111 protein-coding genes, 1 tRNA gene, 3 rRNA genes and 1 other RNA gene (2 of these 116 cut by a window edge) are annotated in these 113,074 nt (G+C 70.8%); 55 read left to right on the forward strand and 61 right to left on the reverse strand.

Going from position 1 to position 113,074, the window contains the following annotated elements; all coding sequences use genetic code 11:
- From SHK17_RS07570 to SHK17_RS07590, 5 genes are all read left to right on the forward strand, one after another.
- A 16S ribosomal RNA gene (locus tag SHK17_RS07570) occupies positions 1-999 on the forward strand (it extends 523 nt beyond the left edge of the window).
- Between the two features lie 489 nt (positions 1,000-1,488).
- Positions 1,489-4,617, forward strand: a 23S ribosomal RNA gene (locus tag SHK17_RS07575).
- Between the two features lie 163 nt (positions 4,618-4,780).
- Positions 4,781-4,898, forward strand: a 5S ribosomal RNA gene (gene rrf, locus SHK17_RS07580).
- Together the 16S, 23S and 5S rRNA genes form the textbook arrangement of a ribosomal RNA operon.
- 127 nt (positions 4,899-5,025) lie before the next feature.
- Complete coding sequence (locus SHK17_RS07585) at positions 5,026-6,033, forward strand: tetratricopeptide repeat protein (protein WP_322921626.1); 1,008 nt, start codon at positions 5,026-5,028, stop codon at positions 6,031-6,033.
- Positions 6,034-6,200: 167 nt separating this feature from the next.
- Positions 6,201-6,731: a DUF3145 domain-containing protein gene (locus SHK17_RS07590; RefSeq protein WP_322921627.1), complete on the forward strand. Its 531-nt coding sequence runs from the start codon at positions 6,201-6,203 to the stop codon at positions 6,729-6,731.
- Between the two features lie 70 nt (positions 6,732-6,801).
- Here SHK17_RS07590 and SHK17_RS07595 read toward each other — a convergent pair whose 3' ends face one another.
- The 6 genes from SHK17_RS07595 to SHK17_RS07620 all read right to left on the reverse strand — a co-directional run bounded on the left by SHK17_RS07595 (position 6,802) and on the right by SHK17_RS07620 (position 13,384).
- Positions 6,802-8,232: an acyl-CoA carboxylase subunit beta gene (locus SHK17_RS07595; protein WP_322423878.1), complete on the reverse strand. Its 1,431-nt coding sequence runs from the start codon at positions 8,230-8,232 to the stop codon at positions 6,802-6,804.
- A gap of 21 nt (positions 8,233-8,253) precedes the next feature.
- On the reverse strand, positions 8,254-9,507 hold the full coding sequence (locus SHK17_RS07600; RefSeq protein ID WP_172273614.1) for a beta-ketoacyl-[acyl-carrier-protein] synthase family protein: 1,254 nt from the start codon (positions 9,505-9,507) through the stop codon (positions 8,254-8,256).
- Positions 9,508-9,600: 93 nt separating this feature from the next.
- Positions 9,601-9,846, reverse strand: a complete 246-nt coding sequence (locus SHK17_RS07605) for an acyl carrier protein (RefSeq protein WP_129456799.1) — start codon at positions 9,844-9,846, stop codon at positions 9,601-9,603.
- Between the two features lie 90 nt (positions 9,847-9,936).
- On the reverse strand, positions 9,937-10,947 hold the full coding sequence (locus tag SHK17_RS07610; RefSeq protein ID WP_172273611.1) for a beta-ketoacyl-ACP synthase III: 1,011 nt from the start codon (positions 10,945-10,947) through the stop codon (positions 9,937-9,939).
- Positions 10,947-12,131 carry an acyltransferase domain-containing protein gene (locus SHK17_RS07615; protein ID WP_172273608.1) on the reverse strand — a complete coding sequence of 395 codons (1,185 nt, stop codon included), beginning with the start codon at positions 12,129-12,131 and terminating at the stop codon, positions 10,947-10,949. The genes SHK17_RS07610 and SHK17_RS07615 overlap by 1 nt, the downstream gene beginning before the upstream one ends.
- 80 nt (positions 12,132-12,211) lie before the next feature.
- Complete coding sequence (locus tag SHK17_RS07620; protein ID WP_172273605.1) at positions 12,212-13,384, reverse strand: PucR family transcriptional regulator; 1,173 nt, start codon at positions 13,382-13,384, stop codon at positions 12,212-12,214.
- 177 nt (positions 13,385-13,561) lie between these two features.
- Here SHK17_RS07620 and SHK17_RS07625 point away from each other — a divergent pair, with 177 nt between their 5' ends.
- Complete coding sequence (locus tag SHK17_RS07625) at positions 13,562-14,533, forward strand: alpha/beta fold hydrolase (protein ID WP_322423879.1); 972 nt, start codon at positions 13,562-13,564, stop codon at positions 14,531-14,533.
- A 36-nt stretch (positions 14,534-14,569) separates the two neighbouring features.
- On the opposite strand, the gene aceE is transcribed toward SHK17_RS07625, so the two are convergent.
- A complete protein-coding gene (aceE, locus tag SHK17_RS07630; protein ID WP_322423880.1) occupies positions 14,570-17,353 on the reverse strand; it encodes a pyruvate dehydrogenase (acetyl-transferring), homodimeric type in 2,784 nt (927 codons plus the stop codon).
- Between the two features lie 182 nt (positions 17,354-17,535).
- On the opposite strand from aceE, the gene SHK17_RS07635 reads away from it, so the two are divergent.
- From SHK17_RS07635 to SHK17_RS07660, 6 genes are all read left to right on the forward strand, one after another.
- Complete coding sequence (locus tag SHK17_RS07635; RefSeq protein WP_172273602.1) at positions 17,536-17,964, forward strand: DUF3052 family protein; 429 nt, start codon at positions 17,536-17,538, stop codon at positions 17,962-17,964.
- Positions 17,961-19,664, forward strand: coding sequence for an AMP-binding protein (locus tag SHK17_RS07640; protein ID WP_322921628.1), 1,704 nt, complete (start codon positions 17,961-17,963; stop codon positions 19,662-19,664). The genes SHK17_RS07635 and SHK17_RS07640 overlap by 4 nt, the downstream gene beginning before the upstream one ends.
- The gene (locus tag SHK17_RS07645; RefSeq protein WP_322921629.1) at positions 19,661-20,146 is read left to right on the forward strand and encodes a peroxiredoxin; all 486 of its coding nucleotides are present in this window, start codon (positions 19,661-19,663) and stop codon (positions 20,144-20,146) included. Before SHK17_RS07640 ends, SHK17_RS07645 begins: the two co-directional genes overlap by 4 nt.
- A 178-nt stretch (positions 20,147-20,324) precedes the next feature.
- Positions 20,325-20,396, forward strand: a tRNA-Val gene (locus SHK17_RS07650).
- A 111-nt stretch (positions 20,397-20,507) separates the two neighbouring features.
- A complete protein-coding gene (locus tag SHK17_RS07655; RefSeq protein WP_322921631.1) occupies positions 20,508-20,891 on the forward strand; it encodes a hypothetical protein in 384 nt (127 codons plus the stop codon).
- 45 nt (positions 20,892-20,936) lie between these two features.
- Positions 20,937-21,827, forward strand: coding sequence for a serine/threonine-protein kinase (locus SHK17_RS07660; RefSeq protein WP_322921632.1), 891 nt, complete (start codon positions 20,937-20,939; stop codon positions 21,825-21,827).
- Here the strand turns inward: SHK17_RS07660 and SHK17_RS07665 are convergent.
- Genes SHK17_RS07665 through SHK17_RS07675 form a run of 3 tightly spaced genes read right to left on the reverse strand, consistent with a single transcriptional unit; the run spans position 21,817 to position 24,432 of the window.
- On the reverse strand, positions 21,817-22,488 hold the full coding sequence (locus SHK17_RS07665; RefSeq protein ID WP_172273587.1) for a response regulator: 672 nt from the start codon (positions 22,486-22,488) through the stop codon (positions 21,817-21,819). The two genes, SHK17_RS07660 and SHK17_RS07665, sit on opposite strands and share 11 nt — an antisense overlap.
- Positions 22,473-24,032 (reverse strand): sensor histidine kinase, encoded by a 1,560-nt coding sequence (locus tag SHK17_RS07670; protein ID WP_322921633.1) that lies wholly within the window; start codon positions 24,030-24,032, stop codon positions 22,473-22,475. The genes SHK17_RS07665 and SHK17_RS07670 overlap by 16 nt, the downstream gene beginning before the upstream one ends.
- The gene (locus tag SHK17_RS07675) at positions 23,986-24,432 is read right to left on the reverse strand and encodes a hypothetical protein (RefSeq protein WP_322921634.1); all 447 of its coding nucleotides are present in this window, start codon (positions 24,430-24,432) and stop codon (positions 23,986-23,988) included. The genes SHK17_RS07670 and SHK17_RS07675 overlap by 47 nt, the downstream gene beginning before the upstream one ends.
- A 148-nt stretch (positions 24,433-24,580) precedes the next feature.
- Here SHK17_RS07675 and SHK17_RS07680 point away from each other — a divergent pair, with 148 nt between their 5' ends.
- From SHK17_RS07680 to SHK17_RS07695, 4 genes are read left to right on the forward strand one after another with little or no spacing between them, the layout of a single operon-like run.
- On the forward strand, positions 24,581-26,113 hold the full coding sequence (locus SHK17_RS07680; RefSeq protein WP_322921635.1) for an AMP-binding protein: 1,533 nt from the start codon (positions 24,581-24,583) through the stop codon (positions 26,111-26,113).
- Between the two features lie 41 nt (positions 26,114-26,154).
- On the forward strand, positions 26,155-27,321 hold the full coding sequence (locus SHK17_RS07685; protein WP_322921636.1) for a Nif3-like dinuclear metal center hexameric protein: 1,167 nt from the start codon (positions 26,155-26,157) through the stop codon (positions 27,319-27,321).
- A complete protein-coding gene (locus SHK17_RS07690; RefSeq protein ID WP_322921637.1) occupies positions 27,318-28,058 on the forward strand; it encodes a zinc ribbon domain-containing protein in 741 nt (246 codons plus the stop codon). Before SHK17_RS07685 ends, SHK17_RS07690 begins: the two co-directional genes overlap by 4 nt.
- A 12-nt stretch (positions 28,059-28,070) precedes the next feature.
- The gene (locus SHK17_RS07695) at positions 28,071-29,165 is read left to right on the forward strand and encodes an FUSC family protein (protein WP_322921638.1); all 1,095 of its coding nucleotides are present in this window, start codon (positions 28,071-28,073) and stop codon (positions 29,163-29,165) included.
- Positions 29,166-29,171: 6 nt separating this feature from the next.
- Here the strand turns inward: SHK17_RS07695 and yaaA are convergent, their stop codons facing one another.
- Entirely contained in the window at positions 29,172-29,951 is a 780-nt protein-coding gene (yaaA, locus tag SHK17_RS07700; protein WP_322921639.1) for a peroxide stress protein YaaA, read from the reverse strand.
- A gap of 51 nt (positions 29,952-30,002) precedes the next feature.
- On the opposite strand from yaaA, the gene SHK17_RS07705 reads away from it, so the two are divergent.
- From SHK17_RS07705 to mobF, 10 genes are all read left to right on the forward strand, one after another.
- On the forward strand, positions 30,003-31,463 hold the full coding sequence (locus SHK17_RS07705; protein WP_322423888.1) for an RNB domain-containing ribonuclease: 1,461 nt from the start codon (positions 30,003-30,005) through the stop codon (positions 31,461-31,463).
- 167 nt (positions 31,464-31,630) lie between these two features.
- Positions 31,631-32,074, forward strand: a complete 444-nt coding sequence (locus SHK17_RS07710) for a type IV toxin-antitoxin system AbiEi family antitoxin domain-containing protein (protein ID WP_322921640.1) — start codon at positions 31,631-31,633, stop codon at positions 32,072-32,074.
- A gap of 33 nt (positions 32,075-32,107) precedes the next feature.
- The gene (locus tag SHK17_RS07715; protein WP_322921641.1) at positions 32,108-32,515 is read left to right on the forward strand and encodes an endonuclease domain-containing protein; all 408 of its coding nucleotides are present in this window, start codon (positions 32,108-32,110) and stop codon (positions 32,513-32,515) included.
- A gap of 333 nt (positions 32,516-32,848) precedes the next feature.
- Positions 32,849-33,196 (forward strand): type II toxin-antitoxin system HicB family antitoxin, encoded by a 348-nt coding sequence (locus tag SHK17_RS07720; RefSeq protein WP_322922014.1) that lies wholly within the window; start codon positions 32,849-32,851, stop codon positions 33,194-33,196.
- 99 nt (positions 33,197-33,295) lie between these two features.
- Positions 33,296-36,001, forward strand: a complete 2,706-nt coding sequence (locus tag SHK17_RS07725) for a type I restriction endonuclease subunit R (RefSeq protein WP_322921642.1) — start codon at positions 33,296-33,298, stop codon at positions 35,999-36,001.
- 386 nt (positions 36,002-36,387) lie between these two features.
- Positions 36,388-37,245 (forward strand): restriction endonuclease subunit S, encoded by an 858-nt coding sequence (locus SHK17_RS07730; RefSeq protein ID WP_322921643.1) that lies wholly within the window; start codon positions 36,388-36,390, stop codon positions 37,243-37,245.
- On the forward strand, positions 37,238-38,158 hold the full coding sequence (locus SHK17_RS07735) for a DUF5655 domain-containing protein (RefSeq protein ID WP_322921644.1): 921 nt from the start codon (positions 37,238-37,240) through the stop codon (positions 38,156-38,158). Before SHK17_RS07730 ends, SHK17_RS07735 begins: the two co-directional genes overlap by 8 nt.
- Positions 38,158-38,580, forward strand: a complete 423-nt coding sequence (locus SHK17_RS07740) for a ParB N-terminal domain-containing protein (RefSeq protein WP_322921645.1) — start codon at positions 38,158-38,160, stop codon at positions 38,578-38,580. Before SHK17_RS07735 ends, SHK17_RS07740 begins: the two co-directional genes overlap by 1 nt.
- Positions 38,577-40,073 (forward strand): type I restriction-modification system subunit M, encoded by a 1,497-nt coding sequence (locus tag SHK17_RS07745; RefSeq protein ID WP_322921646.1) that lies wholly within the window; start codon positions 38,577-38,579, stop codon positions 40,071-40,073. Before SHK17_RS07740 ends, SHK17_RS07745 begins: the two co-directional genes overlap by 4 nt.
- 227 nt (positions 40,074-40,300) lie before the next feature.
- Positions 40,301-42,844: a MobF family relaxase gene (mobF, locus tag SHK17_RS07750; RefSeq protein WP_322921647.1), complete on the forward strand. Its 2,544-nt coding sequence runs from the start codon at positions 40,301-40,303 to the stop codon at positions 42,842-42,844.
- 27 nt (positions 42,845-42,871) lie between these two features.
- Here the strand turns inward: mobF and SHK17_RS07755 are convergent, their stop codons facing one another.
- On the reverse strand, positions 42,872-43,423 hold the full coding sequence (locus tag SHK17_RS07755) for a helix-turn-helix domain-containing protein (protein WP_322921649.1): 552 nt from the start codon (positions 43,421-43,423) through the stop codon (positions 42,872-42,874).
- Positions 43,424-43,580: 157 nt separating this feature from the next.
- On the opposite strand from SHK17_RS07755, the gene SHK17_RS07760 reads away from it, so the two are divergent.
- The 3 genes from SHK17_RS07760 to SHK17_RS07770 all read left to right on the forward strand — a co-directional run bounded on the left by SHK17_RS07760 (position 43,581) and on the right by SHK17_RS07770 (position 45,287).
- Positions 43,581-43,814: a helix-turn-helix domain-containing protein gene (locus SHK17_RS07760; protein ID WP_322921650.1), complete on the forward strand. Its 234-nt coding sequence runs from the start codon at positions 43,581-43,583 to the stop codon at positions 43,812-43,814.
- 28 nt (positions 43,815-43,842) lie between these two features.
- A complete protein-coding gene (locus tag SHK17_RS07765; protein WP_322921651.1) occupies positions 43,843-44,976 on the forward strand; it encodes a tyrosine-type recombinase/integrase in 1,134 nt (377 codons plus the stop codon).
- 62 nt (positions 44,977-45,038) lie between these two features.
- A complete protein-coding gene (locus SHK17_RS07770) occupies positions 45,039-45,287 on the forward strand; it encodes a type II toxin-antitoxin system Phd/YefM family antitoxin (protein WP_322921652.1) in 249 nt (82 codons plus the stop codon).
- A gap of 111 nt (positions 45,288-45,398) precedes the next feature.
- Here SHK17_RS07770 and SHK17_RS07775 read toward each other — a convergent pair whose 3' ends face one another.
- From SHK17_RS07775 to SHK17_RS07785, 3 genes are all read right to left on the reverse strand, one after another.
- Positions 45,399-46,397 (reverse strand): hypothetical protein, encoded by a 999-nt coding sequence (locus SHK17_RS07775; protein WP_322921653.1) that lies wholly within the window; start codon positions 46,395-46,397, stop codon positions 45,399-45,401.
- A complete protein-coding gene (locus SHK17_RS07780) occupies positions 46,394-46,810 on the reverse strand; it encodes a type II toxin-antitoxin system death-on-curing family toxin (protein ID WP_322921654.1) in 417 nt (138 codons plus the stop codon). The genes SHK17_RS07775 and SHK17_RS07780 overlap by 4 nt, the downstream gene beginning before the upstream one ends.
- 67 nt (positions 46,811-46,877) lie before the next feature.
- Entirely contained in the window at positions 46,878-47,093 is a 216-nt protein-coding gene (locus SHK17_RS07785) for a ribbon-helix-helix domain-containing protein (protein WP_322921655.1), read from the reverse strand.
- Between the two features lie 134 nt (positions 47,094-47,227).
- Between SHK17_RS07785 and SHK17_RS07790 the strand changes: the two genes are divergently transcribed.
- The 4 genes from SHK17_RS07790 to SHK17_RS07805 are packed head-to-tail and all read left to right on the forward strand — an operon-like array spanning position 47,228 to position 49,803.
- Positions 47,228-47,539, forward strand: a complete 312-nt coding sequence (locus SHK17_RS07790) for a multiubiquitin domain-containing protein (protein WP_322921656.1) — start codon at positions 47,228-47,230, stop codon at positions 47,537-47,539.
- Positions 47,536-47,934 (forward strand): E2/UBC family protein, encoded by a 399-nt coding sequence (locus SHK17_RS07795; RefSeq protein ID WP_322921657.1) that lies wholly within the window; start codon positions 47,536-47,538, stop codon positions 47,932-47,934. The genes SHK17_RS07790 and SHK17_RS07795 overlap by 4 nt, the downstream gene beginning before the upstream one ends.
- A gap of 41 nt (positions 47,935-47,975) precedes the next feature.
- On the forward strand, positions 47,976-49,454 hold the full coding sequence (locus SHK17_RS07800) for a ThiF family adenylyltransferase (RefSeq protein WP_322921658.1): 1,479 nt from the start codon (positions 47,976-47,978) through the stop codon (positions 49,452-49,454).
- The gene (locus SHK17_RS07805; RefSeq protein WP_322921659.1) at positions 49,447-49,803 is read left to right on the forward strand and encodes a DUF6527 family protein; all 357 of its coding nucleotides are present in this window, start codon (positions 49,447-49,449) and stop codon (positions 49,801-49,803) included. The genes SHK17_RS07800 and SHK17_RS07805 overlap by 8 nt, the downstream gene beginning before the upstream one ends.
- 154 nt (positions 49,804-49,957) lie before the next feature.
- Here SHK17_RS07805 and SHK17_RS07810 read toward each other — a convergent pair whose 3' ends face one another.
- From SHK17_RS07810 to map, 5 genes are all read right to left on the reverse strand, one after another.
- Entirely contained in the window at positions 49,958-50,605 is a 648-nt protein-coding gene (locus SHK17_RS07810; RefSeq protein WP_322921660.1) for a hypothetical protein, read from the reverse strand.
- Between the two features lie 101 nt (positions 50,606-50,706).
- The gene (locus SHK17_RS07815; RefSeq protein ID WP_322921661.1) at positions 50,707-53,730 is read right to left on the reverse strand and encodes a DEAD/DEAH box helicase family protein; all 3,024 of its coding nucleotides are present in this window, start codon (positions 53,728-53,730) and stop codon (positions 50,707-50,709) included.
- 496 nt (positions 53,731-54,226) lie between these two features.
- Complete coding sequence (locus SHK17_RS07820; RefSeq protein WP_322921662.1) at positions 54,227-55,087, reverse strand: nuclease-related domain-containing protein; 861 nt, start codon at positions 55,085-55,087, stop codon at positions 54,227-54,229.
- Between the two features lie 149 nt (positions 55,088-55,236).
- Positions 55,237-55,617, reverse strand: an RNA gene (gene rnpB, locus SHK17_RS07825) — RNase P RNA component class A.
- A gap of 13 nt (positions 55,618-55,630) precedes the next feature.
- A complete protein-coding gene (map, locus tag SHK17_RS07830) occupies positions 55,631-56,479 on the reverse strand; it encodes a type I methionyl aminopeptidase (protein WP_322921663.1) in 849 nt (282 codons plus the stop codon).
- A gap of 23 nt (positions 56,480-56,502) precedes the next feature.
- Here map and SHK17_RS07835 point away from each other — a divergent pair, with 23 nt between their 5' ends.
- A complete protein-coding gene (locus SHK17_RS07835) occupies positions 56,503-56,715 on the forward strand; it encodes a hypothetical protein (RefSeq protein ID WP_322423891.1) in 213 nt (70 codons plus the stop codon).
- On the opposite strand, the gene SHK17_RS07840 is transcribed toward SHK17_RS07835, so the two are convergent.
- The 8 genes from SHK17_RS07840 to SHK17_RS07875 form a co-directional block, all read right to left on the reverse strand.
- Positions 56,716-57,282 carry a hypothetical protein gene (locus SHK17_RS07840; RefSeq protein WP_322921664.1) on the reverse strand — a complete coding sequence of 189 codons (567 nt, stop codon included), beginning with the start codon at positions 57,280-57,282 and terminating at the stop codon, positions 56,716-56,718.
- A 127-nt stretch (positions 57,283-57,409) separates the two neighbouring features.
- Positions 57,410-58,297: a 3-methyl-2-oxobutanoate hydroxymethyltransferase gene (gene panB / locus SHK17_RS07845; RefSeq protein ID WP_322423893.1), complete on the reverse strand. Its 888-nt coding sequence runs from the start codon at positions 58,295-58,297 to the stop codon at positions 57,410-57,412.
- A gap of 114 nt (positions 58,298-58,411) precedes the next feature.
- Positions 58,412-58,915, reverse strand: a complete 504-nt coding sequence (locus tag SHK17_RS07850; RefSeq protein WP_322921665.1) for a hypothetical protein — start codon at positions 58,913-58,915, stop codon at positions 58,412-58,414.
- A gap of 17 nt (positions 58,916-58,932) precedes the next feature.
- A complete protein-coding gene (locus SHK17_RS07855) occupies positions 58,933-60,924 on the reverse strand; it encodes an alpha/beta hydrolase (RefSeq protein WP_322921666.1) in 1,992 nt (663 codons plus the stop codon).
- Positions 60,921-61,250 (reverse strand): hypothetical protein, encoded by a 330-nt coding sequence (locus SHK17_RS07860; RefSeq protein WP_322423896.1) that lies wholly within the window; start codon positions 61,248-61,250, stop codon positions 60,921-60,923. Before SHK17_RS07860 ends, SHK17_RS07855 begins: the two co-directional genes overlap by 4 nt.
- Complete coding sequence (locus SHK17_RS07865) at positions 61,247-61,795, reverse strand: hypothetical protein (protein ID WP_322921667.1); 549 nt, start codon at positions 61,793-61,795, stop codon at positions 61,247-61,249. Before SHK17_RS07865 ends, SHK17_RS07860 begins: the two co-directional genes overlap by 4 nt.
- 85 nt (positions 61,796-61,880) lie before the next feature.
- Complete coding sequence (locus tag SHK17_RS07870) at positions 61,881-63,065, reverse strand: PQQ-dependent sugar dehydrogenase (protein ID WP_322921668.1); 1,185 nt, start codon at positions 63,063-63,065, stop codon at positions 61,881-61,883.
- Between the two features lie 57 nt (positions 63,066-63,122).
- A complete protein-coding gene (locus SHK17_RS07875) occupies positions 63,123-64,010 on the reverse strand; it encodes a GNAT family N-acetyltransferase (RefSeq protein WP_322921669.1) in 888 nt (295 codons plus the stop codon).
- Between the two features lie 98 nt (positions 64,011-64,108).
- Between SHK17_RS07875 and SHK17_RS07880 the strand changes: the two genes are divergently transcribed.
- The 3 genes from SHK17_RS07880 to SHK17_RS07890 all read left to right on the forward strand — a co-directional run bounded on the left by SHK17_RS07880 (position 64,109) and on the right by SHK17_RS07890 (position 67,419).
- Complete coding sequence (locus SHK17_RS07880) at positions 64,109-66,151, forward strand: NAD(+) synthase (protein ID WP_322921670.1); 2,043 nt, start codon at positions 64,109-64,111, stop codon at positions 66,149-66,151.
- Positions 66,152-66,602: 451 nt separating this feature from the next.
- Positions 66,603-66,986, forward strand: a complete 384-nt coding sequence (locus tag SHK17_RS07885; RefSeq protein WP_322921671.1) for a hypothetical protein — start codon at positions 66,603-66,605, stop codon at positions 66,984-66,986.
- A gap of 52 nt (positions 66,987-67,038) precedes the next feature.
- Positions 67,039-67,419 carry a hypothetical protein gene (locus SHK17_RS07890; protein WP_322423901.1) on the forward strand — a complete coding sequence of 127 codons (381 nt, stop codon included), beginning with the start codon at positions 67,039-67,041 and terminating at the stop codon, positions 67,417-67,419.
- 26 nt (positions 67,420-67,445) lie between these two features.
- Here SHK17_RS07890 and SHK17_RS07895 read toward each other — a convergent pair whose 3' ends face one another.
- The gene (locus SHK17_RS07895; RefSeq protein WP_322921672.1) at positions 67,446-68,744 is read right to left on the reverse strand and encodes a sensor histidine kinase; all 1,299 of its coding nucleotides are present in this window, start codon (positions 68,742-68,744) and stop codon (positions 67,446-67,448) included.
- 1 nt (position 68,745) lies between these two features.
- Entirely contained in the window at positions 68,746-69,438 is a 693-nt protein-coding gene (locus SHK17_RS07900; RefSeq protein ID WP_172273523.1) for a winged helix-turn-helix domain-containing protein, read from the reverse strand.
- Positions 69,439-69,550: 112 nt separating this feature from the next.
- Here SHK17_RS07900 and SHK17_RS07905 point away from each other — a divergent pair, with 112 nt between their 5' ends.
- Together SHK17_RS07905 and SHK17_RS07910 are read left to right on the forward strand one after the other, a co-directional pair.
- Positions 69,551-69,982, forward strand: a complete 432-nt coding sequence (locus SHK17_RS07905) for a hypothetical protein (protein ID WP_322921673.1) — start codon at positions 69,551-69,553, stop codon at positions 69,980-69,982.
- A gap of 80 nt (positions 69,983-70,062) precedes the next feature.
- The gene (locus SHK17_RS07910; RefSeq protein ID WP_322921674.1) at positions 70,063-70,683 is read left to right on the forward strand and encodes a hypothetical protein; all 621 of its coding nucleotides are present in this window, start codon (positions 70,063-70,065) and stop codon (positions 70,681-70,683) included.
- A 132-nt stretch (positions 70,684-70,815) separates the two neighbouring features.
- On the opposite strand, the gene SHK17_RS07915 is transcribed toward SHK17_RS07910, so the two are convergent.
- Complete coding sequence (locus tag SHK17_RS07915; RefSeq protein WP_172273516.1) at positions 70,816-72,423, reverse strand: AbgT family transporter; 1,608 nt, start codon at positions 72,421-72,423, stop codon at positions 70,816-70,818.
- On the reverse strand, positions 72,420-73,823 hold the full coding sequence (locus tag SHK17_RS07920) for a M20 family metallopeptidase (RefSeq protein ID WP_322921675.1): 1,404 nt from the start codon (positions 73,821-73,823) through the stop codon (positions 72,420-72,422). Before SHK17_RS07920 ends, SHK17_RS07915 begins: the two co-directional genes overlap by 4 nt.
- Positions 73,824-73,946: 123 nt before the next feature.
- Here SHK17_RS07920 and glnA point away from each other — a divergent pair, with 123 nt between their 5' ends.
- The 4 genes from glnA to SHK17_RS07940 are packed head-to-tail and all read left to right on the forward strand — an operon-like array spanning position 73,947 to position 79,779.
- A complete protein-coding gene (glnA, locus tag SHK17_RS07925; protein WP_172273510.1) occupies positions 73,947-75,293 on the forward strand; it encodes a type I glutamate--ammonia ligase in 1,347 nt (448 codons plus the stop codon).
- A 56-nt stretch (positions 75,294-75,349) separates the two neighbouring features.
- Complete coding sequence (locus SHK17_RS07930) at positions 75,350-78,343, forward strand: bifunctional [glutamine synthetase] adenylyltransferase/[glutamine synthetase]-adenylyl-L-tyrosine phosphorylase (protein ID WP_322921676.1); 2,994 nt, start codon at positions 75,350-75,352, stop codon at positions 78,341-78,343.
- A 43-nt stretch (positions 78,344-78,386) separates the two neighbouring features.
- Positions 78,387-79,034, forward strand: a complete 648-nt coding sequence (locus SHK17_RS07935) for a SatD family protein (RefSeq protein WP_322921677.1) — start codon at positions 78,387-78,389, stop codon at positions 79,032-79,034.
- A gap of 16 nt (positions 79,035-79,050) precedes the next feature.
- Positions 79,051-79,779 carry a hypothetical protein gene (locus tag SHK17_RS07940; protein ID WP_322423911.1) on the forward strand — a complete coding sequence of 243 codons (729 nt, stop codon included), beginning with the start codon at positions 79,051-79,053 and terminating at the stop codon, positions 79,777-79,779.
- Positions 79,780-79,903: 124 nt separating this feature from the next.
- Here the strand turns inward: SHK17_RS07940 and cobU are convergent, their stop codons facing one another.
- A complete protein-coding gene (gene cobU, locus SHK17_RS07945; protein WP_322921678.1) occupies positions 79,904-80,431 on the reverse strand; it encodes a bifunctional adenosylcobinamide kinase/adenosylcobinamide-phosphate guanylyltransferase in 528 nt (175 codons plus the stop codon).
- A gap of 59 nt (positions 80,432-80,490) precedes the next feature.
- Between cobU and SHK17_RS07950 the strand changes: the two genes are divergently transcribed.
- Positions 80,491-81,333, forward strand: coding sequence for an SDR family NAD(P)-dependent oxidoreductase (locus SHK17_RS07950; RefSeq protein WP_322921679.1), 843 nt, complete (start codon positions 80,491-80,493; stop codon positions 81,331-81,333).
- A gap of 11 nt (positions 81,334-81,344) precedes the next feature.
- On the opposite strand, the gene SHK17_RS07955 is transcribed toward SHK17_RS07950, so the two are convergent.
- Both SHK17_RS07955 and cobT read right to left on the reverse strand, forming a co-directional pair.
- The gene (locus tag SHK17_RS07955; RefSeq protein WP_322921680.1) at positions 81,345-82,109 is read right to left on the reverse strand and encodes an adenosylcobinamide-GDP ribazoletransferase; all 765 of its coding nucleotides are present in this window, start codon (positions 82,107-82,109) and stop codon (positions 81,345-81,347) included.
- Positions 82,106-83,170 carry a nicotinate-nucleotide--dimethylbenzimidazole phosphoribosyltransferase gene (gene cobT, locus SHK17_RS07960; protein ID WP_322921681.1) on the reverse strand — a complete coding sequence of 355 codons (1,065 nt, stop codon included), beginning with the start codon at positions 83,168-83,170 and terminating at the stop codon, positions 82,106-82,108. The genes SHK17_RS07955 and cobT overlap by 4 nt, the downstream gene beginning before the upstream one ends.
- Positions 83,171-83,224: 54 nt before the next feature.
- On the opposite strand from cobT, the gene SHK17_RS07965 reads away from it, so the two are divergent.
- The 4 genes from SHK17_RS07965 to ctlX are packed head-to-tail and all read left to right on the forward strand — an operon-like array spanning position 83,225 to position 86,154.
- Complete coding sequence (locus SHK17_RS07965; protein ID WP_322921682.1) at positions 83,225-83,752, forward strand: 2'-5' RNA ligase family protein; 528 nt, start codon at positions 83,225-83,227, stop codon at positions 83,750-83,752.
- A gap of 23 nt (positions 83,753-83,775) precedes the next feature.
- The gene (locus tag SHK17_RS07970; RefSeq protein ID WP_172273486.1) at positions 83,776-83,979 is read left to right on the forward strand and encodes a hypothetical protein; all 204 of its coding nucleotides are present in this window, start codon (positions 83,776-83,778) and stop codon (positions 83,977-83,979) included.
- A gap of 7 nt (positions 83,980-83,986) precedes the next feature.
- Positions 83,987-85,096, forward strand: coding sequence for a threonine aldolase family protein (locus tag SHK17_RS07975; RefSeq protein ID WP_322921683.1), 1,110 nt, complete (start codon positions 83,987-83,989; stop codon positions 85,094-85,096).
- A gap of 23 nt (positions 85,097-85,119) precedes the next feature.
- Positions 85,120-86,154 (forward strand): citrulline utilization hydrolase CtlX, encoded by a 1,035-nt coding sequence (gene ctlX, locus SHK17_RS07980; protein WP_172273480.1) that lies wholly within the window; start codon positions 85,120-85,122, stop codon positions 86,152-86,154.
- An 84-nt stretch (positions 86,155-86,238) separates the two neighbouring features.
- On the opposite strand, the gene SHK17_RS07985 is transcribed toward ctlX, so the two are convergent.
- The 10 genes from SHK17_RS07985 to SHK17_RS08030 all read right to left on the reverse strand — a co-directional run bounded on the left by SHK17_RS07985 (position 86,239) and on the right by SHK17_RS08030 (position 94,716).
- Positions 86,239-87,411: an Nramp family divalent metal transporter gene (locus SHK17_RS07985; RefSeq protein WP_449867038.1), complete on the reverse strand. Its 1,173-nt coding sequence runs from the start codon at positions 87,409-87,411 to the stop codon at positions 86,239-86,241.
- 112 nt (positions 87,412-87,523) lie between these two features.
- Positions 87,524-88,354: a twin-arginine translocase subunit TatC gene (gene tatC / locus SHK17_RS07990; protein ID WP_322921684.1), complete on the reverse strand. Its 831-nt coding sequence runs from the start codon at positions 88,352-88,354 to the stop codon at positions 87,524-87,526.
- A 12-nt stretch (positions 88,355-88,366) separates the two neighbouring features.
- Positions 88,367-88,690 carry a twin-arginine translocase TatA/TatE family subunit gene (gene tatA, locus SHK17_RS07995; protein ID WP_322921685.1) on the reverse strand — a complete coding sequence of 108 codons (324 nt, stop codon included), beginning with the start codon at positions 88,688-88,690 and terminating at the stop codon, positions 88,367-88,369.
- Positions 88,687-89,031, reverse strand: coding sequence for a twin-arginine translocase TatA/TatE family subunit (locus SHK17_RS08000; RefSeq protein ID WP_322921686.1), 345 nt, complete (start codon positions 89,029-89,031; stop codon positions 88,687-88,689). The genes tatA and SHK17_RS08000 overlap by 4 nt, the downstream gene beginning before the upstream one ends.
- A 66-nt stretch (positions 89,032-89,097) precedes the next feature.
- On the reverse strand, positions 89,098-89,274 hold the full coding sequence (locus SHK17_RS08005; RefSeq protein WP_172273465.1) for a hypothetical protein: 177 nt from the start codon (positions 89,272-89,274) through the stop codon (positions 89,098-89,100).
- On the reverse strand, positions 89,271-90,188 hold the full coding sequence (locus SHK17_RS08010; RefSeq protein WP_172273462.1) for a ferritin-like domain-containing protein: 918 nt from the start codon (positions 90,186-90,188) through the stop codon (positions 89,271-89,273). Before SHK17_RS08010 ends, SHK17_RS08005 begins: the two co-directional genes overlap by 4 nt.
- Positions 90,189-90,320: 132 nt before the next feature.
- Positions 90,321-90,611 (reverse strand): hypothetical protein, encoded by a 291-nt coding sequence (locus SHK17_RS08015; protein WP_322921687.1) that lies wholly within the window; start codon positions 90,609-90,611, stop codon positions 90,321-90,323.
- 93 nt (positions 90,612-90,704) lie between these two features.
- Complete coding sequence (locus SHK17_RS08020; protein WP_322921688.1) at positions 90,705-91,115, reverse strand: hypothetical protein; 411 nt, start codon at positions 91,113-91,115, stop codon at positions 90,705-90,707.
- A gap of 104 nt (positions 91,116-91,219) precedes the next feature.
- Positions 91,220-93,259: a PhoX family protein gene (locus SHK17_RS08025; protein ID WP_322921689.1), complete on the reverse strand. Its 2,040-nt coding sequence runs from the start codon at positions 93,257-93,259 to the stop codon at positions 91,220-91,222.
- Between the two features lie 125 nt (positions 93,260-93,384).
- A complete protein-coding gene (locus tag SHK17_RS08030; RefSeq protein ID WP_322921690.1) occupies positions 93,385-94,716 on the reverse strand; it encodes an endonuclease/exonuclease/phosphatase family protein in 1,332 nt (443 codons plus the stop codon).
- A gap of 264 nt (positions 94,717-94,980) precedes the next feature.
- Between SHK17_RS08030 and SHK17_RS08035 the strand changes: the two genes are divergently transcribed.
- Both SHK17_RS08035 and SHK17_RS08040 read left to right on the forward strand, forming a co-directional pair.
- Positions 94,981-95,595: a hypothetical protein gene (locus tag SHK17_RS08035; protein ID WP_172273450.1), complete on the forward strand. Its 615-nt coding sequence runs from the start codon at positions 94,981-94,983 to the stop codon at positions 95,593-95,595.
- A 10-nt stretch (positions 95,596-95,605) separates the two neighbouring features.
- Positions 95,606-96,271, forward strand: coding sequence for a GOLPH3/VPS74 family protein (locus SHK17_RS08040; protein WP_172273447.1), 666 nt, complete (start codon positions 95,606-95,608; stop codon positions 96,269-96,271).
- 89 nt (positions 96,272-96,360) lie between these two features.
- Here SHK17_RS08040 and SHK17_RS08045 read toward each other — a convergent pair whose 3' ends face one another.
- A complete protein-coding gene (locus SHK17_RS08045; protein ID WP_172273445.1) occupies positions 96,361-96,798 on the reverse strand; it encodes an Hsp20/alpha crystallin family protein in 438 nt (145 codons plus the stop codon).
- 136 nt (positions 96,799-96,934) lie between these two features.
- Here SHK17_RS08045 and SHK17_RS08050 point away from each other — a divergent pair, with 136 nt between their 5' ends.
- Positions 96,935-97,228: a MerR family transcriptional regulator gene (locus SHK17_RS08050; protein WP_172273443.1), complete on the forward strand. Its 294-nt coding sequence runs from the start codon at positions 96,935-96,937 to the stop codon at positions 97,226-97,228.
- On the opposite strand, the gene SHK17_RS08055 is transcribed toward SHK17_RS08050, so the two are convergent.
- Complete coding sequence (locus SHK17_RS08055) at positions 97,220-98,230, reverse strand: 5'-3' exonuclease (protein ID WP_172273441.1); 1,011 nt, start codon at positions 98,228-98,230, stop codon at positions 97,220-97,222. The two genes, SHK17_RS08050 and SHK17_RS08055, sit on opposite strands and share 9 nt — an antisense overlap.
- 77 nt (positions 98,231-98,307) lie before the next feature.
- Between SHK17_RS08055 and SHK17_RS08060 the strand changes: the two genes are divergently transcribed.
- Positions 98,308-98,631 carry a putative quinol monooxygenase gene (locus tag SHK17_RS08060; RefSeq protein ID WP_322921692.1) on the forward strand — a complete coding sequence of 108 codons (324 nt, stop codon included), beginning with the start codon at positions 98,308-98,310 and terminating at the stop codon, positions 98,629-98,631.
- A gap of 30 nt (positions 98,632-98,661) precedes the next feature.
- On the opposite strand, the gene SHK17_RS08065 is transcribed toward SHK17_RS08060, so the two are convergent.
- Together SHK17_RS08065 and SHK17_RS08070 are read right to left on the reverse strand one after the other, a co-directional pair.
- The gene (locus SHK17_RS08065) at positions 98,662-99,345 is read right to left on the reverse strand and encodes an AMIN-like domain-containing (lipo)protein (protein WP_322921693.1); all 684 of its coding nucleotides are present in this window, start codon (positions 99,343-99,345) and stop codon (positions 98,662-98,664) included.
- Positions 99,342-100,319 carry a zinc-binding dehydrogenase gene (locus tag SHK17_RS08070; protein WP_322921694.1) on the reverse strand — a complete coding sequence of 326 codons (978 nt, stop codon included), beginning with the start codon at positions 100,317-100,319 and terminating at the stop codon, positions 99,342-99,344. The genes SHK17_RS08065 and SHK17_RS08070 overlap by 4 nt, the downstream gene beginning before the upstream one ends.
- Positions 100,320-100,369: 50 nt before the next feature.
- Between SHK17_RS08070 and SHK17_RS08075 the strand changes: the two genes are divergently transcribed.
- Complete coding sequence (locus SHK17_RS08075; RefSeq protein WP_172273433.1) at positions 100,370-100,741, forward strand: DUF2256 and DUF3253 domain-containing protein; 372 nt, start codon at positions 100,370-100,372, stop codon at positions 100,739-100,741.
- A 15-nt stretch (positions 100,742-100,756) separates the two neighbouring features.
- Here SHK17_RS08075 and SHK17_RS08080 read toward each other — a convergent pair whose 3' ends face one another.
- Both SHK17_RS08080 and SHK17_RS08085 read right to left on the reverse strand, forming a co-directional pair.
- Complete coding sequence (locus SHK17_RS08080; RefSeq protein WP_322921695.1) at positions 100,757-101,587, reverse strand: ABC transporter permease; 831 nt, start codon at positions 101,585-101,587, stop codon at positions 100,757-100,759.
- Positions 101,584-102,459, reverse strand: coding sequence for an ABC transporter ATP-binding protein (locus tag SHK17_RS08085; RefSeq protein WP_322921696.1), 876 nt, complete (start codon positions 102,457-102,459; stop codon positions 101,584-101,586). The genes SHK17_RS08080 and SHK17_RS08085 overlap by 4 nt, the downstream gene beginning before the upstream one ends.
- Positions 102,460-102,551: 92 nt before the next feature.
- Here SHK17_RS08085 and SHK17_RS08090 point away from each other — a divergent pair, with 92 nt between their 5' ends.
- A complete protein-coding gene (locus tag SHK17_RS08090) occupies positions 102,552-103,301 on the forward strand; it encodes a TetR/AcrR family transcriptional regulator (protein ID WP_322921697.1) in 750 nt (249 codons plus the stop codon).
- Between the two features lie 49 nt (positions 103,302-103,350).
- Here the strand turns inward: SHK17_RS08090 and SHK17_RS08095 are convergent, their stop codons facing one another.
- From SHK17_RS08095 to wrbA, 3 genes are all read right to left on the reverse strand, one after another.
- Entirely contained in the window at positions 103,351-103,569 is a 219-nt protein-coding gene (locus tag SHK17_RS08095; protein ID WP_322921698.1) for a hypothetical protein, read from the reverse strand.
- A gap of 103 nt (positions 103,570-103,672) precedes the next feature.
- On the reverse strand, positions 103,673-103,963 hold the full coding sequence (locus tag SHK17_RS08100; RefSeq protein WP_172273423.1) for a hypothetical protein: 291 nt from the start codon (positions 103,961-103,963) through the stop codon (positions 103,673-103,675).
- A 27-nt stretch (positions 103,964-103,990) separates the two neighbouring features.
- Entirely contained in the window at positions 103,991-104,581 is a 591-nt protein-coding gene (gene wrbA, locus SHK17_RS08105) for an NAD(P)H:quinone oxidoreductase (protein WP_172273421.1), read from the reverse strand.
- 58 nt (positions 104,582-104,639) lie between these two features.
- Here wrbA and SHK17_RS08110 point away from each other — a divergent pair, with 58 nt between their 5' ends.
- Complete coding sequence (locus tag SHK17_RS08110) at positions 104,640-106,250, forward strand: amidohydrolase (protein ID WP_322921699.1); 1,611 nt, start codon at positions 104,640-104,642, stop codon at positions 106,248-106,250.
- Between the two features lie 176 nt (positions 106,251-106,426).
- Here SHK17_RS08110 and SHK17_RS08115 read toward each other — a convergent pair whose 3' ends face one another.
- From SHK17_RS08115 to SHK17_RS08145, 7 genes are all read right to left on the reverse strand, one after another.
- On the reverse strand, positions 106,427-107,899 hold the full coding sequence (locus SHK17_RS08115) for a protein adenylyltransferase SelO (RefSeq protein WP_322921700.1): 1,473 nt from the start codon (positions 107,897-107,899) through the stop codon (positions 106,427-106,429).
- Between the two features lie 65 nt (positions 107,900-107,964).
- Positions 107,965-109,530 (reverse strand): peptide chain release factor 3, encoded by a 1,566-nt coding sequence (locus SHK17_RS08120; protein WP_172273417.1) that lies wholly within the window; start codon positions 109,528-109,530, stop codon positions 107,965-107,967.
- 45 nt (positions 109,531-109,575) lie between these two features.
- Positions 109,576-110,280, reverse strand: a complete 705-nt coding sequence (locus SHK17_RS08125; protein ID WP_322423940.1) for a GAF and ANTAR domain-containing protein — start codon at positions 110,278-110,280, stop codon at positions 109,576-109,578.
- 101 nt (positions 110,281-110,381) lie between these two features.
- On the reverse strand, positions 110,382-111,107 hold the full coding sequence (locus tag SHK17_RS08130) for a transporter substrate-binding domain-containing protein (RefSeq protein WP_322921701.1): 726 nt from the start codon (positions 111,105-111,107) through the stop codon (positions 110,382-110,384).
- Between the two features lie 76 nt (positions 111,108-111,183).
- Positions 111,184-112,407: an acetyl-CoA C-acetyltransferase gene (locus tag SHK17_RS08135; RefSeq protein WP_322921702.1), complete on the reverse strand. Its 1,224-nt coding sequence runs from the start codon at positions 112,405-112,407 to the stop codon at positions 111,184-111,186.
- A gap of 10 nt (positions 112,408-112,417) precedes the next feature.
- Positions 112,418-112,594 (reverse strand): hypothetical protein, encoded by a 177-nt coding sequence (locus SHK17_RS08140; RefSeq protein WP_172273409.1) that lies wholly within the window; start codon positions 112,592-112,594, stop codon positions 112,418-112,420.
- 63 nt (positions 112,595-112,657) lie between these two features.
- Positions 112,658-113,074 carry the 3' portion of a hypothetical protein gene (locus tag SHK17_RS08145; RefSeq protein ID WP_322921703.1) on the reverse strand. Its footprint extends 99 nt past the window's final position, so the window shows 417 of its 516 coding nt (coding positions 100-516); the start codon falls outside the window, past its right edge — the gene reads right to left on this strand; the stop codon is at positions 112,658-112,660.

The raw sequence follows: 113,074 nt of genomic DNA on the forward strand, positions 1-113,074 counted from the left end.
TTGTCCGGAATTATTGGGCGTAAAGGGCTCGTAGGCGGTTTGTCGCGTCGGGAGTGAAAACGCCGTGCTTAACACGGCGCTTGCTTTCGATACGGGCAGACTAGAGGTATTCAGGGGAGAACGGAATTCCTGGTGTAGCGGTGAAATGCGCAGATATCAGGAGGAACACCGGTGGCGAAGGCGGTTCTCTGGGAATGACCTGACGCTGAGGAGCGAAAGTGTGGGGAGCGAACAGGATTAGATACCCTGGTAGTCCACACCGTAAACGTTGGGCGCTAGGTGTGGGGTCCATTCCACGGATTCCGTGCCGCAGCTAACGCATTAAGCGCCCCGCCTGGGGAGTACGGCCGCAAGGCTAAAACTCAAAGGAATTGACGGGGGCCCGCACAAGCGGCGGAGCATGCGGATTAATTCGATGCAACGCGAAGAACCTTACCTGGGTTTGACATACACCCTGCCGCTCCAGAGATGGGGCTTCTTTTGGGGGTGTACAGGTGGTGCATGGCTGTCGTCAGCTCGTGTCGTGAGATGTTGGGTTAAGTCCCGCAACGAGCGCAACCCTCGTTCTATGTTGCCAGCATGCCCTTCGGGGTGATGGGGACTCATAGGAGACTGCCGGGGTCAACTCGGAGGAAGGTGGGGATGACGTCAAGTCATCATGCCCCTTATGTCCAGGGCTTCACGCATGCTACAATGGCCGGTACAAAGGGCTGCGATCCCGTGAGGGGGAGCGAATCCCAAAAAGCCGGTCTCAGTTCGGATTGGGGTCTGCAACTCGACCCCATGAAGTCGGAGTCGCTAGTAATCGCAGATCAGCAACGCTGCGGTGAATACGTTCCCGGGCCTTGTACACACCGCCCGTCACGTCACGAAAGTCGGCAACACCCGAAGCCGGTGGCCCAACCCTTGTGGAGGGAGCCGTCGAAGGTGGGGCTGGCGATTGGGACGAAGTCGTAACAAGGTAGCCGTACCGGAAGGTGCGGCTGGATCACCTCCTTTCTAAGGAGCACACGCCCCGACCAGTGGCGAATGTTCACTGGCGCATGGTGGTGTTCACTAGTGGAATCGTCGACGCACCGGGTCTGTCTGCTCCTTCGGGGGTGGGTGGGCCGGCCCTCTTCGGGGGGTGTGGTGTTACTCAGGCCCTGCGTTGGTGGGGGTGGGGTCAAGCACACTGTTGGGTCCTGAAGGATCAGCCGTTTCGTCCCCAGCTTGTCTGGGGGTGTGGGTTGGTTGTTCTGGTCCTCCCTTCGTTCGAGGTCTCACTGTGTGGGGTCGAGAGGGTTGGTGGGGTTGTTGTTTGAGATCTGCATAGTGGACGCGAGCATCTTTGCAACTAGGAAGTTTCTGGTTGTGAATATTGTTGTGGCGTGGCCGGCTTTCCTTGCCGGTGCGCCACGTTGTGTGAGCCTGCTGCTTCTTTGATTGGGGAGTGGCGGGTGTTTCTCTGTGCGTGTCGACACGGCGTGTGTTGTTTTGACGTTGTTGAGACAAGCTATGAAGGGCACATGGTGGATGCCTTGGCATCAAGAGCCGATGAAGGACGTTGGAGCCTGCGATAAGCCCTGGGGAGTTGGCAACCAAGCTGTGATCCGGGGGTGTCCGAATGGGGAAACCCAGCACGAGTCATGTCGTGCTACCTGCACCTGAACACATAGGGTGTGTGGAGGGAACGTCGGGAAGTGAAACATCTCAGTACCGACAGGAAGAGAAAACAACAGTGATTCCGAGAGTAGTGGCGAGCGAAATCGGATGAGGCTAAACCTTGCGTGTGTGATACCCGGCAGGGGTTGCACGCAGGGGGTTGTGGGACCGCTCGACCTCATCTGCCGGTGGGGTACAGAGTAAGAAACCAGTGTGGAAGTCGAAGCCGGTTGGAAAGCCGTACCGTAGAGGGTGATAGGCCCGTAGACGTAAAGCGCTGGCTCTGGAGCGTGTTCCCAAGTAACACGGAACCCCTGAAATTCCGTGTGAATCTGGCGGGACCACCCGTTAAGCCTAAATACTCCTTGATGACCGATAGCGGACAAGTACCGTGAGGGAAAGGTGAAAAGTACCCCTGGCGGGGAGTGAAATAGTACCTGAAACCGTGTGCCTACAATCCGTCGGAGCTTGCCCCTTGTGGGTGGGTGACGGCGTGCCTTTTGAAGAATGAGCCTGCGAGTTTGCGGTGTGTTGCGAGGTTAACCCGTGTGGGGTAGCCGTAGCGAAAGCGAGTCCTAATAGGGCGATTCAGTAGCGCGCTCAAGACCCGAAGCGAAGTGATCTATCCATGGGCAGGTTGAAGCGTCGGTAAGACGACGTGGAGGACCGAACCCACTTAGGTTGAAAACTGAGGGGATGACCTGTGGATAGGGGTGAAAGGCCAATCAAACTTCGTGATAGCTGGTTCTCCCCGAAATGCATTTAGGTGCAGCGTTGCGTGTTTCTTGCCGGAGGTAGAGCACTGGATAGCCGATGGGCCCTACAAGGTTACTGACGTTAGCCAAACTCCGAATGCCGGTAAGTGAGAGCGCAGCAGTGAGACTGCGGGGGATAAGCTCCGTAGTCGAGAGGGAAACAGCCCAGACCATCAGCTAAGGCCCCTAAGCGGTGACTAAGTGGAAAAGGATGTGGAGTCGCATTGACAACCAGGAGGTTGGCTTGGAAGCAGCCACCCTTGAAAGAGTGCGTAATAGCTCACTGGTCAAGTGATTCCGCGCCGACAATGTAGCGGGGCTCAAGTCATCCGCCGAAGCTATGGCATTCACACTCAAGCTCAGCATCGACTTGATCGGTGTTCAAGTGTGTGGATGGGTAGGGGAGCGTCGTGTGGGCAGTGAAGCGTCGGAGTGATCCAGGCGTGGAGGCCACACGAGTGAGAATGCAGGCATGAGTAGCGAATCACGGGTGAGAAACCCGTGCGCCGAATGATCAAGGGTTCCAGGGTCAAGCTAATCTGCCCTGGGTAAGTCGGGACCTAAGGCGAGGCCGACAGGCGTAGTCGATGGACAACGGGTTGATATTCCCGTACCGGCGAAGTTGCGCCCATGACGAACCTGGTGATGCTAACCACCCGAAACTCATCGGACCGGACCCTTCGGGGCGAGGCTGGTGGGCGGAGCGTGGGACCCGAGCTGGTAGTAGTCAAGCGATGGGGTGACGCAGGAAGGTAGCCCAACCACAGCGATGGTTGTCTGTGGGCAAGCGCGTAGGACGTGGTGTAGGCAAATCCGTACCACTCACTTTGATGTGGAGTCTGAGACGTGACGCGGAGCCCGTATGGGCGAAGTGGGTGATCCTATGCTGTCGAGAAAAACCTCTAGCGAGCAACGAGCCGCCCGTACCCCAAACCGACTCAGGTGATCAAGTAGAGAATACTAAGGCGATCGAGACAACCATGGTTAAGGAACTCGGCAAAATGCCCCCGTAACTTCGGGAGAAGGGGGGCCCGGATCGTGTACCCACTTGCTGGGGAAGCGTGAAGGGCCGCAGAGACCAGGGGAAAGCGACTGTTTACTAAAAACACAGGTCCGTGCGAAGTTGTAAGACGATGTATACGGACTGACTCCTGCCCGGTGCTGGAAGGTTAAGAGGACCGGTTAGGCACTTGTGCCGAAGCTGAGAATTTAAGCCCCAGTAAACGGCGGTGGTAACTATAACCATCCTAAGGTAGCGAAATTCCTTGTCGGGTAAGTTCCGACCTGCACGAATGGAGTAACGACTTTCCCACTGTCTCAACCATGGACTCGGCGAAATTGCACTACGAGTAAAGATGCTCGTTACGCGCGGCAGGACGGAAAGACCCCGGGACCTTTACTATAGTTTGGTATTGGTGTTTGGTACGGCTTGTGTAGGATAGGTGGGAGACTGTGAAGCCCTCACGCCAGTGTGGGTGGAGTCAACGTTGAAATACCACTCTGGTCGTACTAGATGTCTAACCTAGGTCCGTTATCCGGATCAGGGACAGTGCCTGATGGGTAGTTTAACTGGGGCGGTTGCCTCCTAAAATGTAACGGAGGCGCTCAAAGGTTCCCTCAGCCTGGTTGGCAATCAGGTGGCGAGTGTAAGTGCACAAGGGAGCTTGACTGTGAGACAGACATGTCGAGCAGGGACGAAAGTCGGAACTAGTGATCTGGCCACGGCATGTGGAAGCGTGGTCACTCAACGGATAAAAGGTACCCCGGGGATAACAGGCTGATCTTCCCCAAGAGTCCATATCGACGGGATGGTTTGGCACCTCGATGTCGGCTCGTCGCATCCTGGGGCTGGAGTAGGTCCCAAGGGTTGGGCTGTTCGCCCATTAAAGCGGCACGCGAGCTGGGTTTAGAACGTCGTGAGACAGTTCGGTCCCTATCCGCCGCGCGCGCAGGAAACTTGAGAAAGGCTGTCCCTAGTACGAGAGGACCGGGATGGACGAACCTCTGGTGTGCCAGTTGTTCTGCCAAGAGCACGGCTGGTTGGCTACGTTCGGAAGTGATAACCGCTGAATGCATCTAAGCGGGAAGCACGTTTCAAGATGAGGTTTCCCACCACGTAAGTGGGTAAGGCCCCCCACAGAACATGGGGTTGATAGGCCGGAGGTGTACAGCAGCAATGCCCAGCCGACCGGTACTAATAGGCCGAGGGCTTGTCCCAACCACGTACAAGACCACACACGCACCACGGTCGACCCACGCGCAAAAAAACGAACACACAGTTCGCGTCCACTAGGCAGTTCCCAACCAACACACCCACCCCCACACCACCCAGCAACTGAGCTGGCGTGCACCGTGGGGCAGGGGGACATGGTTGAAAGAGTTACGGCGGCCATAGCGAAACGGGAAACACCCGGTCCCATACCGAACCCGGAAGTTAAGCCTTTCAGCGCCGATGGTACTGCAACCGAGAGGTTGTGGGAGAGTAGGACGCCGCCGGACATACAGTTGGCAGAGGCCACCAGATACCTGGTGGCCTCTGCGCCATTTCGGGCCCCCGCACGAGTAGCGTGCGTGGGTAGCGTGGCCCCGGTATCCGGGGAGTCAACAGCAGAAGGAGTGAGCGGCCGTGGCCGAGGACCGTCGAGGACAGCGTCCGTCGCGAGGTGGAGCGGGTGCCGACCGAGGCAGCTCGGCCGGTGGACGGAGCGGATCGTCGCCCCGGGGTGGCAGCGCCGCCTCCCGTGGCAAGGACTCCCGCGGAGGCAGTGGCGGTGGCAAGGACTCCCGCGCCGGCGACACCCGCGGTGACTCGCGCGGCGGTCAGCGCGGCGACGCCCGCGGCAAGGCCGGCTCGTCGCGCGGTGGCTACCAGGGTGGCGGCAAGAAGCCGTCCGGCTCAGGCGACCGCGCCTACCGTGGGCGCTCGGAGGAGAAGCCCCGGACGAGCGAGCAGGCGGTCTACGACGGCCCGGACCTGCCGGAGAACATCACCGGGGCGGAGCTTGACCGCGGCATCCGTGCGCAGCTCAAGGGCCTGCCCGAGAAGCTGGCGGCCCGGGTGGCGCGCCACCTCGCGGCGGCCGGCATGCTGATCGACGAGGACCCGGAGAAGGCCTACCAGCACACGCTGGCTGCCCGCGCCCGGGCCTCGAGGCTCGCGGTGGTCCGCGAGGCCACCGGTGAGGCGGCGTACGCTGCCGGCCACTACGCCGAGGCGCTCGCCGAGCTGCGTGCTGCCAAGCGGATGAACGGCGCGACCGATTACCTGCCCATCATGGCCGACTGCCACCGAGCGCTCGGCAACCCCGAGCAGGCCATCAAGCTGGCCAAGAGCCCGTCGGTCGCGAACTTCAGCACCGAGGCGAAGGCGGAGATGACCCTGGTCGAGGCCGGCGCCCGTCGGGACATGGGGCAGCTCGACGCTGCGCTTCGGACGCTCGAGCTGGCGCCGCTGACGTCCAAGAGCCGCTCCGCATGGGTCGTGCGGCTGCGCTACGCGTACGCCGACACGCTCGAGGCCGCCGGTCGCGAGTCCGACGCGCTCGCCTGGTTCCACCGCACGCACGCGATCGACTCCGAGGAGCTGACCGACGCCGCGGCACGCGCCGACCTGCTCGAGCGCCGCCAGTCCTGACCCCGTCGTGCTGGCCGGCCGGTCCGGACCTGGGCATGTGCTGGTATTCACGCGCCACATGGGCCACAATGGAGCCCTAATCACATAGGTGTCACTCGACCTCCATCGAGCAACGACGACAGAACGCTGGGGAAGGCGCATCTGGAGCGTCGGAACTCAAGGAGGTCATGGTGACCACACGCATTGCTTCCCGCCCGGACGGTCCGGGGACGCGGGGCATTCTCTACGTGCACTCTGCGCCCTCCGCGCTCTGCCCTCACATCGAGTGGGCGGTCGGCGGGGTGCTCGGAGCTGCCGTCTCGCTCGACTGGACGCCGCAGCCTGCCCAGCCGGGCGCATACCGCGCGGAGCTGTCCTGGTCCGGCGCGGCCGGCACCGCTGCCGCCGTCGCGTCGGCGCTGCGCGGCTGGAACCACCTGCGCTTCGAGATCACCGAGGAGCCGACCAGCTCCACCGAGGGCACGCGCTTCTCGTGCACGCCCGACCTGGGCATCTTCCACGCGATCACCGGACCGCACGGCGACATCCTCATCCCGGAGGACCGCCTGAAGGCGGCCGTCGTCAAGGCGGCGCTCGGTGACACGACGCTGCTGCTCGAGATCGACAGCCTGCTCGGCAAGCCGTGGGACGACGAGCTCGAGACCTTCCGCCACGCCGGCGAGGGCGCTCCCGTGCGGTGGCTCCACCAGGTCGTCTGACGCTTGTCCGTCCCGTAGGGACGGCCGCACCACGGCGACGGGCGCGTCCGGCGCCCGTCGCCGAGGCGGGTCAGAGCGGGATGTTGCCGTGCCGCCCGCGGCGTACGCCGGCGGTGTCGATCTCGTGGCGCATGGCCTCGGCGATGGCGCTGCGCGTGCGCGTCGGCTCCACGACCTCGTCGACGACGCCGATCTCGACGGCCTTGTCGACGCCCCCCGCGATGCGCTCGTGCTCGGCGGCGAGCTCGGCCTCGACCTGCGGACGGATCTCGGGGGAGACCTCGGCCAGCTTGCGCCGGTGCAGGATGCGGATCGCCGCGACGGCACCCATGACGGCCACCTCGGCCCCCGGCCAGGCGAAGACTCGCGTCGCGCCCAGCGAGCGGGCGTTCATGGCGATGTAGGCGCCGCCGTAGGTCTTGCGGGTCACCAGGGTCACCCGGGGGACCACGCACTCGCCGAAGGCGTGCAGCAGCTTGGCGCCGCGGCGGACGACCCCGTCCCACTCCTGGCCCACGCCGGGCAGGTAGCCCGGGACGTCGACCAGGACGACGAGCGGGACGCCAAAGGCGTCGCACATGCGGACGAAGCGGGACGCCTTCTCCGCGGAGAGGGAGTCGAGGCATCCGCCGAGCCGCAGCGGGTTGTTGGCGACCACGCCCACGGTGCGCCCACCGAAGCGGCCCAGGGCCGTGACGATGTTGGGCGCCCACCGGGCGTGCAGCTCCTGCATGGTGCCCTCGTCGAGCAGGCCGTCGACGAGCGGGTGCACGTCGTAGGCGCGCTTCTTGGACTCGGGCAGCAGGGCGCCGAGGTCGCGGTCGTCGACGGACTCCACGGCGAGGCTGCCCTGGGCGCCGAGGAGCGAGGCGACGGTGCGGGCGCGGTCGAGCGCCTCGCGCTCGGACTCGGTGAGGATGTGCACCACGCCGGAGCGGCGCCCGTGCGGCTCGGGACCGCCGAGGCGCAGCATGTCGACGTCCTCGCCGGTGACCGACCGTACGACGTCGGGGCCGGTGACGAAGATGCGGCCCTCCGGGCCGAGGATCACCACGTCGGTGAGGGCGGGACCGTAGGCGGCGCCCCCGGCAGCGGGGCCGAGGACGACGGAGATCTGCGGGATGACGCCGGAGGCCTGGGTCATCACCTGGAAGATGCGGCCGACGGCGTGCAGCGACAGCACGCCCTCGGCCAGGCGGGCCCCGCCGGAGTGCCAGAGGCCGATGATCGGCACGCCGTCGGTGATGGCGCGGTGGTAGGCGTCCACGACGACCCGGCAGCCGACGTCGCCCATCGCGCCGCCCATCACGGTGGCGTCGGAGCAGAAGGCCACCACGGACGTGCCGTCCACGCGGCCGACCGCGGCGAGCATGCCGGAGTCGTCGTCGGGCGTGATCAGCTCGAGGGTGCCGTCGTCGAGCAGGGCGGTGAGGCGGTGGACCGGGTTGCGCGGGTCGTCCTCGCGCGGGAGCTTGACCGGCTTGGTCGCGGTGGTCGTCATCAGTGGTCCTTCCGGGACGGTTCAGATGCTCCCGAAGGCCACGGCGACGTTGGCGCCGCCGAAGCCGAAGGAGTTGTTGAGGGCCACGATGTCCCCGTCGGGCAGGTCGCGCCGCGACGTCGGGATGTCGAGGTGGACCTCGGGGTCCTTGTCGTCGAGGTTGATCGTCGGGGGGCTGACCCGGTCGCGCAGGGCCATCACGGTCGCGACGGCCTCGAGCGCGCCGGCGCCACCGAGGAGGTGGCCGGTCATCGACTTGGTGCTGGTCACGACGCAGCGGTCGACGTGCTCGCCGAGGACGGCGTGCAGCATGAGGCCCTCCGCGATGTCGCCCTTGGGTGTGGAGGTGGCGTGGGCGTTGACGTGGACCACGGTGGCGGGGTCGACGTCGCCCTCGCGCAGCGCCATCTGGATGGCGCGGGTGCCGCCGCGGCCCTCGGGGTCGGGCTGCGCGATGTCGTGCGCGTCGTTGCTGATGCCGGCGCCGCGCACCTCGGCATAGATCGTGGCGCCGCGGGCGCGGGCGTGCTCCTCGGACTCGAGGACGAGCAGGGCGCCGCCCTCACCGAGCACGAAGCCGTCGCGGGCGGAGTCCCAGGGACGGGAGACGGACGACGGGTCGCGCCCGTCGTCGCCGCTGGCGGTCTTGGACAGGGCCATCATGTTGGCGAACGCCGCCATGGGCAGCGGGTGCATCGCGGCCTCGGTGCCGCCGGCGAGCACGACGTCGGCACGGCCGAGGCGGATCAGGTCGAGGGCCATCGCGATGGCCTCGTTGCCGGACGCGCAGGCCGACGTGGGTGCGTGGACGGCAGCGCGCGCGCCGTACTTGAGGCTCACGTTGGCGGCCGGGGCGTTGGGCATCAGCATCGGCACGGCGAGCGGCGAGACGCGGCGCGCGCCCTTCTCGAGCAGCGCGTCGTAGTTGGCCAGCAGCGTCGTGACGCCGCCGATCCCGGAGGCGACGGCGACAGCGAGGCGCTCGGGGTCGAGGCCGGAGCCCTCGAGCCCGGCATCGGCCCAGGCCTGCTCGGCAGCGACCATCGCGAACTGGCTCGACCGGTCGAGCCGGCGGGCCTTGACGCGGTCGAGCACCTCGGACGGCTCGACGGCGACGCGGCCGCCGATCTTGACCGGCAGCTGGTCGACCCACTCGTCGTCGAGGTACCGGACGCCGGACGTGCCGGCGAGCATCGCCTGCCACGTGGAGGCGACGTCTCCACCGACGGGGGAGGTGGCGCCGAGGCCGGTGACGACTACGCGGGTCGAGGGCATCAGATGAGGTTCCGTTCCGTGCGGGGGTGAGGGTTTCCGTGGTCGCGGGGGCCGGGCTGCTCGCCCGGCCACCCGCGACGTGGCCGGAGGGCGTCAGCCCTGGGCGCGCTCGATGTAGGCGACGGCGTCACCCACGGTCTTGAGGTTCTTGACCTCGTCGTCCGGGATGGTCACGCCGAACTTCTCCTCGGCGGCCACGACGACCTCGACCATGGAGAGCGAGTCGACGTCGAGGTCGTCCACGAAGGACTTGTCCAGCTGGACGTCGTCGGCGTCGACGCCGGCCACCTCGTTGACGATGTCAGCGAGGTCGGCGCGGATTTCTTCGGTGGTGGCCATGGGCCTCCCTTTCTTCTTGGGGTGGTTCTTCGGACGGATCAGGGGCTTGCGGGGCGGTCTCGAGGGTGGTCCGGGGGACCGCGGGACTGGTCAGGGGACGGTGACGACCTGGGCGGCGTAGGACAGGCCGGCGCCGAAGGCGATGAGGAGCGCGGTGTCGCCCGGCCTGGCCTCGCCCTCCTCCATCATCCGGTCGAGGGCGAGTGGGACCGACGCGGCGGAGGTGTTGCCCTGCTCGGCGACGTCGCGGGCGATCCGGACGGTGCCGGGCAGCTTCATCGAGCGGGCCATCGCGTCGATGATGCGCATGTTGGCCTGGTGGGGCACGAAGACGTCGAGGTCGTCGAGGCTCACGCCGGCCGCGTCCAGCGCCTGCTGGCCGATCTTGGCCATCGCGAACGACGCCCAGCGGAAGACCGGGTTGCCCTGCATGGTGAGGTGCGGCATCACGCCACTGCCGGGGACCTCGGGGGTGCCGACGACGTCGCGCCAGTCCTCGCGCTGCCGGATGAGGTCGAACTGCTCGCCGTCGGAGCCCCACACGACCGGGCCGATGCCGGGCGTCTCGCTGGGACCCACGACGGCCGCGCCGGCGCCGTCGGCGAAGATGAAGGCGGTGCCGCGGTCCGTGAGGTCGAGGATGTCGGTCAGGCGCTCGACACCGACGACCAGGACGTAGCGGGAGCTGCCGGCGCGGACGAGGTCCGAGGCGAGGGCGATCCCGTGGCAGAACCCGGAGCAGGCGGCGGAGATGTCGAAGGCGGCGGCGTCGGTGCCGAGCTCGTGGGCGATCGCCGTGGCGACGGCCGGGGTCTGGAGCAGGTGGCTGACCGTCGCGACGACCACGCAGTCGATCTGGCCGGCGTCGAGACCGGCCCGCTCGAGGGCGATGCGCGAGGCCTCGACGGACATCATCTGCACCGACTCGTCGGGACCGGCCCAGCGGCGCGTCCTGATGCCGGAGCGCTGCTGGATCCACTCGTCGCTGGAGTCGATCGCGTCGACGACGTCGGAGTTGGGGACGACCCGGACGGGTCGGTAGGCACCCACGCCCATGATGCGGGCGTGGGGGGCTCCGGTCCTGTCGGTGAGCGCCGCCATCAGAGGGTCGCCTCGGGGTGGAGCCGCAGCAGCGGCTGCCCGGGGGAGACCAGGTCGCCGTCCTCGACGAGCCACTCGACGACGGAGCCGCCGTGGGGCGCCGTGATCTCGGTGCGGTCGCGGAGGCTGGCGACCGCGCCGATCGACGCACCGGGGGCGAGCACGTCGCGCTCGACGGCCTCGGAGGAGAGGTGGAAGGTGCCCTTGGCGGGCGAGACCACCATGCGCCAGGTCGGCGTGGTCTCGATCATCGAGGCCTCCCCGTGCTTGTCGCAGAAGTCGCGGGCGGCGTCGAGCTGGTCGGGCGTCTTGAGGGCGAACGTCTCGACGCCCTTGAGCGCGCGCTTGGCGATGCCGGTCAGCGTGCCGGCGGGCGGCATCTCGAGGACGCCGGTGACGCCGAGGTCGGTCATCGTCTCCAGGCACAGGTCCCAGCGGACCGGACTGGCGATCTGACCGACCATCCGACGCAGCACGTCGCGCCCGTCGTGGACGATCTGGCCGTCGCGGTTGGAGATCACCGGCGTGCGCGGGTCGTGGGTGGAGACCGAGCGCGCGAGCGAGGCGAGCCGGTCGACAGCAGGCGCCATGTGGGTGGTGTGGAAGGCGCCTGCGACGCTCAGCGGCATCAGGCGGGCCTTGGCCGGCGGGTCCTCGGCGAACGCTGCGAGCTGCTCCATGGTGCCCGCGGCGACGACCTGGCCGGGGCCGTTGTCGTTGGCGGGGGTCAGGCCGTGGCGCTCGATCGCCGCGAGCACCTCCTCGCGGTCACCGCCGAGGACGGCCGTCATGCCGGTGGCCGTGGTGGCGGCGGCGTCGGCCATCGCGTTGCCGCGCTCGCGGACGAGGACCATCGCCTGCTCGGCGGTGATCACCCGGGCGCCCGCGGCCGCGCTGAGCTCACCGACGCTGTGGCCGGCGACCGCGCCGATGCGGGCGAAAGCGTCGGCGGGGTGCGGGAACAGGTCGAGGGCCGCGATGAGTCCGGTCGCGACCAGCAGCGGCTGGGCGATCTTGGTGTCGCGGATGGTCTCGGCGTCGGCCTTCGTGCCGTAGTGGGCGAGGTCGATGTCGGCGACGGTGGCCAGCCAGTCGAACCGCGCGGCGAAGACGGGGTCCTCGAGCCAGGGCGTGAGGAAGCCGGGGGTCTGGGCCCCCTGGCCGGGGGCGACGATGACGAGCACGGGGTCCACTCTGCCGGGTGCGCGGCTCCGCTCGCGGGTCCGACGCCGACGAAACTCACCCGGGGATCGTTGGAGGTTTCCTACAACTCGGTGCGGCCGGACTGGCGGCCGAGGATGAGCGCGAGCTGGAGGGCGAAGGCCTCCCGGGGACGGGTCGGCGACCACCCGGTGAGCTCCGAGACCTGGCGCAGCCGGTAGCGCACGGTGTTGGGGTGCACGAAGAGCGCACGGGCCGTCCCCTCGATGGAGGCGCCGTGCTCGAACCAGGCGCCGAGGGTCTCGAGGAGCGTGCCGCGCGTGGCCATGAGGGGGAGGTAGACCTCGTCGACGAGGTGTCGCCGGGCGTGCCCGTCGCCGGCGAGCGCGCGCTCGGGGAGCAGGTCGCGGCTGGCCACGGGACGGGGTGCGTCCGGCCAGCCGCTGGCCGCGCGGTGGGCCGACAGCGCGGCGCGGGCCGAGGCGTTGGCGTGGGCGAGGTCGGCGGTGACGGGTCCGACCACCACCGGTCCGTCGCCGAAGTGGTCGAGCAACCGGGTCGCGGCCTTGAGCGGGTCGGTGACGCCGCCGAGCACGACCACGAGCCGCTCGCCCTGCGTGGCGCAGAGCGCGTCCATGTCGCCGACGCGTGCGGAGCGGCGTACGGACTCGAAGACGTCGAGCTCGGCACGGTGCGGGGGAACCGCGCCCAGCACGACGGCCACGTCGCCGTGGGCGCCCCAGCCGAGCGCGCTGGCGCGTGACAGGACCGTCTCGTCGGCCTCGGCCCGGACGACCGCGTCGACGACCAGCGCCTCGAGGCGGGCGTCCCAGGCGCCGCGGGACTCGGCGGCCCGCGCGTAGACGGCGGCGGTGGCGAAGGCCACCTCCCGGGCGTAGAGGAGCACGGCGTCGTGGACCTCGCCGACGTCCTCGGGGTCGAGCAGGGCGTCGATGTTGGTCTCGACCACGCGGATGCTCAGCCGCACCAGCTCGACCGTCTGCTGCAGCGAGATCACCCCCGTCAGCTCGCGGGGTGCGGCGCCGAAGACCACCACGTCCAGCGGGTCGTGGGAGGAGACCTCGACCTCGCGGTCGTACCAGTCGACGAAGCCGCGGATGCCGGCCTGGACGATGAGCCCGACCCAGGAGCGGTCCTCGGCGCTGAGGTCGGCGAACCAGGGCAGGTCGGTGGCCATCCGGCCCGTCGCGGCGGTGCTCAGCGTCCCGGACGAGCTGCGCAGCGCCTCGGCTGCGCGGCGTCTGGACGGTGGCATGGGACGACTGTAGTGCCGCAGCGGTTCTCGTGGGGTTCCCACGAAGGGGCCCCGGGCGGGACGGTCGCCGCTGGCGGGCGCCGCAGGTCACGACTGCGCATCGTCACCGTGGTGGCGGGGTACGACGGCGTCCCGTCTGGTTGAATCCGGCACCTGTCCTGACCGGTTGGAGTCCGAGTGCCCCGTCGAGCCGCCCCGCACCTGCAGCACGTCACCGTGCACGGGCACCGTCGGGCGTACGTCCGCGCGGGCTCGGGGCCGGTCGTCCTCCTGCTGCACGGGCTCGGCTGCGACCACACGACCTGGGACCCCGTCATCGGGCAGCTGTCGCGCACGCACACCGTGATCGCGCCCGACCTCCTCGGCCACGGCAGCTCGGACAAGCCGCGCGCCGACTACAGCGTCGGCGGCTACGCCAACGGGATGCGGGACCTGCTCACCGTGCTGGGCGTCGACACCGCGACGGTGGTCGGGCACAGCCTGGGCGGGGGAGTGGCGATGCAGTTCGCATACCAGTACCCCGAGCGCACCGAGCGGCTGGTGCTGGTGGCGTCCGGCGGCCTCGGCCCCGAGGTGTCCCCGGCGATCCGCGCGGTCACCACCCCCGGGTTCCAGGAGGTGATGGGCCTGCTCACGCTGCCCGGGCTGCGCCACGTCACCACGACCGCGTTGCGGGTGCTCTCCCGCACCGGCGTGCCCGAGCTGCGCGACCTCGGCGAGGTCGCCGCGATCTACGACTCCTTCAAGGACCCCCAGACCCGGGCGGCGATCCGGCACGTCGTCCGCGCGGTGGTGGACTGGAAGGGCCAGGTCATCACGATGGCCGACCGGGCCTACCTCACCGAGGCGATGCCGATGTGCGTCATCTGGGGGGCCGACGACCAGGTGATCCCGGTCGCCCACGCGCAGAACGCCGGCGAGCTCGCCCCGACGGCGCGCATCGAGGTGGTGCCGAACGCCGGCCACTTCCCGCACAAGGACCATCCCGAGCGGTTCGTGCGGATCCTGCGCGACTTCATCCGCACGACCGAGCCGAGCCGGCACGACCGCGAGCGGTGGCGCGAGCTCCTCGAGGAGGGAGCACCCGTGGTCCCGGCCGAGGCCGAGGCGGGGGAGCCCCCGGTGACGCCGGTGCCCGCCGCGGGGTGAGCCGCGGCGGGCCGGCGTCGGGGACGGCGTGCGCCGTCAGGCGTCGCCGCCCTCCTGCTTGATGTCCTTGGTCGCCGTCGGGTCGTCGATCCGGTAGCGCTGGGCTGCCTCGACCGCCTTCTCGGCGGGCAGCTCGCCGGCGTCCGCGAGCGCCTGCAGCGCCTGGACGACGACGCTCGGCGCGTCGATGTGGAAGAAGCGACGTGCGGCCGGGCGGGTGTCGGCGAAGCCGAACCCGTCGGCACCGAGGACCCGGTAGTCGGCCGGGACCCAGCGCGCGATCTGCAGCGGGACGGCCCGCATGTAGTCGGACACGGCGACGACCGGACCCCGGGCGCCGGCGAGCTTGTCGCTGACGTAGGCGGTGCGGTGCTGCTCGCCGGGATTGAGGAGGTTCCACTCCTCGGCGGCGGCGCCGTCACGGGCCAGCTCGTTCCACGACGTCACCGACCACAGGTCGGACTGGACGCCCCAGTCCTCGGCGAGCATCCGCGCCGCGTCCTGGATCCACGGGAAGCCGACGCCGGAGGCCATCAGCTGCACGCGCGGGCCCTCGCCGTCGGCGGTGGACACGCGGTGGATGCCGCGCAGGATCCCCTCGACGTCCACGTCGGCCGGCTCGGCCGGCATCGACACCGGCTCGTTGTAGACGGTCAGGTAGAAGATGACGTCCTCGCCCTGGCCCTCCGGCCCGCCCGAGCCGTACATCCGCTCGAGGCCGTCCTGCATGATGTGGGCGATCTCGTAGGAGAACGCGGGGTCGTAGTGCACGACCGCCGGGTTGGTCGCCGCGAGCAGCGGCGAGTGGCCGTCGGCGTGCTGGAGGCCCTCGCCGGTCAGCGTGGTGCGCCCGGCCGTCGCGCCGATCAGGAAGCCGCGGGCGAGCTGGTCGGCCATCGCCCAGATCGAGTCGCCGGTGCGCTGGAACCCGAACATCGAGTAGAAGATGTAGAACGGGATCATGTGCTCGCCGTGGGTGGCGTAGGCCGACCCGGCCGCCGTCGCCGAGGCCATGGCACCCGCCTCGGAGATGCCCTCGTGGAGCATCTGGCCCTGCGCGGACTCCTTGTAGGAGAGCAGCATCTTGCGGTCGACCGACTCGTACTGCTGGCCGCCGGGGTTGTAGACCTTGGCGCTCGGGAACATGGAGTCCATGCCGAAGGTGCGGTACTCGTCGGGGGCGATCGGGACGAGGCGCTCGCCGATCTCCGGGTCCTTCATCCAGTCGCGGAGCAGGCGCACCACGGCCATGGTGGTGGCGAACTTGTTCTTGCCCGAGCCCTGCTTGAGCTCGGCGTAGAGCTCGTCGCCGGGGAGCTTGAGCGCGGTGGACCGGTTGATCCGGCGGGGGATAGAGCCGCCGAGTGCCCTGCGGCGCTCGAGCATGTAGTCGATCTCCGGCGAGGAGGCGCCCGGGTGGTAGAACGGCGCGCCGCCGGTCTTCTCGTAGGACTCCTCGAGGTCGCGGTCGCTGATCGGCAGGTAGAGCCGGTCGCGGAACTTCTTGAGGTCCGGGAGCGTCAGCTTCTTCATCTGGTGGGTGGCGTTCTTGCCCTCGAGGGCGTCGATCGTCCAGCCCTTGATGGTGTGCGCCAGGATCACCGTCGGCTGCCCGGTGTGCTTGGTCGCGGCGTCGAACGCGGCGTAGACCTTGCGGTAGTCGTGGCCACCGCGCGGCAGCTTCTCGATCTGCGTGTCGCTCATGTGCTCGACCATCTTGCGCAGGCGCGGGTCGCCGCCGAAGAAGTGCTCGCGGACGTAGGCGCCGTCCTCGGTCGAGTAGGTCTGGAAGGCGCCGTCGGGCGTGGTGTTCATCTGGTTGACCAGGACGCCGTCGACGTCCTTGGCGAGCAGCGCGTCCCACTCGCGGCCCCACACGACCTTGATGACGTTCCAGCCGGCACCGCGGAAGTTGGCCTCGAGCTCCTGGATGATCTTGCCGTTGCCCGTGACCGGGCCGTCGAGCTGCTGCAGGTTGCAGTTGATGACCCAGGTGAGGTTGTCGAGCTCCTCGCGGGCCGCGACGCGGATGGCGCCGAGCGACTCGGGCTCGGCCATCTCGCCGTCACCCATGAAGGCCCACACGTGCTGCTGGTCGGTGTCCTTGATGCCGCGGTTGTCGAGGTAGCGGTTGAACCGGGCCTGGTAGATCGAGTTGATGGCGGTCAGGCCCATCGAGACCGTCGGGAACTCCCAGAAGTCGGGCATGAGCCGCGGGTGGGGGTACGACGGCAGGCCGGCGCCGCGGCCGTGCTGGACCTCCTGGCGGAAGCGGTAGAGTTGCTCCTCGCTGAGGCGGCCCTCGAGGAACGCGCGGGCGTAGACACCCGGCGAGCCGTGGCCCTGGATGTAGATCTGGTCGCCGCCGCCCTCGTGGTCCTTGCCGCGGAAGAAGTGGTTGAAGCCGACCTCGTAGAGGCTCGCCGAGGACTGGTAGGTGGCGATGTGGCCGCCGACCTCGAGGCCCTTGCGGTTGGCCGAGGACACCATGACCGCGGCGTTCCAGCGGATGAAGGCGCGGATGCGGCGCTCGACGTCCTCGTCGCCGGGGAACCACGGCTCGCGCTCCGGCGGGATGGTGTTGATGTAGTCGGTCGAGCGCAGGGCCGGGACGCCGACCTGCTTCTCGCGCGCACGCTCGAGGAGGCGCAGCATCACGTAGCGAGCCCGGTCGCGGCCCCGGTCGTCGAGCATCGCGTCGAAGGACGCGAGCCACTCCTGGGTCTCGTCGGGGTCGATGTCCGGCAGCTGGGTGGGGAGTCCCTCGTGGATCACCGACGCGATGGCCGGGCTCTTGCGGGACTTGTCAGCGTCACTCACTCACTCATCGTGTCACGCGACGCGGCGCCACGAAATCTACCCATGGGTAGCGGCATCTGCCGTGAGACGCGTCCCACCGACACGCTCGACGGACGGGCCGGGGTTGCGGCGCCTGCTGTGTTCGGGTGGACTATGCGCAATCCCCGCCTGTCACAGGCGTACCCGGACATTGGAGGCACTGCGTGAGCTCGACGGTGGGCGACTCTGCCCCGGCGACCGGCACGGGCGATCGGCTGGGGCTCAAGCCCGGCATGGTCGTCCAGGAACTCGGCTGGGACAACGACACCGATGACGAGCTGCGCGTCGCGGTCGAGGACCGGATCGACGCAGACATGGTCGACGGTGACTACGGCAACGTCGTGGACGCGGTGCTGCTGTGGTGGCGCGACGACGACGGCGACCTGGTCGACGGCCTCGTCGACGCGCTGACCGACCTGGTGGGCGGCGGCTCGATCTGGCTGCTGACGCCGAAGGTCGGGCGGCCCGGCACCGTCGACCCGGCGGACATCGCCGAGGCGGCACCCGTCGCGGGCCTGTCGCAGACGACCACGGCCGCGGTCAGCAAGGACTGGCAGGCGACCCGCCTGGTCGCCCCGAAGACGCCCGCGTGACCGGTCGCGGCCTCGCGCACGCCCTCACCACGAGGGCGGGCGGGGCCGCCACCACGGTCCGGGTGCTCGGCAGGGCGGGCGTGATCCGCGCCCACGGCCCGCGGACGCTCGCCGGCGTCGGCCGCGTGGTGCTCCGGTGGGGCACCGGCCCGGCCGGCGGGTTCGCGGGCCTCGCCGTCCGTGCCCCGCACGAGGTGGGCGTCGTCGACGAGCTCGGCGAGCTGACCTGGGGCGAGCTGCACCGACGCTCGAACTCCCTGGCCAGGGCGCTGGCCGAGCGCGGCGTGGGCGAGGGCGACTCGGTCGCGGTGATGTGCCGCAACCACCGCGGGTTCCTCGACGCCACCATCGCCGTGGCCAAGCTCGGCGCCGACATCCTCTACCTCAACACCTCCTTCGCCGGTCCCCAGCTCGTCGACGTCCTCCACCGCGAGGCGCCGAGCATGGTGGTCCACGACGAGGAGTTCACCGACCTGCTGGTCGGGGCCTCCGTCGAGCGGCGCGTGCTCGCCTGGACCGACGGCGTCCCGTCGGCAGGGGTCGAGACGCTCGAGCAGCTGGTGTCGGCGTACGACGAGGGCGACCTGCAGCCGCCGGCACGCCACGCCCGGATCGTGATCCTCACCTCCGGCACCACCGGCGCGCCCAAGGGGGCGCCGCGCAAGGAGGCCGGCATCGACGCCGCGGTCTCGCTGCTCTCGCGGATGCCGTTGCGGGCGGGGTGGCGCACGCACGTCGCGGCGCCGCTGTTCCACACCTGGGGCTTCGCGCACCTCGCGCTGGCGATGCTGCTCGGCTCGACGCTGGTGCTGCGGAGGACGTTCGACCCCGCCACCGCGCTGCGCACGGCGCAGGACGAGCGCTGCGAGTCGATGGTCGTGATCCCGGTGATGCTCCAGCGGATGCTCGCGCTCGATCCCGGGGTGCTCGACGGGATCGACCTGTCCCGCATGCGGGTCGTGGCGTCGTCGGGCTCCGCGCTGCCGGCCACGCTCGCCGAGGCGTGGATGGACCGCTTCGGTGACAACCTCTACAACATCTACGGCTCCACCGAGGTCGCCTACGCCTCGATCGCCACGCCCGAGGACCTGCGGGCCGACCCGACCTCGGCGGGCAGGCCGCCCCACGGCACGGTCGTGCGGATCCTCGACGAGGCCGGTCGCGAGCTGCCCCGGGGGAAGACCGGGCGGATCTTCGTCGGCAACGCGCTGCTCTTCGAGGGCTACACCCACGGCGGGTCGAAGGAGGTCGTCGACGGGCTGATGTCGTCGGGCGACGTGGGCTGGTTCGACGACGCCGGCCGGCTGCACGTGGCGGGCCGGGACGACGACATGATCGTCTCCGGCGGCGAGAACGTCTTCCCGCAGGAGGTCGAGGACTGCCTGGTCACCCACGAGCGCGTGCGGGAGGTCGCTGCCGTGGGCGTCGAGGACGACGACTATGGTCAGCGCTTGCGCGCCTTCGTGGTGCGCACCGGCGAGGTGTCGGACGACGAGCTGCGCGAGCACGTGAGGGCCAACCTGGCGAGGTTCAAGGTGCCCCGCGAGATCGTGTTCCTCGACGAGCTGCCGCGCAACGCCACGGGCAAGGTCCTCAAGCGGGAGCTCGCCCGGCCGGACCGGCCCCCGCACGAGCAACCCGGGGACGACCCGGGGACCGGCACCGAGGACGGCACGAGGGACGGCAAGGAGAAGGCGTGAACGGCGAGGGCCTGTGCATCGGCGACGAGGCACCCGACTTCACGTTGCGCGACCAGTTCGGCCAGGACGTGCGGCTCAGCGAGTTCCGCGGGCGCAAGGCCGTGGCGCTGATGTTCTTCCCGTTCGCGTTCACCGGCGTGTGCACCGGCGAGCTCTCCGGCGTGCGCGACCGGCTCGACGAGTTCCTGTCCTTCGACACCGAGGTGCTGGCACTGTCCTGCGACTCGGTCTACGCCCTGCGCAGCTTCGCCGAGGGGGAGGGACTCAACTTCCCGCTGCTCTCGGACTACTGGCCGCACGGCGCGGTGGCCTCGGCCTACGAGGTGTTCGACCCGGTCAAGGGCGCCCCGCGGCGCTCGTCGTACGTCGTGGACCGGGACGGCCGGCTGCGGTGGGCCGTGCACAACGCGAACCCGGACGGACGCGACCTCGACGAGCACCTCCGCGAGCTGCACGCCGCCGTCGGTCCGGGTCTGGTCTAGACACCTCGCGGCCATTTCGTGGCCTTTTCCGTGAATCCCGGGACGCTGTTGCGGACTGGTGTAATCTTCTTCTTGTTGAGCCGCTGGTGACCCGAGACGCCAGCGGCTCAACTCATTTCTCCCGCGGTCGAGAGCCGGTCCCGGCGCCCCGGGCAGGTCCCGTAGTGTGTGCCACTGCGCGTCGGTAGCTCAGCGGTAGAGCACTCGGTTTACACCCGAGCGGTCGGCGGTTCGAAACCGTCCCGACGCACCGGATCCTCGTGCATGAGAGGCCTCTCATCAGCGCCTCACGGACGGCTCACGCCGCCGCAGCAGTGTCCTCGTCATCGGGCCGACACGGCCCCTGACGAGAGGAACCATGATGAGGAAGCTCCTTCCCACCGCCCTCCTGGGTGTCGCCGGCCTGACCGCGTTCGGCCTGATCGGCATGTCGTCGCCCGTCGTCGCCAGCGGCGCCGACGAGGCCGCCAAGCGCGAGGACGACGCGCCGTCCCTCGTGCTGGTCGCCGACGACGATGACGACGACACCAACGACGACGACGGTGACGACGACACCCGCACCCGCACCGGCAACAGCCGCGACACCAACGACAACACCGCGAGCAACGTCACCGGGGTCAGCCGCGACCGCGACAACAGCCGCGGCGACAACACCCGCGACTGGACGCGCGACGGTGGCGACAAGACGCGGGACAGGACGGCCGGCAACACCAACGACCGCAGCCGCAACGACACCCGCGGCTGACGCGGCCGACCAGACGCGACGACACGGGACGACAGGGGAACGACGATGGGCACGCGCGACGACGGCTGGCACCTCGGGGAGGGCGACCTCCTCGCTCCAGGGCTGAGCGCCCTGAAGCGCCTGGGCGGGGGAACCGCCTACGAGGCGTGGCTGTGCTTCGACGAGGTCACGTGGTCGGCGGTCGTCGTCAAGGTCCTGCGTCCCTCCCAGGTCGACGACGAGTCCTCCCGGCGCGGGCTGCGCCGGGAGGTGCTCGCGCTCGCCACGATCAACCACCCCGTCGTGGTCCGCGGGCTGCGCGACGGGCAGCACGGCGACCGGCCCCACGTCGTCCTCGAGCACATCGACGGCCCGCGGCTCTCCAGCCTGGTCCGTCGCCACGGCCGGCTCCAGGAGCAGCAGTACCTGCCGCTGGCGATCGACGTCGCCTCGGCGCTGCACTACCTGCGCCAGGTCGGCTGGACGCACCTCGACATCAAGCCCAGCAACGTGATCATGGGCGCCCCGGCCCGTCTCATCGACCTCTCGATCGCGCGTCCCGAGGAGGACGCCCGCCGGCTCCGCCACCCCATCGGCACCGATGCCTACATGGCCCCCGAGCAGTGCGACCCGACGGCACCCGGCGGAGCGGTGCCGTCGTACGCCTCCGACGTCTGGGGGCTCGGCGCCACGCTGTTCCACGCCGTCGCGGGTGTCCGGCCGTTCGCCCACGGCGACCCGGACGCCGACGACGTACACCTGCGCTTCCCGCAGCTGGTGGCCGACCCGGCGCCCCTCCCGGACGACGTGCCGCCGACGGTGGCCGACGTCGTGCACGCCTGCCTGCGTCGCGATCCGGCCGGGCGGCCGCTGCCGCACGAGGTCGCCGATGCCCTCGAGCCGGTCCTGGCGGGGCTGCCCCGCGGGTCGCTGGCCGGGTTCCGGATCAGGGGTTGAGCCGGTAGCCGACCCCGCGGACGGTCGAGATCGCGTCGGTGCCCAGCTTCTTGCGCAGGTAGCCGACGTAGACGTCCACGACGTTGGAGCCCGGGTCGAAGTCGTAGCCCCAGACGAGGTCGAGCAGCTGCTCCCTCGTCAGCACCTGCCCGGGGTTGAGCAGGAAGATCTCGGCGAGGGCGAACTCGCGCGCCGACAGCTCGGACTCGCCACGCGGACCCGAGATGCGACGCGTACGCCGGTCCAGGCGGAGGCCGCCGACCACGACGTCGTCCCCGGTGCTCGGGGCATCGGCGGGGGCGAGCGACCGCAGCCGCAGCCGGATGCGCGCCATCAGCTCGGCGAAGCGGAACGGCTTGGCCATGTAGTCGTCGGCGCCGCTGTCCAGGGCGGTGACCGTGTCGGTGACCGAGTCGCGCGCCGTCAGCACGATGACCGGCATCCGGCTGCCCTGCGAGCGCAGGTGGTCGAGGACCTCGAAGCCGTCCATGCCGGGCAGGCCGATGTCGAGCACCATCAGGTCGAAGCGACCGGACAGCGCCTCGTCGAGGCCGCTCGGTCCGTCGCCGGCCACGGTCGGCTGGTGCCCCTCGGCACGCAGGCCCTTCGCCACGAACGAGGCGATGCGCTCCTCGTCCTCCACGATCAGGATCTGGGCCACGTCGTCTCCTCGATGTGCGGGCCGGGCTGGTGGCGGGGCTGCTGCCGGGGTCGGTGCGGGGGCTGCTGGCGTGCCGGTCGTGGCTGGTCGCGCCCCAGGGTGCGGTCGGGCAGGACGATCTCGACGTGCGCCCCCCGGGGCTCGGCGTCGGTGATGCGGACGACGCCGCCGTGCGCGTCGGCGATGGCGCGGACGATGCTCAGGCCGAGCCCGAACCCGTCGTCCCCGGCCCGCACGGTGCTGCGGCCGAAGCGCTCGAGGACGGCCTCGCGGTCCTCGGGCGGGATGCCGTCGCCGCCGTCGCGGACCCACAACCGGACCTCGCCGTCCTCGCGGGTCGAGCCGACGGCGACCACCGAGCCGGGGTCGGTGTGCTTGACGGCGTTGTCGGCGAGCTGGAGCAGCGCCTGGGTCACCCGCTGCTCGTCGAGCACCGCCCGGCCCCGCGCCGTGCCGTCGAGCCGCCACTCCCGCTCGCCGAGCGCGGTGGCCTTGGCCAGCACCGACCGGGTCAGCGCGTCCACGTCCACCTCGCCGAGGACCAGGAAGTCGTGGCGCCGGCTCTTGGCGAGCAGGACGAGGTCGCCCACGAGCCGCGACATCCGGTCCACCTCGTCGAGCAGCAGCTCGCGGGTCTCGGCCAGGTCCTCGGCGTCGCCGTGGTCGAGCAGCTCGAGGTGCCCGCGGACGACGGTGAGCGGGGTCTTGAGCTCGTGGCCCGCGTCGTCGAGGAACTGGCGCTGGGCGGCGAAGCCGGCGTCGAGGCGCTCGAGCATGCCGTTGATGGTCCGGGTGAGCGCTGTGATGTCGTCGTTGCCGCGCTCGGGGATGCGCCGCGACAGGTCCGTCGCCGTGATCTCGCGGGCCGTCTCCTCGAGCGTGCGCAGCGGCGCGAGCAGCCGGCCGGACTGGAAGGCCGCGATCGTGGTGATGAGGCCGAGCGACAGCAGGGCGATGAGGGCGTACGTCTGCAGCGTCCGGTCGAGCTCCTCGTGCTCGTCGCGCAGGAAGTTGACGATGACCAGCGCCCCGTCGCCCTGGGTGTTGGTCACCGGCACGAGCGTCACCCACGTCTCGCCGAAGGTCGGCGACTCGATGACCCGGGTGCCGCCGGCGTCGGCGAGCTCGGCGAGGGCGTCCTGGTAGTCGGGCTCGTCCAGCACCTCCTGGCCGTAGCGGTTGGCCGTGCGCTCCGGCACCTCGCCGCGGACGTAGCCGACGAGCATCTCGTCGTCGTCGGGGACGTTGCGGGTGAGGAAGACGTTGAGCACGCGGCCGACGTCGTCGAAGGGGCGACCGGTGTTGGGGTCGACGCGCAGGTTGCGGAACTCGGCGATCTCCTGCTCGATCTGGTCGTTGACGGCGCGCTCGATCCGCGCGGACTCCAGGGCGTAGACGAGGATCCCGGCACCGGTCATCGCGGCGGCTGTGAGCAGGGCGATGACGGCGGCGATGCGGGTCCGGACGGAGACCTGCGCGAAGCGGCGCGGGGCACCGTCAGTCGTCCCCGTCGTCGTTGGTCTCGTCGTCGGTCGTGTCGTCACTGTCGTCACCGTCATCCCACTCGTCGTCGTCATCCTCGCCGATGGGCGTGGGTTGCGGTGTCACGACCACGGCGTCGTCGCGACCGGAGCCGTCGCGGTCCCCGGGCGTCGGGGACGGCGTGGGGGGCGGTGCGGGGGTCGGCGTCGGGGTCCGCGTGGGGGTCGGCGTCGGGATCGGCCGACGGGCGGGCTCCGGGGTGGGGCTGGTGGTGGGGCTGGTGCGGCGGGACTCCGGGCGGGTGTCCGGGCTGGAGTCCGGGGTCGACGGGCCGTCGCGCAGGATCACCGGGCTGTGGTCCCCGGGACCGGGCAGGTCCGGGGTGGCGAGCGACGTCGCGACGTAGGCCGTCACCGGCACTACGAGCACGAGGAGGACCACCCCCTTCACCAGCTGGCTCATGGCGCGATGGTCGCGCCCGGTCGTCGCAGGAGGATGAGACGCAGATGAGAGACCTCTCATCCGGCCGCTCGTCGCGGCCGCGCGACCGTCCGCCGCAGCCGCTGTCGGTGCCCTCGTCGGGGCGGGTGACGCATGCCACAGTGGGATCATGATCGTCCCCTTCAGCGTCACCGACTTCATCGAGCGGGCCGCTGCCGTCTACGGCGAGCGTCCCGGCGTCATCGACGAGCCCGACCAGCCGGCGGACCCGCTCGGCACGCTGACCTACGCCGAGGCGTACGAGCTCTCGCGCCGCCAGTCGGCGCGGCTCGACGAGCTCGGCATCGGGGTCGGGGAGCGCGTCGCGATCGTGAGCCACAACTCGGCTCGCCTCCTCACGTCGTTCTTCGGCGTAAGCGGCTCGGGCCGGGTCCTGGTGCCGATCAACTTCAGGCTGCGCGCCGACGAGATCTCCTACATCGTGTCCCACTCGGGCGCACGGGTCCTCTACGTCGACCCGGAGCTCGTCGAGACGCTGAGGGGCATCGACGTCGAGCACACCTTCGTGCTCGGCGACGACGCGTCGATGTATGCCGCCCCCGGGACGGAGCCCAGGCACTGGGAGCCGGACGAGAACGCCACCGCGACGATCAACTACACCTCCGGCACGACGGCACGGCCCAAGGGCGTGCAGCTGACGCACCGCAACCTCTGGACCAACGCGGTGACCTTCGGCCTGCACGCCGGGGTGAGCGACCGCGACGTCTACCTCCACACCCTGCCGATGTTCCACGCCAACGGCTGGGGGATGCCCTTCGCGATGACCGGCCTCGGCGTGCCGCAGGTGGTGCTCCGCAAGGTCGACGGCGCGGAGATCCTGCGCCGGGTCGAGCAGCACGGGGTCACCGTGATGTGCGCAGCGCCGGCGGTCGCCGCCGCGGTCCTCGACGCCGCGCAGGACTGGGAGGGCGAGGTCCCGGGCCGGGACCGGGTGCGGATCATCATGGCCGGCGCCCCGCCGCCGACGAGGACCGTCGTGCGGGTCGAGGAGGAGCTCGGCTGGGAGTTCGTCCAGATCTACGGCCTGACCGAGACCTCGCCGCTGCTGACCGTCAACCGCTCACGATCCGAGTGGGACGACCTGTCCGCCGAGGACCGGGCCGCGAAGCTGGTGCGGGCCGGGGCGCCGGCCATCGGCGTACGGCTGCGCACCGACGAGCACGGCGAGGTGCTGGCGCGGTCCAACGTGATCCTCGAGGGCTACTGGGAGCGCCCGGACGAGACGTCGAAGGCGCTGGTCGACGGCTGGTTCCACACCGGCGACGGGGGAGCGATCGGCGACGACGGCTACCTCTCCATCAGCGACCGCAAGAAGGACGTGATCATCACCGGCGGGGAGAACGTCTCCTCGATCGAGGTGGAGGACGTGCTGTTCTCCCACCCGGCCGTCGCCGAGGTCGCGGTCATCGGAGTGCCGAGCGAGAAGTGGGGCGAGACCATCAAGGCGCTCGTCGTGCTGGCCGACGGAGCCACCGCGGACGAGGCCGAGCTGATCGCGTGGTGCAAGGACAGGGCCGCGGGCTACAAGGCGCCGACCTCCATCGAGGTCCGCGACGAGCTGGCCCGGACCGCGACCGGCAAGCTGCAGAAGTTCAAGCTGCGCCAGCCCTACTGGGAGGGCCACGACCGGCAGGTCAACTGAGCCCCGCCGCCCGTCCCCGGCGCATCCTCGATACTGGCGCCATGCCCACCCTCGCCGACGTCGTCGACCTCCTCCACGACTGGTACCCGCCGCGCACCGCCGACGCCTGGGACGCCGTCGGCCTGGTGGCCGGTGACCCCGCGGCCGGGGTCTCCCGCGTCGCGTTCGCGGTCGACCCCACGCTCGAGGTCGCCCGCGAGGCCGTCGCGTGGGGTGCCGACCTGCTGGTGGTGCATCATCCGCTCCTCCTCACCCCGGTCAGCTCGGTGGCGGCGACCACGCCCAAGGGCCGCACGCTGCACACGCTCACCGCGGGAGGGTGCGCGCTGCTGACGGCGCACACCAACGCCGACCAGGCGGAGTCCGGCGTCTCCGCGGCGCTGGCCTCCGCACTCGGGCTCGTCGACGCCGTCCCGATCCGGCCCGCGCCCGGCGAGCCGCTCGACAAGGTCGTCGTGTTCGCGCCCGTCGCCTCAGCGGACGCCGTGCGCGCGGCGATGACCGATGCCGGTGCGGGCCGGCTGGGCGACTACGACTCCTGCACCTGGTCGACGCCGGGCGAGGGCCGCTTCCGCCCGCTCGACGGCGCCTCGCCCGCGATCGGCCGGGTCGGCGACCTCGAGGTGGTCGAGGAGGTGCGGATCGAGGCCGTGGTGCCGCGCGGGCGTCGTACGGCGGTCGTGCGGGCGCTGCTCGCCGCGCACCCCTACGAGGAGCCGGCGTTCGACGTCCTGCCGCTGGCCGACGCCGGCCTCGCCACGACCGGGACCGGGCGGGTGGGCGCGGTGGAGGAGACGACGCTGGAGCAGTTCGCGGCGCGGGTCGCGCAGGCACTGCCCGCCACCGCCCACGGCGTACGGGTCGCCGGCGACCCGGCCCGCCGGGTGCGGCGGGTCGCGGTGTGCGGCGGCGCGGGGGACTTCCTGCTCGACGAGCTCGCCCACGGGGATGCGGACGTCTACGTGACCAGCGACCTGCGGCACCACCGCGCGGGGGAGTTCCTCGAGCACGGCGGGCCGGCGCTGGTCGACGTCGCGCACTGGGCGGCCGAGTGGACCTGGCTCCCGGTGGTGGAGGCTCGGCTGCGCCGGGCGCTGGGCGATAGGGTCGAGACCCGGGTCAGCACGCTGTGCACGGACCCGTGGACGTTCCGTCCTGGCAGCCATGAGTCGTCACCCCAGTCGTCACCGAAGCAGGAGGGCCGTTGAAGGCCGATCCCACCCACCAGATCGCGCTCCTCGACGTCGCCGAGCTCGACTCGCGCGCCGCGCAGCTGCGGCACCAGCGCACCCACCTCCCCGAGCTGGCCGAGATCGCCGCGCTCGAGGCCGAGCGCACCGCGCTCACCGACCAGGTGCGTGACGCCCGGATCGTCGTCGACGACCTCACCGTCGAGCAGGCGAAGGCCGACCGCGAGGTCGAGCAGGTCAGGACGCGCCGTGAGCGCGACCGCAACCGCATGGACACCGGGCAGATCACCAACCCCAAGGACCTCGAGCGGATGCAGCACGAGCTGGTCTCGCTCGAGCGGCGCATCAGCAGCCTCGAGGACTCCGAGCTGGAGGTGATGCAGGCCCTCGAGGAGGCCCAGCAGGTGCTCGACGGCCTCGGGATCCGCGCCGAGGACATCGACGCCCGCCTGGCCGAGCTGGTCGCGGCGCGCGACGAGCGGCGCGCCGCCATCGACGCCTCGCTGGAGGAGGTCACCGCCGCGCGGGGGCCCGCCATCGACGGCATGCCCGACGACCTGATGGCGCTCTACGAGCGGCTGCGCGAGCAGAAGGGCATCGGCGCCGCGCTGCTGCGCGCGCGTCAGTGCGGTGGCTGCAACATGACCCTCGACGCCTCCGAGCTCTCCCGCATCCGCTCCGCACCGGCCGACGAGGTCATCCGGTGCGAGGAGTGCCAGCGCATCCTGGTGCGCACCGACGAGTCGGGACTCTGAGAGCGGCGACCCGTGCGCTACCTCGACGCGGAGCTGGTCGCAGCCCGCGGTCGTACGTCGCTGCGGGCCCGCGTCGGCCGGCTGCGGGCCAAGGCGTGGGTGATCGGCCAGTGCGCGGTCGCCGCCGGAATCGCCTGGTGGCTGGCCGCCGACGTCTTCGGGCACCGGCTGCCCTTCTTCGCGCCGATCGCGGCCGTGGTGTCGCTGGGTATGTCCTACGGCCAGCGCCAGCGGCGGGTCGCCGAGGTCACCGTGGGCGTCGCCCTCGGGGTGCTGCTGGGTGATGTCGTCACCCACCTCATCGGCTCCGGAGGGCTCCAGATCGCGTTGATCGTGGCGGTCGGCATGTCGATCGCGCTGCTGCTCGACGCCGGCCAGCTGCTCCTCATCCAGGCAGCGGTGCAGGGCATCGTCGTGGCGGCGCTCGCCCCGGCGCCGGGGGATGCGTTCCTGCGGTGGACGGACGCGCTCATCGGCGGGGCCGTGGCGCTCGCCGCGGCGACCATCGTGCCCCGCGCGCCGCTGCGGCGCCCGCGCGACCAGGCGGCAGTCGTGGTCCGCAAGATCGCCGAGCTGCTCCGCTCGTCGGCGGACCGGATCGGTGACGGCGACGCGGAGGCGGCCCTCGCGGTGCTGCGTGACGCCCGCCAGACCGACTCGCTGATCGCCGAGCTGCGCGCCGCCTCGCAGGAGGGCCTGTCGGTGGTCAGCTCCTCGCCCTTCCGGCGGCACCACGGCGAGCACCAGCGCCAGCTCGCCGAGCTGGTGGAGCCGCTCGACGTCGCCCTGCGCAACACCCGGGTCGTGGTGCGTCGGGTGGCGGTGGCCGCCCACCGCCGCGAGCCGGTGCCCGCGTCCTACGCCGCGCTCATGCGCGAGCTCGCCGGCCTGGCCGACCGGGTCGCCGACGAGCTGGTCGAGGACCGCATGGCCACAGCCGTGATCGAGGACCTGGTGGCGCTCGGCCGGGCGACCGCGACGGTCGAGCGGAGCGAGGACCTGTCGGCGGAGGTGATCCTCGCCCAGGTGCGCTCGATCATCGCCGACCTGCTGGCGCTGTGCGGGATGGACCCGCTCGAGGCGACGGACGTCATCCCGCTGCGCTGAGGTCCCTCAGACGTCGGTGACGACCACGTCGAGCTGGGTCCCTCTGGCGGTCGGGTGGCCGACCTCGACGGTCCAGCCGAGCCGGGTGAGGGTCTCGGCAAGGGCCTTCGGTGTGCGCGGGTCGGCGCCGTCCTCGAGCAGCGCGCGGACGATGCGTCCCTTGGTCGCCTTGTTGAAGTGGCTCACGACGGTGCGGCGGCCGCCGGACTCGTGGAGGACGCGCACGGTCGCGACCCGGCGACCGACGTCCGCGGCGGGCCGCCAGAAGGCGGCGTACGTGCTGGAGCGCAGGTCGACGAGCAGCCCCGAGCGCATCGCGTCGGTGACGGCGTCGCCGAGGACCTCGCGCCACACGCCGGCGACCGACCCGACGCCGGGGAGGACGGCGTCGCCGGAGAGCCGGTAGGCCGGGATCCGGTCGCCCGGCCGGACGATCCCGAACAGCGAGCTGGTGACCGCCAGTCGTGACGTCGCGCGGCGGCGGGCGGCGGGGGAGAGGGTGGCCGGACCGAGGGCGTCGTAGAGGACACCGGTGTAGATCGCGTCCGCCCGCGCCGTTGGGGCGGTGGGCAGGCCGGCGTTGCGCTCGACGAGGTCGCGCTGCGCCGGACCGAGGCCCAGCACGCCCGCGGCCTTGTCGGGGTCCTCGCGGCACAGGGTCGTGAGGGCCTCGAGGAGCGTCGCGCGGGTCCCGGTCAGCGCGGGCGAGGACAGGGAGACGAGGTCGAGGGACTTGCCACGGCGCGGGGCGGTCTTGCCCTCGCTCGGCGGCAGGAGGATCAGCACGCGGGCAAGCGTAGAGAGCGCGCTGCTGTCGCGCCCGGCTAGGGTCGGGACATGCCGAGCAACCGTGTGGTGAAGGTCCGGTCGACCGGGGACAGCGTCACGGCGCAGGAGATGCGGGACGGCATCGCCGCCATCCAGCAGGAGATGAAGCTGTCCGCGGCCTTCCCCGACGCCGTCGAGGAGGCGGCCGCAGCCGCTGCGGCCGCGCCGCGGCTGCCCGAGCTGGACCGCACGGACATCGAGCTGGTCACCATCGACCCCGAGGGCGCGCGCGACCTCGACCAGGCGATGCACATCGCACGCGACGCCGACCACCCCGGCGGCTACGTCGTCCACTACGCCATCGCCGACGTCGCCGCATTCGTCACGGCCGGTGACCCGGTCGACGTCGAGGCCAACCGCCGCGGCGAGACGCTCTACGGCGCCGACTCGAAGATCCCGCTGCACCCGAAGGTGCTGTCCGAGGGAGCGGCCTCGCTTCTTCCCGACCAGGTGCGTCCGGCCCTGCTCTGGACGATCCGCGTCGACGACGTCGGTGAGGGCGTCGACGTACAGGTCGAGCGGGCGCTGGTGAGGTCCCGGGCCCAGCTGTCCTACCTCGAGGTGCAGGCCGACCTCGACGCCGGGCGCGCGCCCGAGCTGATCGGCCTGCTGAAGGAGGTCGGCGAGCTGCGGCTGGCCCGCGAGGCCGCCCGGGGCGGCGTGTCGTTGCCGCTGCCCGAGCAGGAGCTCGTCGAGACCGGTGACGGCCACTGGGAGCTCGAGTTCCGCCGCCTCACGCCCGTCGAGAACTGGAACGCGCAGATCTCCCTGCTCACCGGCATGGCCGCGGCGTCGCTGATGGTCTATGCCCGCGTCGGCATCCTGCGCACGCTTCCGCCCGCCGACCCCCGCGACGTGCAGCGGCTGCACCGCACCGCGCGGGCGCTGGGCATCGAGTGGCCGGCCGAGCAGCTCTACCCCGACTTCATCCGCACCCTCGACCCGTCGCGGCCCACCCACGCGGCGATGATCGTGGCCTGCACCCGGCTGCTGCGCGGCGCGGGCTACGTCACGTTCAACGGCGAGCTCCCCGAACAGGCGCAGCACTCGGCGCTCGCCTCGGAGTACGCCCACGTCACCGCGCCGCTGCGCCGCCTCGCCGACCGCTACGCCGGTGAGATCTGCGTGGCGCTGTGCGCCGGCACCGAGGTCCCCGACTGGGTGATCAGCGCGATGGCCGAGCTGCCCGACACGATGACCAGCTCCGGCCGGCGCGCCAACCAGTACGAGAACGCCGTGGTCAACCTCTGCGAGGCCGAGCTGCTCAGCGACCGGGTCGGCGAGACCTTCACCGCCGTCGTCGTCGACCTCGACGAGAAGGACAAGAAGAAGGGCGACATCACCATCCAGGACCCCGCCATCGAGGCGAGCGTCGTGGGCTCCGCCGACCTCCCACTGGGGGAGGAGGTCACCGTCGAGCTGGTGCAGGCCGACCCCCGCACCCGGACGGTGGAGTTCCGCCTGGTGTGAGGCGTACGGCGGCCCGCGCGGCGTACGGCCTGTCGGACAGGACGAAGTCCGCGCGAGCCGCGGGTCGTACGCTCGCCTGCCCCCCGGTCCCGGGGGTTCGTCCTGTCTGACGGGCCGCCTGTGGAGAGCGGCGGCGCGAGATGCGCCGGACTTGGCAGGCTGGCGCGATGGACCCGGTCGAGGCGCTGCAGCGACACGGCGGCGTGGCCAGCCACGCGCAGCTGCTGCGGCTGACGACGCGTCGGGCGCTGAGAGGCGCGGTGCGCCGGGGGACCGTCATTAGGGCGTCGCAGCACCGCTACGTGGTGCCCACCGCCGAGGACGCCCGTGGTGCGGCGTCTGCGCTCTCGGGCGTGGTGTGCCTGCGGAGTGCGGCGGCCCACCACGGCTGGGCGATGAAGGAGCAGCCGCCGGAGCCGGAGGTCGCGGTCAACCCACGGCGCCACCTGGCCGCGAGCCGGCGGGAGGGCGTACGCGTGGTGTGGATGCCGGTCGCGGGGGACGACCTGGTCACCGGCGTGACCGGCCCGCTCAGGACCGTCATCGACTGTGCCCGTCACCTTCCCTTCGACGAGGCGCTCGCGATCGCAGACTCCGCGCTGCGGACCTGATCGGTCAGGCGCGCCGAGCTCGACGGCCTACGTGTGCGCGGGGCCGGTGCGGCGGCCGTACGTCGGGTGCTGGTGTACGCCGACGGGCGGGCCGCGAACCCGTTCGAGTCCGTGCTGCGGGCGCTGTGCATCCTGGCGGGGCTTGAGGTGGAGCCCCAGCAGGCGGTCGACCTCGGGTCGGGCACCGTCCACCCGGACCTGGTCTCACGGGCGCTGAGGGTCGTGCTGGAGGCGGACTCCTGGACGTTCCACGCGACCCGCGCCGCGCACGCCCGCGACTGTGCGCGCTACAACCTGCTGGTGATCCACGGCTGGCGCGTCTTCCGCTTCACGTGGGAGCAGGTGATGCTCGACCAGGCCTACGTCCGGTGGGTCCTCGCGCAGGTCGCACGGCCTGTCGAGCAGGAGGAAGCCGGCGGCGGGTGGGCGGTCCCCGCGTGACGGGGGAGGCGTCTGAGGGTTTGTCCTGTCAGACAGGCCGGGAGTGGGTCGGCCTGTAGGCCGGGGACCGTTCTCGCGTAAGTTGATGCAGTTGGAAATCAGCGGAAATGCCGTCTGACCTGCGGGAACGTGATTTGAGGTGACTGTCCGAGACGGTCGTTCCTGAAATTCTTGCGGACTCTGTGCGGACTGGATCGGCTCCGGAAAGGCCCTCGCTGGGGCCCACCAACTACCGAACGACAACGGTTCGTCTCCCTCCGCTTATGGTACCGCCAGCGGTACCATCGACTAACGTCGGCATTGACCGCCAGTCGACAAGAAGGAGGCCATGTGATGCAGACCGATACTCGCCCCAACGTCTCGCACTACACCTACCGGCTCTCGTGGTCCGCTGACGACGCGGAGTACGTCGCGACCTGCGCCGAGTTCCGCTCGCTGTCCTGGGTGGCAGGTTCTCAGGTCGAGGCATTGCAAGGGCTCGAGCAGTTGCTCGTGGACGTCGTGGCGGACATGGCCGCCGCAGGGGAGCATGTGCCCCAACCCTTCGCAGAGCGCGCCTACTCCGGCAAGTTCAACCTTCGTGTCGGAGAGCTTCTGCACCGCGAGCTGGCGATGCACGCCGCAGAAGACGGCCTGAGCCTGAACCAGTACGTCGTCCGAAAGTTGACCGCTGCCGGCTGAGTGCGCCGACTGCGCGACATAACAGGACGCCACGGATAGCCTGCGCGTGTCATGACAAACGGGGACCACGTACGCCTGCCAGCGGAGCAGCGTGCGCGCGTGCTGATTGATCGACAGCTGACAGCGGCTGGCTGGGTCATCCAAGACCGTAAGAACCTCAACCTCTTCGCAGGCACAGGAATTGCTGTTCGCGAGGTTGTCATGAAGCACGGACACGGGCGCGCCGACTACCTCCTCTATGTCGACCAACGGGTCGTCGGGGTGATCGAGGCCAAACCCGAAGGCACGCCCCTCTCGGGTGTCGAGTGGCAGTCAGCGATGTACGCCGAAGGGCTCCCGGCGGATGTCAGGTTGGCCGCGCTGACCAAGGATGGCCGGCTTCCCTTCGTGTTCGAGGCCAGTGGCACCGAGACCCACTTCACCAACGGTTTCGACCCCGAGCCCCGGGTTCGTCGGATCTTCAACTTTCCGAAGGCGGCCACCCTCGCCAAGACGCTCCGAGGGAAGGACCTGGAACACCCCACGTGGCGAGGCAAGGTCACTGCGATGCCACCGCTGGACATCACGCCGCTGCGGCCGGCGCAGATTGAGGCGATCAACGGCGTCGAGCAGAGCCTGCGCGAGCAGCGCTACGACCGAAGTCTCGTGCAGATGGCAACAGGCGCGGGCAAGACCTACGCGGCGGTGACGCTGTCCTACCGGCTGCTCAAGTTCGGCGGCTTCGACCGCATCCTCTTCCTCGTCGACCGCAACAACCTGGCCAAGCAGACGATGGCCGAGTTCGAGAACTACCGCACCCCCGACGACGGCCGCCGCTTCACCGAGCTCTACAACGTCAACCGGCTCAACCGAGGTCCGATGCCGGAGTCGACGGCCCTGGCGATCTCCACCATCCAGCGCGTCTTCATGGCGCTGCGCAACGAGGAGGTCGGCGAGAGCGACGACCCCGAGCTCGACGGCTGGGTACCCGACGCCCCGGTTAGTGTCGGCTATAACGCGGACATCCCACCGGAGACGTTCGACCTGATCGTGGTCGACGAGGCTCATCGTTCGATCTACGGACAGTGGCGCGGCGTCCTGGAGTACTTCGACGCCCATGTCGTCGGCCTTACCGCGACCCCCGGCAAGCAGACCTTTGGGTTCTTCAAGCAGAACCTCGTCTCGGAGTACACCTACCCGCAGTCTGTGGCCGACAACGTCAACGTCGACTTCGACATCTACCGGATCAAGACCCAGATCAGCGACCGGGGCTCGACGATCGAGGCCGGCACCGTCGTCCCCAAGGTCGACCGGCGCACCCGCGCCCAGCGATACGAGGCGCTGGACGAGGATCTCGAGTACACCAGCCGCCAGCTCGACCGCGCGGTGACCGCGACCGACCAGATCCGCACCGTGCTGGAGACATTCCGGGACAAGCTCTTCACCGAAATCTTCCCGGGACGGTCGACCGTGCCGAAGACCCTCATTTTCGCCAAGGACGACGCCCACGCCGAGGAGATCGTCACCCAGGTACGCGAAGTGTTCGGCAAGGGCAACGACTTTGCCGCCAAGATCACCTACACCGCCCGCAACGCAGACCAGCAGCTCGCCGCCTTCCGCACCAGCCCGGCTCTCCGGATCGCGGTCACCGTCGACATGATCGCCACAGGAACCGACGTGAAGCCGCTGGAGTGCGTGTTCTTCATGCGTGATGTGCGCTCGCCGCAGTATTTCGAGCAGATGAAGGGTCGCGGCGCCCGCACCATCCCGTCAGCCGACTTCCAGGCAGTCACTCCCGATGCCAAGCAGAAGACGCGCTTCGTGCTCATCGACGCCATCGGGGTCACCGAGCACGACTTCGTCGAGCCGCCGCTCAACCGCGAGAGGTCGGCCAGCCTCCAGAAGCTGTTGGAGAAGGCCGCCAACCTGACCATCACCGAGGACGAGACGGCCACTCTCGCGTCACGCCTCGCAGCGCTCGAACACCAGCTCACTCCCGAGGAGCGCGCCGAACTCGACTCCGTTGCCGGCGGGTCCGTGCGGAAGGTCGTCCGCCACCTCGTCGACGCTGTCGACCCTGACCGTCAAGCCGAAGTCATCGAGGGTGCCGAGGACCCGGAGGCGGTCCGTCAGCAGCTGATCATCGACGCCGTGAAGCCACTCGCATCGAACCCTGACCTGCGCGCTCGCATCCTCGAGCTTCGCCGCACCCACGACCGGGTGGTCGACGAGGTCTCCGCTGACGTCCTGCTCGATGCGTACGGCGTGGTCGACACCGGCAAGGCAGCCTCTGTCGTCGAGTCGTGGCGCGACTACCTCGACGAGCACCGCGCCGAGATCACCGCCATCCAGCTCCTCACCGAAGCGAAGGAACGGCGAATCTCCTTCAGCGACATCAAGGAGCTTGCAGACCGCATCGCCCGACCGCCCTACAACTGGACGCCCGACATCATTTGGAACGCGTACGTCGCCTTGGACCCGCAGTTCGCCGCCAAGTCCGACCACCGCACGCTGACCGACCTCGTCTCGCTGGTCCGCTTCACAGTCGGGGTCGACGACAAACTGGTTCCCTACGTCGAGCGAGTAAAGGAGAGATACGTCGCCTGGCTGGCCCAGCAGGAGCAGGCAGGCGTGACGTTCACGGGCGCAGAGCGCTGGTGGCTCGACAACATGGTTCAGGTGATCGCCAACTCTGCCGGCATCCGCACTCAGGACCTCGATGACGCCCCCTTCCTCGAGCGCGGTGGCACCGACGGCGCCCTCCGCGACCTTGGCGACCGCGCTGCCGATCTCATCGACGAACTGAATGCGGAGCTCACCGCGTGAGTCAGCCAGACCTTGTCCCGCTATGCAATGTCGCTGACGTCGACTCCGGGCCAGCCTTCAAGAGTTCGAAGTTCGGAGGGCCCGGCGACGGGATCAGACTCGTTCGTGGCGACAACATTGAGCCGGGTTTTCTCCGTTGGACGCGGACAAGAACTTGGCCTACGGCAGAACTCGCTGGCCACGAGCACCTGTTTATTGAGGCCGACGATCTGATCCTGGGCATGGACCGACCGGTCATTAGCGCTGGCTTGAAGTTGGCTCGCGTCCGGCCCGCCGACCTACCGGCCCTCCTCGTCCAGCGCGTTGCTCGGATCCGGCCGCACCAAGTTGCGAGCGACTACCTTTACCACTGGTTGTCGTCGCCTCAGTTCGCTCGGCACCTTCAGATGACCTCGACCGGGACGCAGTTGCCGCATGTCACGTTGAAAAGCATCCGTGAGTATCCGGTACCGCGCTTCGACGCGGTTGAGGAACGTCGCATCGTCGACCTCCTCGAGGACCACCTCTCCCGCCTCGATGCTGCGGAGTCTCTTGTTGCAACGTCTTTGCGCCGGCTGACGTCACTCCGTCGCAGCGTGCTGGCCGGCCTCCATGACGGTGCCCCCACTACGCTCGGCGAACTCGCCATCGACAGCGGATACGGGACCTCGGAGAAGTGCGTTCCAGCAGGTCCGGGGCCAGCCGTCGTTCGCATACCCAATCTCGTTGATGGCCGAATCGACCTCTCCGACGAGAAGCGGATCGCGTCTGCCAGTGTTGACGTTGAGCGCTACTTGCTCGCCCCGGATGATCTGCTTATCGTGCGCACCAACGGGTCTGTCGACCTGATCGGCCGGTCCGCCGTCGTTCAGTACGGCGTGGACGCGGCGTTCGCCTCCTACCTCATTCGGTACCAGTTGCGGCCCGATCGCGTGATGCCCGAATGGGTGCAGGCCATGCTGAGTACTCCACAGGTCCGCGCCAAGATCGAGAAACTCGCCGCATCCAGTGCCGGTCAACACAATCTGAGCCTTAGCAAGCTCAACCCTCTCGAGCTTCCCGTGCCGACCGTGGACGTGCAGGCTGCGCGCCTCAGCCGCCTGGCAGTCATAGAGGATCAGGTCAGCAGGCTTCGGGTTGAGCTGTCCACGACCCAGTCGCGAGGCGTCAATCTGCGACGCTCTTTGCTGGCTGCCGCATTCTCTGGCCGGCTGACAAATTCAAAGCCCCAAGAAGAACGATGGGAGTCGGTGCGCGGTGTCTGACCTCAAGCTGTTCCGTCTGGTCGACGGTGCGGCGACGGAGCTGATGAGCTCGTCGGTTGCTCTCGAGAAGTCGCTGCAGACGGTCGTCGAACACAACATGGAGCCACTCTTCGGCGTGCGGTTCCTAGCCTCCGAGTACTCCACTGGCGTCAGACATGGCGGCCGGATTGACTCGCTCGGACTGGACGAGAACTCCTCCCCCGTGATCTTCGAGTACAAGCGTTCGGTGAATGAGAACGTCATCAACCAAGGGCTCTTCTATCTCGATTGGCTACTCGACCACCGCGCCGAGTTCAAGTTGCTCGTCATGGAGCGTCTGGGGGCGGAGGAGGCCAACGCCATCGACTGGCGCAACCCACGACTGATCTGTGTCGCAAGTGGCTTCACGAGGTATGACGAACACGCCGTTCAGCAGATCAACCGCAGCATCGAGCTCGTCCGATACCGCGACTTCAGCGGAGAGCTGCTGGCCCTGGAGCTGGTTACTACCACGAAGGTGGATTCAAGCGATGCCAGCGCTGCGCCAGCGCCAAAGGGAAGCACGCCCTCTGCCTCGTCGAAGACCGTGACGGAGTACTTGGAGCAGGCTCCGGTAGCGCTCAAGGATCTTTATGCTGAGCTTGAGTCGTACTGCGAGGGCCTGGGTGACGACGTGAGCAAGAAGGCGCTGAAGTTCTACTTCGCGTTCCGCAGGCTCAAGAATTTCGCCTGTATCGAAGTCCATCCGCAGACGAAGACACTCCTCGTCTACCTCAAGGTGGACCCGGACTCAGTCGAGCTCGAATCGGGATTCAGTCGGGATGTGCGGAGTATCGGCCACTTCGGGACCGGAGACCTCGAGTTGCGGGTCGGAAGTGCGAAGGACCTTCAGAAGGCATTGCCACTGATCCAAAGGAGCTACGAGGCGAGTTGATGGATGCTGAAACCGAACACAGCGCGTCGTCACTGTTGTCACTGAACATGACCGATCACCTGTACCCCGACCATGACTTTTCCAGTACGGCAGACAACTTGTGGCACTACGGGATCGATCAGGACGTCCCGTGCTTCTCGCTATGCACGGTGAGCTCCGCCCGAGTGGATCCTGGGCAACTTCTGGACGACCCCGATGCCTTCGAGAGCCAGGAGAAGGTTTCCTCCCTGCAGGAGGCCATCCGCAGCGGCGAACCTCTCCCGCCGGTCTACCTTCTGCACACGGTGTCGAGCAGCCATGAGTACTACCTGTTCGAAGGGATGCATCGGTTCACAGCCAGCCACCGCGAGCAGGCTGAAATGCTGGCCTGGCTGGCACACATCGGTTGCTGTGGTGGTCCCGCCCCGACGGAGCGCGCATGACTGACTCCCGCCGCCTCGTCGACAAGCTCTGGTCCTACTGCAACGTCCTACGTGACGACGGCGTGGGCGTCATCGAGTACACCGAGCAGCTGACGTACCTGCTGTTCCTCAAGATGGCGCACGAGCGGGCCAACCGGAGGCTGAACCCGCAGCAGGTCGTGCCGCCCGAGTACTCGTGGCAGAAGCTCCTCGATGCCGAAGGCACCGAGCTGGAGGTCACCTACACCCAGATTCTGGTTGGCCTTGCACAACAGCCGGGCACGCTCGGCACAATCTTCCGGAAGGCCCAGAACCGCATCCAGGACCCGGCCAAGCTCAAGCGACTCATCGTCGACCTCATCGACCAGGAGAACTGGTCTGCCTCCGGCACCGACCTCAAGGGCGACGCCTACGAAGAGTTGCTGTCCAAGGGCGCGTCCGACAAGGGTTCCGGCGCCGGCCAGTACTTCACCCCTCGCGAGCTCATCCAGGCGATCGTCGATGTCATCGACCCCAAGCCCACTGACACAGTGGTCGACCCTGCCTGCGGCACCGGTGGCTTCCTCCTCGTCGCCCACGAGCACGCGTCCCGCGACGCCGCAAGCCTCACCCCGACCGAGCGCGATCACCTCCGCGACGAGTTCGTCTCCGGGTACGAGCTCGTCGATGGCACGGCACGGCTGGCCGCGATGAACCTGCTGCTGCATGGCATCGGAACACCGAACGGCGACTCCCTCATCGACGTTCGCGACTCCCTCATCGCCGACCCCGGCCAGCGCTGGTCGGTGGTGCTCACGAACCCGCCCTTCGGCCGCAAGTCGTCGCTCACAATGGTCGGCGCGGACGGACGGGCCGTGCGCGAAGACCGCGACATCGAGCGACAGGACTTCGTCGTGACGACGTCCAACAAGCAGCTCAACTTCCTGCAGCACATCATGACCGTCCTGGACATCAACGGTCGCGCCGCGGTCGTCCTGCCTGACAACGTTCTGTTTGAGGGTGGTGCCGGCGAAACGCTGCGCCGCAAGCTTCTCGCGGACTTCGATCTGCACACGATGATCCGGCTCCCCACCGGCATCTGGTACGCACCCGGAGTGAAGGCAAACGTGCTCTTCTTCGACAGGAAGCCAGCGGCCGAGCAGCCTTGGACCCAGAAGCTGTGGGTCTACGACTTCCGCACCAACATGCACTTCACCCTCAAACAGAACCCGCTGCGCCGGACGGACCTCGATGACTTCGTGACGTCGTACCTGACCGGCAAGGACCGCGCGGAGCGGGTGGAGTCCGAGCGGTGGAAGTCCTTTGACTACGACGAGCTCGTCGCGCGCGACAAGGCCAACCTCGACATCACCTGGCTGCGGGACGAATCACTCGAGGACACCGACAACCTGCCGGCACCCGAGGTCATCGCCCGCGAGATCGTCGAGGACCTGACCGCTGCGCTCGTTGAGTTCGAGGCCGTCGCTGCCGCGCTTGAGGCGGGATCACCTGTCGGCAACTTCGCCGACACCTGAGCCTCTCTCGAACTGTCATCCACGGTCCGCTCGCGCGATCTCTGACGACGGACACGAAACGTCGTCTGCGACCAACAACGGCTCGCCGATCTCTTCGTCTCTCGCGCTCTTGCGCTCCTCTCAAGAAGCGGCACGCATGCTACGAATTTCCGTGAGCGATACGGCCGTATAGGCCCTCTGACCTGCGGGTTTGCGGTTGTTGGTGGCTATCGATGGGGGCGTCTCGGATGCACGGTGGACTGAAGATCTACCGCGGCAGTGCCGCAGCCGCGCGCCACTACGTCGAGGCCGACCGGTCCCGGGCCGACGACTACTACCTGGCAGAAGGGACCGGCCTGGCGCAGCGCCTCGTCGCCAGGCCCAGCCTCGTCCAGCGACGCGACGACATGGATGGCCCGACGTACGAGCGGTGGGTGGCGGGATACGACGTCGAGTCCGGTGCAGCGAAAGGCCGGCTCCGCTCTAACGACCAAGCGGTCCGGTTTGTCGAGGTCACCGTCAACGGACCCAAGACCTGGTCGATCGCCGCGGCGCTGCACCCTGAGATCGCGGAGGCGTACGACGCAGCGCAGGATCGCGCCGCTGCGGAGATCATCAGCTGGCTGGCCCAGCACGCGACCACCCGGGTAGGACCACGCGACCGCCAGGTGCAGGTCCCGGTCGAGCAGATCGAGGCTGCCGTCGTACGTCACTTCACCTCACGTGCCGGTGATCCGCACCGGCACCTTCATCTCCAGATCAACGCTCGGGTGAAGGCGGCCGGAGCGTGGCGCGGACTGCACACGGTGGGGATCCGCGACAGCCTCGAGGCAATCAACGGGATCGGGCACGCCGCGGTGATGACCGACCCTCAGTTCCGAGCGGCGCTGGCATCTCGCGGCTACTCGCTCGACGACGACGGCGGCGAGATCGTCGAGCTGAAGGCGTACGCCGGAGCGTTCAGTGCGCGGGCACGACAGATCGAAACAAACATCGACCGCTACGAGGCCAGTTGGCGTGCGGACCATCCCGGCGAGGAGCCGGGTCCGGCCCTGCGGCAGTCGTGGGACCGGCGCGCCTGGTCCGAGGCTCGCCCGGACAAGGTCATTCCAATGTCGGGCGAGCAGCTGCGCGAGCGGTGGTCGGACGAGCTCGACGACCTGGGATTCGTTGCACCATTCCGTCCGCGGCATCTGACCACGGTCCGACCGGGGGAGCTGGACCGAGAGGTCATCGTCGACAGGGCGCTCACGAGGCTTGGCTCGCGACGGTCGGTGTGGAACGGTGCGGACGCTCGCGGTGAGGTGGAGAAGCTGATCGCGTCGGCCGGAGTGGTCGTCGACGGTGCTGTCCGCCGAGAGCTGGCCGAGGACCTCACAGCGCGGGTGCTCGAAGCCTCCTCGCTGCTGCTCGGTCGCAACGACGTCCCTGCTCACGTCAGAGCCCACACGTCACCTCGCGTCCTGGCCGTTGAGCGTGAACTCGCTGCCCGCATCACTCAACGCGCCGACGAGAGGACGATCACCGTGGTCGAAGGCGCCGCCGGGGCCGGCAAGACGCGTCGGTTGGCTGCGAAGCGGGCAGAGGTCGAGGCACGCCGTGGTCGGATGTTGATCGTGACGCCGACCCGCAAGGCTGCACAGGTCGCGTCGGCCGAGGTCGGCACCACGGCGTACTCCGTGGCTTGGCTCCTGCACCAGCACGGCTACCGCTGGGACGAGGACGGGCGCTGGGAGCGCGCGGAGCCGGCACCCGCCGCGCCGCGCCTCGATCGCCGCACCCTCCTGGTCGTTGACGAGGCCGGGATGCTCGACCAGGACGCGGCCCGCGCACTGCTCGAGCTCGCCGACGCCACCGGTGCTCGGGTGACGCTGGTCGGCGACCGGCACCAGCTGCCCGCGGTCGGACGCGGGGGAGTGCTCGACCTGGCGGCCCGGTTCGCGCCGAGTCGACTGGTCGAACTCGAGGGCGTCCATCGCTTCGCCGATCCGGAGTACGCCGACCTGTCGCTCCGGATGCGTACCGGCGACCGACCCGACGAGGTGTTCGACGAACTGGCACGTCGTGGGCTCGTGGTGGTGCACGCCAGCGAGGTCGAACGGGTCGCCGCACTTGCCGCACGCGCCTCGCGCGGCGAGCTAGTCGTCGCCGACACCCGTGAGCAGGTCACGCGGATCAACAGCCTGGTTCATCACGTCCACGCCAGCAGACGGAAGGACCCCGACGTCTTCGTCACCTCCGCTGGCGGGCGAATCGCCGTGGGGGACAGGGTGGCAACTCGTCGCAACGACAGCGAGCTCGGGGTCGCCAACCGGGAGAGGTGGACCGTCGTGGCTGCGCGACCGGACTCGGTCGAGGTCGCCGGCGACGCAGGACGTCGCGTCCTTCCCGCGGCCTATGCGCGTCGGCACCTCGAGCTCGCCTTCGCCACCACGGCCTACGGCGCGCAGGGTTCGACCGTCCCGACCTCGCACGTGCTGGTCGGCGAGCACAGCGGCGCTGCGTCGACGTACGTCGGTATGACACGCGGGCGCCAGCGCAACGTCGCGCACCTGGTCGCTGAGACCATGGACCACGCGCGCCGTCAGTGGGTGGAGGTGTTCGGCCGCGACCGCGCCGACCTCGGACCGATGCACGCTGCCCGTCGTGCGGCTGAGGACATCGACCGCTACGGACCGAATGCTCCGGGTCGGCCGATGGCGATCCAACCGCCGGCTCCCGCCCGTCGCCGCGATGACGACTTCGCGCACCGGCCGGCGCGGTCGTCGCCAGGCCACGGCATCGGGTTGTGAGACGTGGCGGACAGCGTCGGGTGATGGTCAGTCGAGATCGGCGGCTCCGCGGTAATCCGGATGTACGAGTGGGCCGTTCCGAGCGAGATCGACGGCCGGCAGCCACGCCTGGCGGATCGCTGCTGGGATTCGCAATTCGTCCCACAGGTCGACGAGCAATGCGCCGTCGACCCAGTCGACGATCTCGCCGGGGTGGCCGCGCCGCAGGAGCTTCTCGTACATCCGGCGTCGGGACGGTCTCTTGCGCAGGTCGAAGCGCGTGACGCCTCGGTAGCGGCTCGGGTCGGGCACGCTGATGGTGGCGAAGCACTCGGGCAGGCGGCCGCGCCACAGACGATCCGGCACCCAGAACGGGCGGACCCCGGGCGCGGTGTGCTCTGTGAACTGAACCAGCGTCACGAGGTCGAGTCGATATCCGGCGGCTTCGACGATGCGCTCGGCCACTTGAAGGCTGGGCGCCTTCACGCCGCGCTCGTACGCCGACAGCGCCGCTTGTGAGGTGCCTGCGCGTTCGGCGAGCTCTCGTTGCGGCAGGCCGCCGCCCCGCCGCGCGGAGAGGAGGAGCCGAGCCACGTCCACGCCCCGACGATACCCGTTCGGACGTGACACGCCGCAGCAAATTCGGCGTCCAGCACACCTACTCGTCAAGCGGCCGTAAATGGTTGCTCGCGCACGTCCGATTCCATCGGCGGGCGGTTGCTTCTCACCCACCACCACATCCCATCGGAGGAAGCCCGTGACCACAACAACACCCACTCACGTTCCCTTTCCGGAGCGCGATGCCGAAGAGCTGCTGACACTGTCCGAGGTCGCTGACATCCTGAGGGTGCCGATCAACACGATGCGCTGGTGGCGTCAGCGCGGCGTCGGCCCTGAGTTCTTCAAGATCGGCCGCCACCTCGTCACCACGGTCGGCGACGTACGGCGGTTCATCCGCGAGCAGCGCCGCCAGCAGCAAGGCGCCCTCTGACAGCTCACCCACCTCGTTCCGAGGAGCCATGGCCAACATCCAGAAGCGGCCGGACGGCCGGTGGCGTGCGCGCTACCGCGACGAAGCCGGCCGGGAGCACGCAAAGCACTTCACCCGGAAGCTCGACGCGCAGCGGTGGATCGACGAGGTGACGACCTCGATCGTCATCGGCCAGTACGTCGACCCCCGCGCCGGCAAGATCACCTTCAAGGAGTACGCCGAGCATTGGCGCGCCGCGCAGGTGCATCGGCCCACCAGCGAGGCGTACGTCGAGGGCGTGCTCAGGCGACACGTCTATCCGATCTTCGGCGCCCGGCCGATCGGCAGCGTCCTGCCGTCGGAGGTGCAAGCGTGGGTCAAGCTCCTCGGAACGGGAGACCGGGCGGCCAAGCGGAAGCCGCTGGCGCCTGCGACCGTGGGGGTGATCCACGGCGTGGTGTCGGGGATCTTCCGGTCTGCAATCCGTGACCGCAGGATCATGGCGAACCCCTGCGAAGGCACTCGGCTGCCGCGCGTCGAGCGACGGCGGGTCATGCCGCTTACCACCAGCCAGGTCGAGACGCTGCGAGAGCACCTTCCCGATGACCTGAAGGCGCTGGTCACCTTCGCCGCCGGTACCGGAATGCGGCAGGGCGAGATCTTCGGCCTGACCCGCAACAGGCTCCGCCTGCTTGGCACGAACCCGGTCGTTGTCGTGGACCGGCAGCTCCTGACGCGACTCAATCGGGTCACGGAGTTTGGACCGCTGAAAACGCGAGCGAGCTACCGCACGATCCCGCTGCCGGTGACCGTCGTCGACGCGCTCAACGGTCATCTGGCGGCTCGCGACATCGGTGATGACGACTTGATCTTCACGCTCGACGGGCGCCCGATCACACGCCAGGCCTTCGGTCACCTCTGGCGCCCGGTCGCAAAGGTGGCCGGACTCAACCAAGCCACTGGACCCGGCATGCACGCCCTGCGTCATTACTACGCCTCGCTGCTCATCAGGTACGGGGAGTCGGTCAAGACGGTCCAGGCACGATTGGGGCACGCGTCGGCATCCGAGACCCTCGACACCTATAGCCACCTGTGGCCGGACTCAGACGACCGGACACGTGAAGCAATCGACTCGGTGCTCGGTCGACATCAGGCGAGTGGGGTCGAAGTGCCTGGCGCATGAAAAGTCACTGTTCGTGAATCGCCGAGAACGTACGGTTCTGTGCAGGAGGAACGATTAAGACCGTGAGCTATGCCGAGTCGCAGGCCCGCTTCGCAGAGCTGCTCGACTACGTCGTCGACGATCGTGAGGAGGTGGTCGTCACGCGTGCCGGACACGAGTCGGTGGTGATCGTGTCGCTGGTGGAATTCGAATCCCTTCGCGAGACGGCTCACCTGATGCGTTCCCCTGCCAACGCCCGTCGCCTCCTCGACGCCGTGGAGCGCCTCGAGACCGGCACCAGTGAGAGGCACGAACTAAAGGACGCCGACTGAGAGCACCGCTGGTTTAGCGGTTGCGGCAGACCACACCTACGCCTCTTCGCGGCGGATTGACGCACGTCAAGAACGTCACAGGATGCGCCAGCAAGTGCGCGATGTTTGTGGCTACTGGCGAGGCGGCGGGTATACGACTTGGTAGAGCACAGCCCAGGTCGCCGGCAACTCGAGGTCGTCCGTGGCGTTTGTGACGGCAAAGCTACGCAGCCGGTCTGCGACCTTTTGGTCCCACCCGGCGTCTTCGACTGCTTTCACCCAGGCGCGGCTCTCGGCGTACGTCAGACTGCGCCGGGCCTCGAGGCTCACCCCGAGGATCATCGCCAGCTCGCAGATGGTCCACCAGGGCGTGAGCGCAACCCGCGCCGGGGACGCGACGAGGCTGTCAATCGAGCCGGGCTGCAGCTTGAGTTGAGCAGCCTGCGGAGTCCTGTCGGTGCTCTGCTCCCATGCCGTGCGCAGCCGGGCGGTCAGTTGCAGATAGGCCAGGTTGCGGTCGGCACGCCTTCCGGGGCCGGTTTGGATCTGGGCACGGTGGGTTCGGAGCCAGATGCGTACCTGACCCGCCATGGTGTCTGCGTCCTCGCACACAACGCCGGTGACGTTGTGAGGAGTGCCGAGGATCTGGCGGCTCGCTTGCACATGCGACAGGTACAGAATTGGGATGCCAGCACGGGTCGCCCACTCGATCTCCTGACCAATACCGGCGCTGCAGTACCTGTCCGTCACTACGATGAGCCCATCGGAGTCGAGCAGGGCGTCGAGGTTACGGCCGTAGATCGTCGTGGGCATCAGCCCGCCGTCCGCGCCCGGGCGGGAGATCTTGAACGGAACGTGCATCGTCACAGGCCACTTTTCGCCGTCGATGCGGTTGGTCTCGGTCTCTTCGATCACGGCGCGCTGGACGGTCTCGACCCGGTGGCTGGTGGCCTCGAGGCGCTCTCTGTCTTCATCCAGGCCCGTCAGCGGACAGGCAATGTACAGCTGGGGCATCGACGAATGGCCGCGGTCGCCTACGAACGAAGCGGATGGCTCAGATGCGCTTGAGCCGAGCGGATCGGACGGCTCGTCAGGGCCGGCAGCTTCCGACGGTGGCTGCGCGGCGCTCACGAGGTTTCGCCGATCCGCTCGGCGATCCATGCGGTTAGGTCCGCCTCGGTCATGTGGCCTGCGGCCAGGTCCCACATCACTTTGACGGTCTCGTCGCCGTCCGGCTCGTCTGCTGCCGGCGGAGTCCAGGTGTAGCCGTTGAGTTCGACGAACTCGCGCATAGCCAGGTACGACACGCGCTTGTTCCCGTCGAGCAGTGGGTGGTTGCGGCAAAGGCGGTTGCCGAGTACGGCGACCTTCTGAGCCATGGTCGGGTAGGCCTCGTACGTACCGAATCCGGCGGCCGCCGCCTTGAGCGCTGAGTCTGCCGCTCCTATGTCGCAGACGCGGAAGAGATCTTCCGCAGGGACCTCGAGAGCCGCTTCGGCGATGAGGAGGAAATCAGCCAAGCTGAGGTACTGGATCATCGTCATCCCTTCTGTGCTCGGTCCGAGGTCGTGGTTGCGATGCTGTAGACAGCGTGGTTGCCGTCGGTGGCTTTTACTCCGCCAGCCGCTTGAGGATCTTCTGGTCGGCCTCGATCCGAGCGGCCAGTCGGTTCTTGAAGTCCGGATCTGCCCGGCGCTTCTCCAGGTACTCAGCAATCGCGTCGCGGACGAGCTCGGACGCAGCGATGCCGTCCACGCGGGCAACGAACTCCATGTCCTCGGCCTGATCCTCAGGCTGACGAATGGTCGTGACGCGGGTCTTGCTCACGGTGTCTCCTCTCCTTCGCGCTCCCTGCGCTTCAGTAAGCATGCCTTCAAAGAGTTGGTATTGCAAGCAGTATGTATGCGTGTATGCTCTATGGCATACGGGTAGATCCGCTGCCCGGCGAAAGAGGTGCTGTGATGTCAACTGAGACCAAGGCGGCCAAACCCCCAAAGCCGGAGAAGATTCCGATCTACATCGACGGTACGAAATATCAGGCGCACGCTAACGAGCTGACCGGAACCCAGGTCCGGGCACTAGCCCAGCCTCCGGTCGGCGAGGACCGCGACTTGTGGCTCGATGTCGTTGACGAGCTCGACAGGCTGGTTGGCAACGACGAGGTGATCAAGATGGTCGACAGGATGCGATTCTTCACGGTGCCACGGGTGATCAACCCCGGGCAGCGCCAGCCGAGGACACACGCGGCCGCGCGTGACACGGTGCACCCGTGACGACCGAGGTGATGAGCGTGCTCCGTCAGCAGGACAGCGAGTTTCTCGATTCAGCCGGCCTGACCTACGAGGTCTCGGTCGACGCGGGATTCGCAAATGTCATCATCCAGGCCTTCCCGACCGCGCCTGGGCTGAGCCCGGACCGCGTCGAGCTGTTGCTGAGACTGCCGTTCGGGTTTCCCGACGCGGCTCCGGACATGTTCTGGCTCGCCCCGCACGTCACGGCCGCGTCGGGCGCCCAGGTGCCCGGTGCCGATGTCACTGAGACCTTCGAGGACAGGGAGTGGCAGCGGTGGAGCCGTCATATCGCCCAGCAGTGGCGACCGGGCATCGATAACCTCGAGACGTACCTGGGCTACGTCCGGCGCTGCCTGCGTCAGGCCGGCGGCGAGTGATGGCTGCGAGCACGCCTGAGCAGACTGTCACCCGGGTGGCGGTGAGCGCCAAGCACTTCGCGGAGCTCACCGCCACCCTCGACCTTCACGTCGAGACCGCCGCTGTCCTCACCACGTCAGCAACGACCGCCGCGAGCACTAACGCCGTGGCGCTCCTCGGGCAGGCTCTGACATGGGTTCCAGACGGTGCCTACCTCGAGCGCCACGGGTTCGGTCTCTCGATCGCATCGGCCGGTTGGGTACCTGCATTTCGCTCAGCCATCAAGAACGACCAGGTGCCGGTGTTCATCCACACCCACCCCGGAGGCCTGGCGTTCTTCTCCTCCTACGACGACGACGTCGACGCTGCGCTTGCTGCTGCCGCCCGCGACCTCGGTGCTTCCGCGTACGCCTCTGTGGTCGTTGCCGGCAGCAGCGAAGCCCCGGCCGTCGTGGCGCGCGCCTGTACCTTCGACAGTCCGCAGACCGATGATCGAGCTGACAACTCGTTGCTGGTCCAGTTCCACGAGGTCGAAGCAGTCCGCGTCGCCGGGCCGACCCTGCGCCTGATGGTTCCGCCGGAGCCCCACGCCACCGATACCGGTCGCAGCTACGGCAACGATGGTGGTGCCGGCGCAGATGACCTTGAAGAGGTTGGAGCGTTCGACCGCCAGGTCAGAATGCTCGGTGCGGACGGACAGCGAATGCTTGCCGCCACCAACGTGGCGATCATCGGCGCCGGCGGCACAGGCTCGGCGGTCGCGGTGCAGCTCGCTCGCATCGGCGTCGGCAGCATCTGCCTGATTGACGACGACACCGTCACCCCACCGACCCCGACCCGCGGACACGGCATTCGCGTCGCTGACGTCGGCCAGCCCAAGGTCAAGGTCCTCGGGGCACATCTACGCGACATTGGGCTCGGCACCAGAATCATCGACGTGCAGGCACCGCTGCACAGCGCCACAGCGATCGAGGCCATCCAGCACGCCGACGTCGTGTTCAGCTGCGTCGACGGTCATGGCGCTCGCATGATCTTGAACCGATTCGCGTATGCACACCTCGCCGTCGTCGTCGACCTGGCGGTCCTCGTCGCCGTCAGCGCAACCGGTGTGGCGGTCGACGAGCGAGTCACCTGGATCGGGCCCGGTGCTGCGTGCCTGTTGTGCCGCGGACGTCTTGACGCCGCGCAGGCGTACACCGAGAACCTCGACCCCGAAGCCCGCAAAAGGCTCGCCGGCGAAGGCTACGTGCAGGCCGCCGAGACCCCGCAGCCGGCAGTGGTCACCTTGACCACGCTCGTGGCAGCCCTAGGCGCGAGCGAGTTCCTGCTGAGGTTCGTCGGCATCGGGTCGGATGCAGCAACCGAACTCCTGTTGCGCCCTCACATCGGCGAGCTGCGGCGCAACCGGCTGCCGCAGCGCCCCGGATGCTTCTGCTCCGACCCGCCGTTCCTCGGCCGTGGCCAGAAGGAGCCGTACCTAGATCTGATGTGGCCCGAACCACCCCTGACCCACACGGCTGGAAAGTCCGACCGTGGGTGACGCGCACGTAGGCAGACGCTGGGTCGTCATCAACCTGACCCGGCGCCTGCGTCGACGACCCAAGGCCCGCTACACCGAGGCCGTGACAATCCGTGACCGCGCCGACCTTCCTGAACACCTCAACCCGCGACGGGTCTACCAGCTTGGTGAGCCAGCGAAGTGGGTGGTGCTCGAGTGCCCGTGCGGACGTGGTCACGTCCTCGAGCTGAATCTGGCCCACCCCAGCCGGCCCGAGTGGAGCGTATTCACAAACGACGGCAAGGAACCGTCCCTGTCCCCGTCGGTCGACTTCAAGGGCGAACGCCGCTGTCACTTTTGGCTTCGCGAGGGACGCGTCCGCTGGGTTTGAGGGAAATCTGATCCGGTCACGAGGTTGGCTCGGTAATCCACGGCATGTTCGGCGGATTGAGCAGTCCCTTGCTGCGTGGCAGGGGATTCGCGGCGAAATGACGCTGGTTTGGCTTGCTGGTTGCAGAAGCGACAAGTCGTGTCGCGCCGCGGTCCTAGCCTCTGCCGGCCGTGTCAGATACACGCTCAAGTAGGTCGTACAGAAGGCGACCCAACTCAGTGATGCTGTAGCTACTGCCGCCCCCAAAGACGCCGTGGTATGCCGCTAAGAAGCCTGCAGCCGACAGGCGTACGAGACCCGACTCAACCACCGTCAGGTCCAACTTGGCCTCGGTGGCCAAGTCACTTGCGTAGAACGAGCGATTGTCCCCGGTCTCTGGCTTGGCCCCTGCGAGGACCGACCGGTCCCTCATGATTCTGATCAACTGTGCCTCGGCTGGGCGAAGGGTCATCAGCCCCCGTAGAACCATTTCGCAGTCGTCGACGCTTTCTGGCTCGATGACCGCCCTCCCAAATGCCGCTCCCATAGCCAGAAGCAGGTCCTCGTGCCCGTTCATGCCCGCCTCGTAGAGCATTCGGGTCACCAGCGGCACAAGTTCTCGACGAGATTCGATCCGGTCTGCGAGTTCCTCCCGGGTGAGACCAGAGACGGCCTCGGCGGCCCTCAACGCATTCGATCCACGGCGATCCCATTCCGACCGCATGGCGAACAACATGCGTTCGACGACCACGCCGGAACCGGGAATCAGAGAAGAGGACACCTCCCCTAGCCCCTTGCTCAGTGCGTGACCATCGGATGTCATGGCGAGATGCTAATCGTGTCGTACACCCAGCGTCCGAAGTGGTCCAGGGCGACGCGCTCGCGGGCTCAGGCGACGGAAAAGAGGAGTCTGCCAGGTGGGGTTCACTCGCTGCCGACGAGTGTAAGACTGACGGCAGAGGTGGCGAGCCGGGCTCGGATCCCTCCAAGCAATTTGCGGGCCGGAGACGCCGCGCGCAGCGCCGCGGCCGACATGCCCGGGTGCATGATCCAAATCTCGTTGGTCCGACTGATTGGGTCGGCGTTGAGGATGTTGCGGAACGTGACTGCGTCACCCTTGACGTACCGGCGTGGACGATTCGTGGCTCTGTGTTCGAGCTGGTCAACGAGGGCGGAAGCGGGGGCCAGCACGAAGTCCAAGGAGCGCAGCGTCTGTTGGACAACTTCTTCAAGGTCGGGCAGGCGCGCACCAGGTTGGTCGGTCGCCTTCTTGGCTTTGCAGTGGATCAGGCGAAGGTGGGGCGTGCCTGTGAGCCCGTAGCTATGCCAGCCGGCGATGATGTCTGCTTTCTCGCCTCGGGCGTCATCGCAAAAGATGAAGTCAGCACCCTCAAGATCAACTTGCCTCGAGGCGTACTGGAGCAAGGAAACCGTCGGTGAGCTCGATAGGTCCGCCGCGTTGGCGAGAATGTCGTCCGGCCTAGTGCCGCCCTTCTCAGGGAGCGCGGAGATCGTGTCGTCAATCGTAAGGACCTGGTTACTGGCGCCGAGTTTCATATACGGCGCGCTGTCGAGCTCCAGTGTCGAAGCGCCGACCGCGAAAAAGAGGTCTTGATCGGAGTTGGGTGCAACGTGGCCGCCGGGACCGCGGAGGAAGCTCCCGTCGTCGAAGTAGATGGCAGGAGGCTTGTCTCGAAGAGCGTCTTCAAACGCGACGTCGCGGCCTTGGTCGATGATAGTTCCCTCTGCCGATGTCACTCGGCCATCGGGATCAATCACGACGGTGGCCTTAAACGACGCACCGACCGTTCCCTTGAGAAGCAATTTGATTGATCCACCACGCTTTCGGGAGGCGGCAACCTGAAGGTGTCGTATAGGGCAGGACCGCTCATCAACGCGGAGCTCGGCGGAATAAGTCGGGTCAAGGGCCACGTCGAGCTCAGCCGCGATCGGGGCGGCCGTTGCCGATAGAGCCGTACCCGGGATGCGTAGTTGAGCGAGGGCCGCGGGAGTATGGCCGCGGTCGAGCGCGTGTGCGACCTCCGTTGCTAGTCCGTGGTATGCCTCGAGGCTGAGGTAGCCCTGACGCCAAACCTTCTGCTTGTCGAACGCAATGCCGACTTGGCTCGAATCGGCACCGGCGCTCTGCACGGCGATCGCATGGCCGACGGCGGTTAGAAATCGGTCGTCAGGCGTGACGGAGCGATCGACCTGGCGCCCGGCACCAGTCTGGTACGTCTTGACACCGGCCGTCGCGGGATGGACGGAGCGCTGCCCAAGCGAGGTGTAGTTGCCGGAGGCGAACTCGGCTGTAGCGAACCGCGCCAAGGATGTGCCTCGTGGAGCGCGCCGTTCGCCAATGACGCCATCGAGCACTGCTGCAGTGAGCCCGTCGGGAAGCGTAGAGCGAACGCACAACCAAGCGCCGGTCACATCTCTCGGGATCACTGCGAGTGCGAGGTAGTTGGTTTCCGTGTAGGAGTCCGGGGTGCTGCGTAGCCAAGGTAGGTCGTGCCGTCTTTCGAAAAGCACGCCGAAGGTGTTGAGATCTCGTCGTTCGATGACTGCAAGGACACGGGCGGAGTCGTTTGCATTCGTTGAGGACGCTTTGAATGCGCGATCCGTTTCGAATGCCCGAGCTATCTCCTCCGATCCAGGCACGGTATCGAGCTCGGCAACCTGGCAGAGCCCGAACGCTCGAAAATTGTCGTCCGTGAAGACCTCGACGAGCGAGTGTGTGTCAGCGTCAGAGGCAGACCATAGAGGTGTCGGCTGGCGCGCGAACTCGCGCGCCAGACCGTCTATGAGCTTGTCCCAGCGCTGGTTGTCGCGGTGGAGTTCAGCAACGATTTCCGGATGGGCCGCCGCAGCGGCGATCATAATGGCGGACTCCTTTTCGTCGCCGGCTCTTGCTATGCGTCCCGCAAACTGGATGGTCACGGGTAGCGACCGGTGCGGATTGTGGTACGCCGCGATCTTTAGTGTTGGAAGGTCGAAGCCTTCCCCGAGCACCCCAACGAAGGACACCCCGTCGCTCTCACCGTTGTTTAGCCGAGTCACCGCTTCGCGCACTGACTTGTCGGTCGTTTGGTGTGTGATCACCTCGAGGGTGATGCCCGAGTCGAGCTCCTTGTAGAGGCGGGCAAGGTCGGTCGCTCGCTCAACAGAGTCTGCTCTTACGAGGAGGCGTGCCACTCCAGATCGAGTCGTCTCTCGTCTTCGGTGCTCGTCAATCGCCGCCTGCGCCACCGCGCGATCTCGCTCAGCGGCGTCGGGTCCCGCGGCGACTTCGCGGTACTGGATTGGCGCAAACAGCCCGTCCTGGACGGCGCGGTAGAGCGGATACTCGAACACGACTCGTCCAGGCAACCGTCGACGATCGCGCCTAAACGGTGTTGCAGAGAAACCAATGGCGTCGGCATAAGGAAAGGCGTCGAGGAGAGCAGACCAAGTTTGGGATGCTAAGTGATGAGCTTCATCAAAGATGATGAGGTCTATCAGTTTGGGATCTGGCGGATCGACCACCGAGCTCAGTGCCGGACTAATGGCTTGAGGGTGGGCAACGATCAGGTCGGCATCGCGTAGGCCATCCCATGCGGCCGCCGTGGCAATCACTCGATGGCGGCGTAGCACCTTTGGGCGTGGCGCCTCCGGATCAACAATTCCAGTACGGCGCAAGTGCTCTTGCTCGCGGATCCGGTGCGCAAGCATGTCGCGAACGATTCGAGACGGAGCGACGACCAGTGTGCGATCGGCGCGAAAGATTGCGGGCGCAAGGGCGATTAGTTCACTCTTGCCGTAGCCGGTTGGAAGTGAAATGAGGGCTGCGGTGTCGCTTCGCGCAATTGCGTACGCTTGCATGGCTCGTATGGCACCGGCTTGACCCGGCCGAAGTTCGCGCATTACGTCGTCGTTGAGATTCAACTCGAGCGTGCTGAAGTAGCTCATCTCGTCTTTCTTGTCTGGACGTCGTTGGGCCTACCTTGGTCCAAATGCTCGCAACCGGTTGTAGTTCGCGGCGGCGTTCCGTGATGTTACGCACGAATCCTGCGAGAACGCGGCGGCACCGGGCCGACAACTTAGGTTTGCGACGCGGTGTGACGGAGACCGAGATGTCAATCTGAGGTCACAAGCCATGAGCGAGCTGACGTCAGGGTGCGAAGCTTGGTGATCGCGCTTGAGCCGTCCTTCTGAGCTGAAGGAAGCGGAGCCAAGCGCGCCCGCAAAGCGCATGCTTGAGCGTCGATCGTTGCTCGTGATCGGACACTCGACTGTCTGTTGAGGCCGCATCTGAATCCCAATTACCCCATCGAGGTCCTGTTCGGCGCGGCCAAGAAGTCCCGAGCCGGACCAAGTTTCGCAGTCTGCGCCTGTTTAGGTGGCTGAGCCGGCTCGCAGTAGTTAGCCCATAGTGGGCACTGTGCGGCGCCGTGGTGACTCCGAGCTAGGCCGGGGGAAGGGCTGCGGCTAACGCTCGATGCAGAGCGTCGAGGTCGACCTGGGATGGCGTCGGCGCAGCCAAACGCGGGTAGAGCTTTCTTGGCCACAGGACCTCCACTCCGCGGGTCGTGAAGGATCCTCCGATCAGCGGCCAATCAGCATCGATGAAGCAGAGGACGCCGACGACAGGAACGTCGTCACCAACGATGGCACGCACGAGACCGACCTGGTTGAGGACGCCGTCGACGAGCTTGGTGCGATCCCGGCCACCGACGAGCAGTTTCTCCGTGCGCGGACGGAGGAGGCCACCCTCAATCTCGAGCGTGGGACGACCCGCGTAGCGCTTGGGGTCGATGACGTAGACGCCGCTTGGCGTGAGGGCTATGTGGTCGATGTTGGCTCGTGTGCCGGGGATGCGGCGGTCGTGAAGGATGCGGATGCTGTCGGAGGCGAGATCGTTGAGCTTCTCGCCGAGTCGTTCCTCGCCGATGGCGCCGGTGTCCCAGGACTTCGTTGACTGCGGTTCGTCGGCGACGGCGAGGATGAGGCCGCCGAGCTTGGGGTGCTTCTCGCGGATCCGGGCTTCGCGCCTGGCTTGGCGGCGTTCGTACTCGCGCCGGGCTGAGGCGCCGGGGGTGCCGGGGTCGATGGCATCCGAGTGTGGTCTCGAGGCTCGCTGCGGTCGCACCTCAACCACCGATGACCGGGAGATGGCGTCGGCGGCGGGGGAGCAGTCGAGGCAGCGCACAGTCCTGGTGAACCGCTCGTAGATCGCCTCTACCCTGGCCGCCAGCTCGGCATCGCAGACCCGGCAGACGCCGGCGTAACGGAGCTTCATCCGCTTCTCGTTGGCGCCTTCGGACACCCCGCGACCCTAGGTGGACAAGCGCCTGCTCGGTGGCGATTCGAGCCGATCGACGACGGTAGTTGAAGACGCAAGAGTTTTTCTCTTGCGGACTATCTGCGGACTACAGCGGTGTTGTGATCACGTTTTCGCAGGTCAGAGGCCTGTAGGGAGTGGGTCGGCCTGTAGGCCGGGTTCTGTCCCGCTGACGCGGGGGCGACCATCCATCTGCGACGACCGTTGCCGGCCGCCTGGTGCGATCTACCCGGATGCTCGGGCGGGCCGCCCTCGAACGCATCCTGTCTGATCTTGCTCCGGGTGGGGTTTGCCTAGCTGCGCCGGTCGCCCGGCGCACTGGTGGTCTCTTGCACCACCGTTTCACCCTTACCGCCCGGCACGCCGGGAGGCGGTCTGTTCTCTGTGGCACTGATCCCGCGGGTTGCCCCGGGTGGCTGTTGGCCACCACCCTGCCCTGTGGAGCCCGGACCTTCCTCGACCCGCCACTTCGGGTCAGACCCGGAGGAACGAGCCGCGGCCGCCCGGCCGACCCACTCGCGAAGGAGTCTAGGGGTGGGTCAGGACCTCGGCGCCATCCGCGGTGACGAGGAGCGTGTGCTCGAACTGGGCGGAGCGCCGCCCGTCCTGGGTGACCACGGTCCAGCCGTCGTCCCACATGTCGTAGTCGGGGGTGCCGAGGTTGAGCATCGGCTCGATCGTGAAGGTCATCCCGACGCGGATCTCGTCGTCGAAGCGCGGGTCGTCGTAGTGGGGGATGATCAGGCCGGAGTGGAACGAGGTGCCGATGCCGTGGCCGGTGAAGTCGCGGACGACGCCGTAGCCGAAGCGCTTGGCGTAGGCCTCGATGACGCGTCCGATGATGTTGACCCGGCGGCCGGGCTTGACCGCCTTGATCGCCCGGTCGAGCGCCTCGCGGGTGCGCTCGACGAGCAGGCGCGTCTCCTCGTCGACGTCGCCGGCCAGGAAGGTGGCGTTGGTGTCGCCGTGCACGCCGTCGATGAACGCGGTGATGTCGATGTTGACGATGTCGCCGTCCTCGACGACCCGGGAGTCCGGGATGCCGTGGCAGATGACCTCGTTGACGCTCGAGCACAGCGACTTGGGGAAGCCGCGGTAGCCCAGGGTCGAGGGGTAGGCGCCGTGGTCGCACAGGAACTCGTGCCCGATCCGGTCCAGCTCGTCGGTGGTGACCCCGGGTACGACGTGCGCGCCGACGAGCTCGCGTGCCTGCGCGGCCAGCCGACCGGCGATCCGCATCCGCTCGATGGTCTCGGCGTCCTTGACCTCCTCGCCGGTGAAGCGCTGGGGCGCCGGGCGGTCGACGTACTCCGGGCGGGGGATGTGCGCCGGGACGGCCCGGCGCGGGGAGATGGCGGCAGGGGCGACGACAGGCACGTGCGCGAGTGTAGTTTCGGGTCATGAGCGAGAACGAATACTGGTTCTGCCTGACCCACCACGCGGTCGAGGGCCGGGACGGCTGCAAGAACTCCGACCGCCTCGGGCCCTACGCCACCGCCGACGAGGCGTCGCACGCGCTCGAGAAGGTGGCCGAGCGCAACGAGGCGTGGGACAACGACCCGGAGTGGAACGACGACGAGCCCGGGCCGGACGGTCGGGTCAGCGAGCGCTGATCACTTCTTCTTCTTCTTCTTGCCCTTGCCCGGCGCAGCCGACTGAGCGGCGTCCGCGGCCGCACGCACGCTCTTCAGTGCCTTCTTGGTGCTTTTGTCCAGGGTCTTGGTCAGCTCGGCGATCGCCGCCTCGTACTGCTGGCTGACGCGGGCGGCGGTCTCGGCGGCGACCCGCTCGGCCGTCTCCGAGGCGACCTTCTGGACCAGCGCCGCCGTCGCGACGGCCTGCGCCCCGACGTCGGCGGCACGCTCGGCGGGGGACCGCCGGGCGGCCGTGGCGACCGGCTTGGTCGACGGGGTGGTCCTGGCGGTGCCGCTCCCGCCGGCCGGCGCCTTCTTGGCGGTCGTCTTCTTGGCAGGGGCCTTCCTCGCCGGCGCCTTCGCGGCGGTCGACTTCTTCGCGGGCGTCCTCGCGGTCGCTGACTTCGCGGTCGCCGACTTCGTGGTCGCTGACTTCTTGGTGGCCGTCCTCGTGTTCGCCGACTTCGTGGTCGCCGTCTTCTTCGCCGGCGACTTCCTGGTCGTCGTGCTCGTCGCAGCCGTCTTCTTGACCGGGGTCTCGCTCACCGCTCACTCCTCGCGTCGCTGGATGCCTGATCCTGCCGGTCCCGGAGGGCGTTGTCACCGGGGGTGGCGTACTGGCGTGCTCGCCCAAGCGCCGGGCGATGGGCGCGGACGGGAGTGAGGACGGGAGCTAGAAGGTGTGGTCGGGCCCGGGGAACGTGCCGCCGCGCACGTCGTCGGCGTAGGCCCGGGCCGCGTCGAGGAGCACGCCGTGCACGTCGGCGTACTGCTTGACGAAGCGCGCCATCCGGCCGGTGCGCAGGCCGAACGCGTCCTGCCAGACCAGCACCTGCCCGTCGCAGCCCGCGCCGGCGCCGATGCCGATCGTCGGGATGGTGAGCTCCTTGCTGATCTGCTCGGCGACGTCGCCGGGCACCATCTCCATCACCACGGCGAACGCGCCGGCCTCCTGGACCGCCCGCGCGTCGGCGACGATGCGGTCGCTCGCCTCGCCGCGGCCCTGGACGCGGTAGCCGCCGAGGGTGTGCTCGGACTGGGGCGTGAACCCGATGTGCGCCATGACGGGGATGCCGCCCTGCGTGCACTTCTGGATGACCGGCGCCATCTCGGCGCCGCCCTCGAGCTTGACGCAGTGCGCGCCGGCCTCCTTCATGAACCGGACCGCCGTGAGGTAGCCCTGCTCGGGGGACGCCTGGTAGCTGCCGAAGGGCAGGTCGCCGACGACCATCGCCCGCGTGACCGACCGGGCGACCGCGCGGGTCAGGGGGAGGAGCTCGTCGACGGTGACCGGCAGCGACGTCTCGTTGCCGTAGACGTTGTTGGAGGCGGAGTCGCCCACCAGGAGGAGGTCGATGCCCGCCTCGTCGAACGTCGCCGCGGTGTACATGTCGTAGGCCGTCAGCATGGTGATCTTCTCCCCGCGCTCCTTCATCTCGCGGAGATGATGGGTGCGGACCCGCCGGACGGGGGCCGCGGGGGGAGCGGCCGGGCCGGAGCCGTAGGGGGCGGTCTCCTCGGGCTGTGCGGGCTGAGCAGGCTGTGCGGACTGTGCAGACATCGTGCGCTCCTCGTCGTCTCGCAGCTCCCCGGTGGAGTCCACGGACCGTTCGTCAGGCTAGTGCCGAACCCGCGGGTACGTCCGTGTGGCGGCGCTCACACGCGACGCGCGGGATCACTCGACCAGCGTGCGGGCGGGCTGGAGGTTCTGCGCCTCCACGTAGTCCTCGTCGTCGCCGCTGTAGCGGTGGCACGGACCCTGGAAGCTCATCGACCACGTGCCCGGCGTCTTGGCCGCGAGCTGCTGGGAGAAGTCGAGCTCGACCCCGCGGCGTACGACGCTGACGTGGCCGTCGGCCTGCGTCTCGTCGTCGAAGCCCCCACCGACGAGCGCTTCACGGACGGCCTCGAGCTGGGCCGCACCGTCGCCCTCGGGAGCGGTGAGCGTCCCGCCACCCTCGAAGCGGTGCCCGACGCCGCCGGGGCAGCTGTTCCACTTGCCGTCGACCACGGCGGTGGTGGCGCCCAGCGCGTCGCGGGCCAGCGGCACCGCCTCGTCGACGGTGTCGACGACCTCCTGCTCGCGGGTCTTCGCGGGCACCTCGTCGCCCCCGAGGTTGCAGGCCGAGGTGGCGCCGAGGAGCGCCGCGAGCGTGAGCAGGGTGAGTGCGGTGCGCATGGCACCCAACCTAGTTGTCACGGCCACCGCGGAGGCCACACGCTCTCCCACGCGTCGTCCCAGGCGTCCTGCGCGCCCTCGACCGCGTCGTCGACACCGTCGCGGACGCCCTCGTAGGTGTCGACGACACCGTCGCGCACGCCCTCGTAGGTCTGCACCACCCCGTCGCGCACGTCCTCGTAGGTCTCGACGACCGGCTCGACCACGTGGTGCTGCACCTCCTCGCCCGCCCAGTCGTAGAGGTAGTCGTGCGCGTCCTGGGTGCGGCCGCCGGTGTCGACGACGTCGTCGGAGTTGCCCGAGACGATGTCAGCCATGTTGGCGAGCGCGGGGTTGCCGTCGTCGAAGTAGTTGACGTGGTTCTGCATGAAGCCGGTGCTGACGAGCCCACCCGGCCCGTGGAACTCCTGGCCGTTGTCGACGCCGAAGACGTGGGCGCCGAAGTCGCTCTGCGCCGGGTCCTGGCCGAGGCCGAGACTGTCGTCCCACGAACCCGGGAGGAGGCCGTCCTCGCCGCCCAGCCACGAGACGGGGTCGTTGTCGGCGGCACCGACGAACACCTGGCCGGGCGGCATGTTGAGGTCGGAGGCGTGGTGGGCTCCCTCGCTGGCGCCCGGGCTGCCGATCAGGACCAGCGAGTCGGCGTCCATGCCGCCGACGGCAGCGTAGGACGACGTGGTGGATCCGTAGCTGTGGCCGATGACCGTCAGGTGCGGCTGGTCGCCCTCGGAGTGGGTGCTGTTGAGGCCGTCGACGAACTGCGAGAGCGCAAGTCCGCCGGCCTGCGCGTTGGCCTCGGTCACGGTGTGGCCCACGTCGCCGGCGGAGTCGCCGAGGTCCCAGGGCCACATCGACTCGGGGTTGAAGTTGGGCGAGTCGTAGCCGATCCAGGCGATGGTCGACACGGAGCCCGGCCGGGGCGGGTCCTCGGCCAGCATGCTGTTGAGCGTCTCCTCGTAGAGGTTGAGCGCCTGCGCACCGTTCTCGTCGATCTGGGTGCCGTCCTGCATGATGCCGGGCACGTAGACCGCGGTGTGGTCGGCCGTGTCGGGGTCGCCGTAGGCCACCGCCGCGATGCCGTCGCCGCCGAAGGCGTGGGGCTGGTAGGCCATCACGAAGGCGTCGACGCCCAGGGCGGCGTACTGCGCCGAGGAGGCGTTGGCGACGGCCAGCTCGATCGACTGGGCGTTCTCCAGCCAGCGCTGCTCGGACGCGCTGAGGTCCTGTCCGGACGCCTGGAGGCCGAGGAGGTACTCGATGTCGCGCTGGACGGCGGAGGTGTTGGCCTCGTCGCGGTCGCCGGTCGGGACTCCGTTGGTGTTGCCGACCAGGTCGGGGTCGCTGATCATCAGGGCGTTGCGCTCGGCCTGGGACAGCCCGTTCCACCAGGCGTTGACCGCGTCGGTGTCGGTGCCGAGGCGGCGCAGCTCGGCGGCCAGGGCCCCGGTGTCGACGCGGGTGGGGTCGGCCGCGGCGGTGACGCCCTCCGCGAGCTCGTCGACGGCCGCGAGCGCGCGGACCGCCGCCTGCTCGTCGGCGTCGACCCGGTCGCGCCACGCGACGAGGTCCTGGTGGTAGGAGGTGAAGCGCTGCCGCAGCGCGGACGCCTCGGCCTGCAGGGCCTCGACCTGGTCCGCGGTGGCGCCCTCGATGCGGGCGAGGAGTGCCTCCCGGTCGTCGTTGAGCCGTTGCCGGCGCTCCATCAGCTCGTCGTGCTCGGTGCGGCGCTGCCGCATCGCGGTCAGGAACGTGTCGATGGCCAGGGCGCCGCGCTCGAGGGCGGCGTGCACGACGTCGGTGTCGCCGGCGAACCGCGTGACCGCGTGGTCGGCGGCATCCGCGGCGTCACCCGCGAAGTCGTCGGGAGCACCGTTGGCACGCGCCCAGTCAGCGACGTCGCTCACGGCGGTCGCGGCGGCGCGTACGTCGGTGAGCACCGCGCCCGACGACTCCTGCACCTCCAGCTCAGGCTCGCGCGGCAGCCAGGCCGGGACGGCGATCGTCGTCACGGGCCCACCGCCTCGACGGGCTGGGTGTCGCGGTCCTCCCACAGGAGGAGGCCCTGGGTGGCCTGGACGCTCTCCTGGTCGGTGAGCAGCAGGTCGTACATCGTCTGGGCGAGCGCGTCGGCGTGACCGGACGCCCGGTCGCGGAGCGCGAGGACGCGCTGCTCCCACGTCGTGAGGAACGCGTCCGCCGCGCCCTGCACGGCCGGCCCGAGGAGCGCGGGGTCGGCCTGCGCGAGGTTCTTGCGCGGGCCGTCGAGGCCCTCGGACTGCTCCTCCCAGGCGGTGCGGGCCCGGGCGAGGGTCGCGGTCCACATCTGCAGCGTCATGACGCGACCTCCTGCACGGCGCGCACCTTGGCGGTCCGCAGGTCCAGGACCACCGAGTCGGGCCGGACGGTGGCGGCGCCCTCGAGCCCGCCGCGGCGGCGCGCGACGAGGCGGGGACGGTCGCCGGGCACGGGTCGTGCCTGCCAGCCGAGGCCGACCAGCGCGTGGCCGGTGGCGCGGAGGAGCGCGATGTTGCCACCGGTGGCGAGCGGGCCGACCACGGCGGTGCAGGAGTACCAGCTCTGCCCCCACTCGTCGGTGTGCCACCGCGCCTCGCGCACGACGGGTGCCGCCTCCGGGTCGGGGACGACCCGGGCGAGCAGGTCGTCGAGCGAGCGGTCGAGGGCGGCCGCCAGCCCGTCACGCTCGGCCGAGGTCAGCTCGGGCGCCACGGGGGCCGGCGCCGGCTGCGGCAGGACGACCACGTCGACCCCCGGGTGGAGCTCACGCAGGACACGGAGCATCGGGTCGGCCATCGCGGGGTCGGAGGAGGCCGGGTCGGTGGGCCGGTCGGGAGGGAACGCGTCAGTCGGAGGAGGCGTCATGACCTCCTTCCTTCCGCTGCGAGGGCCTCCTCAAACCCGGGAGGCCGCTCCTGTGGAAGGAGGTCGACGCAGGACGGGCGCAGGGTCAGCGCGGCGACACCCTCAGCACCCGGTCGCCGGTGCCGTTGTCGGTGGTGAGGAGGAGGTCGCCGTCGCGCGTGGACGTGACCGAGCGCAGCCGGCCCAGGCGGGCCAGCCGCGCGGGCCGGACCACGGAGACGAGCTCGCCGGTGGCGTCGAACCGCATGAAGAGCACCTCCGAGCCCTTGAGCGCGGCCACCGCGAGCGTGCCCTCGAGCGGGCCCCACTGGGCGCCGCGGACCCAGGCCGCGCCGGACGTCGCGATGGTCGGGTCACCGGAGGACCAGGCCGCCTCCTGCTGCACACCGGGCAGCGACTGGTCGGTCATCGGGACGGACTCGTCGTAGCCCGGTCCCGGGTTCCAGCCGTAGTCGCCGCCGGCGACGAGCAGGTTGACCTCGTCGTCGCGGTAGCTGCCGTGCTCGACCGACCACAGCGAGCCGTCGTCGCGCTGCGCGAGCCCCTGCACGTTGCGGTGGCCGTAGGTCCACACGAAGCGGCGGGGCGACGCGGCCGAGGCGAAGGGGTTGTCGGCCATCGGCGCACCCGTACGACGGTGCACGCGCAGCACCTTGCCGCCCAGCGAGTCCAAGTCGCGCGGGTTCGTGCTCACGGCGGCGTCGCCGGTACCGACGAGGAGGCCGTCGCCCTCGCGCTCGAGCAGGAGACGGCAGCCGCCGTGGCGGCCGCTGCTCGCCGGGAGGCCGGCGAGCACGACCCGGCGCTGCGACAGCCGGCGCCAGGCCGCGTCGGCTCGCCAGCGCGTCACCCGGACCTCGTTGCGTCCGCCGGACCTCGCGCCGTGGCAGGCCCAGACGGTCCGGGAGCCGGCGTCGACGGCCAGCGACAGCAGCCCCGTCTCCCCGGAGACCCACACCAGGCGCGACAGGTCAGCCAGGGTGCGCCGCTGCCCGCCGCGTACGACGCTGATCCGGGCGCGGTCGCGCTCGGAGACGAGCACCCGCCCGCCGGTCGCCTGCTGGACGTCCCAGGGGTGCTCGAGACCGCGGGCGACGGTGCGCACGCGGAGCCGAGGTGCCTGGGCGAGCGGACGGTCCGGTGCCGCCTGCACGGCCGTGGGCCGGGACGGACCCGGGTCGGCGCCCGAGGGCGGCGGGCCGGTGAGCAGGCCGACGGCGAGGGCGGCGACGGACACGGACAGCGAGGTGGTGCGAAGAGGGGTGCGCACGTCCGGGACGCTACTGGGGCCCGCGCCCGATGGGAATGATCGGAGGGGTGGACGGGACTACCCGGACACTGGTCGGGCGAGCTGCACGCCCACCCGGGTCGTGGCGTAGCCGAGGCGGGTGTTGAGGGCGCGCATCGCGGCGTTGCCGTCCTGGGTCCAGGTGTAGACCTCGTCGATCCCGTGCTCGGCCGCCCACGCCAGGGCCCGCAGCTTGAGGTGGACCGCCAGGCCGCGCCCTCGCCAGTCCCGGCGCACGGCCGTGAGCCCGTTCTCGGCCCGGGTCGGCTGGTCGGGGTCGCGGCCCAGGCCCGCGCAGGCCACGACCTCCCCGTCGTCGAGCGCGAGGAACATCGGGTCGGCCAGCCAGTCGCGTGCCCAGCGCTCCGGGCTGACGTCGAGGGGTGTGTCCACGGCGAAGTCGGACAGCGCCTCGAGCCCGAACCGCTCGTACGACGCCTCCCACAGCCCGGGTCGCTCCTGCGCCGTCACCACCTCGACGCCGTCCGGGGCGGGAGCCTGCGGGACGGGCCCGGCGATGCGGTAGGTCTGCTCGACCTCACGGTTGACCTCCTCGAACCCGAAGCGGTGCGCGAAGGCGAGCGCACCGTCGTCGTCGGCCCCGGCGCGGAGCACGGGCAGGCCCAGGTCGGCGACGTGCTGGGTGAGCCGCTCGAGCAGCGCCGTGCCGATGCCTTGACGGCGATGGGCCTCGAGCACGCGCGGGCTCACCGAGCCACCGCCGGCGAGGTCCGAGCGCTGCGCGAGGCCGTGGCCGACCACCACACCGTCGACCCGGGCGAGGAGCAGGAGCCGGTCCGGGGTGTCGCCCTCCCGCAGCTCGGCGAGGGACTGCGTGCGCTCGTAGGGCAGGACCGCGATGCGGACCTGTCGCCACGCCTCGTGGTCGGCGTCGCTGACGCAGCGGGTGATCTCGAGCTCGGGCATCCCTGCACGGTAGGCGCGCGCCCCGCGGCCCGTCGCGAGGTTTTCCGCGACCCGGGTGGCCGGACCGCCGTGTCCGCGCCGTTCCCTAGAGTGAGGACGTGGACTTCTACTCCGCCTACGCGCAGGGCTTCGCCCGCATCGCCGCCGTGACCCTGCCGGTGCACCTCGCCGATCCCGCCGCCAACGCCGCCACCGTCATCGAGCAGGCCCGCGCCTGCCACGACGACCACGTCGCCGTCGCGGTGTTCCCCGAGCTGGGCCTGACCGGCTACTCCGTCGACGACCTCTTCCTCCAGGACACGCTGCTCGAGGCGGTGCAGGAGGCGATCGCCGAGATCGCGGAGGCCAGTGCCGACCTGATGACCGCCCTCGTCGTCGGTGCGCCGCTCGTGCAGGGCAACCGCGTCTACAACTGCGCGGTGGTCGTGCACCGCGGGTCCGTCCTGGGCGTCGCCCCGAAGTCCTACCTGCCCAACTACCGCGAGTTCTACGAGCGCCGCTGGTTCGCCCCCGGCGACGACCGCGAGCTCGAGTGGATCACCGTCGCCGGCCAGGACGTGCGCTTCGGCCCGGACCTGATCTTCCGGTGCCTCGACGTGCCGGGCCTCGACCTGCACGTCGAGGTCTGCGAGGACCTGTGGGTGCCCGTGCCGCCCAGCGCCGAGGCCGCGCTCGCCGGCGCGACGGTGCTGGCCAACCTGAGCGGGTCGCCGATCACGGTCGCCCGCGCCGAGGACCGTCGGCTGCTGGTGCGCAGTGCCAGCTCGCGGTGCGCGGCGGCGTACGTCTATGCCGCGGCGGGCCAGGGCGAGTCCACCACCGACCTCAGCTGGGACGGCCAGACGATGGTCTACGAGTGCGGCTCGCTGCTCGGCGAGAGCGAGCGCTTCCCCGACGGGCCTCGCCGCACCGTCGTCGACGTCGACCTCGACCTCGTGCGTCAGGAGCGGCTGCGACAGGTCACGTTCGACGACAACCGGCGCACGCACGCCGAGCGCGTCCAGCGCTTCCGCGACGTCGAGTGGGAGCTCGACCCGCCGGCCGGCGACATCGGGCTGCTGCGCAAGGTGGACCGCTATCCCTTCGTCCCCGACGACCCCGAGCGCCTCGCGCTCGACTGCTACGAGGCCTACAACATCCAGGTGTCCGGCCTCGAGCAGCGGCTGAGCTCCATCGGCTCGCCCCAGGCCGTCATCGGCGTCAGCGGCGGCCTCGACTCCACCCACGCGCTGATCGTGGCGTGCAAGGCGATGGATCGGCTCGGACGCCCGCGCAGCGACGTGCTGGCCTTCACCATGCCGGGCTTCGCGACCGGGTCGACCACCAAGGCGTACGCCACCCGGCTCTCCGAGGCGCTCGGCGTGACCTTCGAGGAGATCGACATCCGCCCGGCGGCCGAGCAGATGCTGGCCGACCTCGGCCACGCGTACGCCCGAGGCGAGAAGCTCTACGACGTCACCTTCGAGAACGTGCAGGCCGGGCTCCGCTACGACTACCTCTTCCGCCTGGCCAACCAGCGCGGCGGCATCGTCGTCGGCACCGGTGACCTCTCCGAGCTCGCCCTCGGCTGGTGCACCTACGGCGTGGGCGACCAGATGTCGCACTACACGGTCAACGCGGGGGTCCCCAAGACCCTGGTGCAGCACCTGATCCGCTGGGTGATCAGCCACGGGGAGTTCGGCGCCGAGACCAACGAGGTGCTGCGCGAGATCCTGGCGCAGGAGATCACGCCCGAGCTGATCCCGATCGAGGAGGGCAAGAAGCCGCAGGCGACGGAGGACTCGGTCGGCCCCTACAACCTGCAGGACTTCACGCTCGCGCTCGTCGTGCGCCACGGCTTCCGGCCGCGCAAGATCGCCTTCCTCGCCTGGCACGCGTGGAAGGACATCGACGCGGGGGAGTGGCCTCCTGGCTTCCCGGCCGACGCGCGGGTCGCCTACCAGCTCGAGGACATCCGCAGCTGGCTCGAGGTCTTCGTCAAGCGCTTCTTCGCCAACCAGTTCAAGCGGTCGGCGCTGCCCAACGGCCCGAAGGTCAGCCCCAGCGGCACGATGAGCCCGCGCGGCGACTGGCGGATGCCCAGCGACGCCAAGGGCACCGCGTGGCTGGCCGAGATCGAGCGGGACGTGCCGGTCGCCTGACGCAGCGGTGCGGGAGCCACCTTCTCGCCGCCCGAAAGGTGGCTCACCCACGGCTCGGAGGTCGTACGCCGCACCGGCGGTGAGTGACGCAGCTTTCTTGCCCGCAGAACCTGCCTCACTCACCGCTCGGAGGCCCTACGCCGCACCGGCGGTGAGTGACGCAGCTTTCCTGCCCGCAGAACCTGCCTCACTCACCGCTCCAGAGGTCGTACGCCGCACCGGCGGTGAGTGACGCAGCTTTCTTGCCCGCAGAACCTGCCTCACTCACCGCTCGGAGGTCGTACGCCGCACCGGCGGTGAGTGACGCAGCTTTCCTGCCCGCAGAACCTGCCTCACTCACCGCTCCAGCAGCCTTTGCCTGCCCTTAGCACCGGGCTGGAGCGGGGTTAGCCGCTCCTGCATGAGCCTTCCTGTCATGACGCCGAGCGGCGTCGGACGACGAGGAGGAATCGTGCAGAAGAAGGCAGTCATCGGCGGCGCGGCCGCAGCAGCGGTCGTGGTCGGTCTCGGAGCCTGGTGGGCGGTCGACAGCCAGGTCGAGGCCCAGACGTCGGAGCACGGCACGTGCGGCGGCGCCACCTGGGAGCTCAGCGCCGAGGCCGAGGACGACGGCACCGAGGTGAGCGCCGAGCTGCAGTCCGCCGGCCCCGGCGAGGAGTGGCAGGTCGAGCTGTCCCGCGACGACGCGTCGCTGCTGGCCGGCTCCCGCACCACGGACGAGGACGGCGAGATCGACGTCGACGCCTACAGCTCGGGCACCCCCGGCGACGCCACCTGGACCGTCACCTTCACCCCCGCCGAGGGCGAGGCCTGCACGGCCACCCTCGGCGCCTGAGCCGCCTGAGCACCGACCCCAGCTCCACCCACCCCAACCGAGGAGAACAGCCATGAACAAGACCCTGATCGCCGGCGCCGCCCTGGCCGCCACCGCAGCTGCCGGCACGACCGTCCTGGTCGCCGCCCCCGCCAGCGCCGACGTGGAGCGCCGCGGCACCTGCGCCGGCGCGACGTTCGAGCTCAACGTCGACCGCGAGCGCGGCGGCTTCGAGGTCGACGCCGACATCGACCGCGCCCGCGCGGGCAGCGAGTGGCGCGTGGCGATCCGCCACGACGGCAAGGTCGCGACCTCACGGGTGCTCACGGCGGACGACGAGGGCGAGCTCGACCTCGACACCTTCCGTCGCAACACCGCGGGCTCGGACACGTTCACGCTGTCGGTCACCCCGGCCGGTGGCTCGACGTGCTCGGTGAAGGTCACCCTCCGCTGAGCCGCCCCGACGGGCCGGAGCCTGGGTCAGGCCGTCCGCAACGTGACGGCGACCCGGGCTCCGCCCATGTCGGAGGCACCGGCGCCGAGGGCGCCACCCGAGTCCTCGGCGGTGCGGGCGGCGATCGAGAGCCCCAGGCCGGTCGAGCCCGCGCCGCTCTCCCCGCGCCCGGTGACGTCGAGCTCGGCGGGCAGGCCGGGGCCGGCATCGTCCACGACCAGCTCGAGCCCGTCGTCCGACGCGGCCAGCGTGATGCGTACGGCGGCGTCGTCGGGCGTGTGGGAGAAGACGTTGTCGAGCAGCACGTCGACCAGCGCCTCCAGGTCGGCGCGGCTGGCCCGCAGCAGCGGTCCCGAGGTGGCGAGGTCGGTCGTCCAGGGACGGCCCTGGTCCTCGGCCAGCGGCTCCCAGTGGCGTACGCGCTCGGTGACCACCGCGACCGCGTCGGTGCGCGGGTCGAGCCCCTCGCGCTCGGAGCGCCGGGCCTCGCGGACGATCTCGTCGACGGTGGCCTGGAGCGAGTCGAGGTCCGACCCGAGGCGTTCGCGCAGGTCGTCGTCGGCGACCGTCTCCACCCGCAGCCGCAGCGCCGTCACCGGGGTGCGGAGCCGGTGGGAGAGGTCTGCCACGCTTTCCCGCTCGCGGGCCAGGAGCAGCTGGATGCGGCCGACCAGTCGGTCGACCGCACCCGCCAGCTCGCGCACCTCGGCCGGGCCCTCGACCGAGGCGAGCGGCTGGACGGCGCCGGAACGACCCAGCGTCTGGGTGTGGTCGGCGAGGCGGCGGATGGGCTGCACGAACGACCGACCGAGCCGGTCCACGACGACTAGGGAGCCGGCGAGCAGCGTCAGGCCGAGGACCGCGAGCAGGCCCCACGCGAGGCCGACGACGGACGTGAGGCCGGGCTCGGCGACGACCACCCGGATCACCGGGGTCAGCGAGGGGAGGGCCGAGTTGCCGCCGCGCGACACCGGCACGAGGATCTGCGAGCCGCCGGCGACGTCGTCCACCCGGGCGCGGCCGGTGTTGCGGGCGTCGAGGACCTTGTCGTCCTCGGACGGGTCCGGGCCGATGCCCACGCCGTCGGGGTAGAGCACCGTGACCTGGCGGTCCTCGTCGTCGCGGTTGAGCTTGTCGACGTACTGCCCGACGATGCCCTCGTCCTGGCCCGACACGACCGTCTCGACCGCCTGCACCTCCAGCGCGGCCCGGGCGAGCCGGTCCTCGAGGGCATAGCTGCGGACCAGGATCGCCATCGGCACGAGCATGGCGAGCAGCACCATCGAGATCGCCGCGGCGGCGGTGACGAGGAGGCTGCGGCGCACCTCAGCCGTCCTCGTCGGGGGCGGCGAGGCGTACGCCGACCCCGCGCACCGTGGTCAGGTAGCGCGGTGCCGCCGCCGTCTCGCCGAGCTTGCGGCGCAGCCACGACAGGTGGACGTCGACGGTCTTGTCGGACCCGCCCCACGGCTGGCGCCACACCTCGACGAGGAGGTCGCGCTTGGTCACCACCTCGCCGGGGCGCTCCGCCAGGTGGGCGAGCAGGTCGAACTCGCGCGGGGTGAGGTCGACCTCCTGACCGTCGAGGTGGACGCGCCGCCCGGCGAGGTCGACGGACAGGCCGCCGACGGTGATGCTCGTCGGTCGCCGGCGTCCGGACTCCACGCGCCGCAGGACGGCTCGGATCCGCGCGTCGAGCTGCGCGCTGGTGAACGGCTTGACGACGTAGTCGTCGGCGCCCGCGTCCAGCGCGCCCACGAGCGACGGGTCGTCGGCCCTGGCGCTGGCGATGATGACCGGCACGGCGCTGACGGCCCTGAGCATGGACAGGACCTGGGTGCCGTCGACGTCGGGCAACCCGAGGTCGAGCACCACCAGGTCGGGGCTGCTGTCGACCGCGAGCTGGAGGCCCGTCATGCCGGTGGGCGCGGAGGTCACGGTGTGGCCGCAGTCGCGCAGGCCCCGCACCAGCAACGGCCGGATCCGGTCGTCGTCCTCGATGATCAGCACCTCCGCCACGCCGCGACCGTACCGCCCGACCGGGTCCGCGCCACCCCTCCGGCACGAGCCTTTGAGCTCCCTTAACCGGCGCCTCACCTCGCGCTGACCTCGCAGCGGGCACGATGGACCGGTGAGACGTCGGATGCTGCTCGTGGGCCTGTGGGCCGTGACGACCACCGTCGCCGTGCTCGTCGGCGTCCTCGCGGTGTCGACCGTCGGCGCGACCATCCGCGACCGCGGGCCGGTGGGCGACGAGGTGATGCGCGACGACTCCGTCGCGCCGCCGTCCTCGCCGCCCGCGGGGGCGCCGCGGGTCCGCGACGCGATCGCCGGTGAGTGGGGCGCCTTCGTCGTCGAGTGCCGCGACACCTGGGCGTACGGCGTCGGCGTCCGTCCCGACGAGGCGGCCGGGTGGGACGTCGTCAGCTGGGAGAAGGGCCCGGACGACGACGTGGACGCGGTCTTCAGCGACGGCAGCCGGTCGGTGGACCTCGAGGTGTTCTGCAACCGGGGTCGGCCCACGCTCGCCGAGCTCGAGCGCAACACCCTCGGCGACGACTGAGCCGTACGGAAAATCAGGTGCAACCTCGCCGCGCGGTGTGGCGTCCTGAGGGGGACACCATCCCGAACGGAAGCAGAGAGATGACCATCCGCACCACCCTGATCGGCACGGCCCTCACGGCCGTCGCCCTCCTCGCCACCACCCTGCCGACCGCCGCGACCGCAGGTCCCGCCGAGTCCGCCCGGTCGGACCAGCGGGCCGCCGCGGCGCGCACCCAGCTGACCTTCACCGTCGACGACTGCGAGGGCTGCGAGATCCAGCTCAGCAACGCCCGCAGCACCCTCGACGCCGACGTCGTGCACGTCTGGAGCTCACGGACGCGCACGGTCCGCGACGGGTCCGTCACCTTCGACATCCCCACCAAGCGCACCTGGGGGATGTCCGTGGCGGTGAAGGCGCCGTGGGAGGGCTTCACCGGCTACCGCACCACCGTGGCCTTCCGCTACAACGGCGAGCGTGTCGGCGACGCCGTCACCCTCGAGGAGGCGGTGACGAAGCGTCGGGCGTCCGCGTGCTGGGAGGGCGTACGCCGTCGTGACGTGACGGTCCCGCTCGTCGTCGAGGAGGTCGAGGTGGACGGCGCGCGGAAGCGCGTCCCGGGCAGCATCGCGTTCGTGCCCACCACCGAGAGCTGGATCGGCGAGATGCGCGAGGTCGTCGACGGCGTGCTCGGCTCGCAGGACGTCAACATCTGCCGGTGACCGACGGTCGTACGACTCCCGCCGGCGCTGCTCCACCACGGTATGCAGGCCGACGGGCACTTCCCTTGGTCAACTGACCGAGGAAGTGCCCATCCGGCGCCATCCCGTGATGGACGGTCACCGGGCAGGGCCTCACTCGATGCGGATCCCCACACCGGGCCCGACGTCGGCGCCGGTGAGGTAGAAGACCGTCAGGACCGCCACCCAGGAGATCCAGAACGGCACCACGAACGGGATCATCCGGGAGATGACGGTGCCGAGCCCCGCCTCGGGCTCGTAGCGCTTGAGCATCACCAGGAAGATCCAGATGTAGGGGTTCATCGGCGTGATGACCTGCGTGGCGGAGTCGCCCACCCGGAACGCCGCCTGCACGAAGCCCGGCTCGTAGCCGAGGAGCGCGAAGAGGGGCACGAACACCGCCCCCATCAGCGTCCACATCGACGAGCCGCTGACGATGAACAGGTTGAGCACCGAGGCCAGCAGGATGAAGCCGATGATCGCGGGGTAGCCCGTGAGGCCGATCGACTCCAGCCCGTTGGCGCCGGTGACGGCGAGCGCGGAGCCGACGTTGCTCCAGTTGAAGAGGGCGATGAACTGGCCGAGCATGAAGGCCAGGACGATGAACGCCGCCATGTCCTTGATGCCGAGGGCCATTACCTTCGGCACGTCGGCGGCACGGCGCAGCGAGCCGCTCACGAAGCCGTACGCCAGGGCCGGTCCCAGGAACAGCACGAACACGACGAAGACGGTCGAGTCGAGCAGCGGTGACTCCGGCAGGAAGTTGCCGTCCTCGTTGCGCCACGGCGAGCCCCCCGGCAGGACCGCGGCCAGGATCAGGGCCGACAACGCGAGGAAGACCAGTCCGGCGATGCGCAGGCCGCGCCGCTCGGCGGGCTCGAGGTCGGGGGAGAGGTCGGTGGGCGCGGCCCGCAGGGCCGGGGCCACGTCCTCGTCCTCCGCAGTGCCCGGCTCGAGGGTCGCCTCGTCCTCGGCCGCCACCATGTCGGTGGGGGCGCCCTCGCGCACCAGCCGGGGCTCGACGAGCCGGTCGATCACGATGCCGGCGACCAGTGCGAGCACGAGCGCGGAGACGATGTTGAAGTAGAGGTTGGAGACCGGGGTGACCGTCGCGCCCGCGTCCGGCAGGCCTTCCGTCACCGCGTTGGTGATGCCGGCGAAGAGGGCGTCGAGGCTGGTGACCACGACCGAGGTGGAGTAGCCGGCGCCCACTGCGGCGAAGCCGCCCACCAGCCCGGCGAGCGGGTGCCGGCCGGCGGCCTTGAAGACCATCGCGGCCAGGGGCGGCACCACGATGAAGGCGGCGTCGGCCATCACCGACGCGCTCACCCCGACGAACCCGACGGCGTAGGGCAGCAGCCACCGCGGCGCGGACCCGAGGCTCGCGCGGATCGCGGCCGACAGCAGTCCCGAGCGCTCGGCCACCGTGACCGCCAGCAGGATCGTCACGACGGTGACGAGCGGCGGGAAGCCGATGAAGTTGGCACCGAGGTTGACCGTGAGCCAGGCCAGTCCCTCACCGGTGAAGAGCCCGCGCACCGCGGTCTCCTCGTCGGTGCCCGGGATGGTCACCGCGGTGCCCGCGAGCTGCAGGACGGTCGAGATGACCCCCACCACCAGGAAGAGGCCGAGGAACAGCAGGAACGGGTCCGGCAGCCGGTTGCCGACCCGCTCGACGGCCGCGAGGGCCCGGTCCGTGCGCGACATCGTCGTGGTGGTCATCGCTCACCCCCTGCGGGTGCGGCCGAGGTGGGGCCGAAGTAGGACGGGACGTCGACCGGCCCGCCGGCCGCCTCGAAGTCGTCCGCGGCGGCGCGGCGCAGCTCGGGGTCGCTCAGCCAGTCGGCGCTGACGGCGGCGAGCGCCCACGCCGAGTCGAGCACCACCTGGTCCGCTTCGGCGCTGACCGCGGCCTCGGCGAACTCGCGGGTGTGCAGCGACAGGTCCGCGTCGGTGATCCGGACCATCGCGTGCACGCCGGGCATGCGGTAGGAGACGTTGCCGAAGTCGGTGGACCCGGCGAACATCCGCGGCACCACCTCCGGCGGCAGGACCGTACGTCCCCGCTCGCCGTAGCGGGTCGTCCACGCGGCGGCCAGGGGGCCGTTGCCGCGCACGGGCAGGTAGGCCGGAGCCTCGTCCCACGCCAGCGTGACGCCGCAGCCGGTCATCAGCGCCGCGCCGCGGGCGATGTCGGCGAGGCGGTCGCTGAGCACGGCCAGGCCCTCCGGGTGCTCGCTGCGGAGGTAGAAGAGCATCTCGGCGTGCTCGGGGATGACGTTGGGCCGCTCGCCGCCCGCGGTCACCACGCCGTGCACCCGGTCGGTGGGCGGCATCTGCTGGCGGTGCAGCCCGACGCCGGTGTACATCAGGTTCACCGCGTCGAGCGCGTTGCGGCCCATGAAGGGCTGGGCGGAGGCGTGGGACGTGACGCCGGTGAAGGTGGCCCGCAGCTGGCGGCGGCCCAGGAAGAGCGGGTCGGCGATGTCGTAGGTGAAGGGGTGCACCATCAGCGCCGCGTCGACGCCGTCGAAGGCGCCGTGGCCGGCCATGATCTCCTTGCCGCCGCCGCCCTCCTCGGCGGGCGTGCCGAGCCAGACGACGCGCCCCGGCAGCCGGTCGCCGACCGCGGCGAGGGCCAGGAACGCGCCCAGCCCGGCGGTGGCGATGACGTTGTGCCCGCACCCGTGGCCGATGCCCGGCAGCGCGTCGTACTCCGACAGCACGGCGATCGTCGGCCCTCCGGGGTCGCCGGTCTCCGCCCGGAGCGCGGTCGGCAGCCCGTGCGCCTCGCGCACCACCTCGATGCCGCGGCCCTCGACGAGGTCGGCCAGCGCGGCGGCCGAGCGGTGCTCCTCGAACGACACCTCGGGGTGCTCGGAGAGGTCGTGGCTGGCCGCCAGCAGCACCGGTCCCAGGTCGTCGACGGCGTCGCGGAGCGCCGCGAGCAGGTCGGGGTCGGCGCCCGCGGTGGTGGCCCCCGGGGCGTGGGCCGATCGGGCGCGGCGCCGGGTCTCCTCGGCGAGGTGGGCGACGAGGAAGTCGTCGGGGACCGTCGGCGTGGAGAGGTCGCGGCGGGTGGCGCCGGAGTGGGGGTCGGACTGGTCCTGGGGGTGGCTCATCGAGCAGCGTCCCTTTCCCGTGGTGAGCGGGCCCGAGTCGGGCGGCTGGTCTCGCGACGCTAGCACCGACCGCTCCTCGGCCTGCCGCGCGTGGGCCACCGGCCGTCCCCCTAGGCTGCAGCCATGGGCAAGCAAGAGGACTTCGTACTCCGCGCGCTCGAGGAGCGTGACGTCCGGTTCGTCCGGCTGTGGTTCACCGACGTGCTCGGCTTCCTCAAGAGCGTGAGCGTGGCGCCGGCCGAGCTCGAGAACGCCTTCGAGGAGGGCATCGGGTTCGACGGCTCGGCCATCGAGGGCTTCGCCCGCGTCTACGAGTCCGACATGCTCGCGCACCCCGACGCCTCGACGTTCCAGATCCTGCCCTGGCGCACGGGGGACGACGGCGGCCCGGCGACCGCCCGGATGTTCTGCGACATCGTGATGCCCGACGGCAGCCCGTCGTACGCCGACCCGCGCCACGTCCTCAAGCGCACGCTGGGCCGGGCGGCCGACCAGGGGTTCACGTTCTACACGCACCCCGAGATCGAGTTCTACCTGTTCAAGAACGCGCCCGGGAAGGGCGACGAGCCCGAGCCGGTCGACCGCAGCGGCTTCTTCGACCACACCGCCCAGTCGCGGGGCGCGGACTTCCGCCGCGAGGCGATCACGATGCTCGAGGCGATGGGCATCTCGGTGGAGTTCAGCCACCACGAGGGCGGACCCGGCCAGCAGGAGATCGACCTGCGCTACGCCGACGCGCTGACGACCGCCGACAACATCATGACCTTCCGCACCGTGATCCGTGAGGTCGCGCTGGGCCAGGACATCTGGGCCTCCTTCATGCCCAAGCCGTTCACCACGCACCCCGGGTCGGGCATGCACACGCACGTGTCGCTCTTCGAGGGCGACCGCAACGCCTTCTTCGAGGCCGGCGCGCAATACCAGCTGTCGAAGACGGGCCGGCAGTTCATCGCCGGGATCCTGCGCCACGCGAGCGAGATCAGCGTGGTCACCAACCAGTGGGTGAACTCCTACAAGCGCCTGCTCGGCGGCGGCGAGGCCCCCTCCTCGATCTGCTGGGGCCACAACAACCGATCGGCGATGATCCGCGTGCCGATGTACAAGCCCAACAAGGGCCAGTCGACGCGCATCGAGCTGCGCACGGTCGACCCGGCGTGCAACCCCTACCTCGCCTTCGCGGTCGTCCTGGCGGCCGGCATGCGGGGGATCGAGGAGGGCTACGAGCTGCCGCGCGAGGCCGAGGACGACGTCTGGTCGCTGACCGAGCGCGAGCGCAAGGCGCTCGGCATCGCACCGCTGCCCAAGAGCCTGTCGGACGCCATCGACGTGGCCGAGAGCTCCGAGCTGCTCGCGGAGACCCTCGGCGAGCACGTCTTCGACTACTTCCTGCGCAACAAGCGCGCCGAGTGGGAGGAGTACCGCACGCAGGTCTCCGCCTACGAGCGCGACCGGATGCTCCCGGTCCTCTGAGCCCCCGTGCGGAGCAGAGCGGCGGGTCGAGCGGCGTGTCGGGTGGTGGACCGGTGGTGAGCTCGCCCGGGACCTACGTCCGCCTCGGCTTCGTCGACGGCGCGGCCGCCGCGCGGGGCATCGAGCGCCTCGGCGCCGCCGGCAAGCCGCTCACCGACAAGCTCGCGGCGACCGCGGACCCGGACGCCGCGCTCGACGGGCTGCTCCGGCTCGTCGACGCGCTGGACGAGGCCGACGAGGGCGCGGGCGCCGCGATGCTCGCCGAGGTCGCCGACGACGAGGGCACCGCGATGCGGCTGTGCTGCGTCCTGGGCGCCAGCGCCGCCCTGACCCAGCACCTGGTGCGCCACCCGGGGCACTGGCGTGAGCTCACCGATCCGACGCTCGGCACCACCCGCCCCGCGGCGTACGCCGTCCGCGAGGCGATGCTGGCCGCCGTCGGCGCCGACCCGCGGGCCACCGAGCCGGTCGCCGCCCTGCCGGACGCGGAGGCCGTCGACGTCCTGCGGGTGGAGTACCGCCGGGTCCTGCTGCGGCTGGCCTCCCGCGACCTGGCCCACCACGTGGGCATCGACGACGCGGCGGCGGAGATCTCCGACCTGGCCGCGGCGACCCTCGAGGCGGCCCTGGCGGTCGCGCGGGCCCGGGTCGGCGAGACCGCGCACGACGTACGGCTCGCCGTGGTCGCGATGGGCAAGTGCGGGGGCCACGAGCTCAACTACATCTCCGACGTCGACGTGGTCTTCGTCCACGAGCCGGCCGAGCTGGGGACGGGGGAGCGGGCGGACGAGGGCGTCGCGCTGCGGGCCGGGACCCAGCTGGCCTCGCACCTGATGCGGATCTGCTCCGACCACACCCGCGAGGGCACCATCTGGCCGGTGGACGCCAACCTGCGTCCGGAGGGCAGCCAGGGCCCGCTCGTGCGGACCCTCGCGAGCCACCGCGGCTACTACGAGAAGTGGGCCAAGACCTGGGAGTTCCAGGCCCTGCTCAAGGCGCGTCCGGTCGCCGGCGACGTCGCGCTGGGGCAGGCCTACCTCGAGGTCATCGAGCCGTTGGTGTGGCGCGCCGCCGAGCGCGACGGGTTCGTCACCGAGGTGCAGGCGATGCGCCGCCGCGTCGTCGACCACATCCCCGCCCACGAGGCCGAGCGCCAGCTCAAGCTCGGCTCCGGCGGCCTGCGCGACGTCGAGTTCGCGGTGCAGCTGCTGCAGCTCGTCCACGGCCGGGCCGACCCGTCGCTGCGGGAGGGCGCCACCCTCAGCGCGCTGACCCGGCTCACCGAGGGCGGCTACGTCGGCCGTGAGGACGGCGAGAGGCTCCACGAGGCCTACTCCTTCCTCCGCACGCTGGAGCACCGGATCCAGCTGCACCAGCTCCGGCGCACCCACGTGCTGCCCGACGACGAGGCGTCGCTGCGTCGGCTCGGCCGGTCCCTCGGACTGTTCTCCGAGCCGGCCGTCCAGCTCGACAAGCTGTGGCGCTACCACCGCCGCGAGGTCCGCCGGCTGCACGAGAAGCTGTTCTACCGGCCGCTGCTCGGTGCCGTCGCCAAGCTGCCCGGCACCGAGGCGCGCCTCTCGCTGGAGGCGGCCGGGGCCCGGCTCTCCGCGCTCGGGTACGCCGACCCGCGGGCGGCGCTGCGCCACCTCGAGGCGCTCACCAGCGGGGTCTCCCGCACCTCCGACATCCAGCGGACCCTGCTGCCGGTGCTGCTCGAGTGGTTCGCCGACTCGCCCGACCCCGACGCCGGGCTGTTCGGCTTCCGGCGCATCAGCGAGAGCCTCGGCCGCTCGCCGTGGTACCTCACGATGCTTCGCGACGAGGGCGAGGTCGCGCAGCGCCTCGCCCACCTGCTCGGCACGTCGCGCTACGCCACCGACCTGCTGGAGCGCGAGCCGCAGGGCGTGAAGATGCTCGGGGAGTCGCTCGAGCCGCTGAGTGCCGAGGCGGCCCTCACGGAGATGCAGGCGCTCGTCGAGCGCGCCGGGTCCGCGGAGGCGGCGGTCGGCGCCGTGCGGGCCGTACGCCGTCGCGAGCTGCTGCGCATCGCCAGCGGGGAGCTCCTCGCCGGCACCGACGTGGCGGTGGTCGGGCGGGGCCTGAGCCGGCTGACCGATGCGACGCTGCAGGCCACCCTCGACATCGCGACCGGGTCGGTGCGCCGCCAGCGCGGGCTCGAGGCCGCGCCGACCCGGATCGCGGTCGTCGCGATGGGGCGCTACGGCGGCTTCGAGCTGTCCTACGGCAGCGACGCCGACGTCATGTTCGTGCACGAGCCGGTCGCGGGCGTGGAGGCGCAGGTCGCCACGTCGTTCGCGCAGGCGGTCGTCTCCGAGCTGCGCAGGCTGCTGTCGCTGCCGGCCAGCGACCCGCCGCTGGAGGTCGACCCCGACCTGCGCCCCGAGGGCCGGAACGGGCCGATGGTGCGCACGGTGGAGTCGTACGCCGCCTACTACGCCAAGTGGTCGCACGTGTGGGAGTTCCAGGCCCTGCTGCGGGCGGACCCGGTGGCGGGCGACGAAGGCCTGCGCCGGCGCTTCACCGAGCTCATCGACCCGTTGCGGTTCCCGGCCGAGGGCATCTCGGAGGCCGACGTGGTCGAGGTGCGCCGGATCAAGGCGCGCGTCGACGACGAGCGCCTGCCCCGGGGTGCCGACCGCCAGACGCACCTCAAGCTGGGCCGCGGCGGCCTCGCCGACGTGGAGTGGACGGTGCAGCTGCTCCAGATGCGCCACGCCGGGACGGTCGGGGGGCTGCGGACGCCGCAGACGCTGCCGGCGCTGGCGGCCGCCGCGGAGGCGGGGCTGGTCGCCGAGGAGGACGCCGGGACGCTGGCCGAGGCCTGGCGCCTGGTCAGCCGGGTGCGCAACGCGGTGACGCTGGTGCGGGGCAAGCCGTCGGACCAGCTGCCCCGCGACGCGCGGGAGCGCGCCGCCGTCGCCCGCGTGCTCGGCTACCCGCCCGGCTCCTCCGACGAGATGGTCAACGACTACCTGCGGGCCACGCGGCGCGCCCACGCCGTGGTGGAGCGGATCTTCTGGGAGTGAATCGCTCCGCTTCATCTGGCCAAAGATAAGGTATGTTCTTCACATGGCTGCGATGAGCCCTGAGGCTTCAGTGACGGTCATCGGCGACCTCGTGGGCTCGCGTCTGCGCGCCGACCGCGCCGCCGTGCACGCGCGCTTCGAGCGGGCGATCGACGCCCTCAACACCGAGTACGCGCCGCCGGTGCCGCTGCGCATCGGCCTCGGCGACGAGTTCCAGGGGATCTTCGACACCCTCGGTGCCGCGATCGGGGCGACCCTCCGGCTGCGGATGGCGCTGCTGCCCGACGTCGACGTGCGGCAGGGCATCGGCTGGGGACGGGTGCTCGTCCTCTCGGCCGAGCCCCGCGTGGAGGACGGCCCCGGCTGGTGGGCCGCACGCGCCGCGATCGAGACCGTGGAGGCGTACGAGCGCAAGGCCCCGCTGCGCGCGGTGCGGACGGCGTACGTCGCGGCGGACGACGAGCCGGGCCCCTCGCCGGGCCTCGTCAACGCCGCCCTGATGGCACGGGACCAGGTCGTCACCGGCCTGTCGGAGCGGTCGGTGTCGGTGCTCGATGGTCTGATGAGGAAGAAGCGGCAGCAGGACATCGCCGACGAGCTGGGCATCAGCCCCTCAGCGGTCTCGCAGCGGGTCCGCGCCGAGGGGATCGGCGTGGTCCTGGCGGCAGACGAGCTGCTGCGGGACCTGTGAGGGGAGGACGGCGACGATGAGCTGGCTCGGGATCCTGCTGATCGGCTTCGCCGTCACCGACCTCACCCACTCCGTGCGCAAGGTCCGCCACCTCCCCGAGTGCGTCGGTGCGCTGGTCGCCCTCGTGGTGGGGCTGCTGGCCGGCCTCACCTCACCGCGCGACGTGCTGGCGCTCTTCGCGGTGGTCGCGGCGGTGCTCGTCTGGGGCCAGACGGTGACGTGGGGGTTCGGCCACCGCGGCTCGGCCTGGCTGCCGATCGCGGTCTTCCTGCTGTCGCTCAGCGTCGCCGTCGCCTGCTCGGGCCTGGCGCCGGAGTCCGCGGGGCTGATCGACCGGTGGCTGGACTCGGTCGCGCTCCCCGCGCTCGACGGGCTCTCGGCCGATCGCTTCCTGCTGCTGCTCGGTGCCTTCGGCATCCAGCTGTCCACCGGCAACGTGCTGGTGCGGCTGGTGCTCAAGTCGACCGGGACCATCCACCCCCTCGCCGACGGCACCATGCCGCGCACCCGGCTCAAGGGCGGCCGGCTCCTCGGTCCCCTCGAGCGGCTGTTCGTCCTCGCGCTGGCGCTCGGCGGGCAGGTGACGGCTGCGAGCGTGGTCGTAGCGGCCAAGGGACTGCTGCGCTTCCCGGAGCTGTCCTCGCGCCGCGACCAGGAGCGCATCCACCAGATGACCGAGTACTTCCTGCTCGGCTCGTTCGTGTCCTGGCTCGTCGCGCTGGGTTCCTTCGTCCTGCTGTCCTGAGCGTCAGCCTGTGCCGACCGGGCACTTCCTGCCCGTCCGCCCCGCCGACCGGGCACTTCTTGCCGCATGACGGGCACGAAGTGCCCGGTCGGCGTCCGGGACGGGCACGAAGTGCCCGGTCACGTCAGAGGCGCAGCACGCGGCCGGCCACCACCAGGTGGACCTCGTCGGAGGCGGCGGCGACGCGCTGGTTGACCGTGCCGAGCAGGTCGCGGAACAGCCGTCCCGACCGGTGCTCGGGCACCACCCCGAGGCCGACCTCGTTGGTGACGAGCACGACGTCCTGCTCGGTGGCGCGCAACGCGTCGGTGAGCTCGTCGGTCCGGGCCACCACCACGGCGAGGACGGCGTCCCCGTCCTGCTCCCACGCGTCGGCGGCGTCGACGACCGCGGTGAGCCAGGTGCCGAGGCAGTCGACGAGCACGGGCGCCTCGGCGTCGCGGACGGCGGCGGCGAGGTCCTGGGTCTCCAGCGTCGACCACGACGCGGGGCGCCGATCGCGGTGTGCCGCGACCCGGGCGGCCCAGTCCGGGTCCGCCTCGGCCTCCGGCGTCGGCCCGGCCGCCACGTAGGTGGCCGGCTCGTCACCGATGAGCCCCTCGGCGTGGGTGGACTTGCCGGACCGTACGCCGCCGGTGACCAGGATCCGCATGGCGCAGATCTTGGCAGAGGGGTCGCGGATCGAGGCACGAGGAGGGGGTACGGGACGCCATGACCGACTCAGCTGACACCGCACCGACCACCTCGCCGAACGCCGCGCTCGAGGGCCGCCCGCTCGCCGTCGTCACCGGCGCGTCGAGCGGCATCGGCCTCGAGCTCGCCCGCCAGTTCCTCGAGAACGGCTTCGACCTCGTCGTCTCCGCGGAGGACGACGAGCTCGCCGCCGCGGCGGCGACCCTGCGTGCCGAGGGCGAGGGCAGCGTCGAGCCCGTCCGCGTCGACCTCCGCCGGGCGGAGGGGGTCGAGGAGCTCTACGCCGCCATCCGGCGCGACGGCCGACCCCTCGCGGCGATCGCCCTCAACGCCGGCGTCGGGCAGGGCGGGGCGTTCGTCGACAACGACCTCGACGACGAGCTCTCCATCATCGACCTCAACATCACCTCGACCGTCCGGCTCGCCAAGCTGGTGCTGCGCGACATGGTCGCCGCCGACGCGGGTCGGGTGCTGGTGACGTCGTCGATCGCCTCGACGATGCCCGGCTCCTTCCAGGCGGTCTACAACGCCTCCAAGTCGTTCCTGCAGTCCTTCACCGAGGCCCTGCAGAACGAGCTCAAGGACACCAACGTGACCCTGACGTCGCTGATGCCCGGCCCCACGGAGACCGAGTTCTTCGAGCGGGCCGACATGGCCGAGGACACCAAGGTCGGCACCTCGAAGAAGGACGACCCCGCGCAGGTGGCACGTCAGGGCTTCGAGGCGCTCATGGCCGGCAAGGACCGCGTGGTCGGCGGCGGCGTCGCGACCAAGGCTCAGGAGGCGGCGGCGAAGGTGTTGCCCGACAAGCTCAAGGCGGCGATGCACCGCCAGATGGCCGAGCCCGGCTCGGGCGACTGACCGGCCGGCGGTCAGGTCGTGGCCGCGGCGAGCGCCAGCACGGCGAGGGAGGCCTCGACGGCCGCCCCGAGCACGTCGCCGGTGACCCCGCCGAGGCGTCGTACGCACCGCAGCAGGAGGGCGCCCACCACCGCCACCATGGCGAGGAGCCCTGCCAGCGCGGGCCAGGGCGAGCCGAGGCCGTGGCCGGCGAGCGCCACGGCCCCGGCGGCCACCACCAGGACGGCGGTGGCGCCGAGCACCGGCACGGCGCCGATGTAGGTCGAGCCCAGGCCGCCGGCCCGCGCTGCCGGCACGCCACGGACGCAGGCCAGGACGAGGCACGCGCGGGACGCGCAGACGAGGAGGCCGACGACCCACCAGCCGTGCTCGTCGCCGACCACAGCGCTGAGCCCGGCCGCCTGCAGCCCGGCCACGAGGACGACCGCCACGACGCCGGCCGGTCCGACCGGCCCGGTGCGCATCACCTCGAGCGACCGCTCGGGGGAGTAGGAGGCGGTGAGGCCGTCGGCGGTGTCCGCGAGGCCGTCCCAGTGCAGCGCCCGGGTGCCGAGCGCCAGGGTCAGCAGCACGGCGTACGCCGTCGCGAGCGGCGGCAGCCCGACCGCGCCGCCGACGAGCACCACGAGCGCCGCGGCCAGGCCGAGGGGCACGACGGCGAGCGGCGCGAGGACCATCGCCAGCCCGGCGACGGTCCGGTCGACCGTGGTGGGCGGCGGCACCCGCACCGCCGTCAGGGTGCCGGTGGCCAGCAGCCAGGCGTCGCGGACGGTCACGGCATGATGTCGGACAGCAGCGCCACGTCGCGCAGGACCGCGATCCCCGACCGCAGGACGGGCAGCGCGGCCACGGCCCCGGACCCCTCGCCGAGGCGCATGCCGAGGTCGAGGAGCGGCTCGAGGCCGAGCGACTTGAGCGCGTGCGCCTGGGCGGGCTCGGTGGAGCGGTGACCCGCCACCCACCAGGCCGACGCGCCCGGGGCGATGGCCTCGGCCACGACGGCGCACGCCACGGACATCAGCCCGTCGAGGACGACCGGGACCCCGGCGGTCGAGGCCTCGACCAGGAAGCCCGTGGTGGCGGCGAGGTCGGCGCTGCCCAGCGCGGTGAGCAGCTCGACCGGGTCGGCGGCGCGACCGCCCACGCGGGTCAGCGCCTGGGCGACCACGTCGCGCTTGCGCGCCCAGCCGGCGTCGTCGACGCCGGTCCCGCGCCCGGTGACCTCGTCGGCGGGCAGGCCGAGCACGGCCGCGACGAGGGCCGCGGCGGGGGTGGTGTTGCCGATCCCCAGGTCGCCGGTCATCAGCACCTCGGCACCGTCGTCGACCAGCTCGCGTGCGACCTCCGCGCCGAGCGCCAGGGACTGCTCGGCCTCCGCGCGGGTGAGGGCGTCGGTCAGGTGGATCGGCCCCGAGCCGCGGCGCACCTTGCGGGCCCCCACCTCGGCCGGAAGGTCCGCCAGGTCGGCGTCGACGGCGATGTCGAGCACGGTCACCGTCACGCCGTGCTCGCGGGCCAGGGCGGACACCCCGGCCCGGCCGGCGACGATCGTGCGCACCATCGCCTCGGTGACCGCCGGCGGGTAGGCCGAGACGCCGTGCGCCGCGACGCCGTGGTCGCCGGCGAAGACGACCAGCCGCACGTCGGTCAGCGGTCGCGGGGGCACCTCGCCCTGGACGGCGGCCAGCCAGGCGCCCACCTCGCCGACGCGCCCCAGCGCGCCCGCGGGTGTCGCCAGCCCGGCGAGGCGCTCGCGCGCCCGGGCGGCGACCTCGGGGGAGGGCGGGGGGACGGGGCGCGGGTGCGGGCTCTGGTCGTGGCTCTGGTTCTGGTCCATGTCGCGCAGCAGCCTAGTGACGCGTGCCCGTGCCCGACCTGCCAGTCTTGCCGCGTGACCGGCCACTCCGTGCTGCAGCTGCCGGTGCCGGCGCTGGAGCCGTGGGTGCGCGCCCGCACCGCCCACTACGACGTGGGCTTCGTCTCGGCCGACCCCCGGTTCTCCCACGCGCACATCACCGCGCTGGCGCCCTTCCGGCACGCGCCGACGCCGGACGACCTCGCCACGGTCGCGGTCGTCGCCTCCACGACCGCGCCGATGGCCGTGCGACTGGCCGACCTGGCGCAGTTCCCCAACGGGATCATCCACCTGCGGCCGGACCCCGACGCGGGCCTGCGGGAGCTGACCGCGCGGCTGGTGGCCGCCTTCCCCGACTGCCCGCCGTACGGCGGTGAGTACGGCGAGGACGTGCGGCCGCACCTGACCGTCGACGCCGCGTCGACCCACGTCGACCTCGCCTCGACCGCCGCGCTGCTCAGCGACGTCGTACCGGTCACGGTCGTCCTCGACCGGCTGCAGCTCGCCTGGTGGGAGTCGGGGCGCTGCCACGTCGCGCACGAGTGGCGGCTGGGCGCGGCCTGAGGCGGCTGTGGCAGGATCAGGACATGGCTGCTTGGGCACATCTGGAGATCACCGTCGACGACCAGGGCAACGTGGAGGTCGGCGGCTACAACGCCGATCCCGAGGCGCTCGTCGAGGGCACCGAGTCGTGGGAGGACCTGCTGTCCACCCTCGGCGTCAACGGCTGGGAGCTCGTGCAGGTGATCCCCGGCGCGGAGACGACCTACTGGTTCAAGCGCCAGGCCTGACGGGCGCGTGAGCGACGACGTCCTCGCCCGCTTCCGGGCGGCGTCGGCCTCGGCGGACTGGGTGTTCGGTCGGGCTCCGTCGGCGCCGGCCGCGATGTTCCGCGACCTCGCGGCCTTCGCCGAGGAGCACGCGGTCGAGTGGGACCGCTACGGCGAGCGTGGTGGCGTCGCCCGCCTCGAGGGCGAGGTCGCCGAGCTGCTCGGCAAGCCCGCTGCGGTGATGTTCCCCAGCGGCGTGATGGCCCAGCAGGCGACGCTGCGCTCCTGGTGCGACCGCACGGGCTCGCGCCGCGTGGCCCTGCCCGACCTCTCTCACCTCGTGCAACACGAGCAGGACGGCCCCCGCCGGGTGCTCGGCCTGGAGCTGGAGTGGCTCACCACAGGACGCGAGACCCCGACGGCCGCGTCGCTCGGAGGGATCGGCGGCCGGCTCGGTGCCGCGATGGTCGAGCTGCCCCTGCGCGACGCCGGCTGCCTGCTGCCCGCGTGGGACGACCTCGTCGCGCTGTCCGCCGCGGCGCGGGAGCGGGGCGTGCCGCTGCACGCCGACGGCGCCCGGATCTGGGAGTCCGTGGCGCACTGGGACCGCAGCCTCGCCGAGGCGGCCGGCCTGTTCGACTCGATGTACGTCTCGCTCTACAAGGGCCTCGGCGGGTCGAGCGGCGCGCTGGTGGTGTGCGGGGAGGACCTCGCCGGCGAGCTGCGCTCGTGGCGGGCGCGGATGGGCGGCACGATCTTCTCGATGACGGCCGCGGCCGTCGGCGGCCTGCGGGGGCTGCGCGAGCACCACGCCGGGTTCGGCGCCAACCGGTCATGGGCGATCGAGCTTGCCGGCGCGCTGCGCGAGCACGGCCTGCGCTCGTTCCCCGAGGTGCCCCACATCGCGACCTTCCTCGTCTACGCCCCCGGGACCGCCGACGCGGTCAACGAGCGCGTGGTCGCCTGCGCGGAGGAGCGGGGAGTCGTCCCGTCCGGCCTCTGGCGCGCGGCCGACGTGCCGGGCTGGGTCGAGACCGAGCTGACCTGCTACGAGCCCGCTGTGGCCCGCGATCCTTCGGAGGTGGCCCGGATGCTGGCCGAGGTCGTCCTGGGGCCCTCGGCGGCTTCAGAGACCTGAGGTGCGTGGCCTACATTCCTCCCGTGAGTGCCCAGGCCCCTTCCGCTGTCATCCTCGTCCGCGCGACGAGCTTCGTCCCCAACCCGGCGACGGCTGCCGACAACGCCTTCCAGGCCGACGCCCCTCCCGGGCAGTCCGACGAGGCCACGTCGGCGAAGGCCGTCGCGGAGATGGACGCGCTGGCCGCGGCGCTGCGGGAGGCCGGCGTACGGGTCCACGTCTTCGACGACGACGACCACACCCGCCCCGACAGCGTGTTCCCCAACAACTGGCTGTCCACCCACGCGGGAGGCACCGTCGCGGTCTACCCGATGTATGCCTCCAACCGCCGCCACGAGCGGCGCGCCGACGTCCTCGAGATGCTCAAGTCGGAGTACCGCGTGCAGACCGTCGTCGACTACTCCGGGCTCGAGCCCGACGGCGTCTTCCTCGAGGGCACCGGCGCGATGGTGCTCGACCACGTCTCCCGCGTGGCCTACACCGCCAAGAGCCACCGCGCCGACGTGACGGTGCTGGAGCGCTTCTGCACGGACTTCAACTACGAGCCGATGGCCTTCGACGCGATCGACTCCGACGGCGTACCGGTCTACCACACCAACGTGATCGCGTGCGTCGGCACGGAGGTCGCGATGATCGCCCTCGAGATGATCCCCGACGAGCACCGGCGCGAGCAGGTCTGCGAGCGGCTCGCGGTCACCGGCCGCACCGTCATCGAGCTCACCGAGGAGCAGATCCGCGAGTTCGCCGGCAACGCCGTCGAGCTGTGCGGTCGTACGTCGACGGGCAAGCGCCGCTACGTCATGGCCATGTCGGCCCGGGCCAAGCGCTCGCTGCGACCCGACCAGGTGGCGGCCATCGAGGAGTCGTGCGAAATCGTCGCGGTCGACATCCCGACCATCGAGCTGGCCGGCGGCTCCGTGCGGTGCATGATCGCCGGAATCCACCTCGACCGCCGTCCGCCGCTGGCCGAGGCCGAGCTCACCGAGGCGGTGGCCGCGATCAACGAGGACAACCCGGTCACGCCCGACGGCCGCTACGTGGCCATGGCCGACGCCTGAGCCTCGTTCTCGAGGATCGGGCGGAGCCGCGACGGGTCCTGCTCAGCCTGGGCTCGTGGGCGAGGAGGAGCCGCGCACCTGTCCTCAGGTCGCGAGCTGCACGAGCAGCACGAGGTTGAGCGCGATGATCGCCCCGGCGGCGAGGGCTCCGGCGACGGTCGTGACCCGGCGGTTGACCAGGGAGCCCATCACGTCGCGGCGCGCGGTGAACCACACCAGCGGCACGAGCGCGAACGGGATGCCGAAGGACAGCACGACCTGCGAGGCGACCAGCGCCTGCGTGGGGTCGATGCCGACGGCCAGCACCACGACGGCCGGGAGCAGCGTGACCAGCCGGCGCACCGCCAGGGGGATGCGTCGCCGGATGAAGCCCTCCATGATCACCTGTCCCGACAGGGTGCCGACGCTGCTGGAGGCGAACCCCGAGGCCAGCAGGCCGAGGGCGAACAGCAGCGCGGCGGCCTGCCCGAGGGTCTGCCCGAGGGCGGCGTGGGCGCCCTCGATGGTGTCGATGCCCCGGCCGGACAGCGCCGACGCTGCGACGAGCAGCAGGGAGAGGTTCATCAGCCCGGCGATGGTCATCGCGACGACCACGTCGACACGCTGGCCGCGCATCACCGTGCGTCGCTCGGCCTCGGACCGGGCGTGCAGCCGCTCGCTGGTGAGGGCGCTGTGGAGGTAGATGGCGTGCGGCATGACGGTGGCGCCGAGCATGCCGGCGGCCAGCATCACGCTGTCGGCCCCCGCGAAGCGGGGCAGGGTGCCGTCGAGCACCGCGATCGCGTCGACGCCGCTGATCGCGACGTCGTAGACGAACCCGACCAGGATGACGCCGAGCAGGCCGACGATCACCGTCTCGAAGTGCCGGTGGCCGGTGCCCTTGAGCGCCAGCAGCGCGAAGGCGACCAGCGCGGTGATGGTGCCGCCGGCGAGCAGCGGGAGGTCGAAGAGCAGCTTGAGCGCGAGCGCGCCGCCGACGACCTCGGCGAGGTCGGTGGCGATGGCGACCAGCTCCGCCTGACCCCACAGTCCGCGGACGACCGGACGGGGCAGGTGCGCCCGGCACAGGGCGGGCAGGCTCATGCCGGTGGCGACGCCGGCCTTGGCGGAGAGGTACTGGATGAGCATCGCCATCACGTTGCTGACGACCACCACCCAGACCAGGAGGTAGCCGTAGGCCGAGCCGGCGGCGATGTTGGTGGCGAAGTTGCCCGGGTCGACGTAGGCGACCGCCGTGACGAACGCGGGGCCGAGCAGCGGCCACAGGCGGGTGGATCGGCGCCGGGCACCCGTGCCCCCGGTGCCCGGGCCCGCCGGACCCGTGGCCCGGCGCGTCGGGGGAGCGGCGTACCGCTTCGTCTGGAACACCTCAGCCCTCGTTCCACGGGTCGACCTGGGCGAGGGTGCGGGCCCGGCGTCGCCGGTCGATCAGCCGCGTGACCACCTCGGCCAGGACGAACAGCACCATCATCGGGACGGCGAGCATGAGCATCGAGAACGGGTCGGTGGAGGGGGTGGCGATCGCGGCGAACACCACGGTGCCCATCAGGATGATCGAGCGGTGCCGGCCGAGCTGGGCGCCGGTGACGACCCCCGCGAGGTTGAGCAGCACCAGGAAGAAGGGCAGCTCGACGGCGAGGCCGAAGACCAGGAGCATCCGGGTGAAGAACGAGAAGTAGTCGCCGAACTCGACCAGGTTGTCGAGGCCGTCGGGGGTGAAGCCGATGAGCACGCCGAGCCCCTTGGGGAGCACGTAGTAGCCCAGGGCCACACCGCCGATGAAGAGCGGACCCGCCACGATGGCGAAGACCCGCGACCACCGCTTCTCCCGCTCCAGCAGGCCCGGCACGACGAACGCCCACGCCTGCCAGAGCCAGTAGGGGCTGGCAGCCATGAGCGCGGCGACGCCGCACAGCTTGAGGTGCAGCATCAGCGGTCCCGTGGCACCGGCGACGTACGCCGTCGTCGTGGTGTCGGCGCCGACCAGGTCGCGGGCCTGGTTGTAGGGACCGAGGACGAGGGACAGGAGCGGGTCGAAGAAGAGCAGGGAGACGAAGAACGCCACCACCAGGACGAGCGCGGACCGGATGAGCCTGGCCCGCAGCTCGCGCAGGTGGTCAGCCAGGGTCATGTGCCCGGCCGAGGCACCGGGTCGGCTGGGGGAGACCCGCAGCACGGAGACGGCAGTGGCGATCGACATCGGTGGCTCCCGTCAGCCGCGGGGTGCGTCGTGCTCGCGGGGCGTCTCGACGACGGGCGTCTCGACGATGACCGGCTCGGACACGGCGTGCGCGGCGCGTACGCCGTCCTGGTGGCCGACCGCGTGGTCGACCTTGTGGTCGACCTTGTGGTCGTCCTTGTGGTCGTCCATGAGTCCCTTGGTCTCGGACTTGAAGATGCGCAGCGCCTGGCCGGAGCCGCGGGCGAGCTCGGGCAGCTTGGAGGCCCCGAACAGCAGGACCAGGACGGCCAGGATGATGAGCAGCTCCATGCCGCCCAGCCCGCCGACCAGGAGGGTCGTGGTCGTGGAAGTCATGCGGTCTTCCTTTCATCGGGTGTGGCGTGGGGGACGAGCTCAGGCTGAGGCTCGAGCTCGTCGTCGTCCTCGTCCGTGTCGGCCGGGTCGTCACGCTCGGCGAGCGCTTCCTCGACCTGGCGGCGGATGAGCTCGCGCGGGTTCAGGTCGCGCAGCTCGAGGTCGGAGTACTCCTCCCCGAGGGAGGAGCGGAGGTCGTCGCGCACGGAGTCGCCCATGCGCTTGGCGGTCTTGATGCCCTGCGCCAGCTGCTTGGCGAGGCCGGGCAGCTTGTCGGGGCCCATCAGCACGACTGCGAAGAAGGCGATGACCGCGAGCTCGGGCAGTCCGATGCCGAACATGGGGTGTCCTCTCGTCGGCTCGGGGTGGCCCGGGCACCACAGGGGTGCCCGGGCCACCGGGAGCGGTCAGGCCCGGTGCCGGGGGTGCTGCTGGTGCAGCACCCGGTCGACCTCGCGGGACCAGTGGTCCGGCCGCAGCGCGGCGTGGTGCAGGGCGGGGTGCGTGGCCAGCCACGCGGCGCGGAGCACCACGAGGCCGAGCAGCAGCATCCCGACCAGCTCGATCGCCGGCACGACGATCACGCGCTCTTGTTGATGACGCCGTTGACGCCGTCGGGGAAGAACCCGCCCTTGGTGACGGACTTCGGGTTGAGGTAGACCACGTTGAGCACCTCGCCGGCCGAGCGGCTGAAGGCGATGCCGTTGCCGTCGACGGGCGTGATGTTGGCCGACGTGGCGTTGCCGATGGGCTGGTCCCGGTTGCCCTTGCCGTCCAGGCTGTCGCGGGCGTTGGAGATGGCCCGGGCAGCGTCCTGCAGGTCCTTGGAGTAGAGGGCCGAGCGGACGAGGCCGGCGTGGTAGGCCTCGACGGCCAGGATGCCCGCGGCGGCCTCCAGGTAGGTCTTGTTGGAGATCAGCGGGGCCGCGCCCTTGTAGGCCGTGACGCCGACGTCCTCGAAGAGGTAGGCCGCCAGGAGGAAGTTGTTCTCGTTGGCGAACGGGTCGAAGGTCTGGCCGGCCTGGATCAGCCCGGCCGCCGTGGCGGCCGCGGTGAAGCTGGACTGCAGGTCGATCGTGGGTCGGGCGACCTTGGCGCTGCCCAGCGCCTTGCGGAGGAACTCGACGTGGTGGAGCTCGTCCCACGCGATCTCCTTGGCGTAGTTGTAGATCGCCGGCGTCTGGAAGGGGACCTTCTTGCCGCCGACCACGCCGCCCTTCTTGCCCTTGCCCGACGTCAGCTTGTCGTCGATGCCGCGGCCGTAGAAGGCGTAGGAGTAGAACTCCGCCTCGAGGTACTCGAGGTTGAGGGCGAAGTTGAGGACCGCGCCGTCGCTGATCGCGGCGGCCTGCGCGGGCGCCGCGGTCGCGCCGCCGAGGGCTCCGGCTCCCACCATGCCGAGACCGGCGACGCCGGCCGACTTGAGGAACAGGCGGCGGTCCGTCTCGTTCTCCGCGCTCCGGTTGATCATGTCTGTGATGACTGCCTTGCCGAACATGCGTACTCCATCCAGTGGCTCTGCGCTCAAGGACGCCCAGCCTCTGGCGACCCCGCCGGGACTGTGGCCCGGCTGGTGTGACGCAGGGCATTCGGCGTGACGGGGCCCGGCGGATTGGATGGTGTGCCGAGTTCACACCCGCGCGGGTGAAGGGGAGCGCTCCGAGTCGTAGAGCCGGAAGAGCCAGTACGCCGCCACCGCGCACAGCAGGTGCCACGCGGCGTGGCCCTGCAGCACCGAGTCCGGGTCGCACCAGCCGGCGTTGCTGAGCAGCCAGATGGCGAAGGCCAGGAGCATCGCCGCGAGCGCGACCACGCCGTGGCGGAAGGCGATGACCGTGTCCCCACGACGCCAGATCCGGGTCTCGAGGACGACGGCCATGACGAGGAGGACGCCGAAGGCGAGGTTGCCGGAGTAGTGCACGACGGGGATCGGCTCGGGCCACAGACCGACGACCTCGCAGGCGGCGACGCAGGCGACGTACGCCGCCGCGAACGCCGCCGGGCCGCGGCGAGTCTAGCGCACCCACGCCCACGACGCCGCGAACCCGGCGACGAGGTACATGCTCAGCATGTCGAGGTGGCCGCCCCACTCGGTCTGGGTGGCGTGCATCGCCGCGGACGCGGGGCCGAGCAGCACGACCACGCAGGCGTAGGCGGTGGCGACCGCGGTGGGCATGACGCGTCGCGACGTGGCGCTGTCCGGCGGCCGGTGCGCGGCGCGGCCGGCGACCAGGAGCCCGGCGACGACGAAGCCGAGGTTCGACAGGGTGTTGACCGGCTGGCGGACCCAGCCGCCGTGCGGCGCCTCGCAGAAGTCGGCGCCGCGTCCGACGTCGGGGCCGAGCCAGCCGCCGCCGACGGCAAGGGCCAGCAGTGCCGTGGAGACAACGGCGACTGCGCCGGTGACCACCAGGGGACGGGTCATGGCGCGATCGTAGGGCGCCGGGGCGCGGGCCCCGGACGCACGAGGCCCCGCCGGCGGTGTCGCCGGCGGGGCCTGTGGTGTAGCGGGTGGTCAGGCGCCCTGCGTCACCGGCTGCGCGTCACCTGCACGACGGTGGGTCGCGGGCCGCTGAACTGCCCGGCAGCGGGTGCGCCGCCGGCCGGGACGAAGTCGGGGAAGCGCGACTGCGGCGCGTCCCAGGTCCCGTCCTCACCGGGGTGCTGCACGGCGACGAAGACGGAGCCGTCGCGGTCGTGGACCACGGGTCCGCACGTCTCGGCCCCCGACGGGACGGCCAGGAACTGCTGGACCCGGCCGCGCTCGGGACCCTCGACCGGCACCTTGAAGAGGCCGTCGCTGACCTTGATGGCGCTGGGCTGGCCGTCGGTCGAGACCCAGAGGTTGCCCTCGCTGTCGAAGGCGACGTTGTCGGGGCAGGAGATCGGGGAGACGGGCCCGGTCCAGCCGCCGAAGTAGGTGCCGGCGGAGGCCGCGTCGCCGCAGATCAGCAGCAGGTTCCAGGTGAACTGGTCGACGGTGTGGTCGCCGTCGGCCGGGATCAGCTCCACCACGTGGCCGTCCTTGTTGAGCGGGCGCGGGTTGGGCTCGGTCGGCCCCTCCTTGCCCACCTTGCCGCGGTCGGTGTTGTTGGTGCAGGCCACGTAGACCCGGCCGCTGTGCCGGCTCGGCTCGACGTCCTCGGGACGGTCCATCTTGGTGGGCTGCACGGCGTCGGCGGCCAGCCGCGTGTAGACCAGCACCTCCTCGATCGTGAAGCCGGGCACCATCGACTGGCCGTCGCGGGTGAGGGGGAGCCACTCGCCGGTGCCGTCGCTGACGCCGTCCTCAAGGCCGTCACCGGTGAACCGGGCCACCGACAGGTCGCCCTCGCTGAGCAGGCGCAGGTTGTGGCGGCGGGCCCACCAGCTGTTGCCCGGACGGATCCGGTCGCGGGACACGAAGCGGTAGAGGTAGTCGAAGCGCTCGTCGTCGCCCATGTAGGCCACCACGCGGCCGTCGCGGTTGACGATGACGTTGGCGCCCTCGTGCTTGAAGCGACCCATCGCGGTGTGCTTCACGGGCGTGGAGGTCGGGTCGGTCGGGTCGACCTCGACGATCCAGCCGAACCGGTTGGGCTCGTGGACGAAGTCGGGGGAGGTCGCGTCCCAGCGCGGGTCGAGCGAGCGCCAGTTGCGGGTGTCCTGGGTCGCGGAGAGGCCGTAGCGGGCCTCCTTGGGGTCGGTGCCGGTGGCGCGGAAGTACTGGTTGAAGTTCTCCTCGCCCGACAGCACCGTGCCCCACGGCGTCGTGCCGCCCGCGCAGTTGTTGATCGTCCCGCGCACGACCCGGCCCGTCGGGTCCTCCTTGGTCGTCAGCAGCTCCGAGCCGGCGGCGGGACCGTCGACGGCGAAGGGCGTGTCGAGGGTGATCCGGCGGTTCAGCCGGGCCCCGGGGACGTACGTCCACTTCTCGCCGCGCCGGCGGCGCCTCAGCTCGACCACGGACATGCCGTGTGCCGCCCAGGCCGTGCGGATGACGGTCGCCGGGTCGGTGCCGGGCGGGAACATGATGTTCTCGTTGGTGTACTCGTGGTTGCACACGAGCAGGGCGCTGGTGCCGGAGCGGCTGGTCTCGATGATGTCGAGGTAGTCGTTGTTGTAGCCGAACTGGCCGGCCTGCGCCTCGGGGGACTGGCGGGCCTGGTCGAAGGCGGGCGCGCCGCGCAGGATCGGGTCGCCCCAGCGGAGGATCGGGTCCCAGCGGTAGCCAGCCGGCACGGTCACGGTGTCGACGGTGACCGCGGCGGGGGCGATGGCCGTGAACGGGAGGCCGTGCGCGCCACCGCCGTGGCCGTTCCCGTGCCCGTGGCCGCCACCCTTGCCGGGCTTCGCGGCGGCGGGGAGCGCCGGCACCGCGGTGAGGGCGGCGACGGCCACACCCGTGCCGACCACGGAGCGGCGGCTCAGCGCCTGGGCGGCGACGTCGCGGAAGTAGGACGTCTCGGTGGTGTTGGGGGCGGCCAGGGAGCAGGCGTCACCGCAGCGGAGGTGGCAGGTGACCGCGCTCCGGTTGCCGTGCGTCTGGCCGGCCATCGGGAGCAGGGTCGGGCTCGTGCGAAGAGTCATGGGGGGACTTTCCGAGGAGAGGTGATCGGACGCCCCGACTCTGGTCATCCCGGTCGCCGCGCGGAGGGCGGGGAGGTGGACGGTCGGTGAACAGCGGTCGGCCGCTCCGCGAAGCGGCTGCGGGGTCAGCGGCGGTGTGGGCCGCGCAGCCGTACGTCGACCCAGACCAGGCGGTGGTCGCTCGCCGGGAACGGGTAGACGCCCACCAGGCGGCTGAAGAGCGGGTCGCTGGTCGGCAGCCAGTAGACGCCGGCGCCGCGGACCTGGAGCGTACGGCTGGGCAGGACGTAGTCGGCGCGGAGGTTGCCCGGCCCCCTGCCGACGACGTCGTCGAAGTCGGCGGTGTCCTCGGCGTCCGGGCCGGTGTGCGTCAGGTTGGCGCCGGCCTGGAGCCGGGCCTGCTCGACGGCGCCCGTGGACGTCGGGTGCGGGTCCTGGACGCGCGGGTGGTCGAGGAGCTGGTTGATCGCCTCGTCGACCGAGTCGCCGTCGTAGGGGTCGGCGTTCTGGTCTCCGGCAATCACGAAGTGCCGGTGGCGCTCGAGGCCGCCGCGCCGGCCCTCGTCGTCGTAGATGTAGCCGGCCTGCCGGCCACCGCTGACGTAGTCGGCCCAGAAGCGGATCTCGTCGTGGTTGCGCGTGCCGTTGCGGTCCTCGGTGTCGTCGAAGGTCGGCGGCGTCGGGTGCGAGACGAGGAAGTGCACGGGCTCGCGACCCGGCACCCGGATCGGCACGTCCCAGTGCGACTTCGACGAGAGCCGGAAGACGTCGAGCTCGGCGGGGGAGTACCAGTCCCGCGGCGCGGGCGTGGCGGGGTCGTCCGGGAGCAGCGCCCCGGGCATGTCCTTCCAGAGGAAGTCCTGGAAGGTGCGGACGTCGTCCGAGGCGATCGGGTACTTGGAGTAGACGACCATCCCGTACTGGCCGGGGAACGTGCCGAAGCCGTACGCGTCGTTGCCGCCCTCGACGGTCCCGCTGTTGTCGAGGTCGAGGCCGCTCGGGACGCCGGTGTTGACCGGGGCGACGAAGTAATAGGGGTAGTCGACCGGTGCGGCGCCGTTGTGGCCGACCTCGAGGTAGTTCTCGCGGAACAGCTCGGCCGCCACGCCGCCCTCGACGTAGTCGAACTCGTTGATCAGCAGCACGTCGGGGTCGGTGCGCTGGATCGTCTCCGCCACGGCGGCGGCCTGCGGGTCGTCGGGCGACGAGAGGTCGCTGACGAGCTCGCCCGCGGTCAGGCGGTTGAGCGAGGCGTTGAAGGTCGAGAAGCGGAGCTCGGCGTGCTTCGGGCCATGTCCGTTCCCGTGGCCGTGTCCGTGGCCGCCTCCGTGGCTGTGTCCTCCTCGTGGGCCGCCGGCGGGTCCGGCGGCGGTGGCCGGGACGGCGAGCGCGCCGATCGCGAGGGCGGTGGTGGTGGCCGCGGCGGCCAGGGGCACGAGGGAGGGGCGGGTGCGCATGGGGAGGACCTTCCGAGTGGGGGTCCGGCCAACCTACGACGGGTCGCGAGGGGCCGGGAAGGCGCCGGGGGAGGCGTTGGCGGAGGTCTCACCTCGTGTTCAGCGGATGGTCACCTGGCGCCTGCGGTCGTGGGTCCGCGAGGCTCCTCGCGACGAGGATCGCGGAAGATCCGAGCCATCTGGTGACCCGGATCTTCCGCGATCCGCCGGCGGTCCCCGGATATCCGGTGACTCCAGAGGCCGGACCCCTGAGATGCTGGCGCCGTGATCCCCAGCCCTCGCCGTACGGCGCTGCTCCTGGTCGGCTGCGTCGTGCTGGGCACGGGCGTGGCGATGCTGCTGGCGGCCGACCTCGGCTCCGACGGCTACTCGACGTTCGTCAACGGCCTCTCCCTCTCGAGCGGGATCGACTTCTGGATCGTCAACCTCGTCGTCGGGGTGCTGCTGGTCGCGCTCGCGGCCCTGCGGGGCGTCCGCCCGGGCGTCGGCACGGTGGTGCAGGTCGTGCTGGTCGGTGTGACGGTCTCGGTGGTGCTCGACCTGCTGGCGACGCCCGACGACCTGGTGTGGCGCTGCGTGCTGCTCGCGGCGGCGTTCCCGGTGCTCGCGGTCGGCATCGCGACCTACCTCGGCAGCCACACCGGGGCGGGGCCGGCCGAGGCCGCGGCGCTCGCCTGGGACCCGCCGGTGCCCTTCAAGTGGACCTACAGCATCGTGCAGGGCGGGGGTGCGCTGGGCGGCTGGCTGCTGGGTGCGACGGTCGGCGTGGGCACGCTCGCGGTGATCCTGCTCCTCGGTCCCGCGGTGGAGCTGACGGCCCGGATCCTGTCCCTCGAGATCCACCAGGAGACGGATCCCGCACGCGAGGACGCTGCCTAGGCTGGTCGGCATGCTGATCGCCGAAGAACTGTTCCTGCTCCTGCGTCGCGACGACGGCAAGGCCGAGAGCGCCACCGCGCAGAACGGCTACGGGCTCGCCGCCGCGGTCGTCACCGACCTCGTGCTGGCCGAGCGCATCACGCTCAGCGACGACAAGGACCCGCGGATGACCGTGACGGCGCCCCACCCGACCGGCCACCCCGTGCTCGACGCGGCGCTCGAGCGCCTTTGCGACCGCGACGGGAAGAAGCTGTCGTCGCTGGTCACCGACGGCAGGCTCGCCGCCGTGGAGCCGGTGGCGCTCGCGCTCCGCGACGCGGGGGTCGTCGACATCGAGGAGAAGCGGGCGCTCGGGCTGGTGCCGGCGAAGTACCCGGTGCGTGACCCCGAGCCCGAGCGGCGCGTGCGCGAGCGCCTGCGGACCGTGCTGGCGGGTGGTACGCCGCAGCCGGCGGACGCCACGCTGCTGGCGATCCTGCAGGGGCTGGGCATCGCAGCGAAGGTGCTCGAGGACGAGGCGGGCGGCCTCGGTCGCAAGGAGCTGAAGGCCCGGATCGAGGACGTCGCCACCCATGTGCAGGCAGGGACGGCGGTGGCGCGGGCGGTCGAGGCCATGAACACCGCGATCATGACCGCAGCGATCGTGCCCGTCATCATCTCGACGACCGGGAGCTGAGCCCGGGGCCGGGCTCGAGCCGCCCCGGACGTGCGTCGTGGGGCCGCAGCACACTGCGCAAGGGCTGCGACCCCACGACGGGAAGTGGGTCAGGCGGTCAGCTCGGCCGGCTCGCCGGAGCGGTCGGAGCCGTGCTGGGCGATCTCGATCTTGCGGGGCTTGGCCTTCTCCGCGACCGGCACGACCAGGCGCAGCACGCCGTCGGCGTACGCCGCCTCGATGCGGTCGAGGTCGAGGTTGTCGCCGAGCACGAGCTGGCGGCTGAAGGCACCCCTCGGGCGCTCCGAGGCGAGCGCCTCCCAGTCGCCGTTGCGGGCGACGCGCTCGGCGCGCACGGTCAGCACGTTGCGCTCGACGTCGAGGTCGATGCTGTCGCGGCTCACGCCGGGCAGGTCGAACTCGATGACGAAGCGGTCACCCTCGCGCCAGGCGTCCATCGGCATCACGGCCGGACGGTTGGTCGTGCCGAGCAGCTGCTGGGTCAGGCGGTCGAGGTCACGGAACGGGTCGGTCGTGCGAAGCAACATCGTCTCCTCCTTGGGTCAGCCGGGTGGTCCTCGCGGATCCACGACCTGTATTGCTGGATACAGGTTTGTTATAGCGCCGGCGTGAGGCATGATCAAGTCCTCAGCAGGATTTTCTGGTCGCGGCGGAGGAGGTCGGATGACGAGCAGCGACGACGGCGTCTACGCCATCTCGGTGGCCGCCTCCATGGTGTCGATGGAGATCCAGAACCTCCGCGTCTACGAGCGCCGCGGGCTCCTGACCCCGGGCCGGACCGCCGGCGGCACGCGCCTCTACAGCGCCGACGACGTCGAGCGGCTGGAGCGGATCCGCGACCTGCTGGCCGAGGGGCTCAACCTCGCGGGCATCGCCCGGGTGCTGGAGCTCGAGGACGAGGTGTCAGCGCTCCGCGGCGAGCTCGGCGAGCGACCCGACGCCGCGGAGTCAGCCTGACGCCGGACGGCTCGTCAGCACCCGGACGGCGAAGTCGGTGGTGAAGTCGTTGTCGAGGAACCCGACCACGCGGGTAACCCGGTCCAGGTCGAGGGGCAGCAGCCCGCGCGACCCCGGGACGTCGGGCGTGAGCCCGAGGTCGAGGTCGTGCCGCCCCGACATCATCTCGACGTTGAAGTCGTAGCGCTCGCGCGCGCCGGGCGCGGTGAGGCGGCGTACGACGGTCGCGCCGACGCGACGGCCGCCGGTCTCGGCCGACCAGTCGTCGAGGGCGTCGAGCAGCGCGTGCCCGCCGTTGTGGTCGATGTCGGCCCAGGCCGCGTCCATCGACCCGGCAACGTCGAGCAGGATCGCCGCCGTCTTCTCGCCGATCCCCTGGACGCCGGGCAGGTTGTCGCTGGAGTCGCCGCGGAGGGCGGCGAAGGCGAGGTAGTTGGCCGCACGGACGCCGTACATGTTGAACAAGCGCGCCGGGTTGAGCATGGGCGAGCCGTGGATGCCGCCGTCGATGAGCCGCAGCACCTGCGTGTGCGGACTGATGTGCGCGAAGGCGTCGCGGTCGGAGGTGATGATCACGCAGTCCCACCCGTGGGCCTCGGCCCACGTCGCGCCCGAGGCGTTGACGTCGTCGGCCTCGAGGCCCGGTGGCGTCAGCGTCGCCAGGCCGAGGGCGTCGAGGAGGGCGCCCGCGCGGTCGAGCTGGTCGACGAGCTCGGGGTCCTTCTCGGCGCGGCCGGCCTTGTAGTCGGGATAGGCCTCCCGGCGCACCGAGCCGGTGCGGTCGTCGAGGCCGAACAGGACGGCGTCGGGAGCGATCGTGTCGATCGACTCGAGGATCTGGCGCAGCATGCCCTGCAGGGCCCAGATCGGCCGGCCGTGGCGGTCCCGGAGGCCGGTGTGCGCCCGGGCGTGGTGGTTGCGGTGCAGCAGCGATGGTGCGTCGACGACCAGCAGCAGCCTGCGGGGGCGGGAGGCGGCTCGGGTCAGGGCGGGTCCGGTCATGGCGATCAGCCGTAGCCTAGGGGGTCCCTCACCGGGTCCGACCGGTCCCGACCCCCGCACCCCAGGGAGAGCACGCCTTGATCTTCATCACCGCCAAGTTCGCCGTCCGCCCCGAGCACGCCGACGCGTGGCCCGAGCTGTCCCGGTCGTTCACCGAGGCCACCCGCGCCGAGGAGGGCTGCCTGTGGTTCGACTGGTCGCGCAGCCTGGACGACCCCGACGAGTACGTCCTCGTGGAGGCGTTCCGCGACGGCGACGCGGGTGCGGCGCACGTCGGCTCCGAGCACTTCAGGGCGGCGCAGGCCGAGCTGCCGCGCTACCTCGCCGCGACGCCGCGGATCGTCAGCCAGGAGGTCGACCAGGACGGCTGGTCGGAGCTGGGCGAGATGAAGGTCGACTGACCCGTCCACGGCGGCGGTCCGGCGGGACCGTCAGTCGGACACGTCGAGGACGTCGACGACCAGGCGCGGCGGGTCGGCGAGGCCGAACACGCGGAAGGGCCGCTCGTCCCCCTCGAGCCCGACGAGCACCTGCGTGTAGCCCTCGGACCAGCCGATGACGTGGACGTCGGCGATGTCGCCGGCCGGCCCGAGGCGTCGCGGGACCTCGAAGGAGCCCTCCTCGGGCAGGCCCGTCCCCGACGCGCTGACGTTGAGGACGCGATCGCCGCCGAGCGCGACCGCCTCACCGCTGCCCTCGGCGCGGGCACGCTCGACGTGGTTCACGCCCCAACCCGGGGTGCCGGTGCCGCTGAACTCGAGCACCATCCGGTCGAAGCCGTCGTGGTCGCCGAGTCGTACGTCCTCGAGCTGGAGGTCCCACTCGCCGGAGGGCCGGGCGTCCTGCGCGTCGCCGGGCGGCCCGAAGGGCGGACCCTCCGGCGCCGTGGACGGCGACGTGGACGGCGAGGTGGCCTCGGTCGACGGCGACGGTTCCGCCGATGTCGGCGTGCCCGGGTCTGCGGGCTGCGCCGGCGCGGACCGCTCGTCCGCCGGGCCGGTCGGCGGGCTGCCGGCGGAGCTCGCCGCGGAGCCGTCGCCCGCGCCGGTCCCGCAGGCCGCCAGCAGGAGTGCGCCGAGCGTCGCCGACAGTGCCGCGCGGAGTCGTGGGGTCACGGTCGCAGCAGGACCTTGCCGCGGCGTCCCGGCTCGGCGCTGGCCCGCGCGGCGTCGGCGATCTCGTCGAGGCCGAAGACCTCCTCCACCGGCAGCGTCAGCGCGCCGGAGCCGATGCCGGAGACGAGCTCGCCCATCAGCGCGGCGCGCTTCTCCCGCGACATGGCGGCGAAGACCCTGCTGCCCCAGAAGCCCTTGATCGTGACCTGCTTGAAGATGACGTCCCCCGAGCCGATCTCGAGGGTCGGCGAGGCCATCGCGCCGAAGACCACCAGCACGCCGTCGTCGGCGAGCAGGGAGACGACGTCGCCCGCGGCGCTGCCGCCGACCGAGTCGACCCCTGCCACGACCGACGAGTCGCCGACGACGTCACGGACCCGGTCGCGCCACCCGTCGTCGTCGGTGGCGACCACGCGCTCGATGCCCTGCTCGCGCAGCTCCTCGACGCCGGCGGAGCGACGCACGAGCCCGAGCACGTGGACCCCGCGGGCGGCGGCGAGCTGGGCGACCAGGCGGCCGACCGCGCCGTTGGCGGCGTTCTGGACGATCCAGTCGCCCTCGGAGAGGTCGAGGAGGTCCAGCAGCGCGATCGCGCTGAACGGCATCGAGACGAGCTGGCAGGCGGCCTCGTCGCCGATCCCGTCGGGCACCGGCACCAGGCCGGCCGCCGGGGCCACGATGAGCTCGGCCCAGGCGCCGAAGCTGCCTCCGGTCGCCACCCGCTGGCCGACGGCGAGGTGCTCGACGCCCTCGCCCAGGGCCTCGACGACGCCGACGGCCTCGGTGCCAGCACGGGCGGGCATCTCCGGCTTGAAGCCGTAGCTGCCGCGCACGGTCCAGAGGTCGTGGTTGTGGATGGGGGAGAGCAGGACCCGCACGAGCGCCTGTCCCGGGCCGGGCTCGGGGTCCGGGACCTCCTGGACCGAGAGGACCCGGGCGGGGTCACCGAACTGGGGCTGGACGAGTGCACGCATGCCGCCAGTCAAACAGGTGGGCGCGCGGACCGGCGAGGCAGACTGGGGGCATGCCGCCGGAGCCGAAGACCTGCCAGTCCTGCGGGCGCACCATCGAGTGGCGCAAGAAGTGGGAGCGCGACTGGGACCAGGTGCGCTACTGCTCGACGTCGTGCCGCAAGCGTGGGGTGAGCGACGTCGACCGACGGCTGGAGGAGGCGATCACCGACCTGTTGGCCCAGCGCGCCGCGTCGGCGACGATCTGTCCGTCCGAGGCGGCCCGGCAGGTGGGCGGCGACGGTGACGCGTGGCGCGAGCTGATGGAGCCCGCCCGGCGGGCCGCCCGGCGCATGGTCGACCGCGGAGAGGTCGAGATCACCCAGGGTGGTCGGGTGGTCGACCCCTCCACGGCCAAGGGCCCGATCCGGATCAGGCGGCGTTAGCGGCCCGCCGGAGCCTCAGGCGCCGAGTCGGCGGAAGGCGCGGACCGACAGCGGGACGAACACCGCCGTCAGCACGGCCGGCCAGGCGACCGCGAGGAGCAGGGCATGGTCGGCCAGCAGGCCCTCGGTGATCCCGCTCGGGTTGCCGAACAGCTCCCGGCACGCGGCGGCGGTGGCCGACACCGGGTTGAGGTCGGCGACGACGCCGAGCCACCCCGGCATCGTCTCGGGCGGGACGATGACGCCGGAGAGGAAGCCGATCGGCCAGACCAGCACCTGCACGGCCACCATCGCGCCCTCGGACCGGAACGCGAGCCCGAGGAAGATGCCCAGCCACAGCACCGCGAAGCGCAGCCACAGCAGCAGGCCGACGGCGACGAACGCGTCGACCAGGCTGCCCGAGACGCTCCAGCCGATGAGCAACCCGCCGCCCATCAGCACGGCCAGCTGGACCGCCGAGTTGAGCAGGTCGGCCAGCGCCCGGCCGAGCGGGACCGCCACCCCGCTCATCGGCAGCGAGCGGAAGCGGTCCATGACGCCGCGGCGGGAGTCGGTCGCCATCGCGGCCATCGTGCTCTCGACGCCGAACATCATCGACAGCGCGAGCATCCCCGGCAGCAGGTAGGCGAGGTAGTCACCGCCGCCCGGCAGCGCCACGGCACCACCGAAGAGGTAGCCGAAGACGAGGACCAGCATCACCGAGAACGCCATCCCGAAGACGGGCGTCCACGGGTCGCGGAGCCAGTGCCGCAGGTCACGACCGGTGACCAGCCAGCTCTCCCGGGCGGTGCTGGCGAGCGTGCGGGTGGGGGAGGTCTGGGTGGGAGAGGTGCGGATGGTGCTCATCGGGCGGCTCCTTCGGTGGCGGTGACGGTGTCCGCGACGGTGTCTGTCTCGGTGAGGTGGAGGAAGACCTCGTCCAGGGTGGGTTGGCGTACGTCGACCTCGACGCCGGTGATGCCGGCGCGGGCCAGCGACTCCCGGGCCGCACCGGCGTCGGCGCCGATCGGCAGGGTCAGCACGGGCTGGTCGCCCCCGAGCCGGCTCTTGAGCTCCGTCGGCGTCCCCTCGGCGACGACCCGACCGTCGCGCAGCACCGTGATGCGGTCGGCGAGGCGGTCGGCCTCCTCCATGTGCTGCGTCGTGAGCAGGACCGTGGTGCCCTCCGCGACGACCTCGCGCACCATGTCCCACACGTCGGCGCGGGCCCGCGGGTCGAGTCCGGTCGTCGGCTCGTCGAGGAAGAGCAGGACCGGACGCAGCACCAGGCCGGTGGCGATGTCGAGGCGGCGCCGCATGCCGCCGGAGTAGGTGGAGACCGGGCGGTCGGCGGCCTCGGTCAGGCCGAACCGCTCGAGCAGCTCCTCCGCACGGGCGCGGGCGGGCGCGTGGTGGAGGCCGTGCAGGCGGGCGAAGAGCACGAGGTTCTCACGCCCGTGGAGCTTCTCGTCGAGCGCGGGGGACTGGCCGACGAGGCCGACCGCCCGGCGGACGCCGGCCGGGTCGGTGCGCACGTCGCGCCCGGCCACGCTCACCTCGCCCTCGCCGATGCGGGTCAGGGTGGCACTGGTGCGCACCAAGGTGGTCTTGCCGGCGCCGTTGGGCCCGAGCAGGGCGTGCACGTGGCCGTGCTGCACGGTGAGGTCGACGCCGTCGAGCGCCACCGTCGAGCCGTAGGTCTTGCGCAGTCCGCGGATGGTCAGGGGAGCAGTGGACATCTCGTCCTCCTTGTTTCGTACGCTGTACGACGATGAACGCGCGGAGCCTAGCATTTGTTCCGTACGTTGTACGAGGTAGTTAGGATGGCCGGGTGACCGACCCCACCGCCGACCGTGCCCTGCCGCTCCTGTGGCGCGGGTCGGGCGCCGAGGGCGCGGCCCCGCGACGAGGCCCGCGCCCCAAGGTGTCGATCGACGACGTGGTCGACGCCGGGATCGAGGTCGCCGACGCCGCGGGCCTCGACACGCTGTCCATGCGCGGGCTCGCCCAGCGCCTCGGGATCGGCGCCATGACGGTCTACACCTACGTGCCCGGACGCGACGAGCTGATCGTGCTGATGACCGACCAGGTGCTGGGGCGGACCGAGCGACCGGCGCACCCCGACGACACGCGGCGGCGGCTGGAGGCGGTCGCCGAGGCGGCGTACGCCGAGTACTCCGCCCACCCGTGGCTGCTCGAGGTCGCCGGCCTGCGGGCCTGGCTGGGCCCGCACGCCGCCGACCGCTACGAGTGGCAGCTCACCGCGGTCGAGGGCCTCGGGCTCGACGACCTCGAGATGGACCGGACCGTCGCGCTGCTGGACGGCTGCGCCTCGTCCGCGGTCCGGGCCCGCCAGGAGGTCCGGCTGGCCGAGCGGAGCTCCGGTCTGACCGAGCTCCAGTGGTGGGAGGCCAACTACGACCTGCTGGGCGAGCTGATGGCCGGGCGGAGCTATCCGCTGGCCGGCCGGGTGGGCACGGCGGCCGGGGAGGCCTACCAGGCGGCGAGCGACCCCGAGGGCCAGTTCCGCTTCTCCCTCGACCGGATCGTCGACGGCCTGCTGGTGCTCCTCGACCGATGAGCGACGGGTGGGTGGCGGCCCGCGTCGCCACCCGGGTCGCCGCCTGTGGTCACCGGGGGAGGGGGAGACCGTGCTCGATGATCTCGAAGGCGTCCGCGGCAGCGACGAAGTCCACGTCGAGCGGGTAGCCCGCGATCAGCAGCCCTCGCTCGAGCGCCTTGCCGGCCTCGGTCTCGTCGAGGCCGTGGAGATCCGTGAGGACGGTGCGGAGCTCGTTCGTCCACACCGGGCCCAGGGCAGGCAGGCCGAACGAGGGGGTCTTGCCCATGTGGGTCCTTCCGGAGCTGGTGGTCGCCCATCGCCCAGTATGCCCCGGGCCGGAGCATGCAGCAGCACGGCCCGGCCACCGCGACCCCTCGCCGGTGGGGCACTCACTCCTCGAAGAGCCGGTCCTCGGCCTCGCTCGAGGTGACCTCCAGCCTCAGGGCCAGCACCTGCTGCGGTGGCAGCCCGAGGCGGGACATGATGACCTGGACCTGCGGCAGCACCCAGCTGTAGGACTGCAGGGCGACGCGGTCGGCCTCGGTCCGCACGCGCACCCAGACCACGGGGTCACCCGCCCGATCGGGCAGCCAGTGCGCCTCGAGCACGCCGGCCGGGGCGAGCGAGGCCACGACCGGCAGCATCGCCGCGTCCGCGGCCCGTCGCAGCTCCTCGCTCACCCCCGCCACGCTAGCGGGTGCAGCGGCTCAGGACTCGAGCCTCTTCGCCACGTCGAGGACCCGCGTCACGAGGTGGTCGAGGGCGGTGTTGGCGGTGTCGTCGACCCCGCCCTGGCCCGTGACGACGCCGACGCCGTAGGGGTTGCCGTCGTTGAACTTGGTCTGGTCGGTGTAGCCGGGCGGCACGATGATCCCGCCGAAGTGGGCGAAGGTCGTGAGCATGGCCAGGATCGTCGTCTCCTGGCCCCCGTGCAGGGTCTGGCTGGAGGTGAAGGACGCGTAGACCTTGTCCGCCAGCCGGCCCTCCTGCCAGAGGGGTCCCAGGGTGTCGATGAAGGACTGGAGCTGGCTGGTGACGTGGCCGTAGCGGGTGCCGGAGCCCATGATCACGGCGTCGGCCCAGTCGAGGTCCTCGGGCTCGGCGACGGGCTGGTCGGCCACCGAGGCGGCGTGGGCCGCCCAGGCCTCGACGCCCTGCACGACCTCGTCGGGGGCGGTCTCGCGGACCCGGCGGAGGCGGACCTCGGCGCCGCGGGCCTCGGCGGTCTCGGCCATCCGTGTCGCCATCGTGTGAGCGGTGCCGTAGCTGGAGTAGTAGACGATCGCTAGCTTGGTCATACCTTGGACGCTAGCCGGGGACCGGTGGGCGGTCCCCGTCCGGGAGGGTGGGAGCGACGTGCGCACGACGGTCTTCACGAACGCAGCCGTCTTCGACGGGACGTCCTACCGCGGCCGCGTCGGCGATGTCGTGGTGGACGCCGGCCGGGTCGTCGCGGTCGGACCGGACCTCGCGCCCGCCGGGGCGGCGGTCGTCGACGTCGCCGGAGGCCTGCTGCTGCCCGGCTTCACCGACGCCCACGTCCATCCCGTGCAGGGCGGGCTCGAACGCCTCGGCTGCGACCTGAGCGGGCTCCCGGCCGACGCCGCCGCCTACGTGGCGCACGTCGCCGCCCATGCCGCCGCGCACCCGGACGAGGAGTGGGTGCAGGGCGGCGGCTGGGCGATGGCAGCCTTCCCGGGCGGGCTCCCGACCGCCTCCGCCCTCGACGAGGCGGTCGGGCCGCGGCCCGTGGCCCTGGCCAACCGCGACCACCACGGCATGTGGGTCAGCTCCCGGGCCCTCGAGCTGGCCGGCATCACTGCGGCGACCGCGGACCCCGCCGACGGCCGCATCGAGCGGGACGAGCACGGGCAGCCGACCGGGATGTTCCACGAGGGCGCCATGGACCTGCTGGCGGGTGTCCTGCCACCGGCGGACGACGCGCAGCTCCGCGCCGCCCTCCTCGAGGGCCAGCGGCACCTCCACTCGCTCGGCGTCACCGGCTGGCAGGACGCGATCATCGGGGCGTACTCCGGCATGCGCGACGCCGGACCGACGTACGCCCGCGCGGCGGCGGGCGGCGACCTCACCGGCTCGGTGGTCGGGGCGCTCTGGTGGGACCGCGAGCGCGGCGCCGAGCAGGTGGCGGAGCTGGTGGCGCGGCGCGAGGCGTACTCGGTCGGCCGGTTCGCCGCGACGGCGGTGAAGATCATGCAGGACGGCGTGGCGGAGAACGGCACGGCGGCGCTCGTCGAGCCCTACCTCGACCGGTGCGGCCACCCCACGCGCAACACCGGCATCTCGTTCGTCGACCCCCGCGAGCTGCGCGGGCACGTGGCAGCGCTCGACGCACACGGGTTCCAGGTCCACGTCCACGGCCTCGGTGACCGGGCGGTGCGCGAGGCGCTCGACGCGCTCGAGGGCACCGACCCCGGGCGGCGGCACCACGTCGCACACCTGCAGCTGGTCCACCCGGCCGACGTCCCGCGCTTCGGGGCGCTCGGGGTGGCGGCCAACATCCAGGCGCTCTGGGCCTGTCACGACGACCAGATGACCGAGCTCACCATCCCGTTCCTCGGCGAGGAACGCGCCGCTCGTCAGTACCCCTTCGCCGACCTGCACGCCGCCGGCGCGCGGCTCGTCGCCGGAAGCGACTGGCCGGTGAGCACCCCCGACCCGCTGGCGGCGATCCACACCGCCGTGCACCGGACGTCGTACGACGAGCCGGGTCCCGCCGGCACGGACCCGTTCCACCCGGAGCAGGCGCTCGACGTCGAGGTGGCGTTCGCGGCGTACACGAGCGGGTCGGCCTGGGTGAACCACCGCGACGACGCCGGCAGGATCGCGCCCGGCGCGGTGGCCGACCTGGTGATGCTGGACCGCGACCCGTTCACCGCACGGCACGAGATCGGTGCCGCGCGGGTCCGCTCCACCTGGATCGACGGGACGTGCGTCCACGAGGCGTGACTCGTCAGCAGGGTGTGTCCCGCGACCCCGGTGGGGTATTGCTCCGCCGACGTTGAGCAGTGGCGTCATGGACCCGCGTCCTGGAAGTGACCGACATGCGTGCCACTGGATCTCCTCCTCCCAGCCCGGTGGAGCAGGACCACCGCGCAGCCGCCGGTGACGGGCGCGCGCGGGGCTCAGGTGCCGCAGAAGGTCGTGTAGGCGCCGAAGGACTCGGGGGCGGGCAGGGCGTGCTGCTCGAGCCCCGGGCGCTCGTCGTAGGGCGAGGACACCGCCTCGAGCAGGCGCTCGAGGGGTGCGAGGTCGCCCGCCGTGGCCGCGGTCAGCGACTCCTCGACGAGGTGGTTGCGGGGGATGTAGACGGGGTTGACGCGGTCCATGGCCTCGGCGTCGGGCGACAGTGCCGACCACCGCTCCGCCCAGGCGTCGAAGCCGGCGAGGTCGAGCACGAGGCTGCGGGCCGGCTCGGCGTTCCCGCGTGCCGCCGCACCCAGGCCGCGGAAGAACGACGTGTGGTCGACGTGGTTGTCCTGCATGAGCGTGACGAGGTCCGTCACCAGCGGCGAGGCCGTCGCGTCGTCGGTGTCGGGGGACAGTCCGAGCTTGGCCCGCATGCCCGAGGACCAGGCGGTGGAGTACTGCTCCCGGAACCGGCCGAGCGACTCGGTCGCGATGGCCACGGCGTCGTCCTGCTCGTCCGCGAGGAGGGGCAGCAGGGTCTCGGCGAAGCGAGCCAGGTTCCACTCGGCGACGACCGGCTGGTTGCCGTAGGCGTAGCGCCCGCCGGTGTCGATGGAGCTGAAGACGGTGGCGGGGTCGAAGACGTCGAGGAAGGCGCACGGGCCGTAGTCGATCGTCTCGCCGGAGATGGTCGTGTTGTCGGTGTTCATCACCCCGTGCACGAAGCCGACCAGCATCCAGTGGGCCACCAGCGAGGCCTGGGCGGACACCACTGCCTCGAAAAGGGCGAGGTGCGGCTGCTCCGCCCCGGCGGCCGCCGGGTGGTGGCGGGCGATGGCGTGGTCGGCGAGGCGGCGCAGGAGGTCGAGGTCGCCGGTGGAGCGGGCGTACTGGAAGGTCCCGACGCGCAGGTGGCTGCTGGCCACGCGCGCCAGCACCGCTCCCGGGAGCACGGTCTCGCGGTGCACCTCACGCCCGGTCGCGACGACGGCGAGCGAGCGGGTGGTGGGGATGCCCAGGGCGTGCATGGCCTCGCTGACGACGTGCTCGCGCAGCATCGGACCCACGGCCGCCAGGCCGTCGCCGCCACGGGAGAACGGCGTGCGGCCCGAGCCCTTGAGGTGCAGGTCGCGCACGCGGCCGGAGCGGTCGCGCAGCTCCCCGACCAGCAGCGCCCTGCCGTCGCCGAGCCGCGGGGAGTAGCCGCCGAACTGGTGGCCGGCGTACGCCTGGGCGACGGGGGTCGCTCCCTCGGGGACGCGGGTGCCGGTCAGCAGGCCGAGGCCGTCGTCGTTCCTCAGCCACGCCGGGTCGAGACCGAGGTCCGCGGCCACCGGCTCGTTGAGCACGAGCAGCCGCGGCTGCGGCGCCTCGAGACCCTGCCACGGCATCGCGAGCTCGGGGAGCTCGCGCGCGAACTGGTCGTCCAGCGAGATGGTGGCCAGGGTCGTCGACTGTGCCTCGATCACCCCGTCGACGATACGTCGCGGACCTGAGCCGACCACCCCTCGGGGCGGGACGGGGTCGGGACCGGTCAGCTGCCGCCGGCGGGGAGGGCCTCGAGCATCACGTCGGGGTTGTCGCGCGCGGTGACCATGGCCCGCCACTGGTCCACGAACAGCGCCAGCCGCGTGCCGTCGCTGCGCTCGAGGACCTCGACGCCGCGGATGCCGGCGAGCGCCGCGGCGCCGGCGGCGTCCGTGCGCCGGGCGACCTGGTAGTCGAGCCGCGAGAACCGGATGGGGGAGTTGAACTCGTGGGTCATCCGGTCCTCGACGACCTCGAACTGCATGGGGCCGACGGCGGCGAGGACGGGGTTCTGGTCGCCGCGCAGGTCCGAGCGCAGCACCTGGACCACGCCCTCCTGGTCGAGCTGCTCGATGCCGCGACGGAACTGCTTGTAGCGACCGATGTCGCCGGCGCTGGCCGTCACGAAGTGCTCGGGCGCGAAGCTGGGGACCGGCGGGTACTCGATGGGGTCGCCGACGTAGACGGTGTCGCCGACCCGCAACGACTGCGCGTTGACGAAGCCGACGATGTCGCCCGGCTGCGCGGTCTCGACCGACGTGGTCTCGCGGCCGAAGACCGCCTGGGCGAACTTCGTCGCGAAGGGTCGCCCGGTCGTGGCGTGGGTGACGACCATGCCGCGCTCGAACGTCCCGGAGACGACCCGGGCGTAGGCCAGGCGGTCGCGGTGGGCGTTGTTCATCCCCGACTGCACCTTGAACACGAAGGCGCTGAAGTCGTCCTCGACCTTGCGGACCGAGCCGTCGACGCCCTCGGTCGGGCTCGGGTCCGGTGCCAGGTCGAGCAGCAGGTCGAGCAGCTGGGCGACACCGAAGTTCTGCAGGGCCGAGGCGAACATGACGGGGGTCGTCTCGCCGGCCAGGAAGCGCTCCTGGTCGTGGTCGGCCTCGTCGAGGGCGAGCAGCTCGTGCTCCTCGACCGCCGCCGCCCACGTGGCGGCGTCGTCCGGCTCGACCTCGTCGGGGCCCATCCGTCGCTCGGGCGCACGGGTCGCGCCGCCGGCGGTCCGGGTGTACTTCACGAACTCACCCGTGCGCCGGTCGATGACGCCGCGGAAGTCGCCCGCCTCGCCGACGGGCCAGGTGAGGGGCGTGGGCCGCAGCTTGATCTTCTCCTGGATCAGGTCCATCAGCTCGAGGGCCGAGAGCCCGGGGCGGTCCCACTTGTTGATCACGGTGATCACCGGGATGCCGCGCAGCGCGCACACCTTGAACAGCTTGAGGGTCTGCGGCTCGAGCCCCTTGCCCGCGTCGACCAGCATCACCGCGGAGTCGACCGCGGACAGCACCCTGTAGGTGTCCTCGGAGAAGTCGCTGTGGCCGGGCGTGTCGACGAGGTTGACCACGTGGTCGCGGTAGACGAACTGCAGGGCGGCGGAGGTGATCGAGATCCCGCGCGCCTTCTCCATCGCCATCCAGTCCGACACTGTGGCGCGCCGGTCGCCCTTGCCGTGCACGGCCCCGGCCTCGGTGATCACCCGAGCGTGCAGCGCGAGCGCCTCGGTCAGCGTGGACTTGCCGGCGTCGGGGTGGCTGATGACGGCGAACGTACGACGGGGACGGGTGTCGGGCACCGGGGAAACCTACCCGTCGGGGCGTGCCGACCCCCAGCCCACGGCTCAGCGATCGTCGTCACGCTCGCGGGCGACGGCGTCCTCCTTGTCCTGCACGAGCTCCTGCGCGACGAGGCGGATCTTGCGGTTGCTCGTGCTCGAGTCCCGCAGAAGGTAGTTGAACGCCGCCTCCTTGCCGATGCCGTGGCGCTCCATCAGCAACCCGATCGCCGTGCCGATGACCGTGCGGGTGCCGATGGCGGTCTTCAGCTGGTCCGCGGACTCCACGTGCCCCAGCGCGGCGCCGGCCTGGACGGCGAAGTGCTCGGCCACGCCGACCGACCCGCCGTCGATCTGCTCGGTCGTGGTCGAGTGCAGGTTGAGGCAGATGGCGCCCCGGGAGTCGCTGAAGAGCATGATGCCGAGCTGCGAGCGCAGGCCCAGGGGGAGGGCTCGCCTGATGTAGGCCGGCCACCGCTGCTCGTGGCGTGCGTCGTTGACGAGCACGACCTCGTCCAGCTTGCCGGCCTCGACGCACGGCCCGCCGCGCGCCTCGGACTGCACGCGGTCGAACTGCCGGGCGAGGTCCGTCGTCACGGCGAGCGTCTCGAGGTGGCGGTCCTCACGGATGCGGGAGACGCTGACGTGCTCGAACTCCGGGAGGCAGCGGGCCGCCTGCTCGACGATCTCCTGCAGCACGTCGGAGGACGTCCGGTGCTTGGCCATCGCCTGGGTGGCGCGCGTGAGCGGCTCCAGGGTGTCTCGTTCCATCAGTCGGGTGGCTCTCTTCGCGCACAACGCCGTGCTTCGGCAGCCACATGATGCCATTGCCACCAAGCACCAGTGCGTCGCGACGTGCCCGGTGGCGCGGCTCACGGTGCGGGTGGTGCGGCGGCCAGGCCGGGGTCCTCCCCGGCCTCGGCCAGGGCGTCGTGCACGAACCCGCTCGCCAGCAGGTCGCCGACCGTGTCGGCGACGAACCGGGCGGCCGCGTCCGTCCGGTCCCGCGGGATGCCGACGGCCTGTCGGATCTGCATGAACGCGGGCTCGAGGACGCGATGCGTCGGGTGCTGGGCGACGAACGCCACGGCCGGCTGGCGAATGCCCGCGCCGACGTCGAGGTGCTCGGCGAGGTAGACGTCGATGCCGTCGGTGCCGCGCACCACCTCGGCCTCGCGGAGGGTGCGGGTGAGGAACAGGTCGTAGGCCGACCCCTCCTTCACGCCGACGCGGGTGCCGGTGCGGTCGACCTCGCCGGCCGAGGCGGGGCCTCGGCCACGTTGGGTGACGTAGACGCCCTCGATCGCGAGGTAGGACGGGCTGAAGCGGACCTCCGCCTCCCGCGCGGGGTCGACGGCCAGGAAGGTGAGGTCCGCCTCGCCGCCCGCCATCGCGGCGTACGCCTCGCGCGCGGCGTGGAAGCAGAGGAGCTCCAGCGGCACGTCGAGGCGTGCGGCGAGCTCGCGGGCGATGGCGACCGTGACGCCGCCCGGTTCGTCGTGCGTCCCGTGGGCGAGCACCGGGTTGCCGAGGTTGATCGTGGCGCGGAGGACCCCGGTGGACGCCAGGTCGCGCACGACGTCGTCGGAGGGTCTCATCGCGACGACGTCCGGAGGTGACGACCCGGAGCCGGGGTGTCCGGCGCGGACGCAGCACAGCGACTCGTGGGGGTCGTCACTGGTGGTCCGGGACGCGCTCGAAGACCGCTGCGAGACCCTGGCCGCCGCCGATGCACATGGTCTCGAGGCCCCAGCGCGCCTCGCGGCGGCGCACCTCGTGGGCGAGGGTGGCGAGGATCCGGGCGCCGGTCGCACCGACGGGGTGGCCGAGGGAGATGCCGGACCCGTTCGGGTTGAGGCGGTCGTCGCCCGGGTCCACCTTCCACTCGCGCAGGCACGCGAGCACCTGCGCGGCGAACGCCTCGTTGAGCTCGATCACGTCGATCTCGTCGAGGGTGAGCCCGGCGCGCTCGAGGGCGGCGGCGGCCGCGGGGACCGGGCCGATGCCCATCACCTCCGGGCCGACGCCGGCGACGGCCCACGACCTCAGCGCGAGGAGGGGGCGCAGGCCGCGGCGGTCGGCTTCCTCGCGCGTGGTGACCAGGCACATGGCTGCTCCGTCGTTCTGGCCGCTGGCGTTGCCGGCGGTGACGGTCGCCCCGGGGTCGACCTTCTGGCGCACGGGCCGCAGGGCGGCGAGCTGCTCGAGGGTCGTCTCCGGTCGGGGGTGCTCGTCGCGGTCGACCACCACGTCGGGCTGTCCCCGGCGGCCCGGCACGGTGACGGGCACGAGCTCGTCGTCGAACCTGCCCGCGTCGTGGGCCGCGCCGGCCCGCTGCTGCGAGCGGACGGCGAGCTCGTCCTGCTCCTCGCGGGAGATGCCGTAGTCGCGGCGCAGGTTCTCCGCCGTCTCGAGCATCCCGCCGGGGACCGGGTGGTCCCTGCCGCCGGCGGTCTCACGAGCCCGGTCGAGCCGGTCCACCAGCTCGACGCCGCCGCTGCGGACGCCGGTGCGCAGGCCGAGGGCGTAGTGCTCGACGTTGGACATCGACTCGACGCCACCGGCCACGACCACCGTGGCGGCACCGCTGGCGACCTGCGACGCGGCGTAGAGCACGGCCTGGAGTCCGGAGCCGCAGCGGCGGTCCAGCTGAAGGCCGGGCACGCCGGTGCCGAGGCCTGCGTCGAGGGCGGCGATCCGGCCGATGGCGGGGTGCTCGCCGCTGGGGTAGGAGTGGCCGAGGACCACGTCGTCGACGTCGCCCTCGCCCAGGCCCGTACGCCGGACGAGCTCGCGCAGCGTCTGCGCGGCCAGGTCCGTGGCGGAGAGCGGGGCGAGCGCGCCGCCGAAGCGGCCCACGGGCGTGCGGACGGGCTCGCAGATCACGATGTCGACCATGGGGCCGACGCTATCCGAGCGCGCGGGCCGGCTCGGCGGGGGCGGGAAGTGCCGGCGCTGGTGCCGGCGGCTCGAGGCGCGGGGGATCGACCCGGTTCGTGTCCTTGAGGTAGATCCAGCCGACCCCGCCGTAGGTGAAGACGTTGATGCCGACGGCGGCGACGAGGAAGACGAGCGTGGCGACCACGGCGACCTCCTCGTGTCGACGACCGGGTCACCTCGAGTGCACCACTGCCGCGGGGGCGGCGCCTCACTCGTGGCGGGGGAGGGGTCCCACGTCGCTGTGGCGGCCGGGGCGCAGCCGTGCGTGCCGGAGACCCGGTCCGGGGCCGTCCTTGGCCGCGAGCGCATCGGCGACCACGCCGGTGGCGAAGGCGTACACGGCCTTGTGCAGCAGGTCCACGGCCAGCTCCTTGCGCGGCCAGGTCTGCGGAGGTGCGCCGACCCCGGTCAGGTTCTCCAGGATCTGGTCAGTGGTGAGCCGCACGACCATGAACTTGGCCGATGACACCGGACCCCGCAGCCCGGCCTGCGCCATCAGCGACCGCACCGCACCGACGAGCGCGGCCTGGCCGTAGTGCATCGTCAGGTTGAGGACCCGGTCCTTCCTCTGCTCGGGCAGACCGGTCAGCCTCGCCAGCACCCGGGCCGGGACGTACGAGTCCGG

This window comes from Nocardioides renjunii, from assembly GCF_034661175.1.
GTDB classification, from domain to species: domain Bacteria; phylum Actinomycetota; class Actinomycetes; order Propionibacteriales; family Nocardioidaceae; genus Nocardioides; species Nocardioides renjunii.

Excerpts from the sequence above, each read along its gene's own strand:
- cobT (WP_322921681.1), bottom strand. The coding sequence starts at position 83,170 with ATGGACCAGAACCAGAGCCACGACCAGAGCCCGCACCCGCGCCCCGTC.
- SHK17_RS08030 (WP_322921690.1), bottom strand. The coding sequence starts at position 94,716 with ATGCGCACCCGCCCCTCCCTCGTGCCCCTGGCCGCCGCGGCCACCACC.
- SHK17_RS07940 (WP_322423911.1), top strand. The coding sequence starts at position 79,051 with ATGAGCTGGCTCGGGATCCTGCTGATCGGCTTCGCCGTCACCGACCTC.
- tatC (WP_322921684.1), bottom strand. The coding sequence starts at position 88,354 with ATGTCGATCGCCACTGCCGTCTCCGTGCTGCGGGTCTCCCCCAGCCGA.
- SHK17_RS08075 (WP_172273433.1), top strand. The coding sequence starts at position 100,370 with ATGCCGCCGGAGCCGAAGACCTGCCAGTCCTGCGGGCGCACCATCGAG.
- SHK17_RS07890 (WP_322423901.1), top strand. The coding sequence starts at position 67,039 with ATGAACAAGACCCTGATCGCCGGCGCCGCCCTGGCCGCCACCGCAGCT.
- SHK17_RS07815 (WP_322921661.1), bottom strand. The coding sequence starts at position 53,730 with ATGAGCTACTTCAGCACGCTCGAGTTGAATCTCAACGACGACGTAATG.
- SHK17_RS07685 (WP_322921636.1), top strand. The coding sequence starts at position 26,155 with ATGCCCACCCTCGCCGACGTCGTCGACCTCCTCCACGACTGGTACCCG.
- SHK17_RS07835 (WP_322423891.1), top strand. The coding sequence starts at position 56,503 with ATGAGCGAGAACGAATACTGGTTCTGCCTGACCCACCACGCGGTCGAG.
- SHK17_RS08010 (WP_172273462.1), bottom strand. The coding sequence starts at position 90,188 with ATGTTCGGCAAGGCAGTCATCACAGACATGATCAACCGGAGCGCGGAG.
- SHK17_RS08125 (WP_322423940.1), bottom strand. The coding sequence starts at position 110,280 with ATGGAACGAGACACCCTGGAGCCGCTCACGCGCGCCACCCAGGCGATG.
- SHK17_RS08070 (WP_322921694.1), bottom strand. The coding sequence starts at position 100,319 with ATGCGTGCACTCGTCCAGCCCCAGTTCGGTGACCCCGCCCGGGTCCTC.
- SHK17_RS07875 (WP_322921669.1), bottom strand. The coding sequence starts at position 64,010 with ATGCCCGAGCTCGAGATCACCCGCTGCGTCAGCGACGCCGACCACGAG.
- SHK17_RS07915 (WP_172273516.1), bottom strand. The coding sequence starts at position 72,423 with ATGACCACCACGACGATGTCGCGCACGGACCGGGCCCTCGCGGCCGTC.
- SHK17_RS07730 (WP_322921643.1), top strand. The coding sequence starts at position 36,388 with ATGACCTCGACCGGGACGCAGTTGCCGCATGTCACGTTGAAAAGCATC.
- SHK17_RS07935 (WP_322921677.1), top strand. The coding sequence starts at position 78,387 with ATGGCTGCGATGAGCCCTGAGGCTTCAGTGACGGTCATCGGCGACCTC.
- glnA (WP_172273510.1), top strand. The coding sequence starts at position 73,947 with ATGGGCAAGCAAGAGGACTTCGTACTCCGCGCGCTCGAGGAGCGTGAC.
- SHK17_RS08135 (WP_322921702.1), bottom strand. The coding sequence starts at position 112,407 with ATGGTCGACATCGTGATCTGCGAGCCCGTCCGCACGCCCGTGGGCCGC.
- SHK17_RS07865 (WP_322921667.1), bottom strand. The coding sequence starts at position 61,795 with ATGACGCCTCCTCCGACTGACGCGTTCCCTCCCGACCGGCCCACCGAC.
- SHK17_RS07675 (WP_322921634.1), bottom strand. The coding sequence starts at position 24,432 with ATGAGCCAGCTGGTGAAGGGGGTGGTCCTCCTCGTGCTCGTAGTGCCG.
- cobU (WP_322921678.1), bottom strand. The coding sequence starts at position 80,431 with ATGCGGATCCTGGTCACCGGCGGCGTACGGTCCGGCAAGTCCACCCAC.
- SHK17_RS07595 (WP_322423878.1), bottom strand. The coding sequence starts at position 8,232 with ATGACGACCACCGCGACCAAGCCGGTCAAGCTCCCGCGCGAGGACGAC.
- SHK17_RS07605 (WP_129456799.1), bottom strand. The coding sequence starts at position 9,846 with ATGGCCACCACCGAAGAAATCCGCGCCGACCTCGCTGACATCGTCAAC.
- SHK17_RS08085 (WP_322921696.1), bottom strand. The coding sequence starts at position 102,459 with ATGTCCACTGCTCCCCTGACCATCCGCGGACTGCGCAAGACCTACGGC.
- SHK17_RS08130 (WP_322921701.1), bottom strand. The coding sequence starts at position 111,107 with ATGAGACCCTCCGACGACGTCGTGCGCGACCTGGCGTCCACCGGGGTC.
- SHK17_RS08045 (WP_172273445.1), bottom strand. The coding sequence starts at position 96,798 with ATGTTGCTTCGCACGACCGACCCGTTCCGTGACCTCGACCGCCTGACC.
- SHK17_RS07780 (WP_322921654.1), bottom strand. The coding sequence starts at position 46,810 with ATGACGATGATCCAGTACCTCAGCTTGGCTGATTTCCTCCTCATCGCC.
- SHK17_RS07765 (WP_322921651.1), top strand. The coding sequence starts at position 43,843 with ATGGCCAACATCCAGAAGCGGCCGGACGGCCGGTGGCGTGCGCGCTAC.
- SHK17_RS07790 (WP_322921656.1), top strand. The coding sequence starts at position 47,228 with ATGTCAACTGAGACCAAGGCGGCCAAACCCCCAAAGCCGGAGAAGATT.
- wrbA (WP_172273421.1), bottom strand. The coding sequence starts at position 104,581 with ATGACCAAGCTAGCGATCGTCTACTACTCCAGCTACGGCACCGCTCAC.
- SHK17_RS07610 (WP_172273611.1), bottom strand. The coding sequence starts at position 10,947 with ATGGCGGCGCTCACCGACAGGACCGGAGCCCCCCACGCCCGCATCATG.
- mobF (WP_322921647.1), top strand. The coding sequence starts at position 40,301 with ATGCACGGTGGACTGAAGATCTACCGCGGCAGTGCCGCAGCCGCGCGC.
- SHK17_RS07740 (WP_322921645.1), top strand. The coding sequence starts at position 38,158 with ATGGATGCTGAAACCGAACACAGCGCGTCGTCACTGTTGTCACTGAAC.
- SHK17_RS08050 (WP_172273443.1), top strand. The coding sequence starts at position 96,935 with ATGACGAGCAGCGACGACGGCGTCTACGCCATCTCGGTGGCCGCCTCC.
- SHK17_RS07600 (WP_172273614.1), bottom strand. The coding sequence starts at position 9,507 with ATGCCCTCGACCCGCGTAGTCGTCACCGGCCTCGGCGCCACCTCCCCC.
- SHK17_RS07810 (WP_322921660.1), bottom strand. The coding sequence starts at position 50,605 with ATGACATCCGATGGTCACGCACTGAGCAAGGGGCTAGGGGAGGTGTCC.
- SHK17_RS08000 (WP_322921686.1), bottom strand. The coding sequence starts at position 89,031 with ATGTTCGGCATCGGACTGCCCGAGCTCGCGGTCATCGCCTTCTTCGCA.
- SHK17_RS07910 (WP_322921674.1), top strand. The coding sequence starts at position 70,063 with ATGACCATCCGCACCACCCTGATCGGCACGGCCCTCACGGCCGTCGCC.
- SHK17_RS07920 (WP_322921675.1), bottom strand. The coding sequence starts at position 73,823 with ATGAGCCACCCCCAGGACCAGTCCGACCCCCACTCCGGCGCCACCCGC.
- SHK17_RS08025 (WP_322921689.1), bottom strand. The coding sequence starts at position 93,259 with ATGACTCTTCGCACGAGCCCGACCCTGCTCCCGATGGCCGGCCAGACG.
- SHK17_RS07680 (WP_322921635.1), top strand. The coding sequence starts at position 24,581 with ATGATCGTCCCCTTCAGCGTCACCGACTTCATCGAGCGGGCCGCTGCC.
- SHK17_RS08095 (WP_322921698.1), bottom strand. The coding sequence starts at position 103,569 with ATGGGCAAGACCCCCTCGTTCGGCCTGCCTGCCCTGGGCCCGGTGTGG.
- SHK17_RS07620 (WP_172273605.1), bottom strand. The coding sequence starts at position 13,384 with ATGCCACCGTCCAGACGCCGCGCAGCCGAGGCGCTGCGCAGCTCGTCC.
- SHK17_RS08055 (WP_172273441.1), bottom strand. The coding sequence starts at position 98,230 with ATGACCGGACCCGCCCTGACCCGAGCCGCCTCCCGCCCCCGCAGGCTG.
- SHK17_RS07705 (WP_322423888.1), top strand. The coding sequence starts at position 30,003 with ATGCCGAGCAACCGTGTGGTGAAGGTCCGGTCGACCGGGGACAGCGTC.
- SHK17_RS07950 (WP_322921679.1), top strand. The coding sequence starts at position 80,491 with ATGACCGACTCAGCTGACACCGCACCGACCACCTCGCCGAACGCCGCG.
- panB (WP_322423893.1), bottom strand. The coding sequence starts at position 58,297 with ATGTCTGCACAGTCCGCACAGCCTGCTCAGCCCGCACAGCCCGAGGAG.
- SHK17_RS07655 (WP_322921631.1), top strand. The coding sequence starts at position 20,508 with ATGAGGAAGCTCCTTCCCACCGCCCTCCTGGGTGTCGCCGGCCTGACC.
- SHK17_RS08040 (WP_172273447.1), top strand. The coding sequence starts at position 95,606 with ATGCTGATCGCCGAAGAACTGTTCCTGCTCCTGCGTCGCGACGACGGC.
- SHK17_RS07745 (WP_322921646.1), top strand. The coding sequence starts at position 38,577 with ATGACTGACTCCCGCCGCCTCGTCGACAAGCTCTGGTCCTACTGCAAC.
- SHK17_RS07710 (WP_322921640.1), top strand. The coding sequence starts at position 31,631 with ATGGACCCGGTCGAGGCGCTGCAGCGACACGGCGGCGTGGCCAGCCAC.
- SHK17_RS07720 (WP_322922014.1), top strand. The coding sequence starts at position 32,849 with ATGCAGACCGATACTCGCCCCAACGTCTCGCACTACACCTACCGGCTC.
- tatA (WP_322921685.1), bottom strand. The coding sequence starts at position 88,690 with ATGACTTCCACGACCACGACCCTCCTGGTCGGCGGGCTGGGCGGCATG.
- SHK17_RS08020 (WP_322921688.1), bottom strand. The coding sequence starts at position 91,115 with ATGACCCGTCCCCTGGTGGTCACCGGCGCAGTCGCCGTTGTCTCCACG.
- SHK17_RS07590 (WP_322921627.1), top strand. The coding sequence starts at position 6,201 with ATGGTGACCACACGCATTGCTTCCCGCCCGGACGGTCCGGGGACGCGG.
- SHK17_RS07660 (WP_322921632.1), top strand. The coding sequence starts at position 20,937 with ATGGGCACGCGCGACGACGGCTGGCACCTCGGGGAGGGCGACCTCCTC.
- SHK17_RS07970 (WP_172273486.1), top strand. The coding sequence starts at position 83,776 with ATGGCTGCTTGGGCACATCTGGAGATCACCGTCGACGACCAGGGCAAC.
- SHK17_RS07860 (WP_322423896.1), bottom strand. The coding sequence starts at position 61,250 with ATGACGCTGCAGATGTGGACCGCGACCCTCGCCCGGGCCCGCACCGCC.
- SHK17_RS08080 (WP_322921695.1), bottom strand. The coding sequence starts at position 101,587 with ATGAGCACCATCCGCACCTCTCCCACCCAGACCTCCCCCACCCGCACG.
- SHK17_RS07850 (WP_322921665.1), bottom strand. The coding sequence starts at position 58,915 with ATGCGCACCGCACTCACCCTGCTCACGCTCGCGGCGCTCCTCGGCGCC.